Here is a 113297-nt window from a genome sequence, read left to right on the forward strand (position 1 = left end):
TCAAGGATTGGTCACGCTGCGGCGGACCGCGTCCCGAGGGGGCGTAGGGCCCGCCGCGGCGCGTCCCGTACCGCGATGACCGCATCCGCAACCGCATCCATATCCGCATCCGTATCCGTATGTGCATCCGCATCCGAAGGAGTCCGCTCTCCCGTGGCCACGTTCCTCTACCGCCTGGGCCGATGGGCCTTCGTCCGGCGCCGGCTGGTGACCTTCCTCTGGATCGCCGTGCTGGCGGTCGGCGGAGTCCTGGCGGCCAAGGCGCCCGCCGCCCCCGACGACGGCTTCGCGATGCCCGGCACGGAGGCGCAGAAGGCCTTCGACCTGATGAACGAGCGCTTCCCCGGCGGGCACGCCGACGGCGCCTCGGCCCGGCTGGTGTTCGTCGCCCCCTCCGGGGAGAAGATCACCGCCGGGGCCGGCCGGGAGGCGGTCGAGCGGACGCTCGGCGAGCTCGACCACGCCGAGCAGGTCACCGCGGCGGTCGACCCGTTCCGGGCCGGTGCCGTCTCCAAGGACGGCACCACCGCCTACGCGACGGTGAGCTACTCCGCCAAGGCGGGCGAGCTCTCCAAGGGCGCCACCGACGCCCTGGAGCAGGCCGCCCAGCACGGCCGTGACGCCGGGCTGAAGGTCGAGGTCGGCGGCAACGCGCTGATGGCCAAGCCCGGCGCGGGCGGCAGCAGCGAGGCGATCGGCATGGCGCTGTCCGCCGTCGTCCTGGTGATCACCTTCGGCTCGCTGCTCGCGGCCGGCCTGCCGCTGCTCACCGCGGTGGTCGGCGTCGGCCTCGGCATGGCGCTGATCACCGCGCTCGGCAGCACCCTCGGCCTGTCCGGCACCACCGGCACGCTCGCCATGATGCTCGGCCTCGCCGTCGGCATCGACTACGCGGTGTTCATCGTCTCCCGCTACCGGGCCGAGCTCACCGAGGGCCGCACGCCGCAGGAGGCGGCCGGCCGGGCCGTCGGCACCGCCGGGTCCGCCGTGGTGTTCGCCGGTCTCACCGTGGTGATCGCCCTCGCCGGACTCTCCGTGGTCGGCATCCCGGTCCTGGCCACGATGGGCCTGGCCGCCGCCGGCACGGTCGTCATCGCCGTGCTGGTCGCGCTCACCCTGGTCCCGGCGCTGCTCGGCTTCCTCGGCCGCAAGGTGCTGCCGCGCAAGGCCCGCAAGGCCGACAAGGCCGGCAAGGCCACCGACGGCACCACGCGTGCGGCGGCGAAGGAGAACGGCGGCGCCCGCTGGGCCCGGTTCGTGCTGCGCCGCCCGCTCGCGGTGCTGCTCGGCGGCGTGATCGGCCTCGGGGTGCTCGCGGCCCCCGCGCTGGACCTCCGGCTCGGCCTGCCCGGTGACGAGGCCAAGCCCACCTCCACCACCCAGCGCCGCGCCTACGACCTGCTCTCCGAGGGCTTCGGCCCCGGCTTCAACGGCCCGCTGACCGTCCTGGTGGACGCCAAGGGCGTCGCCGACCCGAAGGCGGCGGCGGACCAGGTGTCCAAGAAGGTCGCCGGCCTGCCGGGCGTCGTCACCGTGGCACCGGCGATGTTCAACCAGGCGGGCGACACGGCGCTGCTCACCGCGATCCCGGCGACCGGCCCGAGCGAGGCCGAGACCAAGGACATCGTGCACGCCATCCGCGGTGACGCGGCCGCCCTGAAGTCGGCCACCGGCGCGACGGTCCTGGTCAGCGGCACGACGGCGATGAACATCGACGTCTCGCAGAAGCTCACGGACGCGCTGCTGCCCTACCTCGCCCTGGTGGTCGGCCTCGCCGTCCTGCTGCTGCTGGTGGTCTTCCGCTCGGTGCTCGTCCCGCTGAAGGCGGCGCTCGGCTTCCTGCTCTCGGTGGCCGCCGCCCTCGGCGCCGTGGTCGCGGTCTTCCAGTGGGGCTGGCTGGCCGACCTGATCGGGGTGGAGCAGACCGGCCCGGTGATGAGCATGATGCCGATCTTCATGATCGGTGTGGTCTTCGGTCTCGCGATGGACTACGAGGTGTTCCTGGTCACCCGGATCCGGGAGGGCTTCGTCCACGGCGAGCAGCCCGACGAGGCGATCGTCACCGGATTCCGGCACAACGCCCGGGTGGTCACCGCCGCCGCCTTCATCATGATCGCCGTCTTCGCGGGGTTCATCGGGATGAGCGAGCCGATGATCAAGATGATGGGCCTGGGGCTCGCCACGGCCGTCGCCTTCGACGCCTTCATCGTCCGGATGACCATCGTCCCGGCCGTCCTCGCCCTGCTCGGCCGCCGCGCCTGGTGGCTGCCGCGCCGGCTGGACCGGCTGGTGCCGGACGTGGACGTCGAGGGCAGCAAACTGCAACCCCCCGCCCCCGAACCGGCCCCGGCCCGGGAGTCGGTCACCGTCTGACCGGGCCCCGCGGACGGGGGTGCCCGCCGGGGTCCGGTCCGCCGGACCCCGGCCGGGCCCGCCGGAGCGGCCCGGCCCGGCAGCGGGCGCGGACCCCGGTTCGAGCCCGTGCCGTTACCGTTGCTGTCGGGGCCGCCGCCCGCGCGGAGGCCCCCCGACCCGGCCCGCCGCCCCCACCGGAGGCGGCGCGGCACGAACTGGCGGAGCCCGGCGAGGGTGCGGCCAGGGCACCCCGACCCCCAGGGCACCCCGACCCCCAGGGCACCCCGACCCCCAGGGCACCCCGACCCCCAGGGCCCCGACCCGGAGAGCACGACCATGACCGACACCTGGCAGCGCCTGCGCCGCGACCACCCCCGGCTGCTCGACGCCGCCGGCGGAGCGGCGATGATCACGGTCACCGCGCTCGGGGCCACCATCGACCAGGCCGGCGGCCGCCTCACCCGGTTCGACCCGACCACCGGCGTCATCGCGCTGGTCTCCGCCGCCGCCGTGTTCGCGCACCGCCGCCACCCGCGCGCGGTGGTCGCCGTCACGTTGGTCTGCACGATGGCGCTCGCCTGGGCCAGCCCCCGGCTCACCCCCACGCTGGCCACCCCGCTGCTGCTCGCGCTCTACTTCCTCGCCGTGCGCACCGACCGCGCCACCGCGCTGCGCGCCTCGATCACCACCGCCGTCCTGCTCACCGGCATCTCCCTGCTGTTCGGCCCCGGCGGCCCGGTCGGCGAACGCATCGGCGTCCTCGCCTGGGCCCTGCTGCCCGGCGCCATCGGCGACTCCATCCGCAACCGCCGCGCCCACCTCGCGGCCATCGAGGAACGCGCCGAACGCGCCGAACGCACCCGCGAGGAGGAGGCTCGCCGCCGGGTCTCCGACGAGCGGATCCGGATCGCCCGCGACCTGCACGACGTGGTCGCCCACCACATCGCCCTCGCCAACGCCCAGGCCGGCATCGCCGTGCACCTGATGGACAACCACCCCGTCCAGGCCCGCGAGGTGCTCAGCCACATCACCGACGCGACCGGCTCGGCCCTGCAGGAACTGCGCGCCACCGTCGGCCTGCTCCGCCGGGTGGAGGAGCCCGCCCCACTCGAACCCACCCCGGGCCTCGACCGGCTGCCCGAGCTGATCGGCTCCTTCGAGCGGGCCGGACTGCCGGTGCGGCTCACCGTCAGGGGCGAGCCCCGGCCGCTGTCGCCCGGGGTCGACCTCACCGCCTTCCGGATCGTCCAGGAGTCGCTGACCAACGTCGCCAAGCACGCGCACGGAGCCGACGCCGAGGTCACCCTCGCCTACCGCGGCAGCCGGGTCGCGGTCAGCGTCGCCAACGGCCGCCCGACCGCGACCGGGCGCCCCCGCGCCGCGCTGCTGCCCCGGCCCGCCCCGGGCGAGAGCGGCTTCGGCCTGATCGGCATGCGCGAGCGGGCCGGCGCGGTCGGCGGCCGGCTCAGCGCCGACCCTCGGCCCGACGGCGGCTACCTGGTCACCGCCGAACTGCCGCTGCGCACCGGCGCCCGGGACGACGGACCCGCCCGCACCGGCGCGCTCGGCGGGCCCGGGGCCGGGGGGCGGGATCACGCCGTTCCGGGCGCCGGCACCACACCCCCCGGCGGGCCCCGCGCCGCCCGTCCCCACGACGCCGACCGTGCCCATCACGCCGAACGTACCCATGACACCAAAGGGCAGGACCACGCATGACGATCCGGGTACTGCTCGCCGACGACCAGGCCCTGCTGCGCGGCGCCTTCCGGATGCTGATCGACGCGGAGGAGGACATGGAGGTGGTCGGCGAGGCCGCCGACGGCCGCGAGGCCGTCGAACTCGCCCGGGCCACCAGACCCGACATCGTCCTGATGGACATCCGGATGCCCGGCGCCGACGGCCTCGGCGCCACCGCCGCGATCTGCGGTGACGAGGAGCTGTCCGGCACCCGGGTGCTCATCCTCACCACCTTCGAGATCGACGAGTACGTGGCCCAGGCGCTGCGCGCGGGCGCCGGCGGCTTCCTCGGCAAGGGCGCCGACCCGAAGGAACTGCTCGCCGCCGTCCGCACCGTGGCGGCCGGTGACGCCCTGCTCTCGCCCGCCGCCACTCGGGCCGTGATCGACCGGCTGCTGGCCCAGCCCGACCGGGGCACCGGCGGTCCGGCGAGCGAGCGGCTGGCCGTCCTCACCGCCCGCGAGCGCGAGGTGATGTCGATGGCCGCCACCGGCCTCACCAACGAGGAGATCGCGGAGCGGATGTTCGTCAGCCCCTTCACCGTCCGCACCCACGTGCACCGGGCGATGGCCAAGCTCGACGCCCGCGACCGCGCCCAACTCGTCGCGATCGCCTACCAGTCCGGCCTGGTCCCGCCCGGCCGCCCGTCCTGATCGTGACGCCCGGAACGGAACGGAGCGGGCGGTTCCGGGTCCGGTCCCGCCCGGTCCGGCCGACTCGCGTCATTTGAGCCGGTTGCGGACTGAGTGCTCGTCACATTTCCACCGTGGAAACCGATCGCGTTCCCGGCCTGGCCGAAAACCGCCTCCGAACTGGTGTATCGGCGAGTAGTCTGCCGATGACTCAGAATGAGGAGGATGTTCGTGGAAACCAAGGACACGGCAGGCGAGGTGCGGATTCTCCAGCCGTTGCCCGGGCGTACGGCGGACGAATCGCAGGCGTTCGACCTCCGGCTCGCGCGTCTGCTCCGCCTGCTCGGGGCCGAGGTCGCGCCCGGCCCCGACTACCAGGGTGCGGCCCGGTGGGAGGTCCACAAGGCGGTCGCCGGACGCTCCGAGTTGCCCGAGGAGTACTTCGAGGCGCTGCTGGAGGCGGCGGTCCACGACCCCAACCCGAGCTTCAACCGCCGCTTCGTCGAGCCCGCCCTGCTCGCCTTCGGGCAGCGCCGGGTCCGCCTCGCCCTGCTGGGCTACCTGCGCACCGGCACCAACCCGGAGCGGGCGGGAGCCGCGCGGGCCTGGTACTGGACGGCCCTGTCGGTCGGGGACGGCAGCAACGGCGCCGCCGCCGACGAGGGCGCCAGCGTGCGGGACACCTGGTACGAGACCGCGCTGCGGGAGTTCGTGGCCAACGAGGACCTGGACGTCCGCCGCTGCATCCTCCCCGGCCTCCCGCTCGTGCTGCGCGCCTACCCGGCGCAGCTGCACGCCCTGGTCGAGGCGGCGGTCGCGATCGCCCGCTCGCACCCCGACGAGTACATCCGGCACCGCGCCGAGATCCAGGTCGGCCTCTGACCTCCGGACGCCCCCGTTCCGGGTGCACGCGTCGACGTGTGTACCCGGAACGGCATTTCCCGGCCGGTCCTCCAATTCGCCCACGATCCGGCGAATCGCGCGCCAACTGGCTTTCTCCGCAAGCCGATTCGTGATCCTGTCGGCCACTCGCGACAATCCCGATCGACCGCCACCGATCGACCGTCACCGATCCCGGGGCCCGGTCACGGCGGCGGGACGCCCGAAGGCGTCACGGCCACGGCTGCCACGGATGTGCCCGTCGGCGTCCGATTCCTCGAACCGGCCGGCATCCGCCTGGTCGACGCCCCCGCTCCGTCCCTCCCGGTCGCGCGACCGGGCTGTGGCGGACCGTGCCCGGGCGGAGGCCGCCCAGCGGGTGGCGGAGGGGGCCCGGGCCGACCCCGGGCTCTTCGACGGCTCGGCCGTCGCCCGCACCGGCCTCACCCCGGACGGCCCCGGCCGAGGCGGCCGCCCTCCGTGGCCTCCGGGCGGAGCACCTCGGAGCGGTGTGGCCACCGGCCTGCGGGCCGTTTCGCCGTAAGCCGTCAAGCCCGTTCGGCACCCGGTCGCGGGGCTCGCACGCGGGGGAGGCCGAAGGCCGACATCTCCTTCTCCTGGTAGCTGAGGAAGCCGAGCGAGCGGTAGAAGGCGTGGTTGCGCACGCCTTCCGGGCTGGACTCGTGGTCGGTGGAGAGCAGGAGGAACCGGCAGTGCGCGTAACGGTCCATCAGATACTCCATCAATGCCCTTCCCACGCCGCGGCGTTGGTGGCGCGGGTGGACCAGGACGTCCTGGACGTAGCAGACCGCCTCGTCGTCGGAGATCGTCCGGGCCAGTCCGAGCAGCGCCCGCGACCCGTCGCGCGCGGTCACCGCCAGGTGCGAGTTGGCCAGGCCGCGCGGCAGCGCGTCGACATCGCGGGTGTAGCCCTCCCACCGGTATCTGGGCGGCCTCGGCGGGTTGGACCGCCGTCGACGGCTGGTCCTGCTCCACCCGAGGGCCACCGGCCGCTCCGCCGTGCCGGTGGACCGCTCCACCGTCTCCTTCGTCCAGCAGGCCCGTGACATCGAGGAGTTGCGCCGCCACCTCGGCCTGGACCGGCTCGACCTGCTCGGTCATTCGGCCGGCTGCCTGACCGTCCAGGAGTACCTCGCCGCCCACCCCGCACGGGTGCGGCGCACCGTCCTGGTCACCCCGGTCGGCCGGGCCGGACGCCAGGTGGACGAGCGGGAGTTGGCCGCGGTCCGGGCCGGGCGTTCCGCCGAGCCCTGGTACCCGGACGCCGCCGAGGCCGAGCGCCGCCTCGCCGAGGGCGGAGCGGCGGGGGCGGAACTCGCCGCCCTGCAACGGAGGATCCTGCCGTTCTTCTGGCGCACCTGGACGGGGGAACGCCTCGCCGAGCACCGCCCCGAGCACGCCACCGCGCTGCCCTGGTACCGCGAGGCCTTCTACGCGGGCGGCGCCGACGCCCGCTCCCGCACCGCGCCGCAGCCCCCGGGCGGTGCCCGGCCACCGGCCGAGCCGAAGCCCGTCCTGGTCCTGGCCGGCGCCTTCGACGGCATGATCGGCACCGCCCCGGCCCGCGCGGTGGCGGCCGCCCTGCCGCACGGCCGGCTGGAGGTGCTGTCGCACTCCGGTCACCGGCCGTGGGCCGAGGAGCCCGAGCGGTTCGTCACCCTCGTCGACGATGCGTCGGCTCCGGGGCGGCCGCATGCCGCATGCCGCCCGGGTTCAGGGCTTGCGGGCCACCGCGCCGTACATGCTCACGCGCTCGGCGTCCGTCGCTGGGGGAGTGTCGGGGCGCCAGAGCGGGACGGTGACGACGCCCGGGTCGAGGAGGTCGAGTCCGTCGAAGAAGGCGTGCACCTCGGCCCGGCTGCGGCCGACGAGCGGGGCGGTGGCCTTGTCGTACACGCCGGTGACGCGGTCGCGGACCGCGGGCGGGATGAAGTCGGCGGTGCCGTGCGAGAGGACCAGGTGGCTGCCGGAGGGCAGCGCGTCCAGCAGGGTGGCGACGGCGCGGTACGGCTCGTCCTCGTCGCGCAGGAAGTGCAGGACGGCGGCGAGGACCAGGCCGACGGGCCGGGAGAAGTCGAGCAGGTCCACGGCGCGGACGGCGTCCAGCAGGGGGTCGGGCCGGCGCAGGTCGGCCTGGATGACGGTGGTGCGCCCGTGTCCGGCGCCGGCCATCAGGGCCCGGGCGTGGCTCAGTACGATCGGGTCGTTGTCGACGTAGACGACGCGGGCGTTCGGGGTGGCCGCCCGGGCGATCTCGTGGGTGTTGCCGACCGTCGGGATGCCGGTGCCGACGTCGAGGAACTGGTCGATGCCCAGCTCGGCGAGGCAGCGCACCGCGCGGGTGAGGAAGCCCCGGTTGGCGCGGGCGGTGGACCGGAACTCGGGGTTGGCGGCGAGCGCCTTCTCGGCGGCGGCGCGGTCGGCCGGAAAGTTGTCCTTCCCGCCGAGGTAGTAGTCGTACATCCGGGCCGGGTGCGGGATGTCGGGACGCAGGTCGGCCGGGGCTCCGGTCCTGCCGGGTGCCCACATGTCCTCGTATCCCACGGCTGCCGCCCCCTTCGCCCGGACACTCTGCCCGCAAACGTCTGATGATCAACTCACGGCCTTGCTGGCGGCCAGCCTAAAGCCCAGGTCAAGGCGCCGGTGCCGGTTGGCCGAGTCGCCCCCGTATGTCCCGTTCGTCGCACCGCGGGCACCCGTGCGGTCCCGGGCGCGGGCGCCGCGCGCCCCGGGCGCGCCCCGGGCACGTGCCGGGCGCGTGCGCCGCTGCCTGGTGTTCCTCCCGCGGGCGGGGGCGATGGTCGGACCGGACTGCGTCCGGGTGGCGTACCCGAGGAACCGGGTCAGGCAGGCTCCGGCGATCGGCGCGGACGACGTCCTGCCCGCCGAGGACGAGCCCGCCGTGTTCGCGCACAACGAGCTCCCGTACGCGACCGGTGCCGCTGGCGAGCGCCGGCCGGCGTGTCGCCGAGGGTCGTCGCCGAGCGCCGTCGCCGGGGCCGCCGGGGAGGGGCGGTCGGCGCAGTCCTCGTCCGCCGGGGAATGAATACCCCGCGGGGTACACTTGTGCATCGACAGTCGATGTGAAAGGCGGCCCCGACATGCAGGTGGACGAGGAGGCGGTCGGCGCGGTCCTGAACCGGCTGCGTCGTGCCCAGGGCCAGTTGGCCGGAGTGATCGCGATGATCGAGGCGGGGCGGGACTGCAAGGACGTGGTCACCCAGTTGGCCGCCGTCTCCCGGGCCCTCGACCGGGCCGGGTTCAAGATCGTCGCCAGTGGCATGCGCCAGTGCATGGCCGCCGCCGACCAGGAAGCCCCGCCGATGAGCGAGGCCGAGTTGGAGAAGCTGTTCCTCACCCTGGCCTGACCGCCCGCGCGAGGCCGGCACGTGCGCGCGGGAAGCGCGCCGTCCGGCGTGCACCGTGCCGGGAGCGCACGCCCCCAGGGGGCCGCGACGGATCGTCCGTCGCGGCCCCCTTCGCGTGCCCGCGGAAGTTCCCGTGCCGCCCGACGCTCCGCCATGCGGCGTTCACGTGCAGGTCGCCGGTCTTCGGATGAATGAGGCCGCCCGCAGTTGTACAGCCAACTGTCCCGTACGGTTCTGCTACCGCGGCGCGCCCTCCCCTCCTCCCAGCCTCCGTGACCAGCCGTACCAGGCCCCGGCGAACCGTCCCCCGGCGGACCGGACCCCGTGCGGCGGACAGGACAACCGTGGCCACAGGCAGCGCCCTGACCATCACCTCATCCACCGATCCCACCGAAGGCGACCGGCTCACCTTCCACTGGACCACCGACGCCCCCGACGCCAAGAACTGGGTCGGCGTCTACGACGGCAGCCGTCAGCCCGGCAACGGCTCCTCGCTGCTGTGGAAGTACACCCCGGGCACCGCCGGCGACGTCCAGCTCGACACCTCCGCGCTGACCGGCGGCCCGTACACCGCCTACCTCCTCGCCCAGGACGGCTACGGCATCCTCGCCCGGAGCGCTCCGTTCGGCTTCCGCCCCAAGCCCGTCGTCGTCCGCCCGCACGCCGCCGTCGACGCCTTCACCGCCACGCCCGTCGCCCCCGGCGCCGCCGTGAAGATCGAACTCGGCGGCCTCTGGTCCCGCCCGGCCGGCAACCCGCCCGGTTCCGCCGTCCACCGCAAGGTCAGCGGCCCGGCCTGGGCCTCCGTCAGCGCCGGCGGCACGCTCAGCGGTACCGCCCCCGCCACCCCCGGCGGCACGCTCAGCGGTACCGCCCCCGCCACCCCCGGCCGGAGCCCCGAGGTGGTCGTCGTCGGCGTCAAGGACAGCGCGGGCGCCACCGACACCGTGACGGTCCTGGTCCCCGTCGTGGACCCGGCCGCGCCGCCGCGTCTCAAGGCCGCGAGCTGGAACCTGCACGACGCGGGCGCGGCCTGCACCGACGCGCTGGAGAAGCAGCTGCGCGTCGTCCTCACCCAGGGCCTGGACGTGCTCGCCCTGCAGGAGACGGCGGGGGAGCGGGCCAGGACCCTGGCCGACGCCCTCGGCTGGTACGCCTACCAGAGCCCGGGCAGCGTGGGCATCCTCAGCCGCCACCCGCTCGCCGACATCACCCCGCCGACCGCCGACCTGCCCGCCGCCGCGGCCACCCTCCGGCTGCCCGGCGGCCGCGCGGTCCGCTTCTGGGCCGCGCACCTGGACGAGGCCGGCTACGGCCCGTACGCCGTCCAGGACGGTGCGACCGCCGCGCAGACCGAGGCCGCCGAGAACGGCTCGCTCCGGCTGAAGCAGGCCAGGGCGCTGGCCGCCGCCGTGCGTGCGGACCTCGCCCGGCACGTCCCGGTCGTCCTCGGCGGCGCGCTCTCCTCGCCCTCCCACCGGGACTGGACGGCCGCCACCGCCGCCGCCCACCACGGTGTCGGCCCGCTGAACTGGCCGGTCACGGTGGCCCTGCAGGCCGCCGGACTGACCGACGCCTTCCGCGAGGAGCACCCCGACCCGGTGAAGGCCCCGGGCACCACCTGGTCGCCCACCCGCAAGCGGCGCGGCGACCGGCCGGAGCCGCAGGACCGCACCGACCAGGTCCAGTACGCCGGCCCGCTGAAGCTGGTCGAGGCGCACACCCTGGTCGCCGACTGGCCGCAGCCCGAGCCGGACGCCGCCGCCAACGAGTGGCCCTCCGACACCGCCGCCGCCGTCGCCACCTTCCAGCTGTGAGCCCCACCGGCTCCGAGAGGCCAGCCATGTCCGAGCTCTCCCGCCGCACCTTCGTCGGCGCCACCGCGGCGGTCGGCGCCACCGCCCTGACCGGTCTGGCCGCCGCCCCGGCCGAAGCCGCCCCCGCCCCGGTCGTCCCCGCCGGGTCGGACCGGCTCACCGGCACCGTCAAGGACGTCAAGCACGTCGTCGTCCTGATGCAGGAGAACCGTTCCTTCGACCACTACTTCGGCACCCTCGCCGGCGTCCGCGGCTTCGGCGACAAGCAGGCGCTGCAGTTCCCGGACGGCACCGACGTGTTCCGCCAGCCCGACAGCCGACGCAGCGACGGCGGCGCGATGCTGCCGTACCGGATGGACACCGCCAAGTACAACGCGCAGAACGCCGGCGGCCTCCCCCACGACTGGGCGACCGGCCACCAGGCCATCAACGACGGCGCGATGAACAAGTGGATCGCCGCCAAGGGCGAGCGCACCATGGGCTACTTCACCCGGGACGACATCCCCTACCAGTACGCCCTGGCCGACGCGTTCACCGTCTGCGACGCCTACTTCACCTCCCTGGCCGGCCCCACCGACCCCAACCGCCTCTACCTGTGGACGGGCACCGCCGGCCCGGGCCGCGACGGCACCACCGGCCCGTGGATCGACAACACCCCGGTCACCGACAACCCCGTCGCCGACTGGACCACCTACGCCGAGCGACTGCAGGCGGCCGGCGTCACCTGGCGGGTCTACCACAACCCCAGCAAGGACGAGCGCACCGGCGACTACGACGACAACGCGCTCTCCTACTTCAAGCAGTTCCACGAGTTCGGGCCCGACGACCCGCGCCACGTCAACGCGATGACCAAGTTCGACCCGGCCGACTTCGACCGCCACTGCAAGGACGGCACCCTGCCGACCGTCTCCTGGCTGGTCGCCCCCTACCTGTTCTCCGAGCACCCGGAGGCCGGCCCGGCCTACGGCGCGCACTGGGTCGACCAGGCGCTGCGGTCGCTGATGTCCAACCCGGACGTCTGGCGGCACACCGTCTTCCTGGTCATGTACGACGAGAACGACGGCTACTTCGACCACATGGTCCCGCCGACCCCCGAGCCCGGCACCCCCGAGGAGTTCACCCACGGGCGGGCCATCGGCCTCGGCAACCGCGTCCCGCTCTGGGTCATCTCGCCCTGGTCGCGCGGCGGTTGGGTCAACTCCCAGGTCTTCGACCACACCTCGGTGCTGCGCTTCATGGAGCTGGTCACCGGCGTGGCCGAGCCCAACATCTCGGCCTGGCGCCGGGCCGTCTGCGGCGACCTCACCAGCTGCTTCGACTTCGCCGCCCCCGAGTACTCGATCCCCGAACTGCCCGACACCAAGGCCCTGATGGCCAGGGCCGACGCGGGCACCAAGCTGCCCGGCGTCGTCCTGCCGGCGGTCGGCGCCCAGTCGATGCCGGTCCAGGAGCGCGGCGAGCGCCCGCACCGCCCGCTGCCGTACCAGCCGTGGGCCGACGTGGAGGTGGACCGCAGGACCGGCAAGGTCACCTGCACGATGAGCAACGACGGTTCGGTGGCGTTCCCGTACGCCGTCTATCCGAACATCCTGCTCCCCTTCGCGGGCACCCCGTACACCGTCGCCCCCGGCGCCACCGCCCGGTACGTCTGGGACGCGGCCGCCACCAACGGCCGCTACGACTTCACCGTCCACGGCCCGGACGGCTTCGTCCGCCGCTTCGCCGGCACGGTGGTCCGCGACGGGCAGGACGGCCAGGACGACGTCGGCGTGCCGATCGTCACCGCCGACCTGCGCGGCAACGGCGCGTTCGTCCTCCAGTTGGTCAACGACGGCCTGACCGACGTGGCCTTCACCGCCGCGCCCAACGACTTCGCGGGCACCGCGCGGACCGTCTGGGTCAAGCCCGGCAAGCAGGCCGACGTGGCCTGGCCGTTGGACAAGCAGGGCCGCTACGACGTCGTCGTGACCGCCCACACCGGCCGGCGCTTCGCCCAGCGCTACGCGGGCTGGGTGCACTGATCCACCCCGCCTCCACGGCCGGGGGCGCCGAACCGGTGACCCCCGGCCGTGGCTCGGCCCGCCCGTCGGGCCGCGCCGCTACCGTCGGGCGCATGCAGAAGATCACCACCTTCCTCTGGTTCGACGACCGGGCCGAAGAGGCCGCCGCCTTCTACACCTCGCTGTTCCCCGACTCCCGCATCACGCGGACCACCCGCTACGGCGAAGCCGGCCCGGGCGTGGCCGGCACCGTGATGACCGTCGACTTCGAACTCGCCGGCCGCCCGTACGCGGCCCTCAACGGAGGCCCGGTGTTCACCTTCACCGAGGCCGTCTCGCTGCAGGTGGAGTGCGCGGACCAGCGCGAGGTCGACGGGCTCTGGGCCGCCCTCACCGCCGACGGCGGCACGCCGGGCCCGTGCGGCTGGCTCAAGGACCGCTTCGGCCTGTCCTGGCAGATCACCCCGCGCGTGCTGCTCGACCTGATCGGCGGCGAGGACCGGGCCAAGGCCGACCGCGTGACGGCGGCCATGCTGACGATGCAGAAGCTCGACATCCAGTCCCTGCTCGACGCGGCCGGGGGCTGATGCCGTGACCGCCCACACCCACCGCGCCGTCGTCTACCTGCGGGCCACCCCCGAGCGGGTCTGGCACGCGCTCACCAACGCCGACGAGTCCGGCCTCTACTGGGGCCACCGCAACGTCTCGACCTGGCAGCCCGGCGCGCCCTGGGAGCACCGGCGCACCGACGCCTCGGGGACCGCCGACGTCGTCGGCACCGTCGAGGCGGCCGACCGCCCGCACCGGCTGGTCACCACCTGGGCCGGCCCCGACGAGCGGCGCCCCGGCGGGCCCTCCCGGGTCACCTTCGACCTCGGCGGCTGGCAGGACCTCACCCGGCTCACCGTCACGCACGAGAACCTGGCCGACGAGACCGAGCGGACGAACGCCGAACAGGGCTGGGCGGCGGTGCTCTCCAACCTCAAGACCTATCTGGAGACCGGACACCCGCTCCCGCAGCCGCCCTGGCTGATGCCCTGATGCCCTGACGTCCCGAGGTCCTGCCGCGTCGGGGCCCGCACCGGATCGGCGTCCGCACCGGATCAGCGCCCGGCCTCCGCCGCCGGGCGCCCCGTCGTTTCGCGCCGCCCCCGCCCCCGCCCGCGCCCGCGCCACCGCTCGCCGCGGAGGAAGCGGCGCAGCCCGGCGAACCGCGCGAAGCGCTCCCGGTTCGCCACCGAGGCCCGGTCCAGCTCCTCCATCAGCCGCCGGCCGCGGTGCTCCAGGTCCAGCTCGTCCAGGATCCGGTCCACCTCGGCCAGCATCGAGCCGTGCAGCTGCCAGGCCTCCGGGTGCTCCTGCACCTTGCGCAGCAGCACCTGGGCGACGTTGTCCCGGCAGGCCCAGGCCGCCGCCAGCTCCGCGGCCAGCCGGGTCTCCGCCTCCTCGGCGCTGCTGCTCACCTGGGTGGTCACCAGTACCGCGAAGCTCACCAGCGCCCCGCCGACGTGGTCCAGCAGCTCTTCCAGGCCGACCGCGACGTCCGGCGGGAAGAGCCGCTCGCCGGGCGTGCGCCGTTTGGCCAGATCGGTCAACGAGCGGGCCAGCACCCGGATCACCACGACGCAGATCTCCAGGGTGTCCAGTCCGGTGCGCAGCACCAGCCGGGACAGCAGCCCCTCGGTGATCCGCGGGTTGAAGCGCAGGCTGTCCTCGGCCTGCCGCAGCGCGGCGTCCACCTCGGCGATCGCCTGGTCCAGCCGACGGGCCTCGTGCAGCCGCTCGGCGGCCCGGGCGACCGGGGTGGGGCGGCCCAGTTCCTCGGCGATGTCGAGCAGCAGGTGACGGGCCCGCCGGGCGAGGTCCTCGATGGACTCCCCGGCGGTGTCCACCCAGACCGGCGGTGCGAACACCAGGTTGAACAACAGACCGACCGCGGCGCCGATGAGCGTCTCCAGCACCCGGTCCCAGGCCTGCGAGGCCAGCTTGGTGACGCCCAGGATCAGCATCGCGCTGATCGCGACCTCCTGGACGAACTCCTCGACCCGGACGAACCGGCCGACGACCAGCGAGGCCAGGATGATCAGCCCGAGGCTCCACCAGGAGAGCCCGACCACGGCGCTGAAGCCGATCGCGATGAACACCCCGACGACCACCGAGTTGACCCGGCGGATGCTGGTCTTGAGCGTCGAGTAGACGGTGACCTGGACGACCAGCAGCGCGGTCAGCGGCGCCGTCAGCGGGGCGGGTTCGCTGCTGAGCCGCGTCGCCACCGCGTAGGCGATGGTGGCTGCGACGGTGGCCCGTACGGTCTGGACCACGAAGGGTTCCCGCGCGCTGCGGCGGATCAGGGCCGTGAAGGACTCCGGGAGAAGGGCCATGTCGCCCTTCTTCCCCGTCCTCGCCGTTCACACCGTCCCGCGGCCCGCCCGGCACCCGTATGAACCCGTGCGACCGGCGGGACCGGGACCGTGGGAACGGGCGGGCGGGCGGGACGGGGGATCAAACGGAACGGGCGGAGCGGGGGAGCGGTGGAAGGGGCCGGTTCCGGCCGCCCGCCCGCTATTCCGGCTGGTTGCCGCGCTGGAAGCGCAGCTTCCAGGGGGCCAGCGCCGACTCGACCTGCACCGCGACGCTCATCTTCGAGGCGCCCTCGATCCGCTCCTCGAAGCGGATCGGCACCTCGCGGATCGTCATGCCCTGCTGGACCGCCCGGTAGTTCATCTCGACCTGGAACGAGTAGCCGCTGCTCTGCACGGTCGGCAGGTCGATCGCGCGCAGCGTGCTCGCGCGCCACGCCTTGAACCCGGCGGTGGCGTCCTTGACGCCCAGGCCGAGGATGGTGTTCACGTAGACGTTGGCCCAGGCGGACAGGGCCTTGCGGTGCCAGGGCCACTCGGCGGCGGTCGAGCCGCCGGTGACGTAGCGGGAGCCGATCACCACGCCGGTGCCCTCGGTGAGCAGGGTCCGCACCATCTCGGGTATCGCCGAGGCCGGGTGGGAGAGGTCGGCGTCCATCTGGACCACGATGTCGGCGCCCTCGGCGAGGGCCCGGTCCATGCCCGCCAGGTAGGCGCGGCCGAGGCCGTTCTTCTCGGTGCGGTGCAGCACGCCCACGGTGCCGCCGGAGTCCGCGGCGAGCTTGTCGGCGATCTCGCCGGTGCCGTCGGGCGAGTTGTCGTCGACCACCAGCAGGTGCAGGTTCGGCACCGGAAGCTCCGCGAGCAGGCCCGCGAGGACCGGGAGGTTCTCCCGCTCGTTGTACGTGGGGACGACCACAACGACCTTGGGGGAGGCCTCGACCATGTTCTGTTTCCCTCGTGCCCTTCGCCGGCCGGCACCCGTGCCGCACCGGTCCGTTTGCCTGGACGACCTGCGCTGGTTGGACCGTGCGAGTGTATCGGGGGCGCGGGCCTGCTCCTGCCGCCGACAGGGGGTCGGAAGTCCGTTCGATCACGATGGGTGGAGTGGCGGGCCGCCCTGCCCCGATCGGCGGCCCCGGAGAATTCCTGTGGACGTCGGCCCCGCTGAGCCGGGCTCTCGCTGAGCCGGGCCCGCTGAGCCGGGCTCGCTACGCCGGGCCGTAGACGGCGGTGAGGTTGTCCTGGGCGGGGTGGGTGCGGGCGGCCGGGCCGGCGGCGAAGGCGCGCAGCACGTTCTCGGTGACCCTGCGCACCAGGTCCCCGGCCAGGGAGTCGATGCCGTGGTCGGCCGTGCCGCCGCCGGGGCCGTGGGCGTCGAGCGTCTCGACCCAGCGCATCGTGCCGGAGGCGAAGACCCCGGCGCCGCTCGGCACGGTGTAGTAGGCGGTGTCGGAATGGGAACGGCGGCCCTCGCAGACCACCGGGGAGTGGGCGATCACCTCGATCGGGCGCGGGGTGGGGAAGGCGGTGTTCACCCGGTCGTACTCGACGCCGACCAGGTGCGGGAAGGACGCCCCCGCCGCGACGCCCGTCCCCTCGAAGGCCCAGTGGCCGGGGGAGGTGACCACGTACGGGGCGTCCACCGGGTAGCCGTCGTAGATCACGCCGAGCATCGAGCTCTCCGGGTCGGCGCCCGGGCCCGCGCGGAAGTCGGTGGTCGCCGGGGCGCCCGCGCGGTAGCCCGGGTCCTGCGCCCAGGCGTCCTTGTAGCAGACCACCGTGCGCTCCGGACCGAGGTCGGTGGGCTCGAAGCGCACCCGGCGGAAGCAGCAATTGGCGCCCAGGACCGCCAGGTTGGTCCCGGCGTCGCGGGCCGCGACCACCCGGGCGCGCTGCTCGGGGGACCAGTACTCGTCGTGGCCCAGTGACACGACGGTGGTCGCGCCGGCCAGCAGTCCGGGCTCGCGGGCCACGTCGATGCCGGTGGTGTAGGCGAGCGGCAGGCCCAGCCGCTCGGCGAGGGCGATCAGCGGCGCCTCGTAGACCAGGAACAGCCCGGCGCCGTGGTCGTAGTCGTACGGCCGGTCGAAGACGACCTTCAGCGAACGGGTGGCCAGGCCGCCGGTCGGGCCGTTGTAGAGGCTGTGGCCGCCCCACTCGTTGTAGGCCTGCCAGGTCGCCGGGGCGCTCATGACCACGGTCCTCCCGGTGGTGGCGGCCGAGCGGACGGTGAGCGGGACGTAGCGGCGGCCGGAGCCGTCCTCGGCGTCCAGGCGCAGCAGGTAGGCGCCCTCGGGCCAGCCGGCGGTGTCCACGGCGAGGGTGCGCTGCCAGCCGGTCAGTACCGTGCGGGTCGCCGGGTCCACGTGCGGCGCGGGCTGCTTGCCGCCGGGGACGTGCTCGCGGCGCCAGACCAGGCGGGCACGGGCGCCGCCGTACCAGCCCATCCGGTAGGCGGAGACGGTGAAGGCGGCGGCGGGGGTGGAGACGTGCAGGCCGAAGGGCTCGCCGGGGAGCACGCTGACCCGGTCGGCGAAGCCCTCGATCGCGGCGGCCGGGCCGGGATCGGTGATCTCCCAGCCGGGCGTGCCGGGCCGGGCCCGCTCGCTCGTCAGTCCGTCCTGCGGCCCGGCGGGCTGGGTCGCTCCGGGGCCGCCCGGGCCGGCGCTGCCCGTACCGGCGCCACCCGTGCCGGGGCCTCCCGGGCCGGGGTCGGTGGGCCGGCCGTCGGAGGGGTGCGGGTCCGGTGCCGCCTCCGGGTGCCGGGCCCCGCAGGAGGCGACGGCCGCCGCCATCAGCCCCAGGCCCAGAATCCCCCGCCGGCTCGGTACCGCCACCGCGGCCTCCCTGTGGTTCGCAGTCGTGCCGGTCGGCCCGTCGCCGATCCGGAGCGTCAACCCCGTACGTCAACGCGCGCGGACATCCTCGCCCGTTCCGGGGGCCGCGTTCGGCCCAACGCGCCGGGCCGACGCGTCGGGCCCACACGCCGGCCGCCGGGCCCGCCCGGAGGACGTCCGCCGTTCGGGCGGCCGTACGGGCGCACCGGGGCGTGTTGGCCCGTGCGGTTCCCGGGGTGCCGCAACCGGGTCACCTAGCCTGACCAGGCCCGCCGTCCGGCGGCCGCAGGGGCCCGGGCCGGTGCGCTGTCGGCCGAGTCGTGGACAGGGGTGTGCGTGGTCTCGTCGGGTTCGGCCGAACCGGGGGTGCCGGCCGGGACCGGGGGCGGGCGGTTCCGGGCGTGGATGCTGGAAGGCCTGGCGGACATGGCCAAGCAGCACCCCGGGCCGCACGCGCAGGCGCCGCGCGTGAAGGGCCGGCGCTGGTGGCGGGTGATGTGCCTGACCGGCCTGGACTACTTCTCCCGCTCGGCTACCAGCCCGGCATCGCCGCCCTCGCGGCCGGGCTGGTCGCACCGATCGCCACCGTCGTGCTGGTGATCGTCACCCTGCTCGGCGCGCTCCCCGTCGACCGGCGGGTGGCCAAGGAGAGCCCGCACGGCGAGGGCTCGATCGCCATGCTGGAGCGGCCGCTGTCGTTCTGGCAGGGCAAGCTCTTCGTCCTCACCCTGCTGGGCTTCGCGGCCACCGACTTCATGATCACCATCACCCTGTCCGCCGCCGACGCGAGCGCGCACCGTGGAGAACCCGCACCTGACCAGCGTGCTGACCGGCAAGCAGGTCCTGCTGACCCTGCTCGTGATCGCGCTGCTGGGCGCGGTCTTCCTCGAGGGCTTCGGCGAGGCGATCGGCCTGGCCGCCGGCGAGATCGCGCCGGTGACGCGCGAGGTGCTGCGCGAGGCCGAACCGGACCGCTCGCGCAGGCCGGCCGTGCACGTGGGCTGAGCGGCTCCCGGCCCGCCCGGGTCGTGGGCGGGGTCGCCGGCGGCGCGGGGCGGCGGTCGGTGGTCGGCGCCGCGTCCGGTCAGCGGTGTTGCTGGTGGGACCTGCTCCAGGCGGGCGCGACGAGGGCCACCAGGCCGACGGCGAAGGCGAGTTGCAGGATGTGGCGGATCCAGTCGATGCCCGAGGTGTGGCGGACGCCGATCCAGCCGGAGACGGCGTTGCCGAGCAACGCCCCGGCGGCGCCAAGCAGCATGGTCAGCCACCAGGGGATCGACTGCGGCCCGCGCAGGATCAGTTTGGCGAGGACGCCCAGCACGAAGCCGATGAGCAGAATCCACAGGAGCTGGAACATCGCAGCCCACCTTCCGGGCGCCACCGGAGCCGACCGGCGCGCCGAATCGCCGAAGACGCGGTTCGTCCCATGATCACCCGGATCGGCCGGACGGGCATGTCGGCGGAGAACGCCGCAGTTCACGGACACGGCGCGGGGTGAGTCGGGTACGGAGGGGCGAGAACGCGCCGCCGGTCGGGCCGGAAAGTCGCTGTCCGTCCCACCGGTGACACGGATAGGAATGGGCGGTGACGCGGAGGTGCCGCGTCATCGAGAGGAGTCCGCCCCGTGATACGTCTCCGCGCCGCCGCACTGACCCTCGGCTCTGTCGCCGCCGCGCTCACCCTCACCATGGGGACGGCCCAGGCCGCTCCCGGCGACACCAGCACCATGTGCTCCTCCTCGCTCACGCCCGGCGGTTTCGTGGACGTGCAGTGGTGGAACAGCGGTGGCTGCGGCTCCGGGTTCAACCCGAACACCAAGAAGATCATGCAGCTCACCGGCTACCCGGTCGGCACCGTGGTCAACGCCTGCGCCTCGACCTGGCCGCCGGCCGGCTGGACCATCGTCAGCAGCTTCTACAGCTCCGGCTGTCAGTACTCCGCGGTGCCGAGCTTCGACAAGAACAGCTGGCAGCTGAAGCGCGTGTCCTGACGCGGCGCACGACCCGGGAGCGACTGGGGCGTGACCGGGCACGACCTGAGTGCGGCCCGGGCGCGGCCCGGCGGCGGTGCGGGGCCTCAGCGGTCCCGCACCGCCTCGACGGCCGCGCGGACGTCCGGGTGCGGATCCTCCGCGAGGCGGTCCAGCAGTTCGGCCGTGCCCGGGGTGGACCAGGAGCCGACGGCCCACACCAGCTCCGCGCGCACACCCGGATCGGGGTGGGCGGCCAGCGGGGCCAAGTCGTCCACCGGGCCCCGGCGCCGCATCCCGAACCAGTGCAGGACGGCCCGCAGTTCGGCCGGGTCACCGGCGTTGCCCGGGTCGCCCGGGTCGCCCGAGACATCGGGAGGGCCGGCCGCCCGGATCCGGGCGAGCAGGACGGGGACGGGCGGCGGCGGGCCGTCCAGCGGGTGCGGGTGGCGCTCGCGCAGTCGGCGGCCGCCGTACTCGCCGCGGATCCGGCAGCCGAAGCAGGTACACGGCCGGGTGCCGTGGGCGTTCGGGACGTAGCGCCAGCCGGCGACCTGCGGGACGGCCCGGATCCGGTGCACCTCACGGGTGCCCACCGCGCGCGGCAGGAAGACCTCCCAGCCGCGCGGGTCGGCCAGCGCGCCGATCCGCCGGACCGCCTCGGCCGCGGACACCGACTGCTGGGCGCTCCCGGCGCGGTCGCGGTAGTGCCCGGTCAGCACCTCCTGCGCGTCGTCCAGCCGGACGTGCACCGCGACCAGGGAACCCTTGGGCCCGAACCGGGCCAGCTCGCGCAGCCACTGGTGGGTCAGCGTGTACGAGGGCAGCACCGGGAAGCAGTACAGCCCGCGTGCCCCGTCCTGGCCCCGGCTGTCGGCCCGGATCCCGGCGCGGCGGATGCGCGGCGCGTTGGCCGCGGCGGTGAGGTGCACGAACATCGCCATGGGGCGCGATGGTAGCGAGCGGCCGGGCGCCGGTTCGAGGGGCTTTCCGGGCGCGCGGTGCGACCGGGTGCGCTCAGCGCTGCGCGCTGCGGCGCCCGATCAGGGCGGCCAGGCCGTCCAGGATGCGGTCCAGGCCGAAGCCGAGGGCCTGGTCGCGCCCGCCCGGGTCGCCATGGCGGCCGCCACGACGGCCGGGTAGCGGTCGGCGTGCTGCCGCACCACCGCGCCGAGGGCGGCGAGGAATTCGGTCTCCGGGGAGCCGTGGTGTGCTGTCGTGGGCCGGCGCGGTGCCGTCGTGCGTGCTGCCGTGGTGGACGGTCCGACGAGTCGATGCTCGCGGCGGCGGGCGACACCACCTCACCCCGGCTGTACAGCTGGGACGCACGGGGTGCCGGCAGCATCACGTCCAAGACGGGGGCCTCCGCGATCCTCCGGCCCACCAACACCAGGGAAGCCCTGAACACCCTGCTGTACACCACCAGCGGAACGCTCGACTTCGTCCGGCTGAGCAGGCCGCCGCAGTCGGGTGACCCGGCTTCGATCGACTTCCTCCCGGTGGCCAAGGACGTCGTGAGCTGGGCGGCCCCGGCCGGCGGCAACGCCCCGGTGAGCCTGACGAGTGCCGAGCTGAAGTCGATCTACGCCTGCGACCTCACCGACTGGCGGCAGATCGACCCGAACCTTCCGGACGCGCCGATCAAGCCCGTGGTGCCGGGCGCGTTCTTCTCGGACCCCAACACCTGCCGGACGACCTACACGTCCGACGAGATGACCGCGCTCGCCACCGCGGCCACGGGCAGCACCGGCGGCAGCGCGAGCACCTTCTACGCGGGCCCGTGCGTGACCCCGGGCGTCGCGGACGACCAGGGGTCGGAGGCGATCCTGCACGACCCGAACGCGATCGTCCCGTACTCGGTCGGCCGGTGGGCCGGACAGGTGACCGGCGGGCAGCGGAAGCCGGGCGACGACCCGGGCGTCCTCGTCCCGCACGGCGTCGACCGGGTGGCCCCCTCCTCGACGGCGAGCTCAGTGCGGCCTTCGCGGCGAGCTGGTACGGCCGGGCCCTCTTCCTCGGGGTGCGGGACGCCGACTGGACGAGCGCCGACGCGCACGGCCAGGCGGCTCCGGAAGGTGTTCGGCCGGAACGGCTGGGCCTGCACCTCGCCGGTGGCCACGGCGGACCTGCTGAGCCACGGCTTCCTGCGGCTGCCGGTCTTCGCCTGCGGGTCCAGCATGCACGCCTGAGCCCTCGGGAGCCGCCGGACGGGTGGGCGGCAGGGCACGTGGGGCCGGTGTCGGGGCCCTGTCGGGCCCGTGTTCGGGGGCCGAGGCCCAAGGTCCCACCCGTTCGGCCCCTTGGCCCCTGGCGGTTCGCGCCGCCGCGCGCCATGCTGCCGGTAACCGGCCGGGACGATTCGCGCCCGGTCGGACCAGCACCGTTGGACGAGGTGAACCGGCGTGCGGCATGCCACCGTCGAATCCGTGATGACCAGCCCCGTGGTCCTGGTCGCGCCCGAGACCGGGTTCCGGGAGATCGTGACGCTGATGAGCGAGTACGACATCACCGGGGTGCCGGTCGTGGACCCGGAAGGGCGGCCGCTCGGCCTGGTCTCGGAGGCCGACCTCCTGCGCACCCTGGCCGCGCAGGAGGACCCGGGCAGCCTGCTGCCGGCGCCGGAGTCGGCGCGGCTGGGTCCGGACGGCGAGGTCACCGCCGCCGACCTGATGACGGCCCAGCCGGTCTGCACCACACCCGGCGCCAGCGTGGTCGCGGCGGCCCGCACGATGAGCCGGCACGGGCTGAAGCGGCTGCCGGTCCTGGACGAGGAGGGGCGGGTCACCGGCATGGTCAGCCGGGGTGACCTGCTGCGGGTGTTCCTGCGCGAGGACATGGTGATCCGGCGGGAGATCGTCGAGGAGGTGCTCGGTCGGATCGAGGGTGTCAGCCCGGCGGAGGTCGGGGTGGAGGTCGACCAGGGCCGGGTGGTGCTCAGCGGCACCGTGCCCGAGCCGCACCTGGTACCGATCGTGCTCAACCTGTGCCGCTCGGTGGACGGGGTGGTCTCGGTGACCGACCGGCTCGGGGCCGGGGGCGCGGCGACGGTCGGCTGACCTGACTGTCGGAGTGGTCGGACCGACCGGACTGCGGTCTGTGGATCCGTCGGCTGCTGGTTCGTCTCGGACCCGGGCGGTCCGCTTCGCATACAGCGGAGCGTACCGGGTAACTCACCCTGTGTGCCCGGCCGATCGGACTGCCGGGGCACCGGGGCACCGGGGAGGCGGCCGTGACAGTCGTGTTCGACGCGGACTTCACTTCGACCAGGCAGTGGATCGCCGGGCGCAGCAGCGCCTATCCCCGGATGGGGCCGACGAACCGGAGCGACCACAAGCTCGACTACCTCGTCCGCAGCTACTGCCCCGGCGGGGTGTTCGCCGCCACCCGGCGGCCCAGCGGCGGCCTGTGGAACTGCAACCTGCTGACCACCGAGGGCAGTCCGGACGGCTTCCAGGTCCGCACCGGGGACGTGCTGTCGGCGCGCGTGACGCTGCCCGTCGAACTGGGAGCCTGGCCGGCGATCTGGACCTGGCGGGACGGCGGCAACGAGGTGGACTTCTTCGAGTACCACCCCGACAACCCGGACCTCCTGGAGATCTCCAACCACGTCCGGGGCGGCTTCCGGTACTGGCACGGCGCCGGCGCCGGGATCGGCCCCGGGGCGACCTTCGGCCTGCGGGTGGTGCTCGGCGCGAACTCGGTGGACTGGTACGTCGAGGACCAGCTGGTCTACGCCGACCTGCACGGGGTCGGGGCCGGCTGGCACGCCTACCTGATCGTCAACCTGTCGGTGGCGGACGGGACGTACCACGACCGGCCGCCGCTCGGCGGGCCGGACCGGCTCAGTTGGGTCTGCCACAGCCTGCGGGTCGAGCGCTGAGCCGAGGCGGCGGGTGCGGTCGGTGTCCTCGAGGTCCTCGATGGCTCGGCTGCCGCGGCTCGTGGCTCACGGTGCGAAGGCGGCGGTGATCGGGCCGTGCGGGCCGGAGCGTTGGAACCAGACCGCGCGGCGGTTCCGGCCGATGTGGGCGGGGTCGGTCACGTACAGGTCGTCGCGCGGGGCGCGCTCGTTGCCCGGGGAGAGCGCCGCGTCCACGGCCCGGCCGGCGAGTGCGTGCAGCAGGGCCGTCGCGGTGGCCTCGGCGGCGGACGGCGCGATGGCGAGGGCGGTGAGTTCGGCCCAGAGCGCGGTGTCGACGTAGGCGATCGGGGAGTGGCCGAGCGTGGGGTGGGGGCTGGGGTCGGAGTGGCGCCGCAGCACTCCGGCGGCGACGAGCTGCTCGGGGGAGCGGCCGTCGTCGGGCGGGTGGTAGGTCATGCGTGCGTGCCGGTTCACGAGCGGCAGGCTACCTGGTGGGCACGTGGACCTGAGCGCCGGAACGTTTTCTCAGGCTTTCTTCACGGCACTTTGCCCGGTGCCGGGCGCACGATGGTGGTAAGGCGCTGATCACCTCGGCGGGCCCGGACGGGGCCGGAGGAGGAGGTCCTGATGAGGCACTGGCATGGGTACGGGCACGGCCGCGGCATGAGTGGCTGGGGCATCGGGTTGATGGTGATCGGGACGCTGCTGGTCCTGGCACTCCTCGTGCTCCTCGCGGTCGCCCTGTTCCGGTACGTCTCGCGCTCGCGGCAGCCGGTCCCGCCAGGGGCCGCGGCACCGGGCGTCGGAGGCGGCGGGCAGGGGGCAGGCGGTCCGCACGGCTGGGGGACCGGAACGGGCACGGGCGCGAGGGCGGTGACGGCTCCGGAGCAGGTGCTCGCGGAGCGGTTCGCCAGGGGCGAGATCGACGCGGAGGAGTACCGGCACAGACTGGAGACGCTGCGCTCGGCGAACGGGCCGGGTGATGCCGACCCCGGCGCGGCGCCGTAGGAACCCCTGGGTCCGGGTCGGGTCTCGGGGCGGGGCCCGCCGCACGTCCGGTGCGGCGGGCCCGGTGTGCCCGGTCTGCCCGCGACGGCTCCGGGGCCCGAAGGCTCCGGAGCCGGATCGTGTCCCGGGTGCGGTGGTTACTCGACGACCAGCTCGACCGGGATGTTGCCCCGGGTGGCGCGGGAGTACGGGCAGACCTCGTGCGCCTGCTTGACCAGCAGCTCGCCGCTCTCGCCCGCGAGGGACTCGGGCAGCTCGACGCGCAGCACGACGGCGAGGCCGAAGCCGGCGCCGTCCTTGCCGATGGACACCTCGGCCGTCACGGAGACCTCGCTGGTGTCCACCCGGGCCTGCCGGCCCACCAGGCCGAGCGCGCTGGCGAAGCAGGCGGCGTAGCCGGCCGCGAACAGCTGCTCGGGGTTGGTGCCCTGGCCGTTGCCGCCGAGCGCCGGCGGCATCGCCAGCGCGAGGTCCAACTGGCCGTCGGAGCTGACGGCACGGCCCTCCCGGCCGTTGGCGGTGGCGGCGGCGGTGTAGAGCGCGTCCATGGTGGGTCCCCTTCGTGGTGCTTCGGTTGCTCGGTGGCGGGTGGGCCATGGGGCCGCCGTCGTTCTGGCGGTCCGTCCGTGCCCTGCCGTGCGATAAGTAGAGCACGCAATTCAATTGCGCACAACTCAATGGCGTGCGCGCCATCGGTACGATGGGTCCATGACCACGCTTCCCGGCATGGCGGACGAGGAACTGCTCCGCCTCGACCAGCAGATCTGCTTCTCGCTCAACGCGGCCTCGCGCGCCTTCGGCAGCGTCTACCGGGTGCTGCTCCGGGACCTCGGGCTGACCTATCCGCAGTACCTGGTCATGCTGGTGCTCTGGGAGGACGGCGAGCTGCCCGTCAAGCGGATCGGCGAGCGCCTGCGGCTCGACTCCGGCACGCTCTCCCCGCTGCTCAAGCGGCTGGAGGCGGCCGGGCTGGTGCGCCGCGAGCGCAGTCCGCAGGACGAGCGGTCGGTCACCGTCGCGCTCACCTCCGAGGGGTCGGCGCTGCGCGAGCGGGCCGGACAGGTCCCGCGGCGACTGCTCGCCGCGACCGGGCTGCCGGTCGAGGATCTGGCGGAGCTGCGCGGGCTGCTGGAGCGGGTGACCGCCGCGCTGGATTCGGCGGCGGTGGAGCCGGCTCCGTAGGTCTGGGCTGGGCTGAGCGGGCCGGCGGGGTGTGGCGGGGCGGTGTCGTGGAGTGGCGTCGCGAGGTGGCGTGGCGGGGCTTGTCAAGTGGGCGCCGCGCCGGGTGTGATCTGGGTCACGTGGCGGGTGTTCCGGCTGGGGCGGCAGGCCTGAACCGGCAGGTCAGCGGCGCTGTCCGAATGTGAACGGAAACGGTCGCCAAATGTCCGCCCGATCCGGTCAACATCCCGGGCCGTCCGGACGGTTACACCACGAGCCCCCAAAGGGCCGTCGGCGTGCCACCCGGTGGGCCGGCCAGCTGACCCACGAAAAGGGGGGCGTGCGTGAACACTCCCGGGCCGGGCGAGGAGCGGGGCCTGCGAACGGACCCGCTCGGCGACCTGCCGAACGACTTCGAGGCCTTCTTCACCCGCGAGAACCCCGGCTACCTCCGCTACGCCCAGCAGCGGCTGCGCCACCGTGAGGACGCCCAGGACGCGGTGCAGAACGCCGGCGCCACGCTCTACAAGAACTGGCGCCGCGCCCTGGCCAGCGTCGATCCGCAGGCCTTCGCCTTCAAGGTGGTGAAGGACGCGGTGGTGGACGTCCTGCGCGACCGCAGGCGCACCGAACGCAAACGGCTGCGGGTGATCTCCCAGCGCCGTCCCGACACCAGCCAGGACGAGCTGGACGAGCTCGCCGAACTGGACGCCCTGGACTGGGCGATGGACGAGCTCGCGCGGGCCGCGCCGGTGCAGGCCGACGTGGTCCGGCTGCGCCAGGCGGGCCTGTCCTACCACGACATCGGCCGGTCGCTCGGCATCGCGCACACCACCGCCCGCACCTACTACAGCCTCGGGCGGCGCCACCTGGAGTACCTGCTGGAGCACCCGGACGAGGAGGGGGCGGAGACGTGAGGGGCGTGACGTGAGCGTCGGGGACGTGGGGGCCGGGGACGTGAGGACCGGTGACGTGAAAGTCGGGGACGCGAAAGTCGGGGATGTGGGGGGCAGAGGTGCGGTGGCCGGTGGCAGGAGGGCCGAGGACGTGCGGCCGGGGGAGGTGAGGGTCGGCGACACGGGGGCCGGGGACCGGAGGGTCGGGGAGCTGCTGCGGGTGCACTCCGCCGAGCTGGAGCGGGAGTTCGACGACCACGACCCGGTGGCCTTCACCCGGAGGCTGGCCGAGCGGCTCGCCGCCGCCCGTCGGCCCGCCCCCGCCGTGCGGGAACGCCCCGCCCGTCCACCGGCCGGAGCCCGCCCGCCGCACGCTCCGGCCTCTGGGTCGAGCCCGGGGGTGGGGCCGGCGCCGGGCGCCGGGCCCGGTCCGGGCCCGTGGCCGGGGTGGAGTTCGGGCTCGGGTGGCGTACCGGGCGCGGGCACGGTCGCGGCCACGGTGCAGTCCCCCTGGGCCGGGGGCCGGGCGGAACTCCGGCGGGACCTGCGTCACCTGTGCGCGGGCGTCGCGGGCGCCGTGAAGCCGGGGGAACTGGCCCTCGACCTCGAACTCGCCGAGAAGACCGCCTTCCGCACCCTCGGCTGCCTGCTGTACGGGATGGGCCGCACGGCCGACGGCGTGTTCTGGTGGCGGATCGCCGCCCAGTACGGGGACCAGCTGGCCGTGCACTGCCTGGCCGTGCACTACTCCGCCGAGGGGGAACGGCGGGACGCGGCGCGCTGGGCCGCCCAGGCCCAGGACCTCAGTGCCCCGGGCCGGCTGCCGTACCTGGCGCCGGAGGTGCGGCCGGGCGGAACGGCCGAACTGGCGCGGGTGCTGTCGGAGCGCTACGACGGGGAGATCCTGCTGACGCTGCGGGAGGCGGTGGCGGACCGCCCGAGGGCGGACCCCGCGCGGCTGGGTGTCCGGGCGGTGCGGGGGCGGGGGGTGGTGCGGATCCGGTGAGGGGCGCGCGTTCGGCGGCGTGAGCCCGGTGAGCCCGGTGAGCCCGGTGAACCCGGGGAGGCGCCGGGTCGTGCGGGGCCCGGCTGAGTCGGATCAGGTGAGTCCGGAGATGGCGTCGCCCAGGTACCCGGCGGCGAGCACGGCCGGGACCGTGGTCAGGATCGCGGCCTGATGGGTGGCCGTCCAGGCCCGCCACTCGCCGAGGACCCGGGCTCCGCGACGTGGCCCGGCGCGCCGGTGGACCGCGAGCGGCAGGAGCGTGCAGAGCGAGCAGATCGCCACCATCAGCGCCGCAGCCACGGCCTCGGCTCCTGTCCCCGCGCCGGCCCCGGCGCCTGTCGCGCCGGTGGTCGTGGTCGCGGTCGCGGCGATCGAGGCGGCGCCGCCGACGGCCGGGAGCAGCGTCGCGGGGCTGATCGCGACGAGTGTGAGCGCGAGGCGCGCGGACTTGGCGGCCGAGTAGCGGTCGACCGTCCGCAGCCAGGTGGGCGGCGCCGTGACGTGGCCCGCGCGGGGCCGGTCGTGCCACTGCCGCGCGGCCGACAGCAGGAGCAGCCCGCCGAGGGCGAGCTTCAGCCAGGCGGACCAGGTGGGGACGGTCTGGGCGCGGTTCAGGGCGGTGCCGGCCGCCACCGTGACGGAGACCAGCGCGGCGAGGCCGAGCACCCAGCCGGCTGCGAAGGCGGGGCCGTTCGTCCGGCCGCGCGGGGTGGCCAGGATCAGGATGACGGTGATCAGCGGCAGCGGGCTGATCGCGACCGCCACCGCCGAGGCCAGCATCGAACCGACCGCTTCACCCATCCCGGGTCCTGCCTTCCCGTCGCCGGGCGCACGTCCGCCATTCAGCTACGGCGGGGTCGGGCGTGCACGGTCGGTACGGCCGTTCGGGTGAAGGGGAGGGGCACACGGGGGAGAGAGCTGGCGGGCGGCGTCGATGGGCGGGTCGACGGGAACGGCGGAGGCCGCCGCACCGGTGTGGTGCGGCGGCCTCCGCGGGCGTTCCGGCCTGGTCGGCCGGGGCCGGGCAGGTCAGTCGGTGCCGGACTCGATCGCCGCGTGGTCGAGCGCGGTGGACTCCTCCGCGTCACCGGTGCCCGCGGCGATGGGGGCGGCCCCGCCCGGGGCGAGCTCGCCGATCAGGCCGCTCCACGGTGCCAGCTGGCCGTGCACCGCGTACTGCTCCAGCTTGCTGCGCGAGTCGGCGATGTCGAGGTTGCGCATGGTCAGCTGGCCGATGCGGTCGTCCGGGACGAACGCGGCGTCGACGCTGCGCTCCATGGACAGCTTCTCGGGGTGGTAGCTGAAGTTGGCGCCCTGGGTGTCGATGACCGAGTAGTCCTGGCCGCGCCGCAGCCGCAGCGTCACGCTGCCCGTGACCGGGTGACCGATCCAGCGCTGCATGCTGTCCCGGAGCATCAGCGCCTGCGGGTCGAACCACCGGCCCTCGTAGAGCAGCCGGCCGAGGCGACGGCCCTGGGTGTGGTAGGTGGCGAGGGTGTCCTCGTTGTGGATGGCGTTGAGCAGCCGCTCGTAGGCGATGTGCAGCAGCGCCATGCCGGGGGCCTCGTAGATGCCGCGGCTCTTGGCCTCGATGATCCGGTTCTCGATCTGGTCTGACATGCCGAGGCCGTGGCGCCCGCCGATGCTGTTGGCCTCGTGGACCAGGTCGACGGCGTTGGCGAACTCCTGGCCGTTGATCCGGACCGGGCGGCCGAACTCGAACTCGACGGTGATGTCCTCGGTCGGGATCTCGACCGCCGGGTCCCAGAAGGCCACGCCCATGATCGGGCTGACGATCTCCATCGAGGCGTCCAGGTACTCCAGCCGCTTGGCCTCGTGGGTGGCGCCCCAGATGTTGGCGTCGGTGGAGTAGGCCTTCTCGGCGGAGTCCCGGTACGGCAGGTCGCGCTCGGCGAGCCACTCGGACATCTCCTTGCGGCCGCCGAGCTGGTCGACGAACGCCTGGTCCAGCCACGGCTTGTAGATCCGCAGGCTGGGGTTGGCGAGCAGGCCGTAGCGGTAGAACCGCTCGATGTCGTTGCCCTTGTAGGTGGACCCGTCGCCCCAGATGGACACCTCGTCCTCCTGCATGGCGCGGACCAGCAGGGTGCCGGTCACGGCGCGGCCGAGCGGGGTGGTGTTGAAGTACGTCTGCCCGGCGGAGCGGATGTGGAACGCGCCGCAGGCGAGGGCGGCCAGGCCCTCCTCGACCAGCGCGGCCCGGCAGTCGACCAGCCGGGCCTGCTCGGCGCCGTACGCCCGGCCCCGGGCCGGGACGTCGGCGAGGTTCGGCTCGTCGTACTGGCCGATGTCGGCCGTGTAGGCGTAGGGGACGGCACCGTGCTCGCGCATCCACGCGACGGCGACGGAGGTGTCCAACCCGCCGGAGAATGCGATGCCGATCCGTTCACCGACCGGCAGCTTGCTCAAGACCTTCGACATGGATGCACCCTTGACCCGCGCGGGCGGGCTCCTGATTCAGCGATGTGTGACGGGATTCGGCGTATTCGATCCGATGCCCGAACTCTGGCATAGATTTGCGGAGTAACGCAAGGGCATGCGATCGAGCCGATCGGCCCGGCCGCCTGTGCGGCCGCCCTCCGGTGTCGACCGGTCGAGTCAACTCGGTTGCTTCGTAGCATGATTGGGGAATCGCGGGGGCGACTTCGGGCCGGGCCGCCGGTTCCGGAGCCGCAACCGGTGGCCGGGTGGGGGTGGAAGGGCAGGGGAGCCGGGGGCGGGCCGGGCTCCCGAGCGGAGTCCGGCCCGCCCGCGCGCTGGTGCGGTGTCAGTGCGGCAGGGGCACGGCCCGGGCGCGCAGCCAGGCCGTCCGGGAGGCGAGCACGCCGAGGCCGAGCGCGACCAGGTGCCCGGCGTCGGCCAGTTGCTGGTTCAGCGTCCAGGCGGTGGCCAGGGTCAGGGCGAGCGCCGGAAGCCCGTAGCGGCGCAGCGGGGCCGGGCCCAGGGCGAGCAGACAGGCGCCGGTGGCGACCAGTCCGTAGCTGATGCCCACGTCCCGGGCCCGGGAGAGCGCGCCGGGGATGTGGGTGGTCAGCATCACCCACATGGCGCCCTCGGTGAGCAGGGTGGCGCCCAGGTGCCCGAAGGCGAAGACGGCGGCGGCCCGGGCGGGGCCCCAGCGCCACTCCGCCAGGCCCAGGACGACGGCGACCGCCGCGATGCCGGCCCAGGCCGGCACCCCGTCGACCACCAGGCCACTGGTGAACATGGTCCACCACTTGCCCACCTCCATGTGGTGGACGTTGCTGCTGTTGTGCCGGACGAACCGGGCCCGCTCGGCGTGGCCCTGGCTGGCGAGCCAGGAGGCGGTGAGGGTCAGCAGCAGGACGTAGGCGGTGGTGAGCCGCAGGCGGGCGGCCGTTCTGCGCGCGGATGGTCGGGGCGCCGCGGTGTCGGTCGGGGTCCTCGTGTCGAGGCGATCGCTCATCGTGCCTGGTGCCCTTGTCTGCTGTTCCCGGTGTCGGCACGCCCGGTGCGTGGCCGAGGAGGTCGTGGCCGGGAGGGTCAGAGCGCCAGCGTACGTCAGCGGAAGGCGGCCGCCGGGCGCCGTCCTCGGACGGTTGACGGGTGGTTGACGGGCGGCCGGCGGGCGGTTGACCGGTGTGACCGGGGTGGCGGGTCACCCGGACGGGTCGCCACGGCGGCGGGTGGCGGCGGCGCGGGGGGAGGGTGGGGGGATGGTGGCGGGAGGGCGGGGGAGGAGCGTCGAGGAGGCGCCGATGGCCGGCAGTACCGTCCGGGGCTCCGAGGCGCACCGGCGGCCCTGGTGGGCGCGCGCCGCCCGTGCGGTCTGGGCCTACGTCCGGCGCGCCCCGGGCACCTACCTCTGGCTGGCGATCCTGCTCGTCACCACGCAGGTGATCCGGCACGTCGACCCGTTGACCGCCGACCGCATCCTGGAGCGGCGTTCGACCAACCTGCACCACCTGCAGGTCTCGCCGGTCCGCGTCCTGGTGACCAGCGCGCTGTGGATCGCGGGCGGCGGCTGGCTGTCCTACTTCCTGCTCTACAACATCTTCCACGTGCCCGCCGAGCGCTGGCTCGGCACCTTGCGCTGGCTCTCGGTGGCGATGCTCGCGCACGTCGGCGCGACCTACCTCAGCGAGGGCGTGCTCGGCTGGGCGATCCACAGCGGGCTCGCCCCGCCGAGGGCCGTCTACACCCTCGACTACGGCGTCAGCTACGCGCTCGCCGGGGTGGTCGCGGTGCTCACCTACCTGATCGTGCGGCCCTGGCGGTACCTGTACGCGGCCGGAGTGCTGGCCGTCTACGCCCTGGGCGTCCAGCAGAACCGGGACTACACCAGCATCGGCCACCTCAGTGCGGCGCTGATCGGGTTCGCCTGTTACCCGCTGACCCGGGACCGCCCGGGCGCCTTCGATCCGGTCGCCGCGGTGCGCGCCGCCTGGCGCCGGGTGCGTCCGGTCCCTCGGGTGCGCGGGCGGTGATCGTGGTCCTGCGATATTCGGTGAATGCCAACTTCCGCAAACTGTAAGGCTTTTACCGGGTTCTTACCGCACATCCCTTCCCCCGGCCGGATCGGCCGAGCAGGCTGTCCCCCTGTTTCCGCCGAGTCGCGCGACCGCGCGAACGGCCGCAGGGGAGGACCGGAACCGTGCCCACCAGGCAACGCCGACGGCTGCTGTTGAGCGCCGTCACGCTCACCGCGATCGGACTGACCACCACCCAGGCGCTCGCCGCGCCGCCCGTACCGCCGAAGCCGCAACCGTGGCAGGTCCGGCACCAGGCGGACATCGGGAAGACGCACGCCCAGAAGGTGCGGAGCGCCGCCGGCGCGACGACCGCGGTCCCTGGCCTGAGCCCGCGGGCCGCGACGGAGGCCGGGGACGGCGGCGACGAGGCGGAGAACTCCGCCGAGGGCACCGCGCAGTACACCGAGGCCCGCACCGCGCCAGGCGTGGTCGCGCCCGGTGCCTACGGCGCGGCCTGGGCCCAACTGCAGTCCATGCCGCACACCGGCGGCAGCTGGGACCACGTCACCGACAAGCCGTACAACTCCGACGACCCGCGCTACCGCGACGTCAACTCCAACTCCAGCGGCGGCTCCGGGCTGGTGACGGGCCGGATCACCGGCGTCGCGGCCGACCGGGACGGCTACGTCTACGCGGGCGGGGCCAACGGCGGGGTGTTCCGCTCCCGCACCGGCGGCGGCCACTGGGAGCCGATCGCCGACAAGCTGCCCACGCTGTCCACCGGCACGCTGGACCTCGACCGTGGCGGCCGGCTCTGGTACGCGACCGGTGAGTCCAACACCGGCGCGACCTCGTACGTGGGCACCGGCGTCTACGTGCTCGCCGACCCCGAGCACGGAGAGTTCCAGCCGGGCATGCGGGTGGGCGGCGCGGAGCTGGAGTCGACCATCATCCACGCGCTGCGCTTCGGCGCCGGCAAGGTGTGGGCGGCCACCAGCCGGGGTGTCTGGAGCCACTCGGTCACCACGCTGTCGGGCCCGTGGACGCTGGAGTTCGCGCCCAATCCGGAGTACCTGCCGGGCGGTTCGAAGGCCGGGGACCCGGCCGCCCCGTACAAGAACATCGCCAACGACATCGCGATCGACCCCAAGGACCCGAGCAAGGTCGTCCTGGCGGTGGGCTGGCGCGGCGGCGACACCTACAACGGCTTCTACAGCAAGGCCGCGGACGGCACCTGGCAGCGCGTCGCCTCCCTCGGCGACCTGCCGACGGACGCCGCCGACGTCGGCAACGTGACCTTCGCCGCCGCCGCGGACGGCTCGCGTTACTACGCGATCGACCAGTCCCCGGCGGTCATGGCGAGCGACCCGGACACCGGCCTCAAGGGCATCTACGTCTCCACGTCCGGCTCGCCGTTCGGTCCGTGGACCCGGATCGCGGACAAGGACAAGCTGAAGAACTCCGGCTCCGCGCTGCAGGACGCCGGCTACCAGCCCGGCATCCAGGCCTGGTACAACCAGTTCCTCCAGGTCGACCCGGCCAAGCCGGACCACGTCTACGCGGGCCTGGAGGAGGTGTTCGAGACCAACGACAGCGGCACCACGTGGGCCACCGTCGGGCCGTACTGGAACAACGGCTTCCCGTGCTGGAGCATCGACCCGGCCAAGCAGACCGGTGACTGCTCGCCGACCACCCACTCCGACCAGCACGCCGTCGCCTTCGGCAGCTACCAGGGCAAGGCCACCGTCTACGTCGGCAACGACGGCGGCATCTACCGGCGCCCGGCCGACGGGCAGTTGGACGCGTACGGGCACGCCAAGGACTGGACGCCGCTCAACGACGGCACCATCGACACCCTGCAGTACTACTCGGTCGGCGTCGGCAAGGACCCGGCGGACCGCTCGGGCCGGGGCGTGATCGTCAGCGGTGGCCTGCAGGACAACGGCCAGTCGATCCTGCGCGCCCACGACACGGTGATGGGCTCCAACTTCGGCGGCGACGGCGCCGACACCCTCGTCGACCCGGCCAACGGCTGCAACATCGCCGAGGAGTACGTCTACCTCGACATGTGGGTCACCCAGAACTGCGCGGTCAACGACGGCAGCTGGACGAAGGACCCGAGCAAGGCCACCTCCTACGAGGTCGCCCCGCCTGACAAGGACACCAGCGCCGCGCGCTTCATCGCCCCGATCACCAGTGACCCCGGGGACGGCAACACCTGGATCGCCGGCGGGCGGCACGTCTGGGTCCAGCACAAGGGCTACGCGATCCGCAGCGGCAGCGAGTGGACCTCCGCCTACGACCTCGGCGCCGGACACGTCGCCACCGCGGTCGCGACTGTCGGCGGCACCGTGTACGCGGGCTGGTGCGGCCCCTGCAACAACGTCGGCTTCAGTCGCGGCATCGCGGTCGGCAAGACCGACGGCACCGGCTGGCACCAGCTGAACCTGCCGGTCGACGGCACCCTGCCCAACCGCTACATCTCCTCCTTCGCGGTGGACGAGAAGGACGCGCAGCACGTCCTGGTCGCCTTCAACGGTTTCTCGCGGACCTGGACCGAGGGCCCCGGCGCGGGCGTCGGCCACGTCTTCGAGACCCGTGACGGCGGCGCCACCTGGGCCGACCTCTCGGCCAACCTGCCCGACGTCCCGGCCACCTCGGTCAAGATCCTCCCCAACGGCGGCCTCGCCCTCGGCACCGACCTCGCCGCCTTCTACCGCGCGCCGGGTACCACCGACTGGCGGATCCTCGGCCGCAACCTGCCCACCACGGCGGTGCAGCAGCTGAAGATCGGCCCGGACGGCAGGCTCTACGCCGCCACCTTCGGCCGCGGCATCCGGTCCTTCGACCTGCGCCGCCTCGGCCACGGCCGCTACGACGAGACCGACGACTGATCACGTGATCGACTGACCGGACGGCCGGTTCGCCTCGGCCGGTACCGGCCGACTGCTGCCGCCGCTGCCCGGCCCGCTTCGAACGAGCGGGCCGGGCAGCGCCGTTGCCGAACGTGACGGGACGGGTCGGCAGGTGTGACAGGCCGGCGGGCGGGCCCGGGAGCGCCGTCCACCGGCCGGGTGGGTGGTGGGGACGGCCTACGGGCCGACGCGCTGGGCCACGCAGAGGATGTTGCCCTCGCTGTCCTTGAACCAGGCGGCGCGCATGCCCTCACCCTCGGCGACGCCGTTGACGGTCTTCAGGCCAGGGAAGTCGTACTCCTCGAAGGTGATGCCGCGGTCGCGGAGGCCGGCCATCTCGCCGTCAAGGTCGGCGACCTTGAAACTGGCGAGCGTGTGGGCGGCCTGTCCACCGCTGGGCGTGCGGTAGACGCTGAACTGGGTGCCGCCGCAGTCGCAGGCGAACTCCTCCTCACGCTCATCGGTGAGCTTGAGGCCGAGGGTGTCGGTGTAGAAGGACTTGGCGCGGGCGAGATCGGTGGCGGGGATGACTGCTTGCAGCGGTGCGTCTCCAAGCATGGTGTTTCGCCTCCTCCCAGTTACCAGGCTAGGGACGCGAGGGCGGGGCCGCCCGGTGAGCGAGGGGACCGTTTCGGGGTGTGCGCACGGGATCGCCGGGAGTCACGAGGGGGCGGGCCTCCGGGGCGAGGGGACCCCGGCGGCGCGGGCAGCGAGGGCCGCGCTGATCGGCCCGGGGCGACGGCGCCGATCAGCGCGAGGAGTTCGCGCAGGGACACGATGCTGTTGTCAAGGAGCGCTCCGTCACGCCGTGCTCGCTGCGCACGAGGCCCGGCGCAGCTGCCGGTCGTATACCGCTGATCATGGCGGGCCTCCTTCCTGAACCAGCTGGTCCTGTCCTGTTGTTCACACGCTTTCACGCAAGGTGATCGGTTCGCAACCGATTTATCACCGGCGCTTTGTCGTCGGCGATTCGTCACCGGTGATTCGGCACCGGCCCGTGAGGCCAGTCGGCCGGGACCCGCTCCAGGACCCCGGCGCCGAACAACCGGTACAGCGGCAGGGTCTCCAGGTGGACGTAGCCGATGTGGCAGTCGCAGACCGGCAGCGGGCAGGGCCGCGGCCCCAGCCGGGCACGGTAGCTGTCGTCGTAGAGGTTGCCGAGGACGTCCCGGACGAAGTGGCAGCGGCGTACCGTGCCTTCGCCGTCCACCGACAGCACGGACTCGCCGGTGCGGCAGGGCAGCCCGGCGCTGGGATGGGCGTGCCGGCTGTAGCCGAAGTGCGGGTCGAGGGCGGTCCAGCGGGCGGCCTCGGCGTCGGTGTAGTCGAGCCCCTCGGCGGCGTTGACCCAGAGGTAGACGTCCTCGGCCAGGTCGGTGCGCAGGCGGCGGGCCTCGTCCAGGTGCTCGGGCCGGCCGACCACGCCGACGCTGTAGCGCACCCCGAGCGCGTCCAGTTCGCGGCACTTGGCGAGGAAGCGCTCGCGGGTGACCTGGCCGGGGTGGTAGGTGACCCAGAGGGCGAGGGTGTGGAGGTCCGCCGCGGCGAGCCAGTCGGTGCGGCAGCTGAGGTTGGTCTGGATCGCCACCCGGCGGACGTGCGGCAGGTGGCTCAGGTCGACCAGCGCGCGCCGGTACCAGGAGCGGACCAGGCCCTCGCCCCAGGGGGTGAACAGCAGCGACAGCGTGTCACCGGTGCCGGCCCGCCCGGCGGCCCAAGCGGTGAACCGCGCCAACGCGGCCCGGTCGGCGCGCAGTTGCTCCGGGGTGTCGCGGCGCTTGGCGAACGGGCAGTAGGGGCAGTCGTAGTCGCAGGAGGCCAGCGGACCGCGGTAGAGCAGGGTGAGGTCCCGCGGGCCGTCCTGGTCGGCGGGTGCGGCGGCGGGCGCGGGAACGGTGGCGGGGGAGGTCGCGGTGCCGGGGGCGGCGCCCGGCAGGCCGAGGAAGGTCATTTCGCCTCGTACGCCGCCATCAGGGCCCGGACCCCGGGCGAGAACAGCGTCGGACCGGCCGCGTCCGAGTGCGCCAGTCCCTCCGGGGAGAGCCGCAGGTGCTCAGGGTCGTCCGTCGCGAGCCAACCGCGCTCGGCGAGAACGGCGAGCTCGGCCGGGAAGTCCTCGGCGGGCGAACGGCCGAACCGGGCGCGGTAGTCGGCCAGCGGCATGCCCCCGGCCTGCAGCAGCGACTGCACGAGGTGGCGCCGACGCCGCTCCTCGTCCCGCATCCAGTGGCCCACCTCGGCCCGGTGGAAGTCCTCGGTGGCGACGTAGGCGTCGATGATGCCGCGCACCTCGGTGGCGTTCACCGCGTAGTCGAAGGAGTAGTGCAGCCGCGAGGTGTAGGAGCGGGCGCCGCAGCCCAGGCCGACCATGCCGTCGGTCTGGCAGGCGTACTCGCTCGCCCCGGCCTGCGGGGAGGCGGCGCGGCGGAACATCCGCATCGACACCTGCTGGTAGCCGTGGGCGAGCAGGTGGTCGCGGCCGGAGCGGTAGAGCGCGAGCCGGCGGGCGTCCCAGGCTTCCCGGGTCTCCCGCTCGCCGCGCCGGGCCAGGCCGGTCAGCGGGCGGACGTACAGCGGGTAGAGGTACAGCTCTTCGGGCTGCCAGGCGAGGGCGGCGTCGAGGGAGCGGAGCCAGCTCGCCTCCGTCTGGCCGTCGATGCCGTAGATGAGGTCGATGTTGAGCACCGGGAACCCGGCATCGCGGATCCGGCCGAGGGCGGCCTCCACCTCGGCCCGCTTCTGCGGCCGGACGGCGGAACGGGCCTCGGTGTCGTCGAAGGACTGCACGCCCAGGCTCAGCCGGGTGGTGCCCCGGGCGGCCAGCACCTCCAGCCGGTCGGCGGTGGAGGTGGCGGGCGAGGCCTCGACCGAGAGCGGCACCGCCCGCAGGTCGGCGCCCATCCGCCGCTCGGCGATGTCGCACAGCCGCTCCAGCTCACCGGCCGTCAGATAGGTGGGCGTGCCGCCGCCGAAGGCGGCCAGGGCGAAGCGGGCCCCGTCGTCCAGGGCCCCGCGGACGGCCTCGGCCTGGCGGTCCAGGGCGTCGAGGTAGGCCGTGGTCAGGCCCTCGGGGCTGCCGATCCGGGTGAACAGGTTGCAGAAGCCGCAGCGGACCTCGCAGAACGGGACGTGCAGGTAGAGCGAGAGCGCGTGCTGGGCCTCCCCGGTCCACAGCTCGCGCAGCGGCGGGCGCTCGGGCAGCGGGCGGTAGGCCGTCTTGTGCGGGTAGGCGTAGACGTACGACTGGTACGGCGACTCGGGGCGCGGGGGTGCGGTGGTCATGCGCGCTCCTCGGTGGCGTCGGTGGCGCCCGCCGACCGGGCGGGGAGCGTGAAGTGGGCGTACGGGACGGTCCAGACGACCTCGTGGCCGATCCGGTGGCCGGTGTACCCGTCCTCGCCGTACGCGGTGCCGTGGTCGGAGCAGACGATCGCGAAGCAGGGGCGGCGGGCGGTCATCGCGGCGAACAGCCGGCCGATGTGGGCGTCCACGTACTCCAGGGCGGCGGCGTGGCTGGCCCGGGAGTCCCCGTGCTCACGGGTGGCGCCGGGCAGGTGGAACCAGTTCGGCTGGTGCAGTGCCGAGACGTTCAGGAAGACGAACAGCGGCTGGTCGGCGGGCTGTTCGGCGGCGACCAGCTCGGCCCGGGCGACCTGTTCCTCGAAGGAGGTCGGGGACGCCACGCCCATCTCGGGCGCCCAGTGGCTCTCCTGGAACAGCCCCGGCAGCACCGAGCCGAGCGGGCCCTGCTTGTTGAAGAATCCGACGCCGCCCACGCACACCGTGCGGTACCCGGCCGCGGCCAGGGCGGTCGGCACGTCCGGGGCGTCGAAGACCCAGGTGCGCGGGGCGGTGCTCTCGGAGCCGGCGAAGCGGGCCGCGAACAGGCGCGGGTGCGGGCCGTCGGGGGAGGCAGGGGTCGGCAGGAAGCCGGCCATGATCGCCTGGTGGGACGCGTAGGTGAAGCTGCCGGGCGCGTGCCGGCGCTCCCACCGGCCGCCCGGGAGGACGGCGGCGAGGTTCGGGATCCGGCCGGCGGCGGCCAGTTCCTCGGCGACGTCGAAGCGGAGCGTGTCGAGGGTGACGAGCAGCAGGTCGTGGGTGCCCACGACCGCGTTCATGTCGGGCGCGGGCGCGGGCGCTGGCGAGGCCGCGGGGGCCGGGGCCGGGGTGGGCGTCTGGTCGGTGGTGCGGTGGTTCATCGAGCGGGTTCCGTGATCTGGTGGTCCGTCGCGCCGAGCGGCGATCGGGAGGGTGCGGTGAGGGCGGCGAGCTGGGCGCCGTAGGTGTCGAGGCCCTCGGCGGGGCCGCCCGGCAGGCCGGTGAGACGGGGGAGCAGGTCGCCGAAGGCGTTCACCTCGCCGACCAGGGCGCGCCGCCAGCCGGCCGTGGGCAGGACGTCGACGCCGACCATCGGCGAGCCGGGGAAGCAGGCCGCGGCGCGCTCGGCCGTCTCCAGCAGGGCCGGCCAGGCCGGGCCGGCGGCCTCCCGGGCCTGCGCGAGACTGCCCCGGGCACCGCCGAGGTGCAGGTTGGTCATCGGCTGGGTGCTGGTGCGCACCACGGCGTGGGTGGCCCGGCCCGCGACCACCACGACCCGCAGGTCGGCCGAGCGGCCGGACTGCGAGGCCTTCGGGATCCACTGCTCGACGTGCAGGCCGTCCGGTGCCAGGCGGTCCACGATGGCGGCGACCTCCCGCTCGCTGCGGTAGCGGCGCACCCGCAGCGAGTTGTGCAACTGTCCGTCGGCCAGCTCGACCGAGGTGGTCGCCAGCAGCTGCCCGCGCGGCCCGAACTCCAGGGCCGTCACCCCGGAGGCGGAGGAGCCGTGCGCGGGTTTGACGAAGACCCGGTGCAGACCGGCCCCGGCGAGGCGCTCGCGCAACTGCTCCCAGCCGGTGACCTCGCCGCCGAGCGCCCTCGGCACCGGGACCCCGGCCGCGCCGAGCAGCGCGTGCGCCCGGCGCTTGTCGAACATCACGGCGATCTCCTCCGGATCGCCCAGCAGCCGCACGCCCGGCCGCGCCGCCAGCCCGCGCAACGCGGCCGTCACCCCCGCGTACCAGGCGGCGGTGCCCTCGACCCTGGTCGGCGCGTAGCCGGGGCCGAGCACCGGGCCGCGCAGCAGCCGGTCGACCTCCGGCTCCTCGCCGGGCGACTCGACGCGCAGCAGAGCGCCCTCGGGCAGCCGGTACCGGCCGCGCAGCACGTCCAGCCAGGGCAGGACGGCGGGTTCGGGCAGCCCGGCGGCCCGCGCGGCGGCGGCGAACAGCGTCACCCGCCGGTGGCCCGGGTTGCCGAGGACGGTCAGCTGCGGCGTCATCGTCGTGCCGCCCGCCTACTCGGCGACCGAGACGTAGCGGTCGTCCTCGTCGTCCAGGTCGTCGAGCTCGGCCTCGCTGAGGTCGAGCTCCACCCCGGGCAGGGCCTGGCGCAGGCGCTGCTGCAGTTCGTCGCTCAGGTAGTGGTGGTGCAGGTCGAGCGAGCGCAGGTGGGTGAGCGGCTGGCCCTCCAGCAGGGCGGTGGCGCCCTCGTCGGACAGCACGCCCATGGACAGGTCGAGCGACTCCAACCGGGCGACCACGGGCGCGTGCGCGAGGGCGGCGGCGATCTCGTCCTGGAGTTCGCTGTTGGCCAGGCCGAGGTGGCGCAGCGCCGGCAGACGGGTGCCGTCCAGGAAGGGCGCGAGGTCGTCCACCGTGGCCTCGCCGCCGTACTCGTCCACGCCGAGCCAGAGGTCCAGCCGCTCCAGCGCGGGCAGCTCGGAACCGGCCACCGCACGCACCACGGTGGCCGGCAGGCCGCCGGACTCGAAGCGCAGGCTGGTCAGCCGGTCGTGCCGCACCGGCTCCAGGGCGAGGTCCGTGCCGCCGCGCACGGTCAGCGAGCGCAGCTCCGGGAAGGCGGTCAGCAGCGGGGTGACGTCGTCCATCTCCAGCCAGGAGATCTCGCACTCGTCGAAGGTCACCTCGCCGAGGAAGAGCGCCTCCAGGGCGGGCAGGCGCTCGGCCTCGGCCGTGACGGCCTCGACCGTGCCGCGCACGGACGTGTAGCCGTCCTGCCACCAGGGGCCGATCACCACGGCGCGGACGCCGGCCGGGTCGACGGTCCGGAGGAAGGACTGCCAGAGCTGACCGAAGTCCTGCTCGGAGCCGTATTCGAGGGACAGCCGCCAGGCGACGGCACCGGCGGCGGGCTGCGGCCGGGTGTCGTCGGGCGTGAACTCGTGGATCGGCAACCCGTGGAAGCGGTCGATGTGGTGGGAGACGGTCATGTCGGATCCTGGTCGGTGGTCGGGTGGATGGAAGCGGGAGCCGGGGCTACTCGGCCACGGCGACGTAGCGCCGCCGCTCGTCGGGCCCGCCGGCTCCGGAGAGGTCGATCTCGACCCCGGGCAGGGCCCGGCGCAGGCGCTGCTGCAGTTCGTCGCTCAGGTAGTGGTGGTGCAGGTCGAGCGAGCGCAGGTGGGTGAGCGGCTGGCCCTCCAGCAGGGCGGTGGCGCCCTGGTCGGTCAGCACCCCCATGGCGAGGCTGAGCGACTCCAGCCGGGCGACCACCGGCGCGTGCGCCACGGCGGCCGCGATGTCGTCCTCGAACGCGCTGTTCTGCAGGCCCAGGTGGCGCAGCGCCGGGAAGCGCGCGCCGTCCAGGAACGGCGCGAGGTCGTCCATCGTGGTGTCGCCGCCGTAGTGGTCCACGCCGAGCCAGAACTCCAGCCGCTCCAGCGCGGGGAAGTCGCAGCCGGCCACCGAGCGCACGACCGAGCCCGGCAGGCCGCCGGACTCGAAGCGCAACGCCCTGAGTGCCTCGTGCCGCAGCGGTTGCAGCGCCAGGCCGCCCTTGCCGTCCCAGTCCTCCGAGGCACCGCGCACCACCAGCTCGGCCAGCTGCGGGAAAGCCGTCAGCAGCGGTGTGATGTCGCACTGCTGGATCCAGGAGATCTCGCACTGCTCGTAGGTGATGTCACCGACGAACAGTGCGCGCAGCGCGGGCAGCCGGTCGGCGACGGCGACGACCGCCTCCATCGGCTCCCGGAAGCTGTCCGGCTCCTCCGGCGACCACTGGCCGATCACCACGGCGGTGACCCGCTCGGTGTCGACGGTGTCGAGGAACTGCTGCCAGCGCTCCGCGAACGTCGCCTCCGAGTCGTAGCCGAGGTTGATCCGCCAGGCGACCGAGCCGGCGTCCGGCAGCCGACGGGCCTCGGGGCCGTGCTGCTCCCCGGCCGCTTCGAGGGCCTCGACGAAGTCGAGCACGGGGAGACCGTGGAACCGCTCGATGTGGTCGTTGACTGTCATGCGCTGCTCCTCCGGGGGCTGGGCCGGACAACTGTCTACCAGCCGGGACTGACAATCCGGCGGGCGGGTCGGTGCCGGGGCCCGTTGTCAGACCCTTGCCCTATGGTCCGGTCATGGCTCCGGAGCGTGTCCGCGGCAGGCGCGGTGGAGCCGTGGGCTCCGGCGTCCGTCGGGGTCCGGCCGTACGGCGAGGGAGGACTGATGTACCGCCAGGGCGATGTGCTGATCGTGCCGGTCGCGGAGGAGGCGGTGCCGCCGCGGGCGGCGGAGCTGGCCGTGCGGCCCCGGGACGCGCGGGGGCGGATGGTGCTCGCCCTCGGGGAGGTCACCGGGCACGCGCACGCCGTGGTCGGCCCGGGGGAGCTGCGCCGGGAGGCCGGGCCGTTCGGCGCGGGCTGGCTGCACCTGCCCGAGGGCGGCCGGGTGGTGCACGAGGAGCATGCGGCGATACCGCTGCCCAAGGGCTGGTACCGGGTGGTCCGTCAGCGCGAGTACGTCCCCGGCGCGGTGCGGATGGTCGCGGACTGACGCCCGTTCCGTCCGTCGTACGAGGTCGGCGGGCGGGAGAGCGGTGGCACGGCGCGGACGGGGGCCGCGGAAACGGTTCGAGAGCGGAACAGCCGGGTGGGGAGCCCGGCGGGGAACGGAGCAGACGATGGAGACGGTGACCCAGAACGACCCGACGGCCGCGCGGGCGGCGGTGCGGACCACGGCCGGGCCCGCCGAGGCGACGGCCCGGTGGCGCGCGGCCGCGGCGGCCACCGGGGCGGGCGACCGGGCGGCGGCCGAACGCGCGGTGCGGGCCGCCTACCGGGCGGCCGGACTGCCCGAGCCCGCGGCGGTCCGCTGGTTCGGTTCGCCGCTCGCCGCGGCCGAGGCGGCGCTGGAACTGCGGGCCGCCGGGGCGCAGAGCGTGCGTGAGGCCGTGCGCACCCTGCCCTGGGAGGAGGCCCGGCGGCGGGCCGTCGAGCAGGTCGGCCCGACCGGGTGGGCGGCGCACTGGGCGCTGACCGGCGGCGAACTGGGCCCGGTCACCACCCCGCTCGCCGACCGGGTGCGCAACGCCGTTCTCGACCGGCTCGCCCCCGAGGCCGACCGCGAGGCCGACGCCGCCGTGGCGGCCGGGGCGAGGGCCCGCCGCACCACCGTCCGGCTCGCGCTGCTGGATGCCGTGCGCGGCCAGCACGACGCGCCGTGGTTCGCCGCCCTCGAAGCCGCCGGGGCCGGCACCGACGTCGTCGGGCCGCTCGCCGAGCTGGCCCGGCAGGCCGGCTGGTGGTGGCCCTACCGGGAGGTGGCGCTGCTCAGCGAGCGGCCGACCGCGCTGCACCGCGACGAGGCCGGACGCCTCGACCGGGCGGACGGGCCCGCCCTGGAGTACGCCGACGGTTTCGCCCTGCACGCCTGGCGCGGCATGCCCGTCCCACCGGAGTTCCTGGCGGGGCTGGCCGAGGTGAGCGTCGAGCGGATCCGCACCGAGGAGAACGCCGAGCTACGGCGGGTCCTGCTGGAGCACTACGGCTACGACCGCTACCTGGAGGACTCCGGCGCCGAGCCCATCCACCGCGACGAGACCGGGGTGCTCTGGCGGATCGTCCTGCCCGACGACGAGCCGGTGGTGATGGTCGAGGTGGTCAACTCCACCCCCGAGCCGGACGGCACGCACCGCACCTACTGGCTGCGCGTCCCGCCGAGCACCCGCACCGCCCGCGCCGGGGTCGCCTGGACCTTCGGCATACCCGAGACCGCCTACCACCCGCAGCGCGAGACCTGACCGGGTCCGGTCCCCGGCATCCGGAGCGGGCCGCCGAGCTGCGCCGGCGAGCGGGCCGTCGAGGTCCGGCACCCGGGGGTCGAACCCGGCGCGGAGGAGCAGCCGGTGGAACTGCCCGAGGGTTCCTGGTGGGACTGGGACTTCTCCTGGAGTCCGGGCGAGCTGCGCCTGGTCGCCGGGTACGACCTCTCCTACCACCACGATCTGGAGCTGGTCTTCGCCGACCCGCTGCCCGTGCGCTGCCCGGCGCACTTCCAGGACCCGGTGTTCCGTGCGCCCACGCCCGAGGAGCGCCGGCTCGTCGAGCGGCAGTGCGGCGAACCGCCGGGCGTGCTGGTCGCCTTCGAGGCGGACAGCGGCGGCGCGGAGCCGGTGACCGCGCTGATCGCCGCCGGGAGTCTGGAGGTGCGGGTCGGGCTGCTCCTGCGGTACGGGCGCGGCGTGGCCCCGAGGACCGTACGCCCGGTGCGGAGCCCGTCGACCGCCCGCCCGGCCGGGAATCCGGTGGCTGCGCCGAGCCCCCGCCGGGGTGATGCGGGCATGCGTACCGTCGAAGAGCCGATCGCCGAGGCCCCGGGAGAGCGCTGCGGAGCTCATCCACCCGGTGCAGGGCGAGGAGTGCGGCGTGCGGCGGGTGTTCGCCGACGAACCCGGCGGACGGGTGGTCGATGCTCCACGTCGACGGGGTCACAGCGGCAGTTCGACCACCACGGGCCGGTGGTCCGAGATCGGTAGCCTGGGCGCCCGCGCCGGGGCCGGCCGGTGCGGTCCGCGTCGCGGCGCGAGTCCGGCTGCCAGCACGTGGTCGAGCTGGACCAGGGGACGGTGCGAGGGGAAGGTCCGGACGCGGGCGGGTCGGTGCCAGCAGGCCCGGGACGCCGAGGACTTCGAGGACTTCGAGGAGGAGAGGAGCTCAGCCGCGCCGAGGGTGGCCGCGGGAACCACGCCGAAGAGGTTGAAGTCGCCCAGCAGGATGTGCGGCCGGGGCAGGTCGGCGATCCAGCCGTGCACGGCGAGGAGTTGACGGACGTTCCACCCCGGGACGAACGACAGGTGCAGCGCCACCGCCGTGAACGGGCCGCGCGACCCCCGCAGTACGGCGGCCAGTGCCGCGCGCGGATGGTCGCGGATCACGGTGAGGCCCGCCCGCCCGGCCGCGCGCAGCGGCAGGGCGACGGGAGGCGCGCCGAACCGCCGGGCCCGCCAGCTCAGGGCCGGCAGCCTGGACAGCAGTGCGATGCCGTGCGAGGGAGCTCCGCCGTCGTGCCCCGCGCCCTGCGGGCCGTACACCCGCAGTCCCGGCTCGGACCGGTCGGGGACCCAGGTCCGGCCCGGTTCGGCCCGGGCGTGGAACGCCGAGGCGTAGCGCCAGTCCGCGGCGCCGGTCGCCTCGGCGATCGCCCGGGCCTGGTCCACCCGGCCCGACCGCTCCTGGAAGCGGTCGAGCTCCTGCAGCGCCACCACGTCGGCGTCCAGCGAGGCGACGGCGTCGACGAGCGGGTGAACGGCGGCGGCGGGGGCCGACGCGGGCGGGTGGCCGTCGTCCGGGAGCTGCCGCCCGTGCAGGACGTTGAAGGTCGCCAGGCGTACCAGTGGGGAGCCGATCATGGTGGGACGGTACAACGGCGCTCCGGGCCGCCGGGGCGGGCGGGTGCGCCCGCCCGGGCCGGCTCAGCCCCGCAGGACGGCGTTGAGCACCGACGGGTGGAACAGCCGTGAGGGCGGCTCCACCAGGGACAGCACCTCGTGGAACGCGGCGGTGACCAGCGGGTTGCGGGTGGCGCCGGCCATCACCCTGTCCAGGAAGCGGTGCTGGAGCCTGAGCAGGACGCCGGACGGCGCGCCCGTGGTGGTGTCGAAACGGGCGTCCTCGGCGCTGGACATCACCCACGGGTTCTTCGAGGCCGCCGAGACGGCGCGCCGCGCGTTCCGGGCTGCGGCATGGCCGATCCCGCCGTGCCGCAGTGCGGTGCGGCGCAGCGCCTGGGCGCAGAACAGGGCGACGGTGACCCCCTGGCCGTACACCGGGTTGAAGGTGCTCGCGGCGTCGCCGACCGCCACCAGGCCGTCCGGGCAGCTGCGTTCGTAGTGCCGCCGCACGCCCGGGCCGGGGAGGAAGCCGCGCACCTCGCTCGCCGGCTCGGCGTCCCGCAGCGCCTCGCGGAGCAGCGGGTCGCGCAGTCCGGCCAGGTGTTTGGCGAACCCCTCCTCGCCCGGCTCCGGTTCGGCGCCGCGCATCCCGGCGAGGCTGACGATCCAGCGGTCGCCCTCGACCGGCAGCAGGACACCCATCCGGGGCGCGTCCGGCGCCTTGGTCTGCAGGTAGACCGCCTGACCGCCGAGGTCGACGCCGGCCGGGCGGTGGAACAGCCGGGAGGTGTAGGCGACGCCCGCGTCCACCCGCTCCTCGGGCACCGGGCGACAGCCCAGCTCGGTCAGCCACTTCGGCACCGAGGTCGAACGGCCTGCCGCGTCCACCACCAACTCGGCCGGGACGTCGCGGACTTCACCGCGCTCCGGGCCCCGCTCGCGGACCTTCACCCCGGTCACCGCCCCGGCCGAGCCGAGCAGGCCGACCACGTCGGTGCCTTCCAGGAACTCGATCGAGGTCTCGGTGCGGACCCGCTCCAGGACGAGTTGGTCCAGCACCGGCCGGGTGCAGGAGAGGAAGGCCATCCGCGCCGGGTACTTCGCCATCCACCCGGCGGAGCTGAGCCACTTGACCTCCGAGGCGGTCACCCGGAGCGCGCCCGCGGTGGTCAGCCGCTGCGTGATCCCGGGCATCATCTCCTCCAGTGCCCGGTGCCCGGCCTCCAGGATCAGGTGCGCGTGCCGGCCCTGGGGCACGCCCGCCCGGAACGCGGCCTCCGCCGGGTAGTGGTCCCGCTCCACCACGACGATCCGCTCGGCGCAGCCGCGCAGCGCCCAGGCCGCCACCAGCCCGGCCAGCCCGCCGCCGATCACCACCGCCGTACCCCGCCCGGGGGCCCTCTCCGAAGAAGTCATGACACGTAGCGTAGTGGTGCGGGAGGAGCTCCACGATCGCCTCACCTCGGCGAATGCCGGTGCACCCGGGCGCTGTTGACGCCCGCTCCGGTCGTACGCGGGAGCGCGCAAGCCCGCGCCCGCCGCGCACCCGGGGGCGTCCGGCGGTGGCGGTAGCCGCCGAGAGTCGAGGCCGGGCCTCGGGGCCGAGCGTCGGGGCCAGGCGTCGGGGCCGGGCGCTAAGGAAGCGTCAAGAACGCTGCCCGGCGGCGTCAAGGAGGCGTCAGGGGAGGCCTTGCGGCAGTGGCACGGGACTAGCGTCGCGCGGCGGAAGACCAGGCAGCACAGAGAAACGGTTCTGCGCTCGGGCTCGTCTTGGGCGCCCGGCTCGGCCGGTGCGTCCGGGAGCCCCGGCAGACCGTGCCACGGGGGAAAAGGACGGTGGTCATGGCGACCTCCACGCAGCGCAGGGCGGCCGGCTCGAAGCAGAAGACCCCGGACAGGCCGCCGGAGGGAGCGGAACCCGCCCCGCCCGGCGCCCCGGCCCGGGTCGGCTCCGCGGCCCGAGTCGGCCACCGCATCCGAACGGCCGGCCGCCGGCTCCGAACGGTCGGCAGCCGCGCCTACTGGACCACCCCGCGCCTGGTGCGCGGCCTCACCGCACTGAGCCTGGCCGCCCTGCTCGGCCTCGGTGTCACCGCCACGGCCGTGCTGGCCGGGGCCCGCGACGGCACCGACGCCATCGGCCACCGGGCCGCCCCGCAGGCCACCCGCGCCGCCGACCTCTACTTCGCGCTCAGCGACATGGACGCCCAGGCCGCCAACCTGCTGCTGGTCGGCGCCGACCCCGACTACACGACGCTGCGCAAGCAGACCCTCGACACCTACGAGCAGCGCCGCGCCCAGGCCGACGACGACCTCCAGCAGGCCGCCCAGGCGGCCGCCGACGACCCGGCCGCGCAGCGCGCCGTCCAACTGGTGCTCGGCCGGCTCGGCAGCTACGAGGCCCTGGTGGCCCGGGCGGAGCTGCTGGAGGACCAGGCCGGGCCCCCGGCCGGGCAGCCCGCGCCGGCCGCGCTGGAGACCTACCGGCAGGCCACCGACCTGCTGCGCCGGCAGCTGCTGCCCGCGGCCGACCAGGTCACCGTCGGCAACGACGCCGTCGTCGAGCGCGTCTACCAGCAGCAGCGCGATGCCCTGGGCAGCGGCTGGTGGTGGCTGCTCGCCGTCGGCGTGGCCACCCTCGCCGTGCTGGTGGGCCTCCAGCGGGCCCTCGCCGTGCGCTTCCGCCGGGTGGTCAATCCGGCGCTGGCCGCCGTCACGCTGCTGACCGGTGCGGCGCTGGTGGTCGGGCTGAACCTGACGGGCCGGGCCGAGGACCACCTGGTCACCGCCAAGAGCAACGCCTACGACTCGGTGATCGCGCTCAGCCGGGCCCGCGCCGTCGCGTTCGACATGAACGCCGACGAGAGCCGCTACCTCATCGACCCGACCCGCGCCGTCGCGTACGAGCAGATCTTCCTGGAGCAGACCCAGGCGATCGCGCGCATCGAGGGCACCACGCTGGCGGACTACGACGCCCGGCTGGCCGAGGCGGCCGGGCGGTACCGCGCCGACCACACGGTGGTCCCCTTCGGCGGCTACCTCGGCAGCGAGCTGCGCAACATCACCTTCGCCGGGGAGCGGGAGGCCGCCGAGCACGTGCTGGACACCTTCCAGCAGTACCAGCTGACCGACCGCAGGATCCGCGAGCTGCGCACCGCGGGGAAGCTCAAGGAGGCCGTCACCCTGAACACCGGGCTCTCGAAGGGGCAGTCCAACTACGACTTCGAGCAGCTGGGCAACGCGATCGGGGACACCATCGCGATCAACTCCGGCGCGATGGACCGGGCGGTCGCCGAGACCGACAACGACCTGGACGGCACCACGGCGGCCCTGGCGGCGGGCGTGCTGGCGGTGGCGCTCGGCCTGACCGCGGCCGGGGTGCGGCCCCGGCTGCGCGAGTACCGGTAGCGGCTTCCGACGGGACGGGTCAGGAGGACCGGCCGAGCCGCTCGTACTCGGTGTCCGGGTCCCGTTGGCGCCGGTACTCGACGTGCAGCCGGACGGTGGCGTCCTGACCCTCCGGCCTGTCCGGTCCCGCCGGCCCCGTCGGCTCGGCCAGTTCGGCGAGCGGGCCCAGGCCGGCCGGCAGCGGGCGCGGCTCCGGCCACTGCTGGGCGAGGACGGCGAGCGGGGTGCCGTCGGCGGCGCGCACCACCCAGGTGGCGCGGCCGCCACCGATCAGCGGCAGCCGGGGCCGGGGGAGTCCGAGGGCGACGAGGGCCGCCGGGAGGTCGAGGCCGTCGGGGAGGAGGACCTCGGCGTGCGGGGCGTCGGCGTCGTCGCCCGCCGCGACGCCGTCCCGGGTGAGGAGGATACGCATGACGCGAGGATAGGCCGCATCCGGGCGGTCCTCACCCAGCTGCCGGATTGACAAACACCCTTGCCGTGGCGGCACATGGCAGACATGGTCGACGAAGAGTTCGAGAACGTCCTCACCACGGTGGGCCCCCGGCTGCGGGCGCTGCGCCGGGAGCGCGGCACCACGCTCGCCAAACTGGCCGCCGCGACCGGCATCTCGCTCAGCACGCTGTCCCGGCTGGAGTCCGGACAGCGCAAGCCGACCCTGGAGCTGTTGCTGCCGCTGGCCCGGGAGTACCGGGTGCCGCTGGACGAACTGGTCGGCGCCCCGGCCACCGGCGACCCGCGGATCCACCCGCGTCCGGTGACCAGGAACGGGCAGACGATCATCCCGCTCACCCGCCACCTGGGCGGGATGCACGCCTTCAAGCACATCGTCCCGCCGGGCCGGAACACCGAGCCCGAGCCGGAGCTGAAGGTCCATGAGGGCTACGAGTGGCTGTACGTGCTGTCCGGCCGACTGCGGCTGGTGCTCGGCTCGCGCGACCTGGTGCTGACGGCCGGTGAGGCCGCCGAGTTCGATACCCGGACCCCGCACGCGTTCGGCAACGCGGGGCCCCAGCCGGTGGAGTTCCTCAGCCTCTTCGGCCCGCAGGGCGAGCGCATGCACGTCCGGGCGCGCCCGGGAACCTCTGTTCGGTAGGTTCGTTCCTGACAGGGGGTCTTCTACGTGGCTCCCGTCTGGCCGTCGGGAGGGGCCGAGGACATGAGTGTGCAGCAGAGCGCGGAGTCCGGCGAGAGTGACGGAGCCGGGGAGCGCGACCGGGCCGGGGACGGCCGGCCGGGTGCGGGCGCCGGCGCGGCCTCGGAAACGGGTCCGACCACGGCCTCGACCTCGGGCAAGACCTCAGGCGAGACCTCGGGCCCGGGCGCGGCCGTGGGCACCGCTTCCGGCGCGGCCTCGGGGGAGGAGCCGGACGAGGAGGCGAAGCGCCCGCGGAAGAAGCGCCCGTTCTGGCAGGAGCTGCCGATCCTGCTGGTGATCGCGCTGCTGCTCTCGCTCGGCATCAAGACCTTCTTCGTGCAGGCCTTCTCGATCCCCTCCGGTTCGATGGAGCAGACCCTGGCGATCGGCGACCGGGTGCTGGTGGACAAGCTCACGCCGTGGTTCGGTGCGAAGCCGGAGCGCGGGGAGGTGGTGGTCTTCCGCGATCCGGGCGGCTGGCTGGAGGGGGCTCCGACGGCCGACGGCGACTCCTTCACGGGCTCCGTCCAGAAGGCGCTGAGCACCGTCGGCCTGATGCCCTCGGCGGACGAGAAGGACCTGATCAAGCGGGTCATCGCGGTCGGCGGGGACACCGTCCAGTGCGAGGCGGGCGGCCCGCTGAAGGTGAACGGCGTCGCGCTGGACGAGCCGTACCTGTTCCCCGGCTCGACGCCGTGCGACAACGACCCGGTCGGCACCGTCACCGTGCCCAAGGACAAGCTCTGGGTGATGGGCGACCACCGCAACAACTCGCGGGACTCCCGCTGGCACCACAACGTGAACGGCGACGGGTTCGTGCCGGTGGACAACGTGGTCGGCCGGGCGTTCGTGGTGGCGTGGCCGCTGTCGGACTGGTCCACCCTGCCGGTGCCGGACACCTTCGACAAGGTGCCGGCCGGTGCGGCCGGAGCCCCGGTCGAGGCGCCGACGGCCCCGACGGCCCCGACGACGCCGTCGGCGCTCGCGCTGGCCGGGGTCGTGCCGGTGGCGCTGTGGCGGCGCCGACGGTCGGCGCGCAAGGGCCGCTGAGCCCGGCCCGGCCCGGCCAGGTTCGGTGGAATCCCTCCCGCCATTCTCTACACGCCTGTAGAGTCCGGAGGGTGTGCTGCACCCCGGCCGCGACGGCCGCCCCGCACCGGGTGACCGCCCGGCCGGGGCCGGGTCGGGAGGCGGAGCCGTGATGGAGAGTCAGTGCGGTCCCCGGAACGCCGGGGAGACGGCGGGCGGGAGCGACCGGGAGGCCCGGGCCGAGCAGGAGCCCGGGGAAACCCGGGACGGCAGGGTCGACCCGGCCGAGCGCGAGGTCCAGTGGGTCTACCAGCCGGTCGAGGTGGACCTCGGCGACGGCCGCTGGGCGCTCGGCCGGATCAGCGGCTGGTGGCAGGACGCGGCCGGCCGCCGCTGGTGCCGGCTGCGGGTCGGCCGCAGCGGCCGACCCGCGTGCTGGGAGCGGTTCGACCCGGCACGGGTGCTGCTGCTGCCGGTGTCGGGGCTCTGAGCAGCCGGATCGGCCATACTCGGCGGAACCGTTCGGCGAGCCCCGTCGTCCCTGGGGACGACCGCCGACACACCACTTCACGGACCGAGGACGACGTGAGTTCGGAGATCTACTTCAGCAACAACTACCGCGACCTGTGCGAGCAGCACGGCACCGGCGCGGGGTTCCAGTTCGAGTTCTACTGCTACCGCTGCTCGGACACCTGGCGCTCACCGTTCGAGGCGTTCCGGACCGGTCAGATGGCAGGGTGGATAGGCAAGGGCGTCAACGCGGCCTGGAACCTGATCGGAGGCAGTGCCAACACCATCAGCAACGCCGCCGACGGTCTGGCCGGCCACACCTGGGGCACCTCGCGGGACGAGGCCTTCCAGCGCGCGATCGCCAACGCCCAGACGCACTTCAACCGTTGCGCCCGGTGCACCCACTACGTCTGCGGCCGCTGTTTCAACCCTGGGCAGGGCCTCTGCTTCAACTGCGCCCCGGACACCGCGGCGGAGGCCCAGGCGGCCCAGCACCGCGGCCTCAACGACATGGTCACCGAGCGTGCGTACAGCGCCGGCCAGCAGGCCGGTGCCGGGTTCGACGTCAACACGCCGCGCCAGCTGGTCTGTCCGCAGTGCCGGACCGAGACGCACGGCACGCCGTTCTGTCCGGGGTGCGGCTTCCGCCTGGCGCAGCCCGTCCAGTGCACGAGCTGTCACCAGGACGTCCCGGACGGTGCCGCGTTCTGCCCGACCTGCGGGACGAGACGCTGACGCGGCGCCGCACGGAGACGGCGGGGCGCACCCGGACCGAGCGGTCCCGGGGGCGCCCCGCCGTCGTGTGCGGGGTGGGCCGAGCGCGCGGCGCCGGCCGCCGGCTCAGCCGTACGAGACGTTGGCGCAGGGGTCGTCGTCCGCCGAGCGGGCGGTGCCGCTGACGCTGGTGGGCAGCGGCGCCGGGGCGGCAGTCGTGCCGGGGGAGGAGCCGGCGCCGCCCGCCGGGTTGGCGGCGGCGAAGTCGTGCCCGAGGACGACGCTGATGCCGTGGCCGCCCGGCTGGACGCTCGCGCCCGGGAACAGCTTGGCGACCGCCGCGGCGGAGTCGTGCTCGCCCGTGCCGTACTCGACGACGGTGGTGCCGCGGGCCTTGCCGGTCGCGTTGCCGACGGTGGTGACGGTGTACCCGGCGCCCTTGACGGTCTCCGCGGCCTTGCCGCCGAGCCCGGCCTCGCCGGTGCCGTTGAGCACGGAGACCTTGACCTCGGCGGCCCTGGCGTCCGGGGCGGCGGTCGGGGTGGGGGTGGCCCCGGCGGTGGGGGTGGAGCCGGCGGCGGCCGGCGCGCTCGCGTCCTGGCCGTCGATGGTGCGGTCCGCCTTGAGGGCGGCCCAGAGCTGGTCCACGTCCGGGTGGACCAGGGCGACCCGCGGGCCTTCGTAGCGCCACGGTGTGGTGAGGAACTTGACGTCGTGCAGGTCCACGTCCTTGAGGGACATGGTGAAGTCGAGCAGCTTGGCGGCCGAACCGAGGTCGGGGTCGACGGTCAGCGACTTGGTGGCGGCGTCGGCGAGCGGCAGCAGGGCGGCCGGGTCCATGCCGCGGGACTTGACCTCCTTGATGAGCGAGGAGAGGAACGCCTGCTGGCGCTTGGTGCGGCCGATGTCGGAGCCGTCGCCGATGCCGTGGCGGACCCGGACGTAGTCGAGCGCGGCCTGGCCCTCGACCTTCTGCTTGCCCTTGGCGAAGAGCAGTTTGCCCTTGTGGCCCAGATTGGGGTTGAGGTCCCCCTCGTGGATGTCGTTCGGCAGGCAGACCTCGACGCCGCCGACCGCCTTGGTCATCGCGGCGAAGCCGTTGAAGTCGACCACGATGGTGTGGTCGACGCGCAGGTTGGTCAGTTTCTCGACGGCGTTCTGGGTGCAGGCCGGGTTGCCCTGCTCGGTGTCGCCCACCGAGAAGGCGCTGTTGAACATCGCGTTGGTCTGTTCCTTGGTCCACTTGCCGTTGGGCAGCTTGCACGACGGGATCGTGACCAGGGAGTCGCGGGGGATGGAGATGCCGACGGCGTGCTTGTGGTCGGCGTAGACGTGCAGCAGGATCGCGGTGTCCGAGCGGGCGCCGCCGTCCCCGCCGCCGCCCAGGTCGTTGTTGCCGTTGCCGCGGCTGTCCGAACCGATCAGCAGGATGTTCACGGGGGTGCGGCCCTGGGCGTCGGGGGCCGCGGCATCCGGGCGGTTCTTGCTGACGGCATCGCGGTCGAAGGTGGAGATGTTGCTGTTCAGGCGGTAGTAGAGGGCGCCGCCGCCGAGGACCGCGAGCGCGGTGCAGCCGGCGGTCACCCAGAGGACCTTCTCCTTGGTGCTGCGTTTGGGCTTCTTCTTCCCCCGGCCCGCCGGACGGTCGTCCGCTATGTCGGCTGCATCCCTTTCGCCCCGGTCCGGAGCGGCCTTTCGGCCCGCGGCCCGGCGTCCGCCCGCCCGGTGCGGCGAAATTTCGGCGTCAGGGGAACCCTTGCGGCCAGGCACGTCGTCATCCTCCACAGTTGCCACGGAATCCCCGTCGGAGCGGTGGGCTTGCGCGGCCCGGGGCCGGAGCCGATCGGGCGGGGCCCGTCGCTAAACTTTTACACCGCTGTAGAACTTCAGTGGAGCATACTAGCCGCGGATGAGAAAACCACCTGGTCAGACCATGAGAATTGGCCGACCGGGCTCGCCTGCGCAGCCCCGAACCCGTACGAGGAGCACGATGACTCACCGGATCGCACGTTCGATAGCCGGCGCCCTGGTGGCACTGCTGGCCGCCGTCGGCCTGACCGCCGCGGCGTCGAGCGCGACGGCGGTGGCCGCACCCCGAACCGTCGCTGCCGTTGCCGCCGCCGCACCCGGCACGTCCGACCCCGGTGCCCGGTCGGTCCCGCCGGCTGCCCCGGCTGCCCCGGTCGCCTCGGTCGCCTCGGTCGCCTCGGCCGCCGACCGGGCGGGTGCCGATGCCGCGCACCTCGCGGCCAAGGACGAGAAGAAGAAAAAGGGCTTCTTCGCCAAGCTGGGCAAGTTTCTGCTGGTCGTGATCATCCTGATCGTGCTGTTCATCGCGCTGCTGGTCTTCGGGATCATCTACGCCGCGAAGCGGATCTTCGGCCGCCGCAAGTAGCCGGACGGGCGCGGGCGGCACGAGCGACGTCCCGCCGAAAGACCACCGCACGGCTCCGGACCCGGAGCCGTGCGGTGGTCTTTTCGCGCCCGCCCGGTGGCGGGGCGGGGTCAGCCGGTCTTCGGAATCTCCCGGCATTCCTGCTGCTGTTCCACGTCGTCGGCGAATTCGGCCCACCAGCGGCTGCAGCATTTCGCCATGGCGGCGATGCGGGCCTTGTTGTGGGCCGGGAGCGATCTGATGAGATTGGCGCGCTTCTCCTGGCTGATGGCGTGGAAGCTGAGCCAGCGGAGCAGGAAACGGCCGCTGCCGGTCAGGCGCAGTGACGGGTCCTTCTGCAGGCTGGTGAGATCCGAGACGTAGGACCCGTCCATCGGGTCGGGACCGGTGGTGGGGGGCTGGGGCCGGTCGAGCGGTCCGGCCGCGCTGTCCGGGGTCGGGCGGGCGGGGTGGGGGCCGGGCAGGAACCTGGCCGGGACCGGGTCCTCGCCGCGGCTGAGGCGGTTGCGGACGTCCCGGGCGGTCCCCACGGAGATCCCGGCGCGCCTGGCGATCTCGCGCAGGCTCAGGTTCGGCTCGGCATCGATGAGTTCGCCGGCGCGCCGCCGGCCGGCCGCGGTGTTCAGGGGACGGACCCGGCCGTCGCGGCCGATCCGGGCCTGGTCCTCGGGCCGGTGGTCCGGCAGCGCACTGGCCCGGATCCGGGCGACCGTGGGGGCGCTGAGGCCGGTCATCCGGGCGACGGCCCGGTCCGACCAGCCGCCGCCGGACTCCAGGATCCGGGTGGCGGCGGACTCCCGGTCGGAGAGCGTGAGCGGCAGCCCGTGCGTCACGTTCAACTGGACGGCACGGATGAAGGCCTCCAGCTCGGTGCCGTCGAAGTACGTGACGGGCACCTCGGAGTCACCGCGTGCCTGGGCCACCCTCAGTCGGTGCATCCCGTCGATGACCCGCATCGATCCGCGGTGCACCAGGATCGGCGGGAGGGCGGCGTCGGATTCGGTCAGGAGTCGGATGTGGTCGGGGTCCTCGCCGTCGAGCCGTGGGGAGTCGGCCGGCCGGAGCCGGTCGATCCGGACGGTTTCCACCGTCATGTTCCAGGAACGGCGAGCGATCAGTACGGCACTGTCTGTCGTGGGGGTCGAACGCCCTTCGCTGAGCAATTTCACCTTCACAGGACGAGTGGAAACTGCGGGGAATTATCGGCGATTGAATTCGCCTGAATGTGGCGGCATGTCGGGTGGGGCGACCTGCGGTAAAAACGTGGGGCGACTTCCGGTGCCCCCGGGCGTGATTCACCTCCTTATCGGAGCGTAATTTGCAGGCGCAAGCATGTCAAGAGAGATCCACAACGGTCTCGTCGGGCCTCATTTGCGCTGGTGGGCGGGGTCGGTCGGTGGTCGCGGCGGGTACCCAGCAAATTCGCCGCCAAACCGGCACGATCCGGCCGGTCGATTTTGGGCGAATCGCGCCGGTTGTGCTCGGTCGGAGATATCACGGGAAGATCTCGGGCGTTGCGGGAATAAAATGCCAATGGGCCGGGATCGGGTCGGGCGGCGCCGGTCGGTCAGCGACTGGCGATCAGCGTCGGGCGGGCACGTCGCCGTCGCCGCCCGGCGCGGCCTCCTGGTGGAACACGCAGCCGACCCACCCGTCCGGGGACTCCGTGATCACGCCGGCCTCCGGGGCGTCGCTCGCCCGCAGGTAGCACCCGCCGTACCCGTCCGAGCCGGTGACCGAGGGGTCGGTGACGAACACCCCCCAGTTCAGGTGGAACGCCCGCTCGCCGCCGTCCGGTGCCGGGAACACCTCGGGCACCGGCGTCACCCGCCGCTGCAGCACGTACGGCCCGCCGACCGCCCGTCGGACGCGGTCGAGCCACTCCGCGGGCGGGACGGTCCAGCCGGGCAGGACGCCGATGCCGCTGTGGGAGAGCACCGGTTTGAGGACGAGGTTCCGTTGCTCGGCCCGGGCGTAGGCCTCCGCGTCGCCCACCGAGCCGTCCGGGAGGCGCAGCCGCGGTCGCAGGAAGCGGGTCCACGGCAGGAGGCGGTCCAGGCAGGCGCGCTCGGCGGCGTCGAGGGTGTCGCGGTGGCGGTCGTCCGACAGCAGGGCCAGCGCCCCTTTGTTGCCGTACAGTTCGGCGTCCAGCCGGCTGATCAGCCGGACCGCGCCCGACTCGACGGTGCGCAGCAGCGGCTCCAGCAGGGCCTCGTCCTGCGGGGTGCGGACCTGCTCGATCAGGAACATCCGCAGCACGGCGTCCACCGGCCGGCCCTGGACCTCCAGCCGGCCCGCGCGCTCGACCAACTCCCCGACGTGGCAGGGCACGGCCTCGATCCCCGCCTCGTCCAGCAGCGAGGCGAAGACGTGCAGCCAGAGCTCGAACGTGGCGAAGTTCGTCGGCCAGTCGGCCAGTGCCACCACCGGCCGCTCGGGCAGCGGACCGCACTCGGCCCGGACGATCGCGGCGAGGTGCCGCACGGTGTCGACGTACCCGAGCCGGTGCTCGGCGGCGAACCGGGCCAGTGCCGGGTGGTCGAGCAGGGCCCGGTTGAGCAAGGCGTTGTTCGCCCCGCCGAGGGCGCTGGAGATGTTCAGCTCCAGGAGCCGGAAGCCCTCGGCGGCGCGGTAGAGGTCGGCGCGGGCCAGCCGGGCCGGCGGCGGCCCGGTCGCGGCGCGGCGGGCGAGCCGCGCCTGCGGGGCCGTCACGCCGAGGGCTTCGGCCAAGGCACCGGTGTCACCGCCGAAGCGGCGCTCGGGCAGTCCGGTCAGCAGGCGGTGGAGCGTGCCCAGGTCCTCGGCCAGCGCGGCCCGTTCGGCGGCGGAGAGGAACACCGGCGTGGGCAGGAACCGCCCGTGGTAGGTGATCCGCAGCAGCCGGCTGGCGTCGACCCCCCTGGTCAGGTCCTCCACCCGGACCGCCGCGCGGGCCAGGTGCTCGCGGTAGGCGCGGCCGAGGCCCGAGCGTTCGGGCGCGCCGCAGTGATCGATCTCCATCCCCGTCTCCCCCGTTGGTGGTGCTGTTCTCCGGCCGGCGGCCGCTCAGGACTGCCCGCGCTCCGTCAGGCTCGGCCGGGCCGGGGCGGGCGGCGCCGACCGCAGGGCCTCCGTCAGCCGGGCCACCGTCGGCGCCTCGATCACGGTCCGGACGCTGATCGCCAGCCCGAAGACGCTCCGGATCCGGTTGACCAGGCGGAGCGCGTCGACGGACTTGCCGCTGAGGACGAAGAAGCTCTCCTCGTCGTCGACCCGGTCCAGTTCGAGGATGTCGCACCAGATCGCGCGGACGAGGTCACGGGTGGGCGTGGGGGCGGGGTGTGCGGGGCTCATGGCGGCGGTCTCCGTCAACAGGGCTACGGGGGTGGGGTGTCGAGAGCGCGGGGTGCCGGGGGTGGGGTGCTGGGTCCGGGGCCCTGGGGCGGGGCGTGGAAGGCGCGGTCGCCGGGGTCAGCAGAACTCGAGGAAGAACATGTCGCGGTGCCCCTCGACGGCCGGCGGGGCCGACCGCACCGGTGACGCGGAGTGCAGGCAGGTGCGGTCGTCCAGGAAGATGAACTCGCCCGGCTCGGTCAGGGTGTGGGTGAGCACCGGCGTGCCGGCGTTGTCGTACAGGGTGCTGGACCCGCCGGAGACCCCCTGGCGCGCGACCAGCATCATGACGATGTGCTCGACGCCGTCCCGGTGCCGGCCCTCCGGAGTCGGATTCCCGGACTCCGCCCCGGTCGCGGTGATCCGGTGCTGATGGATGTTCACCCGGCGGACCGGGGGAGCCGGCCGGTCGCCGGGCGCGGTCCGGGCGAGGTGCCCGGCGAAGCGCTCCAGCAGCCGGCGGAGCACGACGGTGTCCAGCAGCCCGGGGTCGACCGGCTCGAACCGGCGGACGACGCCGCCGTTGAGCCGGTTGATCTCCTTGCTCTGCAGAAATCCCCCGTGGTCGAGCCGCCGGATCGTGCCGCCGTCGAGTTCGTGCGAGATCGTGGAGTATTTCCGGCGCCGATACGTTCCCCCGTCCCCCATGTGCGCATCGAGTGGCAGATCCTCCCAGAACCGACTGAATGCGTCCCAGTCGTCGGAATGCCAGAGCGGATCCTCGCGAACATTGCCAAGCGAAAAGATTGGCTCATCCATTCTGCCCAGACTCATCGCGGACCGAGGCGCTGTCAAGAGTCGTCGGATCGAGCGGCGGGGGTGCGTTGTACGCCGATGGAATTCGCGCGGGAATTCACCTATGCTCGCCCTTTACGCTGGCGGGCCGGGGGCGTCCGCCCTGGTCCGTCCGGCCGGCAGTGACGGGCAGTGGCAGTGGCAGCGGCAGTGACGGGCGGCGGCAGCGGCTGACCCGGGCGGCGTGTGCAACCGCGTCCGTGCAACTGCCAGCGGCTGTCAGTTGCCCGCCCGCCGGTGGAAATCGGCCGTCCTTGACGAACGTTCGGGCCCTCGCCGTTACTGGCTTCCGGCCGACGCTCATTCCCTCGCACCGCCCCCCGGCCGTTCCGCCGTTCCGGCCCGGAGCAACTCGTCGTCCGACCCGTCGTTCCAGCGAGGTGATGCGGTGCGCGGGCGCCGAACCCGCCCCGGCGCGCCGGGCCCCTCGACCCGACACCTGAAGGAGCCACATGGCCATGGCCGACCGCCTCGACCCCGCCACGACCAGCAGTACGGTCCGGCTGCCCGACGGACTGACCGAGGGGCTCGCCGACCTGAGCCGGGTGCACGACGTCCCGCTGGAGCTGACGCTGCTCGCCGCGTTCGCGGTGCTCGCCCTGCGGCACGGCGGCGACCAGGAGCCGACCGTGACGGTGCGTGCGGGCGAGCCGACGCGCACCCGTGTCCACCGCCTGGACCTGACCGGCGATCCGTCCTTCGCCCAGCTGCTGGCCCGGCTGCGCAAGCAGGCCCCGGTCGAGCCCGTCGACCCGTCCGCTGACCCGTCCGCAGACCTGCGGATCGAGCTGCGCCCCGGCGCCGGGACGGCGGACGGCCCGGAGCAGTCGCCCGCGCTGACCGTCCTGCGGGCGCCGGACGGCCCGCACACCCGGATCGACCACCACCCGGAGGAGGTCGAGCGCTGGACGGCACGCTGGCACACCCTGCTGGCCGGCCTCGTCGCCGCACCGGCCACCCCGATCGGACGGGCGGTCGTGCTGCCGCCCGCCGAACGGGCCCTGCTGCTCGGCCAGTGGTCCCGCACGGGCTCCTCGGAGCCCACCACCGTCCTGGTGCACCGGCTGGTGGAGGCCTGGGCGGAGCGGACGCCCGAGGCCGTCGCGCTGGTGCAGGCCGGGCAGTCGCTCACCTACGCCGAACTGAACGCCCGGGCCAACCGCTTGGCCCACTGGCTGCGCGAGCGGAAGGTCGGGCCGGAGGTCGCGGTGGCGCTCTACGGCGGCTCCACGATCGCGATGCTCACCGCCATGCTGGCCGTGCTCAAGGCGGGCGGCTACTACGTGCCGCTGGACGTCGCCGCGCCGCCCGCCCGCACCGCCGAGGCGCTGGCCGAGTGCGCCCCCCGGCTGGTGCTGACCGAGGCCCCGCACACGGCCGCGCTGGCCGGGCCGGCCGACGGCCGGGAGGTCCACGACCTGGCCGACTGCGACCTCCTCGGCCACCCGGCCGACAACCCCGACACCCCCGGGCACGGCGAGGACCTCGCCTACCTGATGCACACCTCGGGTTCCACCGGCCGCCCCAAGGGCGTGGCCATGCCGCACCGCGCGCTGGTCCGGATCCTCGACTGGTACGTCACCGCGACCGCGATCGAACCCGGCGCGCACGTCCTGCAGTTCAGCGCGCTCAGCTTCGACGCGTCGTTCTGCGAGATCTTCGGTGCCTGGCACGCCGGCGCCCGCCTCGTCCTGCTGCCCGACGAGGCCGTCCGGCGCGACCCCGAGGCGCTGCTCGACCTGCTGGAACACGAGGCGATCGAACACCTGGAGGCGCCCTACTCCGGCCTGCTGAACATCGCGCACTGGGCCGCCCGCCCGGACGGGCGCCGCACCACCCGGCTGCGCACCGTCGTCACCGGCGGCGAGCAGCTGGTGATGGCCCCCGACCTGGTGCGGTGGCTGGAGCAGATGCCCGGCTGCGTGCTGCGCAACGGCTACGGCCCCTCGGAGACCAGCGTGGCCACCACGCACTGGCTGCGCGGGAACCCGGCCGACTGGCCGCAGCTGCCGTCGATCGGACGCCCCATCACGGACGCCTCGGTGTACCTGCTCGACGAGGCGCTCCAGCCGACCCCGACCGGCGTGATCGGGGAGCTGTACGTCGGCGGACCGATCGTCGCCCGCGGCTACGCCGGCCGGCCCGGGCTGACCGCCGAACGCTTCGTCGCCGACCCGTACGGCCCGGAACCCGGCAGCCGGATGTACCGGACCGGCGACCTGGCCCGCCACCGGCCGGACGGCTCGCTGGAGTTCCTGGGCCGGGCCGACCACCAGGTGAAGATCCGCGGCCACCGGGTCGAGCCGGGCGAGGTCGAGGCGCGGCTGCTGGAGCACCCGCTGGTCGGCGAGGTCGCGGTCACCGTGCGCGAGGACGGCACCGGCCGCAGCCTGGTCGGGCACGTCGTCCCCCGGGACCCGGACCGCACCCCGACCGCGCAGGAACTGCGGGCGCACGCGGCCGGACTGCTGCCCGCGCACATGGTGCCGGCCCGCTTCGTCCTGCGGTCCGCGCTGCCGCTCACCCCGACCGGGAAGCTGGACCGCGCCGCCCTGACGATGCCCGACCAGGCCGAGCAGGCTTCGGAGGTGGCGGAGGAGGCGACGACGGCGGCCGGGGTGCCGGAGCCGTCCGGGACGGCCGCCGCGCTGCTCGGCATCTGGCGGGAGGTCCTGGCGATCCCGCAGATCGAGGTCACCGACGACTTCTTCGACCTCGGCGGCCACTCCCTGCTGGCCACCCGGGTCATCTCCAAGGTCCGCACCGCGCTGGGCAAGCGGGTCCTGATCGGCGACATCTTCGAATGCCCGACGGTCGAACTGCTGGCGGCCCGGATCGACCGCACGGCAGCCCGGGGGGCGAAGTGAGCCGGCCCGTCGTCGTCATCGTCGAGCCCTACTCCTCCGGCAACATGTACGCGCCCGCGCTGCGCCGGGCCGGCTTCTCGACCTGCGGGGTCACCCTGCGCTCGGCCGCCCCGCTGGCCGCCTCCTTCCGCGCCGAGGACTTCGACCACCACCTGGAGTACGGCGCAGACGACGCGGCACCGATCACCCCCGAGCTGCTCGACCCGGTGCTGGACCGGCTGCGCGAGCTGGCGCCGGTCGCGATCCTCCCGGGCGAGCAGCACGGCGTCCGGCTCGCCGACCGGCTCGCCGCCGAACTCACCCCGGACCGCGCCAACCGGCCCGAACTCGCCGCCGCCCGCTGGCACAAGGGCGAGATGTACGCCGCCGTGGCCGCCGCCGGACTGCCCGTCGTCGAGACCATCTGCGTCCGCGATCCGCAGGAGGCCGCCGACTGGCTGCGTGAGCGAGGGCTGGAAGGGCGCGACCTCGTGGTCAAGCCCGCCAACGCGTCCGGCACCGACGGCGTGACCAGGCACCCGGGCGGGGCGGGCTGGCGCGAGGCCGTCACCGGCCTGGCCGGCGCGGTCAGCCGGCACGGCATCCGGCTCACCGACGTCGTCCTCCAGGAGTACGTCACCGGCGTCGAGTACGCCGTCGACACCTTCAGCCACGACGGCGTGCACACCGTGACCGACATCGTCCGGTACCGCAAGCACTCGGCCGACGGCCGGATGGCGATCTACGAGAGCATGGAGTTCGTGCCCCACGACGCGCCGGGCCACGACGAACTCCTGCGGTACACCCGGCAGGTGCTGGACGCCCTCGGCGTCCGGTTCGGCGTCGCGCACACCGAGGTCATGGTCACCGACCGCGGGCCGCTGCTGATGGAGGTCAACGCCCGGCCGCCGGGCGGCGCGCAGCCGTGGGCCTGCCAACTGGCCACCGGTGACAACCTGATCGAGCGCGCGGTGCGCCACCTGGCCGGGGACGGTGCGGTCCGGCTCGACTACTCCCTGGAGATGACCGTCCTGGTGGTCTTCTTCTCGGTCCGCTCGGCCGGGCCGATCAGCGGGATCGACGGTCTGAACGCCATCACCGAACTGCCGAGCTGCTGCCACCTCAAGGTCAACGTCAAGGACGGCGACGAGGTGCCGGAGACGCTGGACCTGATGGACGCGCACAAACTCGGCGTGGCGGTGCTCGCCGACCCCGACCCGGCCCGGGTCGCCGCCGATCACCTGGAGGTGCGGCGGATCGCCTCCCGGGTCGGGCGGCCCGGTGGGTTCACCGTCGACGCGGCCGCGGTGGCGCCGTGACCGTCGGCCCGCCGTTCTCGGCCCACCCCGACCTGGCCGGTTACCTCGACGCGCTGCGGGACCGGGCGCGGATCCCGGTGTACACGGGGGCGGGCGACCGGTCCGCCGCGCTCACCGAGTCCGCCGAACTCGCCGAACTCGCCGAACTCGCCGTGCTCACCGACTCCGCCGAACTCGGCGCTGCCGCGCGGTTGTCGAACGAAGCGGCACCGCCCGGCCCGGCCGGTGGCGTGCTGGTGCTGGCACCGCCCGGCTCGGCCGCCGCCCCGGTGGCGGCAGCGCTCGCGGAACGCGTCGGAGGGACGTTCACCGGCTGGGCGCCCGGGGAGCCGGCCACCCTCGCGGACGCTCTCGCGGACGCCCGCACGGACGCCCCTGCGAGCGGCGCCGAGGGCGGCGTCGACCACGTCGTGCTGGCCGCGCTCGCGGACGAGCTGTCGCTCGACCTGGTGCTCGGCACCCTCGACGCGACGGCGGCGCTCCGCCGCGCCGGCCACGGCGACGCGGCGCTCGGCGTGGTGCTCGGCCGGGACCTGGGCGAGCTGAGCCGACTGATCGCCAAGGGGCTCGGCTGCGGCCTGCGGACACCGCCCGACCACCCGCAGCTCTGCGTCGCCCCGTGGGGCGACGGGCAGCGGGCGGACACGCCCGGCGTGCACTGGGTGACGGGCGCCGACGCCCGCGCCGAGGTGGTGGCACCACTGCTGACCGGGCGCCGGCACGGCCTGGTCTCCTTCGCCGTCGCCGGGCGCGAGCACGGCCTGGTCCTCTCCGACACCGTGGTCTGCGGCGCGGTCGGCGACCGGGCGGCCGCCGGGCAGGCCCCGGCGCCGGCCGGTGCGCCGAGCTGCGCCTTCACCGGGCAGTGCTTCCGCCCGGGGGTGGACGCGGCCGGGGTCGTGCCGGCCCGGGAGGTCCGCGCCGATGTCGTCCTCGCCAACAGCTGCATGTCCTGGCGGCCCGGCCACGGGTTGGTGGCCGCCGACTACCAGCTGACCAACGCCTTCGCGCACGGCACCGCGGCGGCCTTCATCGGGGCCGTGCACCGGATGGTCCCGGACGTCCGGCTCAACCGCCTCGCCCACCGGGCCGCGGCGGCCGGGGCCGACGTGGGCCGGCTCGGCATCCTGCTGAACCGGCAGGCGGCCGGCCGGGAGGTGCCGCACTACCTGGTGCTCGGCCTGCCGTGGGTGGTGCCGGTCCCCGGGGCCGGTCCGGTCCGGCTGGAGGACCTCGCCGCGCTGGTCGACCGGACCGCACCGGCCGGGGACGGCGGGACCAGGGCCCGGCTGCGGCAGGCGGGCCGGGCGATCCGGGCCCTGCGCGAGCTGCCGCTGGCCGGGCTGCTGCCGGCCGACGGTCTGCCGGAGCTCGACGCCCGGGTCACCACGGCGGTGGCCGTGCTCAAGGGGGACCCGTCGGTGGTGGCGACGGACGCCGACGGCGACCCGGTGGAGCGGCTGCTGGAGCGGGTGGCCGAGGCGGAGTACGGCGTCGCGCTCGACCTGTACGACTTCGGGCAGGTCAGCGAGTCCTCGCTGAACGAGGTCTGGGAGGACTTCCTGGAGACGACGGCCGTGCCCGGCACCGTGCGCTGCCGGTACTGCGGCGGGCCGACGGCCACCGTGACGGGCCGTCATCCGGCCCACCCCCGGTTGGTGCGCGAGGTCCGGGCCTGCCACAGCTGCGGGCCGGTGCTCGACCTCCCGGCCGGTTCGCCGATCCACGACATCACCGTGGACTGCCCGCCGGTCTGGCCGCGTCCGGGCACGGTGACGGTCGAGGTGACGGTCACGGCGGCCGACCCCTCGGCCGAGGAGCCGGCGGAGGGATTGGCGGAGGGGCCGGCGGGGGGCTTTCCGGCGGCGGTGCTGGTCCAGGTCGCCAGGGGCGCCGTCCACGGGTTGGCCGGGCCGGAGCCGCAGCGGCTGCGCCTGGTGCCCGGAAGCCCGCTCCGGGTCCGGGCCGAGGTCGAGGTGGCGGAGCACGCCTTCGCGCACCCCGAACACGCCGTCCGGGCCGTCGTGGTGGCCGGCGGTCAGGTCCACAGCGCCTCCCGTCCGGTCGCCGTCCGGCCTGCGCAGGGCTGATGCGTTCTCAGCCGGCGGGACGACCACCTGTCCCGGTTGTCAGCGGCCGGTTTGAACTCCCGCGAGTACGACCGGTTCCGATGTCACGTTCGGTGGTCGTCCTCGGGCCGGGGATCCGGGGATACTGGTGCCATGGGATCGCACTGTGCCGGCTGGTGCCGTCGTGCCTGACGGTGAGGGACGGCTGCGGGTGGAGGTGGAGCGGGCGGCTCGGGCAGCCTTCCTCGGGCTGCTCGATGCCCGTCCGGCTGCGGACTACTGCGGGTACGCGTTGTATTCCGACGCCGGCGCGATGACGGTGTGCTGCGCAGTCAATACCGTCTCAAACCTGGCTCAACTGCGAGCGGAGAGCCCGGCCGAGGCGGACTACTACGAGTGGACTCCGGCGGAGTGGGCGATGGAGGGCGTCGCCGCCGAGCAGTTCGCGTCGATCTGCCGGCGACTTCACGCCGCGCGGCCCGACGACGACGGCGCGGAATTCACGAGGTTCCGGGACACCGTGTACGAGGCGTGTGTGGGGGCGCTCGAATCGCTCGCCGCCGCCGGCACCTTCGGCCCGGGCACCGATCACGTCGTGGTCTTCGCCGTCTCCGACCCCGACGACGAGGACCCGGCGCGCGAAGCGGAGTGGATCCGCCGCCTCAACCCGCCGGACCAGGCCGACCGGTTCGCCCGCCGGCTCAAGGCGGCCTCAGCACAACCGTAGGGAGCGCCAGGCCGGTTGGGCGGACCCGCCGCTGCAGTTGATCACCACCGGTCACGGCCCGAGCACACGATCGCCCGGCCCGCTCTCGCCGCTTGAGAACGCATCAGCCCGGCCGGCCGCCGTGACGGGTCAGCAGGCGGGACGGCCGGGCGGCGACCCGGCGGCAGGACCGGGAATTCGGCCGGCGAATGCCGGACATCCGGAAATGCCGCACAGTGCCGTGCAACTGACAGAACGTCGCGGTTGAACGGTGTCGTCCGCCGGGTCGGGGAATGCTTGTGCACGCCCGGCCCGGTCGGATGTAGTGGTCGGGATGGCGAGGCGGCCCCGAGGCGATGCCGACGGGGGATCGCGGGGCACGGAAAGACAGGTGGAGGAGAGAAATGAACCCGTTCGAAGACCCTGAGGCCTCCTTCGTGGTTCTGGTCAACGAGGTGGGGCAGCACTCGCTCTGGCCCGAGTTCCTCGACGTGCCCGCGGGCTGGCGGATCGCCCGACAGAAGGCGAGCCGGGCGGATTGCCTCGAATTCATCGAGAGGAATTGGCAGGACCTGCGGCCGCAGCGCCCGGTCGGAAATCCGCCGGTGATCCCGACCGCCTGAGGTCGATTGCGGGCTGCCTCGACTCGGCAGCAGAAGGAGGGGGAAATGGCTGCGGTGCCGCTGTCCTTCGGGCAGGAGCGGTTCTGGTTCCTGAACCAGGTCGAGGGATTCTCGGCAGCCCACAACTCGGCGGAGGCGTTCCGGCTCTCCGGTCCGCTGGACGCCGGGGCGTTGGAGGCGGCACTCGGGGACGTGGTGGTCCGGCACGAGATCCTGCGCACGGTGTTCCCACTGGTCGACGGCGACCCGTGCCAGCAGGTGCTGCCCGCGACGGAGGGCCGGCCGGCCCTGGTGGTGGCCGCGTCGAGCGAGCCGGACGTACGGGAGCGGGTGGCCGAGGCCGCCGGGCGCGGCTTCGACCTGACGGCGGACCGGCCGCTGCGCGCCTGGCTGTTCGTCCTGGGGCCGCAGGAGCACGTGCTGCTGCTGGTGTTCCACCACATCGTCTGGGACGCCTGGTCGGCCGGACCGTTCTGGCGGGACCTGGACCGGGCCTACGAGGCCCGGCTGGCCGGTGCCGAACCGCAGTGGTCCCCGCTCCCGGTCCAGTACCGGGACTACGCGGTGTGGCAGCGCGCGGCGCTCGGCGACGAGGACGACCCGCAGAGCGCCCTGACCGGGCTGCTGGCCCACTGGCGCGACGAACTGGCCGGGCTGCCCGAGGAGTTGGAGCTTCCGGTGGACCGCCCACGGCCGCCGGTGTCCAGCCGGGCGCTCGACACCGTCCCGTTCCGGATCGAGGCCGGACTGCACGGCCGGCTGGAGGAGACGGCGCGGGACGGCGAGGCCACCCTGTTCATGGTGCTGCACGCCGCGATCGCCGCGCTGCTGACCCGGCTGGGAGCGGGGACGGACATCCCGGTGGGCACCCTGGTGGCCGACCGCGGCGACGACGCGCTGACCGACCTGGTCGGCTTCTTCGTGAACACCCTGGTGCTGCGCGCCGACACCTCCGGCGACCCGAGCTTCCGCACACTGCTGAGCCGCGTCCGGGACACCGACCTGGCCGCGTTCGAGCGGCAGGAGCTGCCCTTCGAGAAGCTGGTGCACGCGCTCAACCCGGAACGGTCGGTCGACCGCCACCCGCTCCACCAGGTCTCGATCGCGTTCTCCGACGGGGTGGAGAACGCGCTGCGGCTGAAGGACGTGCGCTCCCGCCACGAGAGCATCGACACCGGCAGCGGGACGCTGGACCTCGTCTTCGACCTGAACCGGACCCGTACCGGGACGGGTGGGCCGGGCGGCATCGACGGCACCCTCGCCTACGCGGTGGACCTCTTCGACCGGGAGACCGCGCAGCGGCTGGCCCGCGGCCTGGTGCTCCTGCTCGAAGCCGCGGTCGCGGACCCCGACGCACCGATCGGTCGCGCCGACCTGCGCTTCCCGCTCGACCGGGACCGGGCTGCGCGGCAGCCGCGCCGGGCCGAGCGGGCGACCGTCCCGTCGCCGCGGGAGCCCGCCGGGGAGCCCGCCCGGGAGTCCGTCGCGGCGGCGGACCGGGCGGCCGACCGGGCCCGCACGCCGCTGGAGGAGACCCTGTGCGGACTGTTCGCCGAGGTGCTCAAGCGGACGCCGGTCGCGGTCGACGACGACTTCTTCCTGCTCGGCGGGCACTCCCTGGCGGCCACCCGGCTGGTCAGCCGGATCCGGTCGGTGCTGGGAGTCAGGTTCGGCGTCCGGGAGTTCTTCGACGAACCCACGGTGGCCGGTGTCGCCCGCCGGCTCGATGCGCCGGACCGTACGGACCGCACGGACCCGCTGCCGCCGATCGCCCGCCGGCCCACGGCGCCGGGCGGCGCCGGCCGGGACGCGTAGCGATGGGCGTCGACACCGGACCCGACACCGGACCCCACCGCGCACCCGACGCCGGACCCGACGCCGGACCCGACCCCGGCCCGCCCGACCGGCGACCCGCGCGGTGCCTGCACGAGGTCTTCGAGGAACGGGCCGCCGCCGCCCCCGACGCCCTGGCGGTCGCCTGCGAGGACGAGCGGCTCGGCTACGGCGAGTTGGACGCACGGGCGGACCGGCTGGCCCGGCGCCTGGTGGACGCCGGCGTACGGCGCGGTGCGCTGGTCGGCGTCCACCTCGACCGCGGCACCGGGATGGTCGTCGCGATCCTGGCCGCGCTCAAGGCCGGCGCGGGCTACCTGATGCTGGACCCGGCCTTCCCGGCGGAGCGGCTGCGCGTCATGGCCGAGGACGCGGCGCCCGCCGTGGTCGTCGCCCGGACCGCGGCCGAAGTGGACCGCCTCGGCACCCCGGCCGGCTTCGTCCCGCTGACCGGCCCCGGCCCGGCGCTGCCCCACGGCGCCGCCCGCGCCAGGCCGGAGGACCCCGCCTGCGTGATCTTCACCTCCGGCTCGACCGGCCGGCCGAAGGCGGTGGCGGCCCCGCACCGGGCGATCGTCGGCACCGTCCTCGGGCAGCGGTACACCCGGTTCGGCCCGGAGACCGTCTGGCTGCAGTGCGCGCCGGTCTCCTGGGACGCGTTCGCGCTGGAGCTCTGGGGGCCACTGCTCACCGGCGGCGCCTGCGTGATCCACCCGGGCAGCCCCGATCCGCTCCGGATGGCGCAGCTCGTCGCGAAGTACGGCATCACCACGATGAACCTGCCGACCGTCCTGTTCCACGTGATCACGGACACCTACCCGGAGGCCTTCGCGCAGCTGCGGGACCTCCTGGTCGGCGGCGAGGCGCTCTCGCCCGGACACGCCGCGCGGGTGCTCCGGGACTTCCCGCGGCTGCGCCTCGTCAACGGCTACGGGCCGGTCGAGTGCATGGTCTTCGTGACGACGCACCGGGTCACCGCCGACAGCGCCGCCCGGCCGTCCGTGCCGATCGGCCGCCGGCTGGCCGGCAAGCAGGTCCACGTGCTGGACGAGCGGCTGCGGCCGGTGGCCGACGGGGAGGTCGGCGAGCTGTACGCCTCGGGGGAGGGGTTGGCCCACGGCTACCTCGGCCGGCCCGGAGCGACCGCCGAACGCTTCGTCGCCGACCCGTTCGGGCCGCCGGGCGGTCGGATGTACCGCAGCGGCGACCTGGTGCGCAGGTCGGGCGACGGGACGCTGGAGTTCGTCGGCCGGGTGGACGAGCAGGTGAAGATCCGCGGTGTGCGGGTCGATCTCGCCGAGGTCGAGGCCGTCCTGGCGGCGCACCCGGAGATCGGCGAGGCGGTCGTCGTCGCCACCGAGGACAGGCACGAAGACCGAATACTGGTGGCGTATGTGACGATTCGTCATCGAACTGGAGAAGGAGCCGTCGAGCGCGGGCTGCGCGGTTACGCGGCCGGGAGAATGCCTGATTTCATGGTGCCGTCCCGATTCGTGATCGTGGACTCGTTCCCCCGGACGCACAACGGAAAGCTCGATCGCACGGCCCTGGTCAAACGCGACGCGGACAGGCCGCACGGAGGTGGGCAGAATGCTGATTCTGGGATTCAAAGAAGGTCATGACGGTGCGATAGCCGCGATCGAGGACGGCCGGCTGCTGTTCTCCCTGGAGGCCGAGAAGGACTCCTTCCCGCGCTACGACCGGCTGACCGCCGAGGTGTTGCTGCTCGCCGCGGAACGGCTCGGCCGGATCCCCGACGCGCTGGCGGTCGGCGGCTGGGTCAAGGGGGCGTTCTCCGTCGAACCGCCCTCCAGGACGGGCTACTTCGGGGTGGGACCGGGTGCGGTCTCCGACCAGGCCGGGACCTTCTTCGGCAAACAGGTCAAGGTCTTCTCGTCCACGCACGAGCGCTCGCACATCATGACCGCGCTCGGCCTCTCCTCCTTCCGGCCCGGACAGCCCTGTTACTGCCTGGTCTGGGAAGGGAACATCGGCTCCTTCTACCTGGTCGACGAGCGCGGCGAGGTCACCCACCTGCGCCACGTCCTGGCGGACCCGGGGAACAAGTACGCCTACCTGTTCGCCCTCGCCGATCCGCGCTTCCCGGCGGACAAGGGTCTGCTCCGCCTCCAGGACGCCGGCAAGCAGATGGCCCTGACCGGCTTCGCGCAGCCGGGCCCCACGACCGCGGCCGAGCGGGAGCTGATCGACTTCATCCTGGGTCAGGACCAGATCATCCTGAACCTGGCCAAGGGCGACATGACCTGGACGCCGTTCCACAACATCGGGGTGGAGTCCCAGGAGTACCGGAACCTGGCGGCCAAGCTCTCGGACGCGATCTTCGACCGCTTCCACGACTACGCCGCGAAGGAACTCACCGCGGGCTACCCGCTGCTGATCTCCGGCGGCTGTGCGCTCAACTGCGAATGGAACCGCCGCTGGCGCGAGTGCGGCCTGTTCCCCGAGGTGTTCGTACCGCCCTGCCCGAACGACAGCGGTTCCGCGCTCGGCACCGCGATCGACGCGCAGCTCCACTACACCGGCTCGGCCGCGGTCTCCTGGGACGTCTACGCCGGGGACGCCTTCGTCGAGGACGCCGCCTTCGACCCGGCCGAGTTCGACGTCCGGCCGCTGGACTTCGCCGAGGTGGCCCGCTTCCTGGCCGACGGCGGGGTGATCGCCTGGGCGCAGGGCCGCTGGGAGATGGGGCCGCGCGCACTCGGCAACCGGTCCATCCTGGCCGCGCCCTTCAGCACGGACACCACGACCCGGCTCAACCGGATCAAGCAGCGCGAGGGGTACCGGCCGATCGCCCCGATCTGCCTGGAGGAGGACGCCGACCGCTGGTTCCGCGGCTCGGTCCCGGACCCGTACATGCTCTACTTCAGCCAGGTGCGGTCGGAGGAACTGCGGGCCGTCACCCACGTCGACGGGACCGCGCGGGCCCAGACGGTGACGCCGGAGCAGAACCCCGAGATGGCCCGCCTGCTCGGCGCCTTCCGCGAGCTCACCGGATTCAGCGTGCTGTGCAACACCTCGCTCAACTTCTCCGGGCGCGGATTCATCAACCGGACCAGCGACCTGATCCGGTACGGCGAGGAGCACGGCCTGGACGGCTACGTCGTGGGCGACACCTTCGCCGTACGGCGGGGGGCGGGCGGGTGAGGAGGCTCCCGTGCTGACCGGGACCGGATTCGGGCCCGGGGCGTCCAGGGCACCGGTCGCGTGCGTTGCGCCCGCTGCGCCCGCCGTGCCCGCACCGAGTCGCCCCGGCCATGCCGAACACCTCGGCCGCGCCGAACAGTTCAACCCTGCCGAACACTCCAGCCACGTCAACGGGAAGGCGGTTCCCTCGTGAGTCCAGCACCTCGTCACGTCACCGGATCGCAGGCGGATCCGGAGTTCTTCCGCTTGGAGGAGCGGACCGAGTTCGACCCCGGGCCGGTCCTGGAGGTGTTGCGCGGCCGGCGGCTCGGCGTCATCTTCCGCAACGTGATCCCGGACGGCGCTCAGAAGGAATCGGTCGCCCGGTTCTGGTCCAGCCCGGCGCGCCGGCACCGGGAGGGGGAGCCCTCGCACTACATCGGCTCCTACCACTGGAACAAGTCGACCGAGACCTACCTCCGCGAGACCGGGGAGATCGCGGCCGCCGTCCGCGAGGTGCTCGACGTGCCCGACTCGCCCTGGCAGACCTTCCGTTCCGGACTGGCGGCGGAACTCGCCCGGCACGACGCCGTGCTGCGGATCGCCGAGCACCGGGGCGCCGAGGCCTGTCCGGCGCTGATCCGGGCCTGGGACAAGGAAGGCAGCTTCGCCCTCGAACCCCACGAGGACGAGGCGCAGTGCGCGGATCCGCGGCAGGCCGGCTTCGAGATCCAGGGCGTGCGCGACCACGAGGTCTGCGCGGTCAACATGTGCGTCGAGCACGAGGAGGGCGGGCGGCTGGTGATCTGGAACATCCGTCCCGACGACGAGAGCCGGCGCAGCCTGGGGATCGAGCACACCGGCTTCTCCTACCCGGCCGACACCCTCACCGGGTTCGACGAGCTGCGCATCGACGTCGGACGCGGGGACGTCTACGTCTTCAACGGCGCCTTCGTGCACGCCGTGGACACCAGCAAGGGGAACCGGACCAACCTGTCCTTCCTGATGGGGTTCATCGACGACCGCACCGTGGTCTCGTGGACGTGACCTCCGGCGGCGGCCGATGACCGCCCTCCACCTCTCCGCCATCGCCTACGTGCACGGCGAACGCCGCCCGATCGCCGAACTGTCCGGCCGGCTGGATCCCGAACTGCTCGCCCCGGAGAGCGGCCTGCGCTGGTACCGGGCCGACGACCGGGAGATCTGGCGGCTCGCCGCGGCCGCCGCAGCCCGCACCGTCGAGGCCGCCGCCGAGCGGCCCGACCTGCTGGTCTACGTGACCGAGAACGACCACGGGAGCAGCGACTCGCTGACCCGGCTGGTGCGCGAGCTCGGCCTGCCCGACACCCGGTACCTGCGGGTCTCCGGGCACGACTGCGGCAACCTCGGCCCCGCGCTGCACCTCGCCGGGCAGGCCCTCGCCTCCGGGGAGCACCGGCGGGTGCTGCTCCTGCTGGCCGACCGGGTGCTGGACGGCGACCGCAGCCAGGCCGACACGCTCTCCGTGGTGAGCGACGGCGCGGTCGCCTGCCTGGTCACCGCCGAGGAACCGGGTACGGACACGGCGCCGGGGTCGGAGCCGGAGCAGGGCTCGGAGCCGGGGTCGGAACCGGAACCGGAACGGGGGCCGGGCGGCGTGCGGTTCGCGGTGCACGGCGTCTCCACGGTCACCGACGCCGCGGCCGGCGCCGGGGGCGCGGCCGGCGACCGGATCCTGGCCACCGTCGCCCTGGCCGTGGCGGGCACCGGGGAGATCGCCCGGCGGACCGGGCGCTCGGTGGAGGACTTCGACCACCTCCTCTTCCCCAACTACCGCACCGTCGCCCAGCAGTTCCTCTGCTCGGCCATGGGCGTGCCGCTCGAACGCCTGCTGGTCGGCCCGATGGCCGAGTTCGGGCACTGCTTCTCCGCGGACAGCCTGGTCTCCCTGGCCCACTGCGCCGACCGCGGCGAGATCCGGCCGGGCGAGCACGTCCTGGCCTTCGGTGACGGTCCCAACTCCTGGTCCTCGCTGGCCGTCGAGCGGCTCGGCTGACCACCCGCCCGGCCCGGCTCCGCCGCCGTGGCGGCCGCCCGGCCCGGCTCCGCGGACGCGGCCCGGTCGGCCGGCTCCGCTGCGGCTCGGGCCGTCCGGCCGGGGCGGATTGGGCCCCACCTCGGAATGAACGAACGAACGATCGATCGTAGGGAACCACCATGCCCATAGTCGTAACCGGCCCGGTCGACCGCGAGGTGCGCGACCTGGTCGAGGACGGGACGCACCCGTGGGACCGCCCGGGCTTCGTCACCGACGCCCGGCGCGCCGTCGTCGTGGCCGACGACCGCGCGGGTCCGGCCGGGGAACCCGCCCCCGCCGGCCGCAGCCTGGTGACGGTGCGGGCGTTCGAGGCGACCGCGCTCCCGGTCGGGCCGGCGGACGCCCCGCCGCCGCTCGTCGAGGTCATCGGCTCGCCGGCCCAGGCGTTCCTGACGGCGCTGCGGCACGCCGAGCGGCACTGCCGCCCGGACGGCGGGCAGGTGGCGCTGCCGGAATCCCCCGGCCGGGACGTCGTGCTGGTCGGCGCCGGGGTGGTCAATCTGCTGACCGCCTGGCAGCTGGTCCGCGCGGGCCACCGGCTCCGGATCCTGGACGCGCGACCCGACCCGAGGTCGGCGCTGCACTGGACGGTGTACGGCTGCAGCCGCGCCGGCGGCGACGCCCGGATGTTCACCCTGACCGAGGCCGACGACTACCACGCCAGGAGCGCCGCCGACCGGCCCTTCGTCAACGGGGTGTTCCGCCGCTCCCTCGACGCCCGCGGCTGGAACGTGAAGGCGACGCCGTTCACGGCCGCGGAAGAACACTGGATAGCGGAATTCGAGGCCGTCCCGGGCTGGTTGGCCCAGATCTACCACGACGACATCATCTCGTTCAACCAGGAGAGCCACACCCTCTGGCATGTGCTCCGGCAGGAATGCCCCGGTCTTTTCCGGGACGTCGGGTATGCGCCGGGAATCCTCCGGCTCTACACGGACGAGGCGCAGCTGGAACAGTCGCTGCGGCGCCACGCGGCGCTCGGCGCCGTGCGCCGCGTCCTCGACCCCGAGGAGCTCCGCCGCCGCCACCCCGGACTCGCCGGCGCGACCGACGACCTGGCCGGCGGCCTCGAAGTGCCCGGGTTCACGGTCAACGTGCACGCCTTCATGGCCCGGCTGATCTCCTGGCTGGAGCGGGCCGGGGCGGTGTTCCGCTGGTCCACCCCCGTCGAGGGGCTGGACCGGGCCGACGACGGCCGGCTGCACGGCCTGCGCCTGCCCGGCGAGTCGCTGACGGCCGACAGCTTCGTGCTCTCCCCGGGGGCCTACGGCCGGGACCTGCTGGCCGGCACCCGGTCCGCCGGCCGGATCCACGGCGTGCTCGGGGTCTGGATGGAACTGCCCGATCTGGCACCGGAGTTGCGGCAATCGCTGAAGATCGCCCGGCGGGGCCACCCGACCGAGGACGCCAACGTGACCCTGGCGACCGACGCGCACGGCCGCCCGGTCCTGGTCGTCGGCTCCGGCTACGGATACACCGGTGAGGACCCCGCCGACATCGATCCCGCCGCGCTGGAGGGGATGTTCACCGCGGTCGAGGACACCTGCCGGCAGTTCTTCCCGAAGGCGTACGCCCTGGCCCGCGCGGACGGCTCGCTGCGCCGCGGCCGTCGGGTCTGCGTGCGCCCCTGGACCTCCGCCAACCTCGGCGTCTTCGAGACGATGCCGACCACCGCCGACGGGGTCGGTGTCATCACCGGTGGCCACAACACGGGCGGCTTCGCCCAGGCACCGAGCGTGGCACAGGCCGTCGTCGCCGCCCTGAAGGGACGCCCGCACCCCATGCACGAGCTCTACCACCCGCAGCGCCTGGACCGGTTCCTCCGGCCCGCCCGGTACCGTCCGGCCGCGGAGCCCTGGCGGCCGCCCGTCGCCCTCCCCGGTGGCCAGGTGCTGCGATGAGGCTGGAGCGGCGCAACGGCAACGAGTGGCACCCGGTCCAGGGCGGCACCCCGGGTGCCCCGGGCACCGATGACCTCCCGGCGGAGCGGCTGCGGGTGGCCGTCCTGTGCTCGGACGACCCGCACCACCGCTACCTGGTCGCCCGGGCCGCCCGGGACCTGAACCTGGTCGGGGTCGTGGTCGAACCGGGCGCCGAGCAGCAGCGCCGGCTCCGGGCGCGGCGGGCCCGGACGGACGCCGTCGCCCGGGCGTACCAGGTCCGCCGCCAGCGGTGGACCGGCCGGTCGGCGTACCGGCGCCGGTACTTCGCCGCGCTGACGCCCCCGGTGAGTCCCGCGCCGGAGCTGGTCCGGCACGTCGACTGGATCAACTCCCCGGCGGCCGTGGAGTTCCTCGAAGGACTCCGGCCGGATGTGACGATCGTCTGTGGGACGACCTACCTCAAGCGCCCGGTCATCGAGGCCGGCGGCCTGATGATCAACATCCACGGTGGCCACCTCCCGGAGTACAAGGGCAACCACTGCGTCTTCTTCGCCTTCCTGCGCAAGGACTACCAGCGCATCGGCGCCAGCCTGCACCTGGTCACCTCCCGGCTGGACGGCGGCGAACTGGTCGAGGTGGTCCGGCCCGAGATCCTCCCGCAGGACAACGACGAACACCTCTACGACCGTTCGGTGCACCTGGCGATCGACCGCCTGGTGGAGATCCTCACCGTCTTCGAGGCCGGCGACACCGTGCTGCGAACCGTCCCGCAGGAGGACACCGGGGAGACCTTCCGGCACCGCAGCCGCAAGCCGCACCTGGACCTGTGGGCCTGGCTGCGGATCCGGCTGGGGCTGGAGCGGGTGCCGCACATCCCGCGCGAGCAGCAGCCGCCGGACTGCCTGGTGCCGCGCGGCGCGGTGCGCCGGGACTGTTAGCCGGGCAGGGCGCGAACGTTCAGGGGCGGTCCCATGACGGGGCCGCCCCTGAACGCTGTCCGCGGTTCAGCCGAGGTAGTCCTCCAGCACCGAGCCGCGGCGGACGGTGTCCAGGGTGAAGCAGTGCAGACCGCCGCCGAACAGCCGGCGGTGCCGGTGGCGGACCGGGACGGCGGTGAAGCCGTGCCGCTCCAGGGTCCGCATCAGCTCCGGGCATGCCTCGTTCACCAGGACCGTCTCCGGGTCGACCGAGAGCACGTTGAGGTCGATGTACGGGCTGGTGAGCACCAGATCGTCGTCGTCGTAGGTGGGGAAGGCGTTGATCTCCGGCTCCGGCGCGAAGATCATGTCCCACTTGCGCAGCGGCTCGGGCAGCATCTCGGCGACCCGCGGCGTGCGCACCAGGAGCAGGCCGGGGCGCAGGGCGAGCACCATGCTGTCGATGTGGTTGTCCGTCATCGAGACCCGGTGGATCCGGAACCGGCCCTCCAGGTGGCGTTCGAGCCAGTCGACGCCCAGCGCGTGGTTCTTCGTCGAGACGTTGATCATCAGGTCCTTGCCCAGGCGCAGGCACTGGGCACCGTCGATCATCATCTCGAAGCCCGTGTCGTACGGCGAGGCCGCGGGCTGCTTGATGAACTCGGCCGGTCCGCCGGGCGAGCGCTCGGCGTAGGACGGGTCGAAGGAGGCGTCCGTCATGATCGGCCGGGGCATCACCGTCCACCGGGCGCCCTGCTCGAAGTAGCCCTGGAACACCTTCTTCAGCAGCTGCGTCTCGAAGTACCGGGACCGGACCTGCGGCGGGGTCTCGATGATCTCGTCGCCCAGGATCAGGGTGTTGTCCCGGATGTTCAGCGGCGGCAGCACGGCGGCCGGCCAGGCCAGGGTCTCCACCTGGGAGACCTCGGCCAGCGGCATCGGCCGGTGCACCGTGACCGAGAGGGACTCCAGGGTCCGCGCGATGCCCTCGACGTCCTCGTTCAGCTCCTCCACGTACCGCTTCTTGATGGGCGACTGCACGCCCGCCTCCGGGCGTCCGCCGGCGCCGGGCGGGGAGATCACCGGGTAGTACTGCCGGTCGTAGAAGGACTTCTGCTCGGAGAGCTGGTCGTAGAAGAACAGCTTGAAGGAGAGTTCGGCCTCGTGCGTGGTGTAGTTCTCGGCGGACCCGACGATGACCTCCTGGAGGGGAGACCAACCGTCGTAGCTGTTCAGGCGCATGGGCCTGCCTCCTTCTTCGGTGGTTGTTCGGTTGCCCGGGCGGAATCGGGCCCGGTGGTGGTAGCGGTCGTGGTGGCAGTGGTGGCAGTGGTGGCTTTGGCGGGGGAGGGGGGCGCGGCGGCGAGCAGCCGGGTCAGGGTCCGCAGGGTGGGCGCGGCGAGGAAGGCCGGCACCGAGAGGGCCACGCCGTACTCGGCCCGGACCCGCTGCAGCAACTGCATGACGCGGGCCGAGTCGCCGCCGTGGGCGAAGAACTGGTCCGCGAGCGTGGCGCTGTCGCGGCCGAGCACCTCGCACCAGAGCGCGGCGGCCCGCCGCTCCTGCGTGGTGCTCGGCAGGCCGTCGGCCGGCTCCGTCGCCTCCGCCGCCGACGGGGTGGGCAGCCGGGAGCGGTCGAGCCGGCCGGCCGGATCCAGCGGCAGCCTCGGCAGGACGACGATCCGGTGCGGCACCGCGTACTCGGGCAGCGCCCCGCGCAGGTAGCGCAGCAACTCCTCCGGGGCGGCGGCCTGCACACCGGGCGAGGTGGTGTACCCGATCAGGCGGTGGCCGGGCGGTGCCGTCGGGTCGGCCAGGACGGCCGCGTGCCGGACGGTCGGGTGGGCCCGCAGCAGCACTTCGGCCTCGGCCGGCTCGGGCCGGTGCCGCGGCGCCGGTTCGACGAACAGCTCGGCCGCCGGGAAGTACCGTGCCAGGTCGGCGGTTTCGCCATCACCGAGGGGCGCGCCCGCGGTTCCGCCGTCGTCGGCGAGCACCACGGCCCGTAACCCCGGCGCGGGTCCGCCGGCCGCCAGCTGGACCAGGAACAGCCGCAGCAGGTCGGGCGTGCAGTGCAGGACGGTGGCCCGCTGCCGGGCGAGGTCCGCCAGCAGGGTGGCCGGCGGTGCCGCGTACGGATTGACGAGGTGCAGGCTCGCGCCGCTGAGCAGGGCGCCGAACAGCTCGGGCGCCGAGTCGTCCAGGGCGTGCCGGGCGACCAGCGGCACCCGGTCGTCGGGGGTGAGGGCCAGGCGTCCGGCGAACCGGAACGCGTGCGCGAGCAGCTCCCGGTCGGTCAGCGACGTCCCGTCCGGCCGGACGCAGGCGGGTGCCCCGGCGGCGTTCCGCGCTGCGGCGGTGTCCCGTACCCCGGACGCGTCCCGGGCTGCGATCGGTGGGTCGGCCGGTTCGTCCCCGGCGGTCGCCACGCGCAGCACCGGCCGTCCCTCGGCGGCGCGTTCGGCCGCCCGGGCGTGCGCGGCGTCGGTCAGGATCAACGCCGGGCCGGTGGCGGCGAGCGCGGCGCCCGAGCGCGCCGTGGGCTGCTGCGGGTCGAGCGGCAGGTAGGCGGCGCCGGTCTTCAGCACCGCCAGGAGGGCGGCGACCGCCGCGCGGTCGTGGCCGCACCAGAGCGCGACCGGGGCGTCGGGGCCGGCGGTGGGCCGGATCCGGGCGGCCAGGGCGTCCGAGGCGAGGTCCAGCTCGCGGTAGGTCCAGCTGCCGGAGGGGTCGTGGACCGCGAGCCGGTCGCCGAACCGGGCGACGGCCGCGCGGAAGCAGTTGATCAGCGTCGCGGGCGGTTCGTCCGGTACCGCCGGTGCGTCCGGTCGGTCCGGTGCGGGCGTCCCGTCCGGCGCGGGCGGTGCGGTGGTCGGCGGTCGGTCGCCGGGGTGTTCGGTCTGGTTCCGCGTCATGCTGCGCTCCTGTCAGGCGGGGATGAACAGCTCGCCGAGCCTCTCGTTGACCTCCCAGGCGACGTCGAGGTCGGCCGCCACCGTGCAGTAGGTCGCGCCGTGCCGCTCGCGGTTGTAGCCGCTGACCACGATCACGCCGGTCCGGGCGGCCGGGTCGTAGGCCAGCCCCGCGCCGGCGATGGCGTCGCGCATCGCCTCGAAGGAGGGGGTGGCCCAGCCGCGCGGCCAGACGTTGGTGAGCAGCACCCGGTCCTCGGTGTAGCCGGGGCCCACCACGACCTCCCCGAGGACGTCGTAGGCGTGCGTCGAGCTGGTGATCCGGCCGTTCCACTCGGTGAAGAGCACCCGGCGGTCCGGGGTGATGATCGCGTCCGCGCTCAGCCGGCCCCGGTAGCCCATCGCGTGCAGCGGCGCGCACACCTTCCGTCCACCGGCGATCAGTGCGGCCTGCAGTTCGGCGTCGAGCTCGGGCGGCGTCACCTCGGCCAAGTAGCGCGGGGCGTGCATCAGTTCGCCGATCCCGCCGAAGACGACCTCCTCGTCCTCGATGGAGAACTCGGCGTAGTAGGCGCGGCTGTCGCCGAAGTACCGTTCCACGACGAGCAGATGGGCGCCGTTGTCGGTCAGCCAGGGCCAGTTCTCCGTCAGGTAGCGGCGCACCGCCGCTCGGTCGGTCAGGTGCACCGTCCGCCGCGCGCCGACCGGCCGCAGGCCGTCGACCGGGCTGAGCACCTCGTTGCCCCCGCCGCCGGCACCGTACTCCAGCTTCACCATCACGCTGTGGCCCCGCTCGATCAGCCGGGTGACGGCCTCCTCGGCGGCCAGGAGGTCCGCGCACACCGCGCCCTCGGGCAGTGGAGCCCCCGCGCCCGCGGCCGCCGCGCGGAAGACCGCCTTGCTGGTCACCACGGCGCCGCCGCCCTGGTCGACGAACGCGTACCCGGGAAGGGCCGAGCGGGCCTGCAACCGGTCGGCCAGCACCGCCACCGAGGTGTGCGGCCACATCGCGAACACCTCGTCCACCGGCCGCCCGTCGAGTGCGGCCAGCACCTCGGCGGCCAGCCGCGGATCGGTGATCTGCTCCCCGGTGAGCATTCCGGCGGCGGACGAGGATCGCTTCGGCGGAACCACGACGGTGAGCGTTTCCCGGTCGACTCCGGTGTGCGCCGTCACGTATCGCAGGAATGCCTCCTCCGGAGCTTCCGGAAGGACCAGGACGTCATGGTTCCGGGCGAACCAGACGAAGTGGTTGACCCACCAGATGGCGCCGTCGGCGTGCCTTCCCAGATTTTCGTCCCAGTCGTTGCCTATGAGAACCCTTGCCATCTCAGCCCTCCCTGGAAACCATGGCGGATGAATGCCCGTCAGTTCGATTCCCGCCCCCGTCGGATGATGTCACAGAAGGTCCGGCGTGCAAGCGCGTGCACATTTCGGCGCCGCAGGGGTTCGGTGCGCATTCCGCGGGCGATTCCGCCGCCGCCGACCGGTCGGATCCGGCAATTCACGAAGGGATTTCGTCACGATGCAGGTACGGGTGCACGACACGCTCGCGGCGGTGCCGGCCGAGGACTGGGCGACGGTGGCCGCCGGGGCCGGACTGTACGCCTCCCACCCGTGGCTGACCCTGGTCGAGCAGGAGACCCCGGGCCGGTGCCGCTACCTGCTGGCCCACGACGACGCCGGGCCGGCCGGTGCGCTGCCGGTCTACCTGACGGCCGACGAACCCAACCCGTACTACGACCCGGGATCGGTCTTCCGCGCGGCCGCCCCGGGCCGGGACGGCCGGTACTGCCTGGCCGGCAGCCGCAGCGGCTACCGCAACGGCGTCCTGCTGGCCGACCGGCTCACCGAGGCCGAGGGCCGCGCCACCGTCGCCGCGCTGCTCGACCGGCTGGCCGCCCTCGCCGGGGAGCAGGGACAGCGACACGCCTACCTGCTCTACCTCGACGAGCGGGGCCTGCGCCAGGTCGGCAGGTACGCCGGGGACGTCGAGCCGGTGCTCAGCTACAGCGGCGACGCCTGGCTGCCCGCCCCCGGCAGCGGCTTCGAGGACTACCTCGCCGCCCTCACCGCCACCCGGCGCAAGACCACCCGCAAGGAGCTCCGGCGCTTCGCCGAGCAGGGCCTCGACACGGTCCGGCTCGACCCGGCCGAACGGCCCGACCTGATCGCGCGGTTCGCCCGGCTGGGCAACGAGAAGTACGGGATCGAGGAGGACGAGGCCGAGCTGCGCGACCGCTTCGAGCGGCAGTGCGCGGCCCTCGACGGCCACGGCGTGCTGTTCGTCTGCCGACGCGGTCCGGTGGCCGTGGGGATGGCGCTGGCCTACCGCTGGGGGGAGTGGCTCCACCTGCGGGCCTCCGGGTTCGACCACGACGCCGTGGCCGGGGCCTACCCCTACTTCAACGTGGTGATCTACGAGCCGCTCCGGTACTGCTACGAGGCCGGCCTGCGCGGCCTCCACCTGGGCTCGGGATCCCACGACGCCAAGGCCGCGCGCGGCGCCCGGATCGGCCCGCTCGCCTCGGTGGCGCTGCCCGCCGCGGGCGCGGCCCGCACCGATCCGGCCGCGCCGACCGCGCGGACCGGCGTACGGCGGTACTGGGAGCAGCAGTTCGCCACCCAGCCGCACCTGCTGGACCGGGACCTGTGGCGGCCGTGGCTCGGCGGCTGAGGCCGGGCGGTCGATCCGCCGGGGACGAAGGGAGCGAACGGACATGACGGAAGGGCCAGGCATGGAGGAGGGGACGCGCATGGAGAGGACACACGTGGAGAAGACGCAGGTGGAGAAGGCGCAGGCGGAGGAAGGGACGCCCGCGGAGGGACCGCTCGGCTGGGACGCCGACCAGGCCGCCCGGTACGACGTGGAACACGCCCGGATCGACACCCCGCTGACCGTCGCCTACCTCGCCGAACTGGCGGGCGGCGGGGACGTGCTGGAGTTCGGCGTCGGCACCGGCCGGCTGGCCGTCCCGCTGGCCGGGAAGGCCCGCAGCGTGCTGGGCGTCGACAGTTCGGCCGAGATGCTGGCGGCGGCCGCCGCCAGGACGGCGCTGCCGGACAACCTGACACTGGTCCGCGGCGACGCGCAGGACTGGACCACCGACCGGCGCTTCGACCTGGTGCTCTGCGTCTACAACCTGCTGCTGCACTTCACCACCCAGGAGGACCAGCTCGCGGTGGTCCGCAACGCCGCCGCCCACCTGGCGCCCGGCGGCAGCCTGGTCGTCGAGAACCTCCACCCGCCGCTGCGGGCCCTGGAGGACGGCGAACGGATCAGCACCCTGCGGCTGGCCGGCACCGGCATGGCGATCAGCACCCAGCGGTTCGACTGGAAGTCGCTGCTGCTGGACCAGAGCGTGCTCTACGTGGACGAGGGCGGGCACCGGGTCCGGGAGTTCGCCCAGCGGATGCTGCTGCCGTCCGAACAGGACCTGATGGCCCGGCTGGCCGGGCTGCGGCTGGTCAAGCGGATCGCCAACTGGCGCGGTGGCTCCTGGCGCGCCGACTCCAGCGGCCCGGCCTCCAGCAACGTCATCTCCGTCTACCGCCGGGCCGATTGACCCGGAACCGGCGGGACCGTCCCGGGGCGGCGTCGTTCAACCGCGAAGGTCTGACAGTTGAACGCGCGCCGTCAGGGCCCGCCCGGAGTCGCGGGACGCGGGGTGCCGCCCCCGCGGGGCCTCGGACCTCGGGCCACTGGGCAGTGACCTCGGACCTCGGACCCTCGGACGGCGGATCTTGGACGATGGACAAAGCGCGTGCGGCCCACGGTTAATTGCCCCTGCAGACGAACCGAGATGGAGGCGCACGTGTGGGGCAGGCTTCACCTGGCAGGGCTGAGCGGTGCGTGACTTCTTCGACCGGGAACCCGGGACGCCCGACCTGCGCGGCCCGTGGCGGTACCTGCTGTGGATGGCCGTCCGGCACCGGCGGGTCCTGCTGCTGGACTGTCTCGGCAACATCCTGTGGGCGGCCGGGCTCGGGCTGACGCCCGCCGTGATCGGGCAGGCCATCAACCAGGGCCTGGTCGCCAAGGACCAGTCCGCGCTGGTCGGTTGGGGCCTGGCCGTGCTCGGGGCCGGGGTGGTCTCCGCGCTGTCCGCGGTGTCCGTGGAACGCCTGGAGACCCGGCTGCGGGTCGAACCCGCCTACGAGACCATGCGGTTCGTCACCGGAAAGGCCTGCGAGCTGGGCGCCACGGTCGGCCGCAAGGTCTCGGCCGGGGACCTCGTCACCGTCGGGGTCTCCGACATCAGCCTGATCGGCCAGACCCTGGAGGTCGGCGCCCGCGGCGTGGGAGGGGTGGTCGGCTTCGTCGCCGTCGCGGTGTTCATGCTGGTCGCCTCCTGGCAGGTCGGCCTGCTGGTGCTGATCGCGGTGCCGGTGATGCTCGTGGTCACCACCCGGCTCGCCCGGGTGCTGCGCGAACGGCAGGGCCTGCTCCGCACCCGCCAGCGCGAACTCACCGACCAGGCCGTCGACATCGTGCGCGGACTGCGCGTGCTGCGCGGGATCGGCGGCGAGGAGCTGTTCGCCGCCCGCTACCGGGAGGGCTCGCAGCGCCTGCGGGCCACCGCGCTCCGGCAGGGCCGCGCCTCGGCGGTGCTCGGCGCCACCAGGACCTTCCTGCCGAGCCTGCTGCTGGCCGGCGTGGTGGCGCTGGCCGGCGAACTCGTCCTGAACCAGCGGCTCAGCGCCGGACAGATGGTGGCCTTCTACGGCTACGCCACCTACCTGGTGATCCCCACCAACCAGATCACCTTCGCCGTCTCCAAGGCCATGCAGGGCCACGTCGCCGCCGAGAACGTCGTCCGGCTGCTCCGGACGGCGCCGGACCTCGACCCCGGCCCGGACCTCGCCCCCGGTTCGGACGCCGATCCGGACGCCGGCGCCGTGCCCGGCCGCGGCCCGCTCGCCGACCCCGACTCCGGACTGCGGGTGCCCGCCGAGGGACTGACCGCCGTGGTCGGCTCCGCCGCCGACGCGGTCACCCTGGCCGACCGGCTCGGCCGGCACACCGACTCCGGCACCACCTACGCCGGCCACAGGCTGACCGAGCTGCCGTTGGCCCGGGTCCGCGAGCGGATCCTGGTCACCACCGCCCAGGACCACCTGTTCGCCGGGCCGCTGCGCCGCGAACTCGACCCGACGGGCCGACTGTCGGACACCGACTCCGACGACCGGCTCTGGGCGGCCGTCGACGCGGCCGCCGCCCGGGACATCGTCGAGGCCCTGCCGGACCGGCTCGGCACCGAGATCGCCGCCGGGGGACGGGAGTTCTCCGGCGGCCAGCAACAGCGCCTGCGACTGGCCCGTGCCCTGATGGCCGACCCGGAGGTGCTGATCCTGATCGACCCGACCAACGCCGTCGACGCGCATACGGAGAACCGGATGGCCGAGGGGATCGCACGACTGCGCCGAGGCAAGGCCACCGTCGTGTTCACCACCAGCACCCTGCTGCTCCACCAGGCCGACCACGTCGCCCTGGTCGTGGACGGCAGCGTCGCGGCCGAGGGCTCGCACCAGGCACTGATGGCCGACCCGCGCTACCGCGAGCTGGTCGAGCGCCGGACGGAGGCGGAGGCGGCATGAGTGACCTGCCCATCGCCACCCCGCGCGAGCTCGCCGCGTACGCGCGCCGCGCCGTCCGCACCCACCGCGGCGAGTTCGCCCTGGTGGTGGTCCTCCAGGCGTGCGCCGCCGTCGCCGGACTGTTCGCCCCCTGGCTGCTCGGCACGCTGGTCGCCGACGTCACCCACGGCCACGACACCGTGCTGCGCATGGTCCTGCTGATCCTCGGGTGCCTGGCCGCACAGGCCGCACTGGTCCGGCTCGCCGAGTACGCGGCGGCCAGGCTCGGTGAGAAGGTCCTGGCCGACCTGCGCGAGGACTTCGTCGCCGACCTGCTCGGCCTGCCGCCGGAGACCGTCGAGGACACCGACGCCGGTGACCTGATCACCCGTACCACCCGCGACATCGACCAGCTCTCCGGCGCGATCCGCTCCGCGATCCCGGCCACCATGACCTCGGTCGGCATCGTCTGCTTCACCCTCGGCGCCCTGCTGCTGATCAGCCCGCTCCTGCTGCTGCCCTGCCTGCTCTCGGTGCCGGTCCTGTACGGCGCCGCCCGCTGGTACCTGCGCCGCGCCCACGAGGGCTACCTGCGCCAGGCGGCCACCTACTCCCGGCTGACGGAGAGCCTGGCCGAGACCGTCGAGGGCGCCCGCACCGTCGAATCGCTGCGGCTGACCGCCCGCCGGATGGCGGAGGTCGACGAGTCCATCGCCACCTCCTACGCCGCCGAGCGCTACACCCTGCGGCTGCGCAACGTCTTCCTCCCGCTCTGCGACACCAGCTATGCCCTGCCGGTGGCCGCCATGCTGATCTTCGGAGGCACGCTGTACCTGCACGGCGCGGTCTCGCTCGCCGCCGTCACGGCCGGCACCCTGTACGCCTCCCAACTGCTGAATCCGCTCGACCAGTTGATGTTCTGGCTGGATTCGCTGCAGTCGGCCGCCGCCGCGCTGGCGCGGCTGCTGGGGATGGCCCGCTTCCGGCAGCCCGCCCCGGCCGCCGTCACCACGGGCACCGCGCCCGGGGCCGGCGGTGCCGCCCGGGGCAGCGAGGTGCGGGACATCGATGGCCGGGATGTCGCGGTGCGGGACATCGAGGTCCGGGACCTCCGCTACGCCTACCAGCCGGGACACGACGTTCTGTGCGGGATAGATCTGACGATCCGTCAGGGCGAATGGCTGGCCGTGGTCGGCCCGTCCGGCGCCGGCAAGTCGACGCTGGCCAAGCTGCTGGCGGGGATCTACACCCCGCACGGCGGCGGCATCACCGTGGGCGGCCGGGAGGTCGCGGGCCTCGCCCCCACCGAGCGGCGCGGCACGGTCGCCCTGGTGACCCAGGAGCACCACGTCTTCCGGGGCAGCCTGCGCGACAACCTGACCATCGCCCGCCCGGACGCCGGTGACCAGGAGATCGCCGACGCCCTGCGCGCCGTCGACGCCTGGGAGTGGGCCGAGGAACTGGGTGTGGACGGCGCGGTCGGCCCCGGCGGGCAGGCGCTGGACCCGGCGAAGGTGCAGCAACTCGCCCTCGCCCGCCTCCTCCTCGCCGACCCGGACATCCTCATCCTGGACGAGGCGACCTCGCTGCTGAACCCGCGGGCCGCCCGGCACCTGGAACGCTCGCTGGCCGCCGTGACCACCGGCCGGACGGTGATCGCGGTGGTGCACCGGCTGCACACCGCCCAGGACGCCGACCGGATCGCGGTGCTCGACGACGGCCGGGTCACCGAGTTCGGCACGCACGAGGAATTGCTCGCCAAGAACGGCGCCTACGCGGGCCTCTGGCACGCCTGGCAGGGATAGCGGCACGGCTGCCCGAATCGCGCGCGCCGTCCGAATTGCGTACCGCTCCACTTGTGTACCACTCGAAGGCGCGTCATCCGAATTGCGTGCCGCGAATAGCGTTCTGCCCGAGAACGTCGTCAGGGAGGGGGTGATTTTCCCAGTGAGCCAGCGGATACTGGAGGACGTGCGGGCCGCCTGGTGCGATGTTTTCGGGGTGGCCCCGGACGAGCCCGAACGCGATTTCTTCGACTGCGGCGGCAATTCCCTTCTGGCGATCCGGCTGCAGCGCGCACTTCTGGTACGGACCGGGGCGGCGCTCACCGTCGCGGAACTCCTGCGGCACCGGACGATCGGTGCGCAGGCCGCGTACATCGGCAGCGCCGCGCCCGGCCCGCGACCCGACGCGCCGGGTCGGGCCGATTGACCGGGCGAGCCCTTCGCATCGCTCCGGGTGGAATCGGGCCACCTCGAATCGCGCCACATCGAATCGGATCAGGTTGAATCGGATCAGGGGGAACAGATGCCGAACGACGTCCTGCTGCCGGCCTCCTTCGCTCAGCAACGGCTCTGGTTCCTGGACCAGTTGGCCCCGGGAGGCACCGAGTACCTGATCCCCTCGGTGCTGCGGTTGACCGGGGAGCTGGATGTGGCGGCGCTGTCCGCCGCGTTCGCCGACCTGGTCGCCCGGCACGAGGCGCTGCGGACCGTCTTCGGGGAGCGGGACGGCCGGCCCGGCCAGCTCGTGCTCGATCCCGACCCGGACGTCCTGCGGGTGGTCGACGCGCCGGCCGGCCCGGGCGAGGCCGTGGCGACGGCGACGGCCCCGATGGACCTGCGGCACGGTCCGCTCTTCCGTGCCGTGCTGTTCCGGCAGGGCCCGGCCGAGCACCTGCTCGCGCTGACCTTCCACCACATCGTCTCCGACGGCTGGTCGGTCGGCATCGTGGTCGACGAGCTGAGCCGGCTGTACGCCGCGCACCGCGCGGGCGGCAAGGCCGACCTGCCGGAACCGCCCATCCAGTACCCGGACTTCGCGATCTGGCAGCGGGACTCCCTGGACGGGCCGGTGCTGGCGGAACAACTCGCCCACTGGACCGGCCGACTGGACGGACTGACCCCGCTGGAGCTGCCCGCCGACCGGCCCCGGCCCGCGGTCAGGTCGCCGCGCGGCGCCACGCTCTCCTTCCACGTCCCCGCCGAACTGGCCGAACGGCTCAAGGGGGTCTTCCGGGCCCACCGGGTCACCCCGTTCATGGGTCTGCTGGCGGCCTTCCAGGTGCTGCTGGCCCGGTACACCGGTCAGCACGACATCGCGGTGGGGACACCGGTGGCCGGCCGCAACCGGGCCGAGACCGAGGGACTGGTCGGCTTCTTCGTCAACACCCTGGTCCTGCGGGCGGACCTCGGCGAGGACCCGTCCTTCGCCGCACTGCTGGCGCAGGTCCGGGAGACGGCGCTGGCCGCCTACGACCACCAGGACCTCCCGTTCGAGCGGCTGGTCGAGCACCTCGCCCCCGAGCGCGACCTCGCCCGGACCCCGCTGTTCCAGACCATGTTCAACCTGCAGGACCCCCAGGCCACCGGCCACGCCTGGGACCTGCCCGGGATCACGGTCGGCGCCGAACCGCTGGGCGTGGACGTCGCCAAGTTCGACCTGTCGATGGAACTCGCCGAGACCGCGGCCGGATTCACCGGGATCCTGGAGTACGCCACCGACCTGTTCGACCGGACCACCGTCGAACGGATGGCGGACCACTACCTGACCCTGCTGGCCGGCGCGGCGGCCGACCCGGACGGCGCCGTCTCCCGGCTGCCGCTGCTCACCGCCCCCGAGGAACACCGGCTGCTCACCGACCGGAACCGGACCGCGGTGGCCTACCCGGACACCCCGGTGCACGAACTGGTGGCACGCCAGGCGGCCCGGACGCCGGAGCGGACCGCCGTGGTCTGCGGCGAGCACGCGCTGACCTACCGGGAGCTGGAGGAGCGGGCCGACCGCCTCGCGCTCCGGCTGGCCCGGGCGGGCGTCGGGCCGGAGACCCTGGTCGGCCTCTGCCTGGACCGCGGCCCCGACCTGGTCGCGGCGCTGCTGGGCGTGCTCAAGGCCGGTGGCGCCTACGTGCCGCTGGACCCGGCCCACCCGCGCGAGCGGCTGCAGCTCCTGCTGGCCGACATCGCCGCCCCGGTCGTGCTCACCCAGCGGCACCTGGCCGAGCGGATCCCCGCCCGGGACGGGCAGGTGGTGCTCTGCCTCGACGGCGACGGCGACGACCCGGCCTACGACACCACCGGCCCGGCCGCCGACACCGCCGTCCCGCCGCGCCGGGCCGCGCCCGAGGATCTGGCCTACGTCATCTACACCTCGGGCTCCACCGGCACGCCCAAGGGCGTCCAGACCGGGCACGGCAACCTGGTCAACGGCCTGCTCGCGATGCAGGAGATCCTGCGGCTGGGCCCGGAGGACCGGCTGCTGGCGGTCGCCCCGTACACCTTCGACCCGTCCAGCGTCGACCTGCTGCTGCCCCTGGTGCGCGGCGCGCAGGTCCACCTCGCGACCCGCGCGGACACCACCGAGCCCGCCCGGCTCGCCGCGCTGATCGCCGCCCGGGGCATCACCGTCCTGCAGGCCACCCCGCCGCTGTGGCGGCTGGTGGTCGAGGAACTCCCCGACCTCCCCGAGCTCTCCGAGCGCCTGCACGTCCTGCTCGGCGGCGAGGCGCTCGACCCCCGGCTCGCGGCCGTCACCCGCCCCAAGGTCCGCCGGCTCACCCAGCTGTACGGGCCGACCGAGACGACCATCTGGGCGCTGGCCGCCGACGTCGCCCCCGACCGCGCGTCGGACCCGGTGATCCCGATCGGCACCCCGCTCGCCAACACCCGCGCGTACGTGCTGGACCGGCACCTGAACCCGGTACCGGTCGGGGTGCCCGGCGAGCTGTACATCGCCGGGGCCGGGCTGGCCCGCGGCTTCCTCAACCGCCCGGGGACGACGGCGGAGCGGTTCGTGGCCTGCCCGTACGGCGCCCCGGGCGAGCGGATGTACCGCACCGGCGACCTGGCCCGCCGCCGGGCGGACGGGGACCTGGAGTTCCTCGGCCGCTCCGACAACCAGGTCAAGATCCGCGGCTTCCGGATCGAGCCCGCCGAGGTCGAGGCGGTCCTGCGCGCCAGCGGGCTGGTCGGCGACGCGGTCGTGATCGCGCGCGAGGACGCACCGGGGGACCGGCGGCTGGTGGCGTACGTGACGCCCGCCGAACCCGGCGCCGGGGTCGACCTGCCCGCGCTGCGGCGACGGGCGGGCCGGCAGCTGCCGGACCACCTGCTCCCGGCGTACACGGTGGTGATCGACGCCGTACCGCTGACGGTGAACGGGAAGGTGGACCGCCGGGCGCTGCCCGCCCCGGACGGATCGCGGCCGGAGACCGGCCGGAGGTACGTGACCCCGGCCGGACCGGTCCAGCACTCGATCGCCCGGGTCTGGGAGCAGGTCCTGGGCGTCGAGCGGGTCGGCGCCGAGGACAACTTCTTCGAGCTCGGCGGCCACTCCCTGCTGGCCACCCGGGTGATCTCCCAGCTGCGCCGGGAGTTCGGCGACGCCCTCGGCGTGCAGAGCGTCTTCGCCGCGCCGACGGTGGCCGGACTGGCGGAGCTGGTGACCGCGGCCGGCGCCGCGGGTACGTCGGGCGCGTCGGGCCCGGACACGGACCCGGCGCCGGGCCTGCCGCCGATCCGCCCGGTGCCGCGGAACGGACCGCTGCGCGCCTCCTTCGCGCAGGAGCGGCTCTGGCTGCTGGACCAACTCGCCCCGGACAGCGCCGAGTACGTCGTCCTGCGGATGCTGCGGCTCACCGGCGAACTGGACCCGGACGCGCTGGAGCGGGCGCTCGCCGAACTCGTCGCCCGGCACGAGGTGCTGCGCACCCGCTTCGAGGCCGAGGACGGCGTCCCCGTCCAGGTGATCGAGCGGTCCGCCGCCCCCGCACTGCCGTTGACCGACCTGAGCGGGCTGCCCGCCGAACGGGCCGAGGCCGAGGTGTCGGCCCTCGTGGCCGCCGAGAGCGCCAGGCCGTTCGACCTGGGCACCGCCCCGCTGCTGCGCGCGCGGCTGCTGCGGGTACGAGCCGACGAGCACGTCCTGGTGCTCGCGGTGCACCACATCGCCGTCGACGCCTGGGCGATGGGCCTGCTCAACCGGGAACTCGCCGCCCTCTACGCGGCGTTCCGCCGGGGCCTGCCGTCCCCCCTGGCGACGCCGACGATCCAGTACGCCGACTTCGCGGTGTGCCAGCGGGACTGGCTGCGCGGTGCGGTCCTCGAAGGCCAACTGGACTACTGGCGGAGGCGGTTGAGCGGTCTCGCGGCGCTGGAGCTGCCCACCGACCGGCCGCGCCCGGCGGTGCGCTCCGGCTCCGGCGCGAGCCACGGGTTCACGCTGGAAGCGGAGTTGACCGCCGCGCTGCACGGACTCTCGCGCCGTGCGGGCGCCACCCTGTTCATGACCCTGCTCGCCGCCTTCCAGGCGCTGCTCTCCGCTTACAGCGGCCAGGACGACATCGCCGTGGGCACCCCGATCGCCAACCGCAACCGGGCCGACACCGAAGGGCTCGTCGGGTTCTTCGTCAACACCCTGGTGCTCCGCGCCGACCTCGCGGGGAACCCCTCCTTCACCGGACTGCTCGCCCAGGTCCGGGACACCGCGCTCGGCGCCTACGCGCACCAGGACCTGCCCTTCGAACGCCTGGTGGAGGAGCTGCGTCCGGAGCGCGACCCGGGCCGAAACCCGCTGTTCCAGGTGCTGTTCACCTTCCAGAACACCCCGCGGACGCCGTTCACGCTCGACGGGGTCACGGTGGCGCCGGAGGAGTGGGAGCAGCAGGTCGCGAAGTTCGACCTGACGCTCTCGGTGCACGAGAGCGACGGCCGGCTGGACTGCGCGATCGAGTACAGCACCGACCTCTTCGAACCCGGCACCGTGGCACGGATGGCCGGCCACTTCGGCACCCTGCTGGCCCGGGTCGCGGCCGATCCGGACCGCCCGCTCGCCGACCTGTCCGTCCTCACCGGGCCCGAGCGGCGGCAACTGCTGGAGGAGTGGACCGACACCGCCGCGCCCTACCCGGACGACCGGTGCGTGCACCAGCTGTTCGAGGACCAGGCCGCCCGCACGCCCGACGCCGTCGCACTGGTCGCGGGCGGCGCCGAGCCGCCGTCCGAGCAGTCGACCCACCAGGAGCTGACGTACGACGGGCTCAACCGGCGCGCCAACCGGCTCGCGCACCACCTCAAGGGGCTCGGGGCCGGCCCGGACACCCTGGTCGGCGTCTGCCTGGAGCGCGGTCCCGCGCTGGCCGTCGCCCTGCTCGGAATCCTCAAGTCCGGTGCCGCCTACGTGCCCCTGGACCCGGTGCACCCCCGCGAGCGGCTGGCCGCGCTGGTGGCCGACAGCGGGGCGGCGCTGCTCGTCACCCGCACGGAACTCCGCGACCGGCTCGGCCTCGACACCCCGGCGGTCTGCCTGGACCGGGACGCCTCCGTCCTCGCCGCCCGCCCGGACCGGAACCCGGAACCGTCGGCCGGGCCCGGCGACCTCGCGTACGTGGTCCACACCTCGGGCTCCACCGGCACCCCCAAGGGCGTCGCCGTCGAGCACCGGGGCGTGACCGCCTACCTGTCCTTCGTGACCTCCCGCTACGGCATCACCCCCGGCACCCGGGTCCTGCAACTGGCGTCCATCGGCTTCGACGCCTCGGTGCGGGACCTGCTCGGTCCGCTCAGCTGCGGCGCCACGGCCGTCCTCGCCCCGCACGACGGCCCGTTCGACCCGGCCGCGATCGCCGAGTGCGTCGAGCGCCACCGGGTGGAGGTGCTGCTCAGCGCCGTCCCGTCCCAGCTCCGGGCGCTCCTCGCGGTGCCCGGGGCGGAACACGCCCTGGCCCGGGTGCGGCTGACGGTGGCGAGCGGCGAGAGCCTGCGGCTCATCGGGCGGCACGGGCGCCGCGTGCTGCCCGGCGCCCTGGTGAACCAGTACGGCCCCACCGAGTGCACCATGACCAGCACCTACTGGCCCGCCGCCGAGGACTGGGCGGAGCGCGCCGAGGACGTCATCGGCCGGCCGATCGCCAACAAGCGGGTCCACCTGCTGGACCGGCACCTGAACCCGGTGCCGGTCGGGATCCCCGGCGAGGTGTACATCGCGGGCGTCGGCCTGGCCCGCGGCTACTGGAAGCGCGCCGCCCTGACCGCGGAGCGGTTCGTGGCCTGCCCGTACGGCGCCCCGGGCGAGCGGATGTACCGCACCGGCGACCTCGCCCGGTGGCGGACCGACGGGGACCTGGAGTTCCTCGGCCGCTCCGACGACCAGGTGAAGATCCGCGGCGTCCGGGTCGAACCGGGCGAGGTGGAGGCCGTGCTGCGCGCCGCCGGGCCGGTCGGCGACGTGGTGGTGCTGGCCCGCGAGGACGAGCCGGGGGAGCGGCGGCTGGTGGCCTACGTGACGCCCGCCGAACCCGGCGGCCCGGTCGACCCGGCCGCGCTGCGCCGACGGGCCGGGCAGCGGCTGCCGGACCACCTGCTGCCCGCCGTGGTGGTGATCGACGCGCTGCCGCTGACGGTGAACGGGAAGGTGGACCGGCGCGCGCTGCCGGCCCCGGGCGGGTCGCGGCCGGACACCGGCCGGGCGTACGTGGCGCCGGCCGGGCCGGTGCAGCGGACCCTGGCCCGGGTCTGGGAGCAGGTCCTGGGGGTGGCGCGGGTCGGCGCCGAGGACAACTTCTACGAACTCGGCGGCGACTCCGTCCTCAGCATCCGGGTCGTGCACCGGGCGGGCCGACTGGGCATCCACCTCACGCCCCGGATGATGGTCCGGCACCAGAGCATCGCCCGGATCACCGAGCACCTCGGGCGGGACGGCCTCGACGGTGCCGTCGGGACGGCCGGGCGCGGCACCGTCACCCCGTTGAACGAGAGCACCTCCGCGCACACCGCCTTCTGCTTCCCGGTGATCGCGGGCAACGTCACCGGCTACGTCCCGCTGGCCCGCGCACTGAGCGCCGACGCCCGGCTGCTCGGCGTCGAGCTGTCCTGGTGGGACCGGCCGGACGCGGCGGAATGGAGGATCCCGACCATGGCCCGCAGTTGCTGCGAGGCGATCCTCGACAGTCGCCCCGAGGGGCCCCACCTGCTGATCGGCTGGTCCTTCGGCGGAGTCCTGGCACTGGAGACGGCCCGGCTGCTCCACGCGGCCGGGCACGCGGTGCGGGTCGTCGCCCTGGACGGCATCCTGCCCACGGCGCAGTACCGGGAGGGCGTGCGCGGGAACATCGCGACGATCGACGGGCTGCTCGCCCGGCTCGCGGAGGGGCACGCCCCGGCCGCGCTGCCGGAGGACGTGACGGCGGGGCTGACGCAGCTGAACATCCCGCCGGAGCTGCACGAGATCGCCGGTGACGACCTGGTGCGGCACCTGACCGTGATGCGGGGCATCGGCACCGCCGTCCTGGAGTACGAGCCCGCACCGGTGGAGTTCCCCGTCACCCTGTACGAGGCGCGGCACCGCCGACTGCCGGACTGGATCCGGAGCACGATCCGGGAGACCTGGCAGCCGTACGTGCCGGACCTGGAGGTGCTCGGGACGCCGGGCGACCACTACTCGTTCCTGCGCTACCCGATCGTGCGCTCGCTCGCGGACGGCCTCCGGGAGACCGTCCGCGAGCACGGCTGACGCGGGCGTCGGCTGGGGTTGGCGGTGTCGGGCGGGGCGGCCGCCCGGGTCCCCGCGCGCCGGGGAGTCCGTCAGCGCGGCGTGGCCCGGGCGGCGAGCAGCGCGATGTCGTCCTCGGCGGCCGGGGCCGGGGGCGGGACGAGGGCGTGCAGGACGGCGTCGAGGAGGTCGTCGAGGTCGCCGGTGGCGGGCAGGCACAGCGCGGCGAGGCGTTCCAGCGAGGCGTCGATGTCCTCGCCGCGGCGTTCGACCAGGCCGTCCGTGTAGAGCAGCAGGGTCTGGCCGGGGACGAGCGGGTGGCTGACCTGCTCGTACCCGCCGAGGCCGGTGCCGAGCGGTGGGCCGGTGGGGAGGCGCAGCAGCTCGGTGGGCCGGTCGGGGGTGATCAGGGCGGGCGGCAGGTGGCCCGCGCTGGAGAGGGTCCAGCGGCCGCGCCCCGGGTCGGCGAGGGCGAGCAGGCAGGTCGCGGGGCGGGCGGAGTCGTCGGCGGAGATGACGGTGTCGAGCTGGCGCAGGATCCGGTGCGGGGGCAGGTCCATGCCCGCGATGTCCCGCAGCGCCGAGCGGTAGTGGCTCATGTCGACGGCGGCCTCGACGCCGTGCCCCATGACGTCGCCCATGGCGAGCAGGGTGCGGCCGAACGGCAGCCGGACCGTCTCGTACCAGTCGCCGCCGACCACCGAGCTGGTGCCGGAGGGCAGGTAGCGGGAGGCGAGGGTGAGGTTCTGGTGCGGGTTGCCGGGTTCGCTGAGCAGGGCCCGCTGGAGTTCGAGGGCGATGCCCTGGGATCGGGTGTAGCGGCGGGCGTTGTCGATGCCGGCGGCGGCCCGGGCGGCGAGGTCGCCGAGCAGGGCGGCCTCGTCGGGGGTGAAGGGCGGGGTGGTGGCGGTCCGGCCGAGGGTGAGCAGCCCGACCAGGTGGCCCCGGGTGGCGAGCGGCAGGACGAGCAGTGAGGCGGTCCCGGCGGGGCAGGCGTCCTCGGGGCCGGGCTCGGTGAGCACGGCGATGCCGCCGGCGAGGCTGCGGGCGGCGGCCGAGTCCCTGTCGTGGCGGATCGATTCTCCTGGGCGGGGCAGGTCGGCGAGCGCGGCGGTCAGGGACGGGACGGCCCGGACGGCGGCGCGGTGCAGCCGCCGGGGCGTGCCCTGGCCGGCCCGGGCGGGCTCGGCCTCGGGCGGCAGGACGTCGACCACGGCCAGGTCGGCGAGGCCGGGGACGGCGAACGCGGCGAGTTCGGCGCAGGTCGTCGCGATGTCGAGGGTGGTACCGATCCGCTCGGCGGCCGCGTCGAGCAGCGCGAGGCGGGCGCGGGCCTGTTCGAGTTCGCGGAGCCGTTCGCGGGCCGGGTCGGGGTCGTCCAGGACGGTGACGATCACACCGGTGATCCGTCCGGTGTGCCGCAGCGGCCGGTAGCGCACCCGGAGGCCGGGCGGGACGGGGTGGCCCGGGCCGTCGGGGCCGCCGGTCGCGTGTTCGCGGTCGTGGCCGTCGGCGACCACGCGGTGCAGGGTGGCGGCGGCGCCGGCGAAGGCGGTGGCCTCGGCGGGGCGGCCGAGCAGGTCGGCGCGGCGCAGGCCGGTGGCGGTGGCGAAGGCGGCGTTGAGGTACTGCCAGCGCAGCTGCTCGTCGAGCACGGCGATGCCGACGGGGGCGGCGGCGAGCACCGAGCGGAGCAGGTCGGGGTCGTCGCCGCCGGGGTGAGGGTCCTCGCCGCTGTGGTGACTGCCGGTGATCGCGTCGATCCTGGCAGCGAGCGAGGCCGCCGTCGCCGCCGGCGACCGGGTGTCCGGGGTCGCGGGCGGGGAGCCCTCTGCTCGGTCGCCGTGCCGGAAGTGCATACGCCCATGATCACGCGTCGGGGCGCGCCACGCCCACAACCGGACCAAACCTTGACCGGCCGGGGACGGTGTTGTAGCGCGGGCGGCACCGGCGGGCGAAGGCCGGAAGATCACCGGTCATACTTGGGCGGCGACGTCCGGCACCGGACGCCGCAGGCCGTGCCGGAGCATCCGCGAACCGGCGTCGGACGGCGTCGGACCGGCGCCGGAGCGGCGTGGGACCGGTGTCGGACGGCGTCGGACCGGCGCCGGAGCGGCGTGGGACCGGTGTCGGAGCGGCGTTGGACCGGTGTCGGCTCGGCGCTGGACCGGCGCCGGACCAGCGCCGTACCAGCCTCAGAGAAGCGTCGGACCGGCGCGAGACCCGTGCCGGAGACGTCCGTGAGCACCAGACCGGAGGAACCGATGAGCCCCCACCAGCCGACCAGTCGCCCGGCGGCCGGGGCCCCCGGGGTGCCCTGGAACCGGCAGCGGCTGCGCAGCAACAACGAGTGGCTGCTGCTGGAGCTGCTGCGCACCGGCGGTGGGTCCTCGCGCGCCCAGCTGGCCCGGGACACCGGCCTGTCCAAGCCGACCGTCTCGGCCGCGCTGGCCGCCCTGGAGCAGGCCGGGCTGGTCCGCGAGGCCGGGCGGCTGGCCCCCGAGCGCGGCCGCACCGCCGTGCTGTACGAGGTCGACCCCACGGCCGGGTACGTACTCGGCGTGGACATCGGCCGGGCCCGGTTGCGGGTGGCCGTCGCGGACCTCGCCGGGACGGTCGTCGCCCGCCGGGACGTGGCCAACCGGGGCCGTTCGGCGAACGCCGTCGCGGACGCCGTGGTCGCCGCCGCGCACGAGGCGACCGCCGAGGCGGGCCTGGCCGCCGACGACATCGTGCACGCGGTGATCGGCACCCCGGGCGTGTGGGACGAGGAGCGGCGCGGGGTGCGCTACGCCTCCAGCCTGCCCGGCTGGGGCCGGCCGGGGCTGTTCGACCGGATCGGGGAGGGGCTGGGCACGGCCGTGTCGGTGGCCAATGACGCGAACCTGGCCGCGCTCGGGGAGTACACCCTGGGCGCCGGGCGGGGCAGCCGGATGTTCGCCTACCTGCTGGTCGGCACCGGCCTCGGGCTGGGCGTGGTGAAGGACGGCGAGTTGCTGCTCGGCGCGCACGGCGCGCTGGGCGAGATCGGCCTGGTCCCGCTGCCGGCCCGCGCCGACGAGCCGGCGGTGACCATCGAGCAGGAAGCCGCCGCGGACGCCGTGGTGCGCACCGCCCGGGACCTCGGGCTCGACGGGGACGGCGCCGGACGGCAGATGACGGCGAAGCAGGTCTTCGAGCGGGCCCGGGCCGGGGAGGCCGCGGCGGTCCGGGCGGTGGAGCGGGAGGCCGAGCAACTCGCCTACGCCGTCGCCGTGTTGTCCGCGGTGCTGGATCCGGACCTGGTGGTGCTCGGCGGTGGGATCGGCAGCAGCGCGGACCTGCTCCTGGAGCCGCTGGAACGGGCCCTGCACCGGCTCGCCCCGATGCGTCCGACGCTCGCACCGAGCCTCCTGGGGGAGGAGGCGGTGCTCCTCGGCGCGGTCTCGACGGCGCTGGAGACCGCCCGTCCCGCGGTGTTCGAACGCCGGACGGCTGGGCTGCGCTGACGGTGGGGCGGGTCTGATGGCTGGGCTGCGCTGACGGTGGGGCGGGTCTGATGGCGGGGCCGCGCTGACGGTGGGGCCGCGCTGACGATTGCGCGGCCGGGAGAACAGCGACGCTCGGTAGCCGACAGGTCTCGATCTGCCAACGGGTGGGGAAACGGTGCTCGCGGCGTGTGCGGCGACTGCTTGAATCGCACGACCCACCCACACGGAACGGAGCGTTCTCCTCTCATGCCTTCACGGATATCCGGGCACCGCCGGACCGGTCGGGCCGGATTCACCGGGCTCGCCGGATTCGCCGGACTCGTCCTCACCGTCGGTCTGGCGTTGACCGGTTGCGACCCGTCCGCCGCCGGCGGCGGGGCCACGGCGTCGGCCAGGGCGTCGGCCACGGCGACCGTCGCCGCCGGTCCGACCTCGTCCGCCTCGTCGGCGCCGCTCGCGCCGCTCGCACCGGTCACGCCGGTCACGCCGCAGGCGTCCTCCGCGGCGCCGGCCGCCGCCCAGTCCCAGCCGACGACGTCCACGGCCCCGCAACCCAAGGTGACCACCGCGAAGCCGCCGGCCGACCCGGAGCCGGAACACACCGCGGCCGCCGGCGGCGCCGGGTGCGACATCCGCTCGAACGCGGGCAACTGCTACGAGGCCGGGCAGTTCTGCCGCAACGGTGACCTGGGGAAGAGCACGCACGACGCGGCCGGCCGGGTGATCACCTGCCGGATGGTCAGCGGAAAGCCGCACTGGCAGGCCTGACGCCGACGCACGGACGGACGGCCGGGCGGCGCGCGGTGCGCGGCGTGTGATGTGCCGCCGCGTTCTCCGTTCAGAGGTCGAGCACGCCCAGGGTGTCCCAGAACAGGTGCTCGTAGGACTGGAGCAGCAGCCCGTACTCACGCGCGGCGGCCAGGGTCGGCCGGTCGAGCCGGTCCGGTCCGAGCGCGACGGCGGCCTGCTGCTCCAGTTCCGTCGCGGGTCGGGCGAAGTGGTCGAAGAAGGCGCAGGCCTCGTCGGCGAAGCCGTAGTGGCGGCGCAGCGCCTGCCCGACGGCAGCGCAGTAGTCGCCCCAGGCCGTGAAGTTGGCGACCAGGGCGGCGGCCGCGGCGTCGGGCCGGCCGTTCAGGGCGAGCCAGGCCAGGTAGGCGGGGTAGGCCTGGCAGCCGGGCAGCGGCGGTCGGGCCGCCACCGCGGTGCTGTCCAGGCCGCAGGCGGTGGCGAGCGCGGGCAGGGTGCGCAGCGCGGCGCTCTCGCCCTCGGCCAGGGTGGCGAACCAGGCACCGACCGGGTGGTCCGCGCGGCGGGTGGCGAGCGCGAGCAGGCTGCGCCGGTCGGAGCGGATGATCCGGTGCTGCTGGGCGGCGAGTTCGCCCAGGACCCGGCGCGGGGCGGTGCCGTCGGCGAGCGCCGCGACCAGCGCGGGGGCGGCATCGCCGGGCGCCAACTCGGCGCGCAGTTCCTGGATCTGGTCGAGGATCGGGTGGTTCACCGGTGCCTCCGGGGTGCGGTTCGGTCCGGTGCCCATTCCTACCGCCTGGCGGCGTCCGGACGGCGGCGACAGGCCGGGGCTGCGGCGACCGCTCCCGGCCCGGCCGGGCCGGGAGCGGTGGACCCTGATCGCGTCGCGTTGCGCCGTGTTGTCTCGCGTTGCGTCGCGGCGCGCCCTGGTCAGGATCCGGCGCAGGCCTTGGTCACGTCGCCGGCGGCGCTGGTGATCGCGTCGACGTCGGGCTGCTTGTTGTCGGAGACCTTGTCGATGGCGTTGTCGACGGCCTTGGAGAGCCTGTTCGTGGCGGCGTCGAGCTTGCCCCCACCGTCCTGACCGACCTTCTTCGCGTCGTCGACGATCTTCTTCAAGGCGCTGACGGTGTGCTTGCGGCGCTCCTCGTCGGTGATCTGGCCGACGTTGACCACCGAGTCCGCGAGGTCCTGGACATCGCCGGTGATGCTGATCGCGCGTTTTCCGCAGTCGACGGCCTGGTCGGCGCTCTTGCACGCGGTGAACAACGGGGCCGCGATGAGCACCGCGAGTGCGGTGGCGGCCAGGCGGTACGGCTTCCTTGTCATGTCGGTATCCCTCCCGCCGTGGACAACGTCGTTTTGCCGTACGGTGGTTCCGGTGGTTCGGATGAACGTCTGGCAAAGTCTGTGCTCATGACGGAATGTGATGTTCCGTCAGCATGGAGGGCGCGGCCGAGGTGAGCCCGCCGGTCCTACCCGTTCCCCTTCGCGGACTCCGACAGTTCGTCCACCAGCCGGGCGAGGGCCGGGACGGCCACCCCGTGCGTCTCGGCGGCACGCAGGACGGCGCCGCCGATGGCGTCGAGCTCGGTCGGACGGCCGGCCTCCACGTCGCGCTGCATCGAGGACTTCATCGTCGCGGGGATGCGGTCGAACGCCGTGAGCAGCGCCTGCGCGTCGGCCGGCGCGCCGACCGCCCGGGTGACGGCGGCGATCTCGTCCAGTACGGTGAGGAGTTCGGGCCGGTACTCGGTGCGTACGGTGCCGATCCCGCCCGCGTGGCGGGTGGTGAGCAGGGCGAACGGGGCGAGGAAGGACAGCTTGCTCCACAGCATCGCCGTCTCGTCCGCGCACAGGGTCACGGACAGGCCGGTGTGCCGCAGCTGTTCGGCGAACTCCAGGACAGGGTCGGTGAGTTCTCCGGTCGCTGCGAGTTCGACGGCGGCGAACGGGCTGGTGTGCTCGATCCGCCCGGGCGCCGTGCGGGTGGCCTCGACCCGGATCGTGCCGGCCACGACCCGTGCGGCCGGGTAGCGCTCGCGCAGCACCGCCATGTGGTCCAGCCCGTTGAGCAGCGGTACCACGATCCCGGCGCCGAGCATCTGTGGCGCCAGCCGGTCGAGCGCGGCCGTCAGAGCGGTCTGCTTGACGGTCACGAAGACGGCGTCGACGGGCTCGCGCAGCTCGGTGGCGGCCTCGACCCGGGCGGTGAACTCGCCGAACTGCCCGCTGCGGACGTGCAGTCCGTCGCGGCCGAGGACGGCGGCGGTCGCCTCGCCCGCCAGGCAGACGACGGGGTGCCCGTCGCGGGCGAGCAGTCCGCCGATCAGTCCTCCGACGCCGCCCGGTCCGAGGATCGCGACGGTCAGGGGGGTGGTGGTCATGCTGACTCCCGTGGGTGAGAAGGGGATCGGACGGGCGGTCACGGAATCTCGCAGAAGACGCGGCCTTCCGAACCGTCCGGGCTGAGGAAACCGAAGCCGTCGCCGTCATCGAGGTCGAGGACGTACGGATCGTCCTCGTCCTCGTCCTCGTCCTCGTCCGAGGCGCTGGCGAGGCCGAGGGGGAAGAAGTACCGCCACGGCGCGGGGACCTCGGCCCGGCCGCTCGGGAAGGACGGGAGACCGCCCACGTGGTCGGGCGGCGGGTCGAGGGTCACCCGGTCATGATTCCTCAAACGCCGAGGCCCCTGGTTCTGGTTCTGGCTCTGGGTTCGGGTTCGGGTTCGGCACCGGCTTCGGCGCCACGGAGCCGGCCCGAGGGAGGTCGCACCACCTGTGGGGTTCGGTTTTCCGAACCCCGGATCCGGGGGCCGGCACGATCGATCTCCCGGCCCCCGACGCCCACGATGGAGGGCATGAACGGGATGACGACAGCCGCAGCCCCGGCGGCGCATGACGGGGCGAGGGGACCGGCCCTGAGCGGGGAGGGACTGCACCGTGAGTACGGGCGCGGCCCGGCGGGTGTCCGGGCGCTGCGCGGGGTGTCCGTGGCCTTCGCGCCGGGGACGTTCACGGCGGTGATGGGGCCCTCGGGCTCGGGCAAGACCACTCTGCTGCACTGCCTGGCCGGGATGGACCGGCCGACCCGTGGCACCGTCCGGTGGGGCGGGACGGAGGTGTCCGGGTTGCCCGAGCGGCGGCTGGCGGAGCTGCGCCGCACCCGGATGGGCTTCGTGTTCCAGGCCTTCAACCTGATGCCGGCGATGACCGTGGCCCAGAACGTCGAGCTGCCCGGGCGGCTGGCCGGTCGGCCGCCGGAGCGGGGCCGGGTGCGGGAGGCGCTGGCCCGGGTCGGGCTGGCCGGGCGCGAGCGGGACCGGCCCGGGCAGCTGTCGGGTGGCCAGCAGCAGCGGGTGGCGATCGCCCGGGCGCTGGTCGCCCGACCGGAGGTGTTGTTCGCCGACGAGCCGACGGGCGCGCTCGACCGGGCGACCGGGCACGACATCCTCGACCTGCTGCGCGAGGGCGTCGACGTCGACGGGCGGACGTGTGTCATGGTCACCCACGACCCGGTGGCCGCCGGGTACGCGGACCGGGTCCTGCTGCTCGCGGACGGCCTGCTGGTGGACGAGCTGGTCGGGCCGACCGCCGCGCAGGTCGGCGAGCGGCTGAGCCGGTTGGGCGGGTGAGCGCGGTGGGCGTGGTGGGCGTGGGGAGCGTGGTGAACGCCATGAATGCGATGAACGCGATGAACGGTCCCGTTCCGGCCCTGTCCCTCGGGCAGATCCGGCGGCGGCCCGCAGCCTTCGCCGGGCTGGCGACGGCACTGTTCCTGGCGATGGCGGCGGTGACGCTGTTCGGCTCGCTGGTCGCCGCGCAGCTGACGGCCCCCGAGGGGGTGGCACGGGCACCGGTGGCCGGGCCGGGCGTGCTGGTGATCGCCGCGGCGTTCGGTGAGATCGCGGTGCTGGTGGCGCTGTTCGTGGTCGTCAACGCGCTCGGCTTCACCCTCCGTCAGCAGCACCGCGACCTGGCCCTGCTGCGCACCGTCGCGGCGACGCCCCGGCAGGTGCGCCGGGTGGTCCGCGCCCAGGTCCTGGGGACCGTCCTGCTGACGGCCGTCCCCGGCTGCGCGGCGGGCGCCCTCGCCGCCCGTGCCTTCCTCGCCGCCCTGCAGCGGCGCGGGATGGCCGCGCCCGGTCTGCACGTACCCGGGACGCCGGTGCCGATGCTGATCGCGCTCGGGGTGGCGCTGCTGGTCGGCCTGGCGGCCACCGCCGTGGCGGTCCGGCGGATCACCCGGCCCGCGCCGGCCGTCGCCCTGACCGAGGGGACGGACGGGCCCCGGCGCATCGGCGTGCTGCGGCTGTCGGCCGGGGTGGCGGTGCTGACCGGCGGTGCGCTGCTGCTGCGGCTGGCCGCGACCAGGCCGGCCGGGGAGCTGGACAAGGCGGGCCAGGCCTCCCTGCTCGGTTCGCTGGTGCTGTCGGTCGCGGTCGCCCTGCTCGGGCCGTTGGCGGCACGGGCGCCGGCCGCCGTGCTCGGCCTCCCGCTCCGGGCACTGTTCCCTCGGACGGGCTGGCTGGCCGACGCCAACCTGCGCGGCCACGCGGCCCGGCTCTCCTCGGCGGTCGTCCCGGTGGCGCTGTTGGTCGGACTCTCCGGCACGATGTTGATCATGACCAGCACCGCCGAGCGGGTGGCCCGGGCGACCGGCGCCGCGACCAGCGTCACCAAGGCGAGCGACATCTGGCTGCGCCAGGCCGAGCTCGGCCTGCTGGTCTGCTTCGCGGCGGTCTCCACGGTCAACACCCTGGTCGCGCTGACCGCCGACCGGCGCCGCGAGTTCGCGCTGCTGCGCCTGGTCGGGGCCACCCGGCGGCACCTGCTGCGGATGCTCTCCGTGGAGGCGCTGCTGACCACGGCGGTCGGCGTGCTGTTGGGGGCGGCGGTGGCGGCCGCGGCCTCGGGGGCGTTCAGCTGGGCGGTGCGCGGGTCGGTGGTGCCGGTGGTGCCGGGCGCGGGGTGCGCGTGGGTGGTGCTGGGGGCGGCGGCCCTGACGGTGCCGGGGATCGTGGGCACGGGGCTGTGGGCGAGCGGCGGATCGGCGGTGGAGTCGGTGGGCGGGGCGCGGAGGTGAGGCGGCCGCCGCCGGCCGTCCCGGGTGGTCGTGGGGGGGCGACGGAGGTGGTGGTTCCGGTCGCGCCTGGTGGATGCTGGGCCGGTCGACGGATGAGCGGTGAGGTGGACGGCGGTGCGACGGAGCGGAGCGCGGTGGACGGCCGTGCGGCGGGCAGCCGTGCCGTGGACGGCGGCTGAGCGGCGGCGGTTCCTGGCGGTGCGGGGTGACGAGGTGGCGTTCGCCGTCCTCGGGCTGCCGGTCGGGGTGCTCGGCGGCGCCTACGCGGTCGCCGTCCTCTATGCGGGGGTGCTGCTCTCGCTCACCGTGCTGGGTCTGCCGTTCGTCGGGGCCGCGCTGCTCGGGGCACGGCGGATCGGCCGGCTGCACCGGTGGCTGGTCGCGTGGCTGCTCGACGAGACGGTGCCCGAGCCGCCGCCGCTGCCGCGCCCGCCCGGGTTGATCGCCCGGGGCCGGGTGGTGCTGACCGATCCGGTGGCCTGGCGGGTGCTGCTCTACCTCTTCCTGCGGCTGCCGCTCGGTGTGCTCGGCTTCCTGGCCGCGATCGGGCTGCCGCTCGGGTGCCTCTGGCTGGTGGGCTTCCCGGTCTGGGTGCGGCTGCTGGAGCCCGGCCCGCGACCGGTCGGCTGGTCGGACCTGCTCGCGATCCCGGTCGGCCTCGCGCTGCTGGCCGCCGTACCCGCCGTGCTGCGGGCACTGAGCCGAGCCAACCGGGCGCTCGCCCGCGCGCTGCTCGGGCCGGTGCGCTCGCAGCAGCGGGTGCGCGAACTGGAGAGCGCCCGGGCCACCCTGCTGGCGGAGAACAGCGACCGGCTGCGACGTCTGGAACGCGACCTGCACGACGGTACCCAGGCGCAGCTGGTCGCCCTCGCCATCACCCTTTCGCTGGCCGACGACGCCCTCGCCGACCCGGCCGCGCCCGACCTCGGGCGGCTGCGCACCCTGGTGGACCGCGCCCGGGGGCAGACCGACGACACCATCACGGCCCTGCGCCGGCTGACCCACGGGATCCACCCGGTGGCACTGGACGGCGGACTGGCCGAGGCGCTGCCCGGGCTCACCGCCACCGCGCCGGTGCCGGTCACGGTCCGGCTGGACCTGCGGGAGCGGCCGGACGAGGTGATCGAGCGGGCCGTCTACTTCTGCGCGGCCGAACTGCTGACCAACGTGGCCAAGCACAGCGGCGCCCGGTCGGCGGAGCTGACCGCGAGCGCGGCCGACGGGAGGGTCCGGCTGACCGTCCGCGACGACGGGCGCGGCGGCGCCGCGATCGGCCCGGGCACCGGCCTGGCGGGCCTTGCCGACCGGCTCGCGGCGGTCGACGGGGTGCTCCGGGTGGACAGCCCACCGGGCGGACCGACGGTGGTCAGCGCCGAGCTCCCCGGCAGGCTGTGACGGACGGCCAGGGGCGCTCAGGGCCGGGCGGGGCATGAGAGAGGCTCATGGCCCGCCCATGAGTAACGCTCATGGGCTGGTCGTCATGAACAGGCTTCATGGGTTGGCCCATGAGCACCGCTCATGAGTGGACCCATGAGCGGACCCATGAGCAACGCTCATGAGTGAGTCCATGAGTAACCCTCATGGGCCAACCCATGAGGGTTACTCATGAGCAGCCCGAGGGGTCCGGTTCCGGCTCAGGACGTGCCGTGCTCCGCGAGGTAGGCGAGCACGGCCTTGACCCGGCGGTTGTCGGCGTCGGTCGCGGGCAGCTCGAACTTGGTGAACACGGCGGCCACGTGCTTCTCCACCGCCCGCTCCGACACCACGAGCTGCGCGGCGATCGAGCGGTTGGAACGGCCCTGCGCCATCAGCTCCAGCACCTCCCGCTCGCGCGGGGTGAGCGTGTCCACCCGGCTGCGCCGCCGTCCGCGGATCAGTCCGTTGACGATCTCCGGGTCGAGCGCCGTGCCGCCCGCGGCGACCCGGTGCAGGGCGTCCACGAACTGGGAGGTGCGGGCCACCCGCTCCTTGAGCAGGTAGCCGACACCGGCGGCGCCGTCGGCCAGCAGTCGGGCGGCCCAGGCGGTCTCGACGTGCTGGGAGAAGACCAGGATCCCCACCCCGGGCATCGTGGCGCGGAGCTCGACGGCCGCCCGGATCCCCTCGTCGGTGTGGGTCGGCGGCATCCGGATGTCCACCACGGCCACGTCGGGCCGGTGCTCGGTGACGGCGGCGACCAGCTCGGGCGCCGTCCCGGCGGTGGCGACCACCACGCAGCCGCGTGCGGTGAGGAGTTCGACCATCCCGTCCCGGAGGATCACCGAGTCCTCGGCGAGGACGACACGGAGCTGCTTGTCGGTCATGCCGTCATTATTCCGGGCGCCTGAGCCGACCGTTCCCGCCCGCACTTCGAAAGTCTTCAGTCCAGACTGGACAGTCCAGACTGATGAAATTACCGTGGAACCGTGACCGAGAAACGAACCACCCGCGCTGCCCCCGCCCCCGCGACTGCCGCCCTCGCCTCCGCGCCCCTGGCCGCCCGTGAGCTGCGCGCCGTCTTCAGCCGGCTGCGCCGCACCCTGCGGGAGGCCGACGACACCGGCGACCTCACGCCCTCCCAGACCGCCGTGCTCAGCCGACTGGTCAACGACGGCCCGGCCTCCGCCAGCGCGCTCGCCGCCGCCGAGCGGGTCCGCCCGCAGTCCATGGCTGCCACCCTCGCGGCGCTCGAACAGCACGGCCTGATCGGGCGTCGGCCCGACCCCGAGGACGGGCGCCGCCAGTTGGTCAGCCTCACCGAGGCCGGCCTGGCCCGGATCGCGGACAGCCGCCAGGCGCGCGAGGAGTGGCTGGCCCGGGCGATGGAGACGCAGTACACCGAGGCCGAACGCGCCACCGTACTGGCCGCGCTGGCCCTGCTCGACCGGCTGAACCGGCGATGACCGGCCCGGTCGCCCTACTCGCACGCTTCCGGGCCGGCCGCCGACAGCCCGCTCCGGACGGCGGGTTCGACCGGCGGCTGCTCGCGCCGATGGTGCTCGGCTCGGTGCTCAACCCGATCAACTCCTCGATGATCGCGGTGGCCCTGGTGCCGGTGGGTGCCGCCTTCGGCGCACCGCCTGCCGAGACCGCCTGGCTGGTCACCGGGCTCTACCTCGCCACCGCCGTCGGCCAGCCGGTGATCGGACGGCTGGTGGACACCTACGGGCCGCGCCGCCTCTACCTCGGCGGGACGGCCCTGGTCGGCGCGGCCGGACTGCTCGGTGCGCTCGCCCCGTCGCTCGGGCTGCTGGTCGTCGCCCGGGTGCTGCTCGGGCTGGGCACCTCGGCGGCCTACCCCGCCGCGATGCACCTCACCCGCGGCGAGGCCGAACGCACCGGACGGTCCAGCCCCACCGGGGTGCTGACCGTGCTCGCCGTCGCCAACCAGACCGTCGCGGTGGTCGGCCCGACCCTCGGCGGCCTGCTGATCGGCGCGGGCGGCTGGCGGACGGTCTTCGCCGTCAACCTCCCGCTCTCGCTGGCCTGCCTGGTGCTCGGGGCGGCCCGCCTGCCCGTCGCCGCCGCGCGCCGCGGCCCGCTGGACCGGCCCGGCAGTCGCGATCCGCTGGACCGGCCCGGCAGTCGCGGCCCGCTGGACCGGCCCGACCGCCTGGACCACGCCGGGATCGCGCTGTTCGCCGTCCTGCTGATCTCGCTGATGCTGTTCCTGATGGAGCCGAGCCCGGCGCGCTGGTACCTGCCGCTGTCCGCGCTGCTGGCCGCCGTCGGCTTCGCCGTCCGTGAGGCGCGGGCCCGCGCCCCCTTCATCGACCTGCGGGCGCTCGCCCGCAACCGGCCGCTGGTCGCCACCTACCTGCGCCAACTCCTCGGCTACACCACCATCTACGCCTTCCTCTACGGCTACACCCAGTGGCTGGAGCAAGGGCGCGGCCTGTCCGCCGCCGACGCCGGGCTGGTTCTGTTACCGCTCTCGCTCACCGCGCTCGCGGTGTCCGGACTCACCGGCCGCAGTTCGGCCGTCCGCGGCAAGCTCCTGATCGGTGCCGGGTGCCATATCGCCGCCTGCGCCGCCCTGGTGCCGGTGCGCGCGGACAGTCCGGCGGTGCTGCTGATCGCGGTCGGCGTGGTGGCTGGCATCCCGCAGGGGATGATCGGCCTCGGCACCCAGACCGCCCTCTACCACCAGGCCGACCCGGCCGCCATCGCCGCCGCGGCCGGGCTGCTGCGCACCTTCACCTACCTCGGCGCGATGGCCGCCTCGGCCGCGGACGCCGCCTCCTTCCCCCAGGGAGCCACCACGGACGGGCTGCACCACCTCGCACTGTTCATGCTCGGCGGTGCGGCCCTGTTGCTCCTCCTCACCCTGCCCGACCGCTCGCTGAGCCGGATGCCCGGCCGGACGCCCGGCCGCAGTGGCAGCGGCCGTTGACGATCGGTCAGCCTTCGTCCGCCGGCGTTCCGCGCCGGACGTGGACGCCGGAGGCAGGCTCCCCGGAGGCAGGCTCCCCGGAGGTGAGCTCCCCGGAGGCGAGTTCCCCGGGCGGGTAGGCGTCCCGGACGCGTTCGAGCAGCGCGAGCTGCTCGTCCAGCCACCCTGCGGCGGGGGAGAGGACGACCCGGAGGGAGACGCCCGAGTCCTCCGTGTCCGAGACGGTCACCCAGAGCCCGCCCGGTCGTCGGGGCTCGATCCGCAGCTCCGGACCGTGCTCCTCGTCCAGCCAGCGGACCGCGAAGCCTTCGCGTAGGCGTTCCAACGCCGTTGCCCATTGCTGCAGATGGCGATCGGTCACCAGGGCGACGAACCGCCCGCGCACCGAGTCGGCGGTGACGGTGATCTCGCAGTCCAGCCAGTCGTGCCCGAGCGGTGAGCCCGGCGCGTGGCGGCCGAGCACCCGCACCCGGACGTTCCGGTCGCCGGTCCGACCGGTCCGACCGGTCCGCCCGTCCCGGCCGGTGGCGTCGTCGGTGCCGGGACGGTCCGTCAGTCTGATCAACTCGTGTCGGTGCGAAGCCATTTCACTCACAGCGTGCTCCCGGTGGCAGCGGATTCAGCGGTCTCAAAGGCTGACATCCTCGCGCAAGTGTTCGCGCCGGTGCCAGACCGGGGGCGGTGGGTTCCCGTCAGGGTTCGACCCGGCGGCGTTCGGCCTGGCGAGCCCCCCGTGCTTGGACGTCCCGCCTTCGTGGCCCGGACGCCCGACGGCCCGCCGGACCGGGGAGGTCGGGCGGGCCGTTCGGGGGTGAGGGTCGTTCGGGCGGTGTGCTGATCGCTCTCGGTGGCCCCGGCCGTACCGGTACCGGCTGCCCGCTCGGTGCGGCGACGGCGGGCGTCGGGTCAGCGATGGTCCGGCTGCCCGCTGAGGACGGTGGTGAAGATCGGCTCGCCGTGCTGGTGGCCGGTCACCGTGGTGGTGAGGGCCTCCGGGTCGTCGCCGGGGGTGTGCCGGGCGGTGATGACGGTGGGTGCGTCGTGCTCGGCGTAGCGGTGGAAGGTGGTGGCCGCGGCGGTCGGCGTGACGGTGACCGGGCTGGCGAGCGCGTTGCCGGCCTGGCGGGCCGCCTCCAGCAGGACCATGCCGGGGATGTGGTCGTTGGCGTGGTCGAAGAGGATCGGGTGCCAGAAGTCGGGGGTGAGGTACCAGGTGCCCGGTGCCCCGGCCGGGGCGAGGACGACGTCGCACGGGCGGAGCCGGCCGACCCGGGCCGGCGGCAGCGGCTCGGCGGTCGTGCCGGGCACGGGCAGTGCGTCGACGTCGTGGCGTCCCCGGCGGAGCCGCCGGTAGGTCGAGTCCGGCACGGTGGTGAAGCGGGCGTAACCGGTGGCGGCCAGGTGCGGACCGCGCCGGACGACGGTGCTCAGGGTGAAGTCGACCGAGGCGCGGTTGCGACGCGGCTGGGCGACGAGTCTCGCCTCGATGGTGAGGTCGGTGGGCTTCGCGCCGATCAGCAGCTGGCGCGGGCGGGTGGTGTAGTCGAGGTTCCACATCATGAACTTGTGGTCGAGCGGGACGCCGAACCGGGTGTGGGCGAGGTAGAGCCCGGCTTGACGGATCGTCTCAGCGGCCTGGATCGGGTCGTGCCGGGTACCGTCCGGAGTGCTGAAGAAGGTGTGCGCGCGGGGCCATTGCGCGGAGACCACGAAGGTGGTCTCGTTCAGCTGCTCGCTGCCGGTCAGGAAGACCTCGGCGTGGCAGGCCCGGTGGACGTACTCCTTGGCGACGGTGCTGGTCAGACGAGGTGCCGGGCCCGCTGCCCGGCCCGGACCGGGGATCATCCCGGGGGCTTCGGCCGTGGTGAGGGCGGCAGGCGTACGGAAGGCAAGCAGGGTCATGGGGAGCGCTCCGAAGGGCCGTGATGGGCGGGGTGGGCTGCTCAGGGCTCGTAAGATACGTACCTACCGGTTTGCTTTTCAAGGAGCCGGGACGAAGGTTCGTCGGCGGTCGAGCAAGGACGTTCGACCCTTCCGGAGCGGGGTCCGATCCGTTCCGCAGGCTGTGGTGGATTGGTGAAGCCCCGTTGACCTGCGGTGATTTCATGACTCGGACTTGACGAGTTCATTATCACGAGGGGGTTTCGGGTGCGAGCGGCCACAGTAAGTAGCAGTGGCTGTTCCGGTTCGGAGACCTCTTGTGGAGCTCTCGGTCACCTGGACGACCCGTACCGTGCACGCGGTTTTCCATCGCTCAAAGACCGCCCTACCTGACCTGGTGCGCACGGGGCGGCTTCGGGCTCGGCGGGTAAGATACAGGGTGTTTGGTTTTGTTTGCCGAGCGTTTCGGGCGGAGTGGTTGCGGTGGTGCGACAGGAGCGGGCAGTCCGGACGCGTCGACTGATCCTCGAGGCGGCGGCGTCGGTCTTCGACGAGTACGGGTACGAGGGCGCGACGATCGGCGAGGTCGTCGCCCGCGCGGGAGTGACCCGTGGCGCGGTGTACTTCCACTTCGCGTCGAAGCGGGAGCTCGCCCAGGGGGTCGTGGAGGAACAGTTCGGCCGCGACGAGCTCCCCGCACGGCACTGCAAGCTCCAGGAGTTCGTCGACCTCGGGATGGTGGTCGCCCACCTCATGCCGCGGGATCCGCTGTTGAGCGCGGGCGCGCGGCTCTCCCTCGGCCAGGACGTGTTCGGCGACTTCGGCGGCGGCGCCGCGCCGGGGTGGATCCAGCGGGCCGAGGCCGTGCTGCTGTCGGCCGCCGAGCGTGGCGAACTGCTGCCGCAGGTGGTGCCCGCCGAAACGGCGTGGCTGGTGACCGGGGCCTGGACCGGGGTGCAGATCCAGTCCCAGAAGATGTCCGGCCGGGCCGACCTGGAGCGCCGGATCGCGGTGCTGTACCAGCACCTGATGCCGAGCATCGCGGTGCCCGGGGTGCTCGCCACGCTGGACCTCGGGACGGACCGGGGGAGTCGGGTGGTGGCCGAGCTGGCGGCGGCCCGGGCCGAGGCGGCGGGCGATGGTGAGGGCGAGGGCGAGGGTGGGGCCGGCGCCGCGGCCGGTGTGGGCGGGGCCGGCTCCGCCTGACGCCGGGGCTCCGCCGTCGGTCGGCCGGATTCGCCTCGCCCCTGACGGCCCGGAATGGCGCCGGTGGGGGCCGCGACCCCAGTCCCCAGGCGATTCCTTTGCCCAAAAACAAACAGCGCGTTCGGTTTTGTATTGACAAACCGTCCGTCCTGTTTTTGGATAGGCGTCGGGTGCTCATCCGATCTCTCCGCCCGCGCCGTCTCGCGGGGGTGTCGAGTAGCGGAGCACCCGCCCGGTCGGTGGCCGTCGGGGTCGCCGATCCGTCTGGATTTGGGGTGGTCGTCATGGAAATCCGGGTGCTGGGGGCCTTGGGGGTCCGACTGTGCGGGGCGTCGGTGGTGCCGACCGCCCCCAAACCGCGACAGGTGCTCGCCCTGCTGGCGTTACGGGCCGACCAGGTCGTTCCGGCCGGCGTCCTCGCCGAGGAACTGTGGTGCGGCCGTCCGCCGCGCAGCGCGCGCACCACGGTGCAGACCTACGTCCTGCAACTGCGCGACCTCATCGACCGCGCGCTCGCCCAGGGCGAGGGCGGTCCGGGGGCGTCCTGCGCCAAGGACGTCCTGGTCACCTCGGCCGGTGGCTACATGCTGAACAGCGGGGGTGGCCTGGTCGACCTCCAGGAGTTCGACCGCCTCGCCGGACACGGCTACCGCGCCATGGACGCCGGTGACTTCCCGCTCGCCGCCCGCCAGTTGGGCGAGGCGCTCGCGCTGTGGCGCGGTCCGGCCTTCGCGGACGTCCCGGTCGGCGGCCAACTCGCCGTCGAGGCGAAGCGGTTGGAGGAGACCAGACTGTGCGCGCTGGACCAGCGGATCGAGGCCGACCTGCGCCTGGGCCGGCACCGCGTCCTGCTCGCCGAACTGACCGTCCTGGTCGACCGCTACCGCACCCACGAGAGCCTGCACGGCCAGTACATGATCGCCCTGCACCGCTCCGGGCGACGCGGTGAGGCCCTGGAGGCCTACCAGCGCCTGCGCAACACCCTGGTACGGGAGTTGGGCATGGAGCCGTCCGCCGCACTGCGCCGTCTGCAGCGCTCCATCCTGCTCGCCAACCCCGAACGTCCCGACCAGGACCAGCCGGTCGGACCGGCCGTGCCGGTCGCCCCGGGCGACGGACCGGCGCCCCGCTCCGCCCGTCTCACCAGGGTCGGCTGACCCGCAGGCCCACGGCGGGGTGGGCGCGTCGGCAAGCTCCCGGTCGGTTCCTCACGTCCGGGTGAGGTCAAGCGGGTCGGGGCGTGGAGTGCAGGGTCAGGTAGTCGTCGAGGCGGGCGGCGGCGGTGAGCATGGCCAGGCCCCGGGAGGTGAGGCGCTGTTGCCAGCCGGCGAGGGCGACAGCCAGTTCCTCGGTGCCGCCCGCCGTGCGGATCTGCTTGACGACAGCGGCGATGTGGTCCAGCCGGTAGCCGCCCCGCCGTAGCAGATGGGCGAGTTCGGCGTCGCGGACGTCGGCCGGGCCGTACCCTCGGTGGCCGGTGCCGCGGTCGCGGGCCGGGGTGAGGATGCCGGCGGCCTCCCAGGCGCGCACGGTCGCGGGGGTGACGCCGAGCCGGTGTGCGACGTCGCCGATCGCGAGGAGGCCGGTCGGCGTCGGACGGTCCGGGGCGGTCGACGGGGCGGAGGACGTGACGGCGGGGTCGGGGGTGAGGTGGTCGACGGCCTCCCGGACGGCGGCGAGGGTTTCCCGGTCGCGCAGCAGTTGGGCGTGCCCGCGGTCGAGGGCGGTCAGGGCCTCGTCGAGGCGGTCGGCGTGGATGCCGACCATCACCGGGCCGGCGGTCGCGTGCCCGTAGGCCGCGACCAGGGCCAGGAAGGTGCGCAGGGCGGCCGCGTGCCGCTCGG

At 74.2% G+C, this 113297-nt stretch carries 94 protein-coding genes and 4 pseudogenes (1 of these 98 cut by a window edge); 58 read left to right on the top strand and 40 right to left on the bottom strand.

Translation table 11 applies throughout. The features are described 5' to 3' along the window. The first annotated feature begins 153 nt into the window (after positions 1-153). The 4 genes from AB0Q99_RS19390 to AB0Q99_RS19405 all read left to right on the top strand — a co-directional run bounded on the left by AB0Q99_RS19390 (position 154) and on the right by AB0Q99_RS19405 (position 5606). Complete coding sequence (locus tag AB0Q99_RS19390) at positions 154-2373, top strand: MMPL family transporter (protein ID WP_363573351.1); 2220 nt, start codon at positions 154-156, stop codon at positions 2371-2373. 318 nt (positions 2374-2691) lie between these two features. Continuing rightward, positions 2692-4071: a sensor histidine kinase gene (locus AB0Q99_RS19395; protein WP_363573353.1), complete on the top strand. Its 1380-nt coding sequence runs from the start codon at positions 2692-2694 to the stop codon at positions 4069-4071. Further along, on the top strand, positions 4068-4745 hold the full coding sequence (locus AB0Q99_RS19400; RefSeq protein WP_363573355.1) for a response regulator transcription factor: 678 nt from the start codon (positions 4068-4070) through the stop codon (positions 4743-4745). Before AB0Q99_RS19395 ends, AB0Q99_RS19400 begins: the two co-directional genes overlap by 4 nt. A gap of 210 nt (positions 4746-4955) precedes the next feature. Further along, positions 4956-5606, top strand: a complete 651-nt coding sequence (locus AB0Q99_RS19405; protein ID WP_363573357.1) for a hypothetical protein — start codon at positions 4956-4958, stop codon at positions 5604-5606. 545 nt (positions 5607-6151) lie between these two features. On the opposite strand, the gene AB0Q99_RS19410 is transcribed toward AB0Q99_RS19405, so the two are convergent. Continuing rightward, entirely contained in the window at positions 6152-6643 is a 492-nt protein-coding gene (locus AB0Q99_RS19410; RefSeq protein WP_363573358.1) for a GNAT family N-acetyltransferase, read from the bottom strand. Here AB0Q99_RS19410 and AB0Q99_RS19415 point away from each other — a divergent pair. Continuing rightward, a pseudogene (locus AB0Q99_RS19415) lies at positions 6624-7187 on the top strand (alpha/beta hydrolase); the annotation flags it as partial. The gene AB0Q99_RS19410 and the pseudogene AB0Q99_RS19415 overlap by 20 nt on opposite strands. 150 nt (positions 7188-7337) lie before the next feature. Here the strand turns inward: AB0Q99_RS19415 and AB0Q99_RS19420 are convergent. After that, complete coding sequence (locus AB0Q99_RS19420) at positions 7338-8168, bottom strand: SAM-dependent methyltransferase (protein ID WP_363573360.1); 831 nt, start codon at positions 8166-8168, stop codon at positions 7338-7340. A 557-nt stretch (positions 8169-8725) separates the two neighbouring features. Between AB0Q99_RS19420 and AB0Q99_RS19425 the strand changes: the two genes are divergently transcribed. From AB0Q99_RS19425 to AB0Q99_RS19445, 5 genes are all read left to right on the top strand, one after another. After that, positions 8726-8992, top strand: a complete 267-nt coding sequence (locus AB0Q99_RS19425) for a metal-sensitive transcriptional regulator (protein WP_363573362.1) — start codon at positions 8726-8728, stop codon at positions 8990-8992. Positions 8993-9336: 344 nt separating this feature from the next. Further along, positions 9337-10809, top strand: a complete 1473-nt coding sequence (locus tag AB0Q99_RS19430) for an endonuclease/exonuclease/phosphatase family protein (RefSeq protein ID WP_363573364.1) — start codon at positions 9337-9339, stop codon at positions 10807-10809. A 26-nt stretch (positions 10810-10835) separates the two neighbouring features. Then, positions 10836-12830: a phosphocholine-specific phospholipase C gene (locus AB0Q99_RS19435; RefSeq protein ID WP_363573366.1), complete on the top strand. Its 1995-nt coding sequence runs from the start codon at positions 10836-10838 to the stop codon at positions 12828-12830. 92 nt (positions 12831-12922) lie between these two features. Beyond that, a complete protein-coding gene (locus AB0Q99_RS19440) occupies positions 12923-13396 on the top strand; it encodes a VOC family protein (RefSeq protein WP_363573368.1) in 474 nt (157 codons plus the stop codon). 4 nt (positions 13397-13400) lie between these two features. After that, positions 13401-13850, top strand: a complete 450-nt coding sequence (locus AB0Q99_RS19445; protein ID WP_363573370.1) for an SRPBCC family protein — start codon at positions 13401-13403, stop codon at positions 13848-13850. 62 nt (positions 13851-13912) lie between these two features. Here the strand turns inward: AB0Q99_RS19445 and AB0Q99_RS19450 are convergent, their stop codons facing one another. The 3 genes from AB0Q99_RS19450 to AB0Q99_RS19460 form a co-directional block, all read right to left on the bottom strand. Then, a complete protein-coding gene (locus tag AB0Q99_RS19450; protein WP_363573372.1) occupies positions 13913-15190 on the bottom strand; it encodes an aromatic acid exporter family protein in 1278 nt (425 codons plus the stop codon). A 181-nt stretch (positions 15191-15371) separates the two neighbouring features. Beyond that, positions 15372-16115, bottom strand: a complete 744-nt coding sequence (locus AB0Q99_RS19455; RefSeq protein WP_363573374.1) for a polyprenol monophosphomannose synthase — start codon at positions 16113-16115, stop codon at positions 15372-15374. Between the two features lie 265 nt (positions 16116-16380). Beyond that, positions 16381-17967 carry a N,N-dimethylformamidase beta subunit family domain-containing protein gene (locus tag AB0Q99_RS19460; RefSeq protein ID WP_363573546.1) on the bottom strand — a complete coding sequence of 529 codons (1587 nt, stop codon included), beginning with the start codon at positions 17965-17967 and terminating at the stop codon, positions 16381-16383. 447 nt (positions 17968-18414) lie between these two features. On the opposite strand from AB0Q99_RS19460, the pseudogene AB0Q99_RS19465 reads away from it, so the two are divergent. Continuing rightward, a pseudogene (locus AB0Q99_RS19465) lies at positions 18415-18927 on the top strand (amino acid transporter); the annotation flags it as partial. Positions 18928-19093: 166 nt separating this feature from the next. Here AB0Q99_RS19465 and AB0Q99_RS19470 read toward each other — a convergent pair. Next, positions 19094-19366, bottom strand: a complete 273-nt coding sequence (locus AB0Q99_RS19470; RefSeq protein ID WP_363573376.1) for a GlsB/YeaQ/YmgE family stress response membrane protein — start codon at positions 19364-19366, stop codon at positions 19094-19096. 267 nt (positions 19367-19633) lie between these two features. Here AB0Q99_RS19470 and AB0Q99_RS19475 point away from each other — a divergent pair, with 267 nt between their 5' ends. After that, positions 19634-19999: a hypothetical protein gene (locus AB0Q99_RS19475; protein WP_363573378.1), complete on the top strand. Its 366-nt coding sequence runs from the start codon at positions 19634-19636 to the stop codon at positions 19997-19999. An 86-nt stretch (positions 20000-20085) separates the two neighbouring features. Here the strand turns inward: AB0Q99_RS19475 and AB0Q99_RS19480 are convergent, their stop codons facing one another. After that, a complete protein-coding gene (locus AB0Q99_RS19480) occupies positions 20086-20922 on the bottom strand; it encodes a HEAT repeat domain-containing protein (RefSeq protein WP_363573380.1) in 837 nt (278 codons plus the stop codon). 67 nt (positions 20923-20989) lie between these two features. On the opposite strand from AB0Q99_RS19480, the gene AB0Q99_RS19485 reads away from it, so the two are divergent. The 4 genes from AB0Q99_RS19485 to AB0Q99_RS19500 all read left to right on the top strand — a co-directional run bounded on the left by AB0Q99_RS19485 (position 20990) and on the right by AB0Q99_RS19500 (position 23858). After that, entirely contained in the window at positions 20990-21121 is a 132-nt protein-coding gene (locus tag AB0Q99_RS19485) for a hypothetical protein (protein ID WP_363573382.1), read from the top strand. Between the two features lie 131 nt (positions 21122-21252). Then, on the top strand, positions 21253-22167 hold the full coding sequence (locus tag AB0Q99_RS19490; RefSeq protein ID WP_363573384.1) for a substrate-binding domain-containing protein: 915 nt from the start codon (positions 21253-21255) through the stop codon (positions 22165-22167). A 240-nt stretch (positions 22168-22407) separates the two neighbouring features. Next, the gene (locus AB0Q99_RS19495) at positions 22408-23034 is read left to right on the top strand and encodes a CBS domain-containing protein (protein ID WP_363573386.1); all 627 of its coding nucleotides are present in this window, start codon (positions 22408-22410) and stop codon (positions 23032-23034) included. A 173-nt stretch (positions 23035-23207) separates the two neighbouring features. Beyond that, complete coding sequence (locus tag AB0Q99_RS19500) at positions 23208-23858, top strand: beta-glucanase (protein WP_363573388.1); 651 nt, start codon at positions 23208-23210, stop codon at positions 23856-23858. Positions 23859-23924: 66 nt separating this feature from the next. Here the strand turns inward: AB0Q99_RS19500 and AB0Q99_RS19505 are convergent, their stop codons facing one another. Beyond that, positions 23925-24314 (bottom strand): hypothetical protein, encoded by a 390-nt coding sequence (locus AB0Q99_RS19505; RefSeq protein ID WP_363573390.1) that lies wholly within the window; start codon positions 24312-24314, stop codon positions 23925-23927. Positions 24315-24467: 153 nt separating this feature from the next. Here AB0Q99_RS19505 and AB0Q99_RS19510 point away from each other — a divergent pair, with 153 nt between their 5' ends. Continuing rightward, positions 24468-24848, top strand: a complete 381-nt coding sequence (locus AB0Q99_RS19510; RefSeq protein ID WP_363573392.1) for an SHOCT domain-containing protein — start codon at positions 24468-24470, stop codon at positions 24846-24848. A gap of 137 nt (positions 24849-24985) precedes the next feature. On the opposite strand, the gene AB0Q99_RS19515 is transcribed toward AB0Q99_RS19510, so the two are convergent. Beyond that, the gene (locus AB0Q99_RS19515; protein WP_363573394.1) at positions 24986-25396 is read right to left on the bottom strand and encodes an organic hydroperoxide resistance protein; all 411 of its coding nucleotides are present in this window, start codon (positions 25394-25396) and stop codon (positions 24986-24988) included. Between the two features lie 160 nt (positions 25397-25556). Between AB0Q99_RS19515 and AB0Q99_RS19520 the strand changes: the two genes are divergently transcribed. The 3 genes from AB0Q99_RS19520 to AB0Q99_RS19530 all read left to right on the top strand — a co-directional run bounded on the left by AB0Q99_RS19520 (position 25557) and on the right by AB0Q99_RS19530 (position 27911). Beyond that, complete coding sequence (locus AB0Q99_RS19520; protein ID WP_363573396.1) at positions 25557-26030, top strand: MarR family transcriptional regulator; 474 nt, start codon at positions 25557-25559, stop codon at positions 26028-26030. Between the two features lie 323 nt (positions 26031-26353). Further along, a complete protein-coding gene (locus AB0Q99_RS19525; RefSeq protein ID WP_363573398.1) occupies positions 26354-26926 on the top strand; it encodes a sigma-70 family RNA polymerase sigma factor in 573 nt (190 codons plus the stop codon). Positions 26927-27011: 85 nt separating this feature from the next. Next, entirely contained in the window at positions 27012-27911 is a 900-nt protein-coding gene (locus AB0Q99_RS19530; RefSeq protein ID WP_363573400.1) for a hypothetical protein, read from the top strand. A 93-nt stretch (positions 27912-28004) separates the two neighbouring features. Here AB0Q99_RS19530 and AB0Q99_RS19535 read toward each other — a convergent pair whose 3' ends face one another. The 3 genes from AB0Q99_RS19535 to AB0Q99_RS19545 all read right to left on the bottom strand — a co-directional run bounded on the left by AB0Q99_RS19535 (position 28005) and on the right by AB0Q99_RS19545 (position 31359). After that, positions 28005-28712 carry a GAP family protein gene (locus tag AB0Q99_RS19535; RefSeq protein WP_363573402.1) on the bottom strand — a complete coding sequence of 236 codons (708 nt, stop codon included), beginning with the start codon at positions 28710-28712 and terminating at the stop codon, positions 28005-28007. Positions 28713-28940: 228 nt separating this feature from the next. Then, positions 28941-30353, bottom strand: coding sequence for an argininosuccinate synthase (gene argG, locus AB0Q99_RS19540; RefSeq protein ID WP_363573403.1), 1413 nt, complete (start codon positions 30351-30353; stop codon positions 28941-28943). Positions 30354-30699: 346 nt separating this feature from the next. Beyond that, positions 30700-31359, bottom strand: coding sequence for a rhomboid-like protein (locus AB0Q99_RS19545; protein WP_363573405.1), 660 nt, complete (start codon positions 31357-31359; stop codon positions 30700-30702). Positions 31360-31651: 292 nt separating this feature from the next. Here AB0Q99_RS19545 and AB0Q99_RS19550 point away from each other — a divergent pair, with 292 nt between their 5' ends. Then, positions 31652-32380: a rhomboid-like protein gene (locus tag AB0Q99_RS19550; RefSeq protein ID WP_363573407.1), complete on the top strand. Its 729-nt coding sequence runs from the start codon at positions 31652-31654 to the stop codon at positions 32378-32380. Between the two features lie 167 nt (positions 32381-32547). Further along, on the top strand, positions 32548-35259 hold the full coding sequence (locus AB0Q99_RS19555; protein WP_363573409.1) for a glycosyl hydrolase: 2712 nt from the start codon (positions 32548-32550) through the stop codon (positions 35257-35259). A gap of 198 nt (positions 35260-35457) precedes the next feature. Here AB0Q99_RS19555 and AB0Q99_RS19560 read toward each other — a convergent pair whose 3' ends face one another. The 7 genes from AB0Q99_RS19560 to AB0Q99_RS19590 all read right to left on the bottom strand — a co-directional run bounded on the left by AB0Q99_RS19560 (position 35458) and on the right by AB0Q99_RS19590 (position 42578). Beyond that, positions 35458-35838: a VOC family protein gene (locus AB0Q99_RS19560; RefSeq protein WP_363573411.1), complete on the bottom strand. Its 381-nt coding sequence runs from the start codon at positions 35836-35838 to the stop codon at positions 35458-35460. A gap of 415 nt (positions 35839-36253) precedes the next feature. Further along, a complete protein-coding gene (locus AB0Q99_RS19565) occupies positions 36254-37231 on the bottom strand; it encodes an STM4011 family radical SAM protein (protein WP_363573412.1) in 978 nt (325 codons plus the stop codon). After that, positions 37228-38562: an STM4012 family radical SAM protein gene (locus AB0Q99_RS19570; protein ID WP_363573414.1), complete on the bottom strand. Its 1335-nt coding sequence runs from the start codon at positions 38560-38562 to the stop codon at positions 37228-37230. Before AB0Q99_RS19570 ends, AB0Q99_RS19565 begins: the two co-directional genes overlap by 4 nt. Then, a complete protein-coding gene (locus tag AB0Q99_RS19575; RefSeq protein ID WP_363573548.1) occupies positions 38559-39401 on the bottom strand; it encodes an STM4013/SEN3800 family hydrolase in 843 nt (280 codons plus the stop codon). Before AB0Q99_RS19575 ends, AB0Q99_RS19570 begins: the two co-directional genes overlap by 4 nt. Positions 39402-39478: 77 nt before the next feature. Continuing rightward, positions 39479-40603, bottom strand: coding sequence for an STM4014 family protein (locus AB0Q99_RS19580; RefSeq protein WP_363573416.1), 1125 nt, complete (start codon positions 40601-40603; stop codon positions 39479-39481). A 15-nt stretch (positions 40604-40618) separates the two neighbouring features. Continuing rightward, positions 40619-41554 (bottom strand): STM4015 family protein, encoded by a 936-nt coding sequence (locus tag AB0Q99_RS19585; protein ID WP_363573418.1) that lies wholly within the window; start codon positions 41552-41554, stop codon positions 40619-40621. A 46-nt stretch (positions 41555-41600) separates the two neighbouring features. Beyond that, positions 41601-42578 carry an STM4015 family protein gene (locus AB0Q99_RS19590; protein ID WP_363573420.1) on the bottom strand — a complete coding sequence of 326 codons (978 nt, stop codon included), beginning with the start codon at positions 42576-42578 and terminating at the stop codon, positions 41601-41603. A 201-nt stretch (positions 42579-42779) separates the two neighbouring features. On the opposite strand from AB0Q99_RS19590, the gene AB0Q99_RS19595 reads away from it, so the two are divergent. From AB0Q99_RS19595 to AB0Q99_RS19605, 3 genes are all read left to right on the top strand, one after another. Continuing rightward, positions 42780-43106, top strand: a complete 327-nt coding sequence (locus AB0Q99_RS19595; protein WP_363573422.1) for a hypothetical protein — start codon at positions 42780-42782, stop codon at positions 43104-43106. Positions 43107-43233: 127 nt separating this feature from the next. Continuing rightward, positions 43234-44352, top strand: coding sequence for a DUF6745 domain-containing protein (locus AB0Q99_RS19600; RefSeq protein ID WP_363573424.1), 1119 nt, complete (start codon positions 43234-43236; stop codon positions 44350-44352). Between the two features lie 105 nt (positions 44353-44457). Beyond that, positions 44458-45087, top strand: coding sequence for a hypothetical protein (locus AB0Q99_RS19605; protein ID WP_363573426.1), 630 nt, complete (start codon positions 44458-44460; stop codon positions 45085-45087). Here the strand turns inward: AB0Q99_RS19605 and AB0Q99_RS19610 are convergent. After that, positions 45040-45960, bottom strand: a complete 921-nt coding sequence (locus AB0Q99_RS19610) for an endonuclease/exonuclease/phosphatase family protein (RefSeq protein ID WP_363573428.1) — start codon at positions 45958-45960, stop codon at positions 45040-45042. The genes AB0Q99_RS19605 and AB0Q99_RS19610 overlap by 48 nt on opposite strands. 63 nt (positions 45961-46023) lie before the next feature. After that, positions 46024-47358 carry an FAD-dependent monooxygenase gene (locus AB0Q99_RS19615; RefSeq protein WP_363573430.1) on the bottom strand — a complete coding sequence of 445 codons (1335 nt, stop codon included), beginning with the start codon at positions 47356-47358 and terminating at the stop codon, positions 46024-46026. A 426-nt stretch (positions 47359-47784) separates the two neighbouring features. Here AB0Q99_RS19615 and AB0Q99_RS19620 point away from each other — a divergent pair, with 426 nt between their 5' ends. After that, positions 47785-49350 (top strand): hypothetical protein, encoded by a 1566-nt coding sequence (locus AB0Q99_RS19620; RefSeq protein WP_363573432.1) that lies wholly within the window; start codon positions 47785-47787, stop codon positions 49348-49350. A 19-nt stretch (positions 49351-49369) separates the two neighbouring features. Here AB0Q99_RS19620 and AB0Q99_RS19625 read toward each other — a convergent pair whose 3' ends face one another. Next, positions 49370-49762 carry a hypothetical protein gene (locus AB0Q99_RS19625; protein WP_363573434.1) on the bottom strand — a complete coding sequence of 131 codons (393 nt, stop codon included), beginning with the start codon at positions 49760-49762 and terminating at the stop codon, positions 49370-49372. Positions 49763-49846: 84 nt separating this feature from the next. Here AB0Q99_RS19625 and AB0Q99_RS19630 point away from each other — a divergent pair, with 84 nt between their 5' ends. The 4 genes from AB0Q99_RS19630 (at position 49847) to AB0Q99_RS19645 (ending at position 52759) form a co-directional block, all read left to right on the top strand. Beyond that, positions 49847-50443 (top strand): XRE family transcriptional regulator, encoded by a 597-nt coding sequence (locus AB0Q99_RS19630; RefSeq protein WP_363573550.1) that lies wholly within the window; start codon positions 49847-49849, stop codon positions 50441-50443. Positions 50444-50506: 63 nt separating this feature from the next. Then, positions 50507-51535: a signal peptidase I gene (lepB, locus tag AB0Q99_RS19635; protein WP_363573436.1), complete on the top strand. Its 1029-nt coding sequence runs from the start codon at positions 50507-50509 to the stop codon at positions 51533-51535. A 151-nt stretch (positions 51536-51686) separates the two neighbouring features. Further along, complete coding sequence (locus AB0Q99_RS19640) at positions 51687-52004, top strand: hypothetical protein (RefSeq protein WP_363573438.1); 318 nt, start codon at positions 51687-51689, stop codon at positions 52002-52004. 95 nt (positions 52005-52099) lie between these two features. Continuing rightward, entirely contained in the window at positions 52100-52759 is a 660-nt protein-coding gene (locus AB0Q99_RS19645) for a zinc ribbon domain-containing protein (RefSeq protein WP_363573440.1), read from the top strand. A gap of 105 nt (positions 52760-52864) precedes the next feature. Here the strand turns inward: AB0Q99_RS19645 and AB0Q99_RS19650 are convergent, their stop codons facing one another. Further along, on the bottom strand, positions 52865-54322 hold the full coding sequence (locus AB0Q99_RS19650) for an LCP family protein (protein WP_363573442.1): 1458 nt from the start codon (positions 54320-54322) through the stop codon (positions 52865-52867). Positions 54323-54728: 406 nt separating this feature from the next. Between AB0Q99_RS19650 and AB0Q99_RS19655 the strand changes: the two genes are divergently transcribed. Next, positions 54729-55133, top strand: a complete 405-nt coding sequence (locus tag AB0Q99_RS19655) for a hypothetical protein (RefSeq protein ID WP_363573444.1) — start codon at positions 54729-54731, stop codon at positions 55131-55133. Positions 55134-55243: 110 nt separating this feature from the next. Here the strand turns inward: AB0Q99_RS19655 and AB0Q99_RS19660 are convergent, their stop codons facing one another. The 4 genes from AB0Q99_RS19660 to AB0Q99_RS19675 form a co-directional block, all read right to left on the bottom strand. Then, complete coding sequence (locus tag AB0Q99_RS19660) at positions 55244-56221, bottom strand: ParB N-terminal domain-containing protein (RefSeq protein WP_363573446.1); 978 nt, start codon at positions 56219-56221, stop codon at positions 55244-55246. Positions 56222-56714: 493 nt separating this feature from the next. Continuing rightward, positions 56715-58133 (bottom strand): hypothetical protein, encoded by a 1419-nt coding sequence (locus AB0Q99_RS19665; protein WP_363573448.1) that lies wholly within the window; start codon positions 58131-58133, stop codon positions 56715-56717. A gap of 45 nt (positions 58134-58178) precedes the next feature. Further along, a complete protein-coding gene (locus AB0Q99_RS19670; protein WP_363573450.1) occupies positions 58179-58466 on the bottom strand; it encodes a phosphopantetheine-binding protein in 288 nt (95 codons plus the stop codon). Between the two features lie 117 nt (positions 58467-58583). Then, positions 58584-59264 (bottom strand): 2OG-Fe dioxygenase family protein, encoded by a 681-nt coding sequence (locus AB0Q99_RS19675; RefSeq protein WP_363573452.1) that lies wholly within the window; start codon positions 59262-59264, stop codon positions 58584-58586. A 488-nt stretch (positions 59265-59752) separates the two neighbouring features. Between AB0Q99_RS19675 and AB0Q99_RS19680 the strand changes: the two genes are divergently transcribed. From AB0Q99_RS19680 to AB0Q99_RS19735, 12 genes are all read left to right on the top strand, one after another. Then, positions 59753-62167 (top strand): amino acid adenylation domain-containing protein, encoded by a 2415-nt coding sequence (locus AB0Q99_RS19680; RefSeq protein WP_363573453.1) that lies wholly within the window; start codon positions 59753-59755, stop codon positions 62165-62167. Beyond that, entirely contained in the window at positions 62164-63465 is a 1302-nt protein-coding gene (locus AB0Q99_RS19685) for an ATP-grasp domain-containing protein (protein ID WP_363573455.1), read from the top strand. Before AB0Q99_RS19680 ends, AB0Q99_RS19685 begins: the two co-directional genes overlap by 4 nt. Further along, on the top strand, positions 63462-65555 hold the full coding sequence (locus AB0Q99_RS19690; RefSeq protein ID WP_363573457.1) for a hypothetical protein: 2094 nt from the start codon (positions 63462-63464) through the stop codon (positions 65553-65555). Before AB0Q99_RS19685 ends, AB0Q99_RS19690 begins: the two co-directional genes overlap by 4 nt. A gap of 163 nt (positions 65556-65718) precedes the next feature. Next, on the top strand, positions 65719-66261 hold the full coding sequence (locus tag AB0Q99_RS19695; RefSeq protein ID WP_363573458.1) for a DUF4303 domain-containing protein: 543 nt from the start codon (positions 65719-65721) through the stop codon (positions 66259-66261). A gap of 383 nt (positions 66262-66644) precedes the next feature. Then, a complete protein-coding gene (locus AB0Q99_RS19700; RefSeq protein WP_363573460.1) occupies positions 66645-66863 on the top strand; it encodes an MbtH family protein in 219 nt (72 codons plus the stop codon). Between the two features lie 45 nt (positions 66864-66908). Further along, on the top strand, positions 66909-68678 hold the full coding sequence (locus AB0Q99_RS19705) for a condensation domain-containing protein (protein ID WP_363573462.1): 1770 nt from the start codon (positions 66909-66911) through the stop codon (positions 68676-68678). Between the two features lie 2 nt (positions 68679-68680). Beyond that, a complete protein-coding gene (locus AB0Q99_RS19710) occupies positions 68681-70318 on the top strand; it encodes an amino acid adenylation domain-containing protein (RefSeq protein WP_363573464.1) in 1638 nt (545 codons plus the stop codon). Continuing rightward, positions 70287-71861 (top strand): carbamoyltransferase C-terminal domain-containing protein, encoded by a 1575-nt coding sequence (locus tag AB0Q99_RS19715; RefSeq protein ID WP_363573466.1) that lies wholly within the window; start codon positions 70287-70289, stop codon positions 71859-71861. Before AB0Q99_RS19710 ends, AB0Q99_RS19715 begins: the two co-directional genes overlap by 32 nt. Before the next feature lie 189 nt (positions 71862-72050). Further along, positions 72051-72887, top strand: coding sequence for a hypothetical protein (locus AB0Q99_RS19720; protein WP_363573468.1), 837 nt, complete (start codon positions 72051-72053; stop codon positions 72885-72887). 16 nt (positions 72888-72903) lie between these two features. Continuing rightward, positions 72904-73875 carry a 3-oxoacyl-[acyl-carrier-protein] synthase III C-terminal domain-containing protein gene (locus tag AB0Q99_RS19725; protein ID WP_363573470.1) on the top strand — a complete coding sequence of 324 codons (972 nt, stop codon included), beginning with the start codon at positions 72904-72906 and terminating at the stop codon, positions 73873-73875. 161 nt (positions 73876-74036) lie between these two features. Beyond that, a complete protein-coding gene (locus tag AB0Q99_RS19730; RefSeq protein ID WP_363573472.1) occupies positions 74037-75818 on the top strand; it encodes an FAD-dependent oxidoreductase in 1782 nt (593 codons plus the stop codon). Then, positions 75815-76738: a formyl transferase gene (locus AB0Q99_RS19735; protein ID WP_363573474.1), complete on the top strand. Its 924-nt coding sequence runs from the start codon at positions 75815-75817 to the stop codon at positions 76736-76738. The genes AB0Q99_RS19730 and AB0Q99_RS19735 overlap by 4 nt, the downstream gene beginning before the upstream one ends. A 66-nt stretch (positions 76739-76804) precedes the next feature. On the opposite strand, the gene AB0Q99_RS19740 is transcribed toward AB0Q99_RS19735, so the two are convergent. The 3 genes from AB0Q99_RS19740 to AB0Q99_RS19750 are packed head-to-tail and all read right to left on the bottom strand — an operon-like array spanning position 76805 to position 80958. Beyond that, complete coding sequence (locus AB0Q99_RS19740) at positions 76805-77959, bottom strand: glycine amidinotransferase (RefSeq protein ID WP_363573476.1); 1155 nt, start codon at positions 77957-77959, stop codon at positions 76805-76807. After that, positions 77950-79632 (bottom strand): non-ribosomal peptide synthetase, encoded by a 1683-nt coding sequence (locus tag AB0Q99_RS19745; RefSeq protein ID WP_363573478.1) that lies wholly within the window; start codon positions 79630-79632, stop codon positions 77950-77952. Before AB0Q99_RS19745 ends, AB0Q99_RS19740 begins: the two co-directional genes overlap by 10 nt. 12 nt (positions 79633-79644) lie before the next feature. Further along, positions 79645-80958 carry a peptide ligase PGM1-related protein gene (locus AB0Q99_RS19750; protein WP_363573480.1) on the bottom strand — a complete coding sequence of 438 codons (1314 nt, stop codon included), beginning with the start codon at positions 80956-80958 and terminating at the stop codon, positions 79645-79647. A 196-nt stretch (positions 80959-81154) separates the two neighbouring features. On the opposite strand from AB0Q99_RS19750, the gene AB0Q99_RS19755 reads away from it, so the two are divergent. The 6 genes from AB0Q99_RS19755 (at position 81155) to AB0Q99_RS19780 (ending at position 94713) form a co-directional block, all read left to right on the top strand. Further along, entirely contained in the window at positions 81155-82306 is a 1152-nt protein-coding gene (locus AB0Q99_RS19755; RefSeq protein WP_363573482.1) for a GNAT family N-acetyltransferase, read from the top strand. Positions 82307-82385: 79 nt separating this feature from the next. Then, positions 82386-83195: a class I SAM-dependent methyltransferase gene (locus AB0Q99_RS19760; protein WP_363573484.1), complete on the top strand. Its 810-nt coding sequence runs from the start codon at positions 82386-82388 to the stop codon at positions 83193-83195. Between the two features lie 283 nt (positions 83196-83478). Beyond that, positions 83479-85227, top strand: a complete 1749-nt coding sequence (locus tag AB0Q99_RS19765) for an ABC transporter ATP-binding protein (RefSeq protein WP_363573486.1) — start codon at positions 83479-83481, stop codon at positions 85225-85227. Next, positions 85224-87011, top strand: a complete 1788-nt coding sequence (locus AB0Q99_RS19770; protein WP_363573488.1) for an ABC transporter ATP-binding protein — start codon at positions 85224-85226, stop codon at positions 87009-87011. Before AB0Q99_RS19765 ends, AB0Q99_RS19770 begins: the two co-directional genes overlap by 4 nt. Positions 87012-87207: 196 nt before the next feature. Further along, the gene (locus tag AB0Q99_RS19775) at positions 87208-87417 is read left to right on the top strand and encodes an acyl carrier protein (protein WP_363573552.1); all 210 of its coding nucleotides are present in this window, start codon (positions 87208-87210) and stop codon (positions 87415-87417) included. Positions 87418-87513: 96 nt separating this feature from the next. Continuing rightward, complete coding sequence (locus tag AB0Q99_RS19780) at positions 87514-94713, top strand: amino acid adenylation domain-containing protein (protein ID WP_363573490.1); 7200 nt, start codon at positions 87514-87516, stop codon at positions 94711-94713. Between the two features lie 71 nt (positions 94714-94784). Here AB0Q99_RS19780 and AB0Q99_RS19785 read toward each other — a convergent pair whose 3' ends face one another. Further along, positions 94785-96551 carry a SpoIIE family protein phosphatase gene (locus AB0Q99_RS19785; protein WP_363573491.1) on the bottom strand — a complete coding sequence of 589 codons (1767 nt, stop codon included), beginning with the start codon at positions 96549-96551 and terminating at the stop codon, positions 94785-94787. A 405-nt stretch (positions 96552-96956) separates the two neighbouring features. Here AB0Q99_RS19785 and AB0Q99_RS19790 point away from each other — a divergent pair, with 405 nt between their 5' ends. Continuing rightward, positions 96957-98180, top strand: a complete 1224-nt coding sequence (locus AB0Q99_RS19790) for an ROK family transcriptional regulator (RefSeq protein ID WP_363573554.1) — start codon at positions 96957-96959, stop codon at positions 98178-98180. A 228-nt stretch (positions 98181-98408) separates the two neighbouring features. Further along, positions 98409-98930 carry a hypothetical protein gene (locus AB0Q99_RS19795; RefSeq protein ID WP_363573493.1) on the top strand — a complete coding sequence of 174 codons (522 nt, stop codon included), beginning with the start codon at positions 98409-98411 and terminating at the stop codon, positions 98928-98930. Between the two features lie 70 nt (positions 98931-99000). Here the strand turns inward: AB0Q99_RS19795 and AB0Q99_RS19800 are convergent, their stop codons facing one another. The 4 genes from AB0Q99_RS19800 to AB0Q99_RS19815 all read right to left on the bottom strand — a co-directional run bounded on the left by AB0Q99_RS19800 (position 99001) and on the right by AB0Q99_RS19815 (position 101571). After that, positions 99001-99696, bottom strand: coding sequence for a transcriptional regulator (locus AB0Q99_RS19800; RefSeq protein WP_363573495.1), 696 nt, complete (start codon positions 99694-99696; stop codon positions 99001-99003). A gap of 143 nt (positions 99697-99839) precedes the next feature. Continuing rightward, a complete protein-coding gene (locus AB0Q99_RS19805) occupies positions 99840-100238 on the bottom strand; it encodes a hypothetical protein (protein ID WP_363573497.1) in 399 nt (132 codons plus the stop codon). A 146-nt stretch (positions 100239-100384) separates the two neighbouring features. Beyond that, positions 100385-101296, bottom strand: a complete 912-nt coding sequence (locus tag AB0Q99_RS19810; protein ID WP_363573499.1) for a 2-dehydropantoate 2-reductase — start codon at positions 101294-101296, stop codon at positions 100385-100387. Positions 101297-101334: 38 nt separating this feature from the next. Next, positions 101335-101571, bottom strand: a complete 237-nt coding sequence (locus AB0Q99_RS19815) for a hypothetical protein (protein ID WP_363573501.1) — start codon at positions 101569-101571, stop codon at positions 101335-101337. Between the two features lie 207 nt (positions 101572-101778). Here AB0Q99_RS19815 and AB0Q99_RS19820 point away from each other — a divergent pair, with 207 nt between their 5' ends. From AB0Q99_RS19820 to AB0Q99_RS19830, 3 genes are all read left to right on the top strand, one after another. Then, the gene (locus AB0Q99_RS19820) at positions 101779-102543 is read left to right on the top strand and encodes an ABC transporter ATP-binding protein (protein WP_363573503.1); all 765 of its coding nucleotides are present in this window, start codon (positions 101779-101781) and stop codon (positions 102541-102543) included. Between the two features lie 41 nt (positions 102544-102584). After that, the gene (locus AB0Q99_RS19825; RefSeq protein ID WP_363573505.1) at positions 102585-103994 is read left to right on the top strand and encodes an FtsX-like permease family protein; all 1410 of its coding nucleotides are present in this window, start codon (positions 102585-102587) and stop codon (positions 103992-103994) included. 114 nt (positions 103995-104108) lie between these two features. Continuing rightward, positions 104109-105389, top strand: a complete 1281-nt coding sequence (locus AB0Q99_RS19830) for a sensor domain-containing protein (RefSeq protein ID WP_363573507.1) — start codon at positions 104109-104111, stop codon at positions 105387-105389. Positions 105390-105628: 239 nt separating this feature from the next. Here the strand turns inward: AB0Q99_RS19830 and AB0Q99_RS19835 are convergent, their stop codons facing one another. After that, on the bottom strand, positions 105629-106297 hold the full coding sequence (locus tag AB0Q99_RS19835) for a response regulator transcription factor (RefSeq protein WP_363573509.1): 669 nt from the start codon (positions 106295-106297) through the stop codon (positions 105629-105631). Positions 106298-106399: 102 nt separating this feature from the next. On the opposite strand from AB0Q99_RS19835, the gene AB0Q99_RS19840 reads away from it, so the two are divergent. Next, complete coding sequence (locus AB0Q99_RS19840; RefSeq protein ID WP_363573511.1) at positions 106400-106876, top strand: MarR family transcriptional regulator; 477 nt, start codon at positions 106400-106402, stop codon at positions 106874-106876. After that, complete coding sequence (locus AB0Q99_RS19845) at positions 106873-108366, top strand: MFS transporter (protein WP_363573513.1); 1494 nt, start codon at positions 106873-106875, stop codon at positions 108364-108366. The genes AB0Q99_RS19840 and AB0Q99_RS19845 overlap by 4 nt, the downstream gene beginning before the upstream one ends. Before the next feature lie 74 nt (positions 108367-108440). On the opposite strand, the pseudogene AB0Q99_RS19850 reads toward AB0Q99_RS19845, so the two are convergent. The 3 genes and pseudogenes from AB0Q99_RS19850 to AB0Q99_RS19860 form a co-directional block, all read right to left on the bottom strand. After that, positions 108441-108530, bottom strand: a pseudogene (locus AB0Q99_RS19850) (hypothetical protein); the annotation flags it as partial. Then, a pseudogene (locus AB0Q99_RS19855) lies at positions 108491-108952 on the bottom strand (DUF5959 family protein); the annotation flags it as partial. The pseudogenes AB0Q99_RS19855 and AB0Q99_RS19850, both read right to left, overlap by 40 nt. A 320-nt stretch (positions 108953-109272) precedes the next feature. Then, positions 109273-110268 carry a ScbA/BarX family gamma-butyrolactone biosynthesis protein gene (locus tag AB0Q99_RS19860; protein ID WP_363573515.1) on the bottom strand — a complete coding sequence of 332 codons (996 nt, stop codon included), beginning with the start codon at positions 110266-110268 and terminating at the stop codon, positions 109273-109275. A gap of 462 nt (positions 110269-110730) precedes the next feature. Here AB0Q99_RS19860 and AB0Q99_RS19865 point away from each other — a divergent pair, with 462 nt between their 5' ends. Both AB0Q99_RS19865 and AB0Q99_RS19870 read left to right on the top strand, forming a co-directional pair. Continuing rightward, complete coding sequence (locus tag AB0Q99_RS19865) at positions 110731-111453, top strand: ScbR family autoregulator-binding transcription factor (RefSeq protein WP_363573517.1); 723 nt, start codon at positions 110731-110733, stop codon at positions 111451-111453. A gap of 284 nt (positions 111454-111737) precedes the next feature. Continuing rightward, complete coding sequence (locus tag AB0Q99_RS19870) at positions 111738-112610, top strand: AfsR/SARP family transcriptional regulator (protein WP_363573519.1); 873 nt, start codon at positions 111738-111740, stop codon at positions 112608-112610. 67 nt (positions 112611-112677) lie between these two features. Here the strand turns inward: AB0Q99_RS19870 and AB0Q99_RS19875 are convergent, their stop codons facing one another. Then, on the bottom strand, positions 112678-113297 hold the 3' portion of the coding sequence (locus tag AB0Q99_RS19875; RefSeq protein ID WP_363573521.1) for a TioE family transcriptional regulator. The gene runs 118 nt beyond the window's last position; only the last 620 of its 738 coding nucleotides appear in the window; the start codon falls outside the window, past its right edge — the gene reads right to left on this strand; it ends in the stop codon at positions 112678-112680.

Origin of the sequence: Kitasatospora sp. NPDC086791 (assembly GCF_040685975.1) — a bacterium.
Classification (GTDB): Bacteria; Actinomycetota; Actinomycetes; order Streptomycetales; family Streptomycetaceae; genus Kitasatospora.

What these genes read in the sequence shown, in the direction of transcription:
- AB0Q99_RS19395 (WP_363573353.1), top strand. Translation starts at nt 2,692, where the DNA reads ATGACCGACACCTGGCAGCGCCTGCGCCGCGACCACCCCCGGCTGCTC.
- AB0Q99_RS19400 (WP_363573355.1), top strand. Translation starts at nt 4,068, where the DNA reads ATGACGATCCGGGTACTGCTCGCCGACGACCAGGCCCTGCTGCGCGGC.
- AB0Q99_RS19425 (WP_363573362.1), top strand. Translation starts at nt 8,726, where the DNA reads ATGCAGGTGGACGAGGAGGCGGTCGGCGCGGTCCTGAACCGGCTGCGT.
- AB0Q99_RS19435 (WP_363573366.1), top strand. Translation starts at nt 10,836, where the DNA reads ATGTCCGAGCTCTCCCGCCGCACCTTCGTCGGCGCCACCGCGGCGGTC.
- AB0Q99_RS19440 (WP_363573368.1), top strand. Translation starts at nt 12,923, where the DNA reads ATGCAGAAGATCACCACCTTCCTCTGGTTCGACGACCGGGCCGAAGAG.
- AB0Q99_RS19450 (WP_363573372.1), bottom strand. Translation starts at nt 15,190, where the DNA reads ATGGCCCTTCTCCCGGAGTCCTTCACGGCCCTGATCCGCCGCAGCGCG.
- AB0Q99_RS19455 (WP_363573374.1), bottom strand. Translation starts at nt 16,115, where the DNA reads ATGGTCGAGGCCTCCCCCAAGGTCGTTGTGGTCGTCCCCACGTACAAC.
- AB0Q99_RS19460 (WP_363573546.1), bottom strand. Translation starts at nt 17,967, where the DNA reads ATGGCGGCGGCCGTCGCCTCCTGCGGGGCCCGGCACCCGGAGGCGGCA.
- AB0Q99_RS19470 (WP_363573376.1), bottom strand. Translation starts at nt 19,366, where the DNA reads ATGTTCCAGCTCCTGTGGATTCTGCTCATCGGCTTCGTGCTGGGCGTC.
- AB0Q99_RS19480 (WP_363573380.1), bottom strand. Translation starts at nt 20,922, where the DNA reads ATGGCGATGTTCGTGCACCTCACCGCCGCGGCCAACGCGCCGCGCATC.
- AB0Q99_RS19490 (WP_363573384.1), top strand. Translation starts at nt 21,253, where the DNA reads ATGCTCGCGGCGGCGGGCGACACCACCTCACCCCGGCTGTACAGCTGG.
- AB0Q99_RS19495 (WP_363573386.1), top strand. Translation starts at nt 22,408, where the DNA reads ATGACCAGCCCCGTGGTCCTGGTCGCGCCCGAGACCGGGTTCCGGGAG.
- AB0Q99_RS19510 (WP_363573392.1), top strand. Translation starts at nt 24,468, where the DNA reads ATGAGGCACTGGCATGGGTACGGGCACGGCCGCGGCATGAGTGGCTGG.
- AB0Q99_RS19515 (WP_363573394.1), bottom strand. Translation starts at nt 25,396, where the DNA reads ATGGACGCGCTCTACACCGCCGCCGCCACCGCCAACGGCCGGGAGGGC.
- AB0Q99_RS19520 (WP_363573396.1), top strand. Translation starts at nt 25,557, where the DNA reads ATGACCACGCTTCCCGGCATGGCGGACGAGGAACTGCTCCGCCTCGAC.
- AB0Q99_RS19535 (WP_363573402.1), bottom strand. Translation starts at nt 28,712, where the DNA reads ATGGGTGAAGCGGTCGGTTCGATGCTGGCCTCGGCGGTGGCGGTCGCG.
- argG (WP_363573403.1), bottom strand. Translation starts at nt 30,353, where the DNA reads ATGTCGAAGGTCTTGAGCAAGCTGCCGGTCGGTGAACGGATCGGCATC.
- AB0Q99_RS19545 (WP_363573405.1), bottom strand. Translation starts at nt 31,359, where the DNA reads ATGAGCGATCGCCTCGACACGAGGACCCCGACCGACACCGCGGCGCCC.
- AB0Q99_RS19550 (WP_363573407.1), top strand. Translation starts at nt 31,652, where the DNA reads ATGGCCGGCAGTACCGTCCGGGGCTCCGAGGCGCACCGGCGGCCCTGG.
- AB0Q99_RS19560 (WP_363573411.1), bottom strand. Translation starts at nt 35,838, where the DNA reads ATGCTTGGAGACGCACCGCTGCAAGCAGTCATCCCCGCCACCGATCTC.
- AB0Q99_RS19565 (WP_363573412.1), bottom strand. Translation starts at nt 37,231, where the DNA reads ATGACCTTCCTCGGCCTGCCGGGCGCCGCCCCCGGCACCGCGACCTCC.
- AB0Q99_RS19570 (WP_363573414.1), bottom strand. Translation starts at nt 38,562, where the DNA reads ATGACCACCGCACCCCCGCGCCCCGAGTCGCCGTACCAGTCGTACGTC.
- AB0Q99_RS19575 (WP_363573548.1), bottom strand. Translation starts at nt 39,401, where the DNA reads ATGAACGCGGTCGTGGGCACCCACGACCTGCTGCTCGTCACCCTCGAC.
- AB0Q99_RS19580 (WP_363573416.1), bottom strand. Translation starts at nt 40,603, where the DNA reads ATGACGCCGCAGCTGACCGTCCTCGGCAACCCGGGCCACCGGCGGGTG.
- AB0Q99_RS19585 (WP_363573418.1), bottom strand. Translation starts at nt 41,554, where the DNA reads ATGACCGTCTCCCACCACATCGACCGCTTCCACGGGTTGCCGATCCAC.
- AB0Q99_RS19590 (WP_363573420.1), bottom strand. Translation starts at nt 42,578, where the DNA reads ATGACAGTCAACGACCACATCGAGCGGTTCCACGGTCTCCCCGTGCTC.
- AB0Q99_RS19595 (WP_363573422.1), top strand. Translation starts at nt 42,780, where the DNA reads ATGTACCGCCAGGGCGATGTGCTGATCGTGCCGGTCGCGGAGGAGGCG.
- AB0Q99_RS19600 (WP_363573424.1), top strand. Translation starts at nt 43,234, where the DNA reads ATGGAGACGGTGACCCAGAACGACCCGACGGCCGCGCGGGCGGCGGTG.
- AB0Q99_RS19610 (WP_363573428.1), bottom strand. Translation starts at nt 45,960, where the DNA reads ATGATCGGCTCCCCACTGGTACGCCTGGCGACCTTCAACGTCCTGCAC.
- AB0Q99_RS19615 (WP_363573430.1), bottom strand. Translation starts at nt 47,358, where the DNA reads ATGACTTCTTCGGAGAGGGCCCCCGGGCGGGGTACGGCGGTGGTGATC.
- AB0Q99_RS19620 (WP_363573432.1), top strand. Translation starts at nt 47,785, where the DNA reads ATGGCGACCTCCACGCAGCGCAGGGCGGCCGGCTCGAAGCAGAAGACC.
- AB0Q99_RS19625 (WP_363573434.1), bottom strand. Translation starts at nt 49,762, where the DNA reads ATGCGTATCCTCCTCACCCGGGACGGCGTCGCGGCGGGCGACGACGCC.
- AB0Q99_RS19630 (WP_363573550.1), top strand. Translation starts at nt 49,847, where the DNA reads ATGGTCGACGAAGAGTTCGAGAACGTCCTCACCACGGTGGGCCCCCGG.
- lepB (WP_363573436.1), top strand. Translation starts at nt 50,507, where the DNA reads ATGAGTGTGCAGCAGAGCGCGGAGTCCGGCGAGAGTGACGGAGCCGGG.
- AB0Q99_RS19640 (WP_363573438.1), top strand. Translation starts at nt 51,687, where the DNA reads ATGGAGAGTCAGTGCGGTCCCCGGAACGCCGGGGAGACGGCGGGCGGG.
- AB0Q99_RS19655 (WP_363573444.1), top strand. Translation starts at nt 54,729, where the DNA reads ATGACTCACCGGATCGCACGTTCGATAGCCGGCGCCCTGGTGGCACTG.
- AB0Q99_RS19665 (WP_363573448.1), bottom strand. Translation starts at nt 58,133, where the DNA reads ATGGAGATCGATCACTGCGGCGCGCCCGAACGCTCGGGCCTCGGCCGC.
- AB0Q99_RS19670 (WP_363573450.1), bottom strand. Translation starts at nt 58,466, where the DNA reads ATGAGCCCCGCACACCCCGCCCCCACGCCCACCCGTGACCTCGTCCGC.
- AB0Q99_RS19675 (WP_363573452.1), bottom strand. Translation starts at nt 59,264, where the DNA reads ATGGATGAGCCAATCTTTTCGCTTGGCAATGTTCGCGAGGATCCGCTC.
- AB0Q99_RS19680 (WP_363573453.1), top strand. Translation starts at nt 59,753, where the DNA reads ATGGCCATGGCCGACCGCCTCGACCCCGCCACGACCAGCAGTACGGTC.
- AB0Q99_RS19700 (WP_363573460.1), top strand. Translation starts at nt 66,645, where the DNA reads ATGAACCCGTTCGAAGACCCTGAGGCCTCCTTCGTGGTTCTGGTCAAC.
- AB0Q99_RS19705 (WP_363573462.1), top strand. Translation starts at nt 66,909, where the DNA reads ATGGCTGCGGTGCCGCTGTCCTTCGGGCAGGAGCGGTTCTGGTTCCTG.
- AB0Q99_RS19710 (WP_363573464.1), top strand. Translation starts at nt 68,681, where the DNA reads ATGGGCGTCGACACCGGACCCGACACCGGACCCCACCGCGCACCCGAC.
- AB0Q99_RS19715 (WP_363573466.1), top strand. Translation starts at nt 70,287, where the DNA reads ATGCTGATTCTGGGATTCAAAGAAGGTCATGACGGTGCGATAGCCGCG.
- AB0Q99_RS19725 (WP_363573470.1), top strand. Translation starts at nt 72,904, where the DNA reads ATGACCGCCCTCCACCTCTCCGCCATCGCCTACGTGCACGGCGAACGC.
- AB0Q99_RS19730 (WP_363573472.1), top strand. Translation starts at nt 74,037, where the DNA reads ATGCCCATAGTCGTAACCGGCCCGGTCGACCGCGAGGTGCGCGACCTG.
- AB0Q99_RS19735 (WP_363573474.1), top strand. Translation starts at nt 75,815, where the DNA reads ATGAGGCTGGAGCGGCGCAACGGCAACGAGTGGCACCCGGTCCAGGGC.
- AB0Q99_RS19740 (WP_363573476.1), bottom strand. Translation starts at nt 77,959, where the DNA reads ATGCGCCTGAACAGCTACGACGGTTGGTCTCCCCTCCAGGAGGTCATC.
- AB0Q99_RS19745 (WP_363573478.1), bottom strand. Translation starts at nt 79,632, where the DNA reads ATGACGCGGAACCAGACCGAACACCCCGGCGACCGACCGCCGACCACC.
- AB0Q99_RS19750 (WP_363573480.1), bottom strand. Translation starts at nt 80,958, where the DNA reads ATGGCAAGGGTTCTCATAGGCAACGACTGGGACGAAAATCTGGGAAGG.
- AB0Q99_RS19755 (WP_363573482.1), top strand. Translation starts at nt 81,155, where the DNA reads ATGCAGGTACGGGTGCACGACACGCTCGCGGCGGTGCCGGCCGAGGAC.
- AB0Q99_RS19760 (WP_363573484.1), top strand. Translation starts at nt 82,386, where the DNA reads ATGGAGAGGACACACGTGGAGAAGACGCAGGTGGAGAAGGCGCAGGCG.
- AB0Q99_RS19770 (WP_363573488.1), top strand. Translation starts at nt 85,224, where the DNA reads ATGAGTGACCTGCCCATCGCCACCCCGCGCGAGCTCGCCGCGTACGCG.
- AB0Q99_RS19780 (WP_363573490.1), top strand. Translation starts at nt 87,514, where the DNA reads ATGCCGAACGACGTCCTGCTGCCGGCCTCCTTCGCTCAGCAACGGCTC.
- AB0Q99_RS19785 (WP_363573491.1), bottom strand. Translation starts at nt 96,551, where the DNA reads ATGCACTTCCGGCACGGCGACCGAGCAGAGGGCTCCCCGCCCGCGACC.
- AB0Q99_RS19790 (WP_363573554.1), top strand. Translation starts at nt 96,957, where the DNA reads ATGAGCCCCCACCAGCCGACCAGTCGCCCGGCGGCCGGGGCCCCCGGG.
- AB0Q99_RS19795 (WP_363573493.1), top strand. Translation starts at nt 98,409, where the DNA reads ATGCCTTCACGGATATCCGGGCACCGCCGGACCGGTCGGGCCGGATTC.
- AB0Q99_RS19800 (WP_363573495.1), bottom strand. Translation starts at nt 99,696, where the DNA reads ATGGGCACCGGACCGAACCGCACCCCGGAGGCACCGGTGAACCACCCG.
- AB0Q99_RS19805 (WP_363573497.1), bottom strand. Translation starts at nt 100,238, where the DNA reads ATGACAAGGAAGCCGTACCGCCTGGCCGCCACCGCACTCGCGGTGCTC.
- AB0Q99_RS19810 (WP_363573499.1), bottom strand. Translation starts at nt 101,296, where the DNA reads ATGACCACCACCCCCCTGACCGTCGCGATCCTCGGACCGGGCGGCGTC.
- AB0Q99_RS19820 (WP_363573503.1), top strand. Translation starts at nt 101,779, where the DNA reads ATGACGACAGCCGCAGCCCCGGCGGCGCATGACGGGGCGAGGGGACCG.
- AB0Q99_RS19825 (WP_363573505.1), top strand. Translation starts at nt 102,585, where the DNA reads ATGAATGCGATGAACGCGATGAACGGTCCCGTTCCGGCCCTGTCCCTC.
- AB0Q99_RS19835 (WP_363573509.1), bottom strand. Translation starts at nt 106,297, where the DNA reads ATGACCGACAAGCAGCTCCGTGTCGTCCTCGCCGAGGACTCGGTGATC.
- AB0Q99_RS19845 (WP_363573513.1), top strand. Translation starts at nt 106,873, where the DNA reads ATGACCGGCCCGGTCGCCCTACTCGCACGCTTCCGGGCCGGCCGCCGA.
- AB0Q99_RS19860 (WP_363573515.1), bottom strand. Translation starts at nt 110,268, where the DNA reads ATGACCCTGCTTGCCTTCCGTACGCCTGCCGCCCTCACCACGGCCGAA.
- AB0Q99_RS19870 (WP_363573519.1), top strand. Translation starts at nt 111,738, where the DNA reads ATGGAAATCCGGGTGCTGGGGGCCTTGGGGGTCCGACTGTGCGGGGCG.